Raw genomic sequence first — 115,343 nt, forward strand, 5'->3', positions numbered from 1 at the left:
CACCGTAAGGTGCTTTCTCAAAATATTAGCGTGCAGAGGTTTTCTCTTGTTTGGTAGGAGTCTATTTCTGCGTCAAACGGATTGTTGCCGCAAAAAAACGGCAACCCCGTTTATACTTTTTTTATAAACGAAGCAAAGAGCCAGATTCCATCTGTCTCTTTTTATTTTGCTGTCAAAAATTCCTTCTCAATAAAAGTTGGCCCATTTCTCTCTAACATAATCTCGTCCTATAATTCATACATATGGAGCAATGAGGGACGAGGTGAATGAAGGTGCTGAGAAAAATAGGAGCAGCCATAGGCTGCATGCTGATTATGGTCGTATTCATTCGCGCGAATGCGGGAGGGACTGCTGATTATATCAGCGCAATTAAACGGGAAAGCGGCATAACGACGCAGACGGATGAGTCGATTCTAGATGATAATAAAGCGAAGCTTCGTGCTGCTGTCACAGCAGAAGCAGCGAGCCGCTCCATTAAGCCGGTCGATGCCCGTATTGACCGCGTATGGAAGGCAATTCCCGGTTATAATGGGCTGGAGGTAGACGTAGAGAGCACGGTCGAGAAGACGATAGCGTCGGGTTCAATCTCGCCGATTTTATATGTGTACAGGGAGACGGCCCCGCGCATTAAGCTAACAGATTTAGGCCCGCATCCGGTTTACAAAGGCAATCCAAACAAAAAAATGATTTCGCTAATGATCAATGTTGCTTGGGGCAATGAATACATAACGCCGATCCTTCAAACCTTGAACAAGGAAGAGGTAAAGGCGACTTTTTTTCTCGATGGCTCGTGGCTAAAGAAATATCCGGAAATCGCCAAGCAGATTCAGGCGGAGGGGCATGAAATGTCCAATCATGCGTATACGCATCCGAAGATGAGCGAGCTCAGCCGAAATGCTGCCTATTTGCAAATTTCCCGCACGGAGGAGCTGCTCAAGTCAACGCTTGGCGTGACGAATAAATGGTTTGCCCCGCCTTCGGGCGATTTTAACCAAATGACGGTGCAGGTGGCGGCGGAGCAGAGGCTTCGCACGGTGTTATGGACGATAGATACTGTCGATTGGACGAAGCCGACAGCAGACTGGATCATTCGGCGAATTTCATCGCGGCTGGAGCCAGGCGCACTTATTCTGATGCATCCAACAGCGTCCTCGCGCGATGCTTTAACCGGAATGATTCGTGAAATCAAACGTCAAGGCTATGTGCTTGGCACCGTGAGCGAGACACTGTCGGAGGCGCGGATTCCCGTTGATGTTGAGCAGCAACCATAATTTTGATATAGTGTTTACATTCATGCTTACAGGAGGACCCTTCGTGAAAAAATATACGCTTAGCAACGGTTTAAGAGTCGTAGTCGAATATATTCCCACCTGCCGCTCGGTTTCATTTGGCATTTGGGTCAAAACAGGCTCCCGGAATGAGACGCCTGAAAATAACGGGATCTCGCATTTTATCGAACATATGCTTTTCAAAGGGACTGATCAGCGCAGTGCCAAAGACATAGCCGACCTGTTCGATGGAATTGGGGGCAATGTCAATGCGTTTACCTCCAAAGAGTATACCTGCTATTATGCCAAGGTGCTCGATGAGCATTTGCCGCTGGCTGTAGATGCGCTTTCGGATATGTTTTTCAATTCCAAGCTGGATGAGGCGGATTTGGCAAAAGAGCGCAATGTTATTTTGGAAGAAATTTCGATGTATGAGGACACGCCAGATGACAAGGTGCATGATGAAGCATCGCGTGCCGCATATGGCGATCACCCCCTCGCTTATTCGATTTTGGGCCTAGAGGAGCGTCTTGCTGAAATGACGCCTGATACACTGCGCGCTTATATGAACGATTATTATACGATTGACAACACCGTTGTCAGTGTCGCAGGTAATGTGGAAGAAGGCAAGCTGCTGGAGCTGCTGGAGCAGCATTTTGGCAAGTTTGATCGAAAAGGTATGCCTCAGCTAGTGAAGGCGCCTGAATTCCGTGGAGACTATATTTTCTATAAGAAGAAAACTGAGCAAAACCATCTTTGCCTGTCCTTTCAGGGCTGTTCGATTTCGGATGAGAAGCTGTATGCGATGGTGCTGCTCAACAATGCGCTGGGCGGCGGCATGAGCTCGCGTCTGTTCCAAGAAATCCGTGAAAAGCGCGGTCTCGCCTATTCGGTTTATTCTTATCACTCCTCTTATGCGGACAGCGGCTTGTTCACCCTATATGCAGGTACAGCGCCGAAGCAAACGAAGGAAGTGCTCGATTTGACGATGGAGCAGCTTGAGGAGCTTGCTTCCAGGGGGCTTGAGGATGCGGAGCTTCATCGGGGCAAAGAGCAGCTTAAGGGCAGTCTGATTCTTAGTCTGGAGAGCACAAGCAGCCGAATGACCCGTCTTGGGAAAAATGAGCTGATGCTGGGCCGGCATTACACGCTTGATGAGCTGCTTCAGCGTATTGATTCCGTGACGATGGACGATGTGAGAAGCGTAACGGAGCGAATGCTTGCGGCACCGTTTGCGGTGGCAATGGTAGGTTCAAGCGACAGGGCAGCATCTAAACTTGGGAGGGATCGTTTTGTATCGCGTACTGTTTAAAAGAGTAGAGGGCAATGAAGACATTAAGCTTCCTTGCAAAATGTCCGAATGGGCTGCGGGCTTCGACCTGCAGGCTGCTGTATCAGAGCCTGTAGAGCTTGCGCCAGGTGAGCGCAAGCTCATTCCAACAGGCTTTGCGATGGCAATGCCGGCTGAGCTGGAGGCGCAAATTCGTCCGCGCAGCGGTCTGGCTTACAAGTATGGTATTACATGCTTGAACTCACCAGGTACGATTGACGCCGATTATCGCGGAGAAGTGAAGGTGCTGCTCGTTAATTTGGGGCAGGAGCCGTTCACGATTGCACGAGGCGAGCGCATCGCCCAAATGGTGTTCCAGAGGGTGCCGGTTGTTACTATTGAAGAGGCAGCCGAATTGCCGGATACGGTGCGTGGCAGCGGCGGTTTCGGACATACTGGCGTTTAATAATTGAGACCGGAGCAGCTGCTCCGGTCTTTTTTTTCACCCATTCTGGGCCCAGGCATAAGATAGTCTATATCTACATGCGCGAGAGAGGAGTGAAGCCGATGCTAACAGGCGTTCAGGTGCTGCTGATCGGCGGCGACGCCAGGCAGCTCGAGGTGATTCGCAAGCTGACGGAGCTGGATGCGACCGTGGTCCTATCAGGCTTTGATGGCCTGCAGTCAACGCCCGAGGGAGCCGTTCAAGCTGAATATGATGAACGGTTGTTTGATGGGGTAGACGCCTTAGTGCTGCCTGCTGTCGGAACCGATGACCAAGGCGTCATTAGCGCTGTATTCAGCGATAGCGAGATCAGGCTGGAGGAGCGCCATATGGCTCGCTTGCCTAAGCACTGCAAAGTATACGCGGGTATGGCCAAACCATATTTGAGCGACCTCTGCAAGCAGCATCAGCTGGAATTGGTAGAGTTGTTTGAGCGCGACGATGTTGCGATTTACAACTCTATTCCAACAGCAGAAGGTGCGGTGATGATGGCAATTCAACATACCGATATTACGATTCATGGCTCCACCTGCATGGTGCTCGGATTCGGGAGAACGGGGTTTACATTGGCGCGGACGTTAAAGGGATTAGGAGCGAATGTACTTGTCGGGGTGCGCCGGGGAGAGCATTTTGCAAGAGCGCTCGAAATGGGCTTCGAGCCTTTCTACACCAGCAATTTGCGGCAATATACGGGCAATATTGACTTGCTTTTTAACACAATTCCGACTATGATAGTCACAGCGCAAATTATAGCAAATCTTCCTTCGCGAAGCGTCATTATTGATCTGGCTTCGAGGCCTGGCGGAACGGATTTCCGCTTTGCTGAGAAACGGGCCATTAAGGCGATGCTCGCGCCCGGACTCCCCGGTATTGTCGCACCCAGAACTGCTGGACGAATCATAGCCGATTGTTTAACACAATTGATTATGGACGACTTGATAAATCGGGGGAATGGGGAATGAATTGGTCCGGGCTTACAGTAGGGTATGCATTGTCAGGGTCACACTGCACTTTTGCCGAGGTTATGCCGCAAATCCAGCGGTTTGTAGACGCCGGCGCGAACGTTGTACCTATAGTATCGCAGACTATAATGACGACAGATACGAGATTCGGAACGTCGGAGCAGTGGCAGACACAGCTCAAAGCGATTACGGGCAATGAAATTATTTCGACGATTGTGCAAGCGGAGCCGCTTGGTCCATCGAAGCTTATTGATGTGCTGCTTATTGCTCCATGCACAGGCAACACAACGAGCAGGCTGGCTAATGCGCAGACTGACAGTGCGGTGCTTATGGCATCTAAATCACAGATGCGCAATGGAAGGCCTATCGTCATTGCTATTTCTACGAATGATGGCCTTGGTCTAAATTTGGCGAATATTGCGAAGCTGATCGTAACGAAAAATATTTATTTTGTGCCGTTTGGCCAAGATAATCCAGTTCAGAAGCCCAATTCGCTAGTTGCGAGAATGGATTTGGCACTGGAAACATGCGAGGCGGCGCTGCAAGGCAAACAGTTACAACCGCTCATTATAGAGCGTTTTAATTATTAAGCTTTTTATTCTGAGTTTTTATAAGACCGAGGGGAGCATTACCGCAAATGTCAAATCAAAAATTGTTTAACGTTGCAGTAGTTGGCGCAACAGGCGCAGTAGGGGAACAAATACTAAACTTGCTCGATAAGAGAAACTTCCCCATCAAGGAACTGAAGCTTCTGTCTTCAGCGAGGTCTGCCGGTACGAAAATCACATTCAAAGGCCAGGAAGTGACGGTGGAGGAAGCGAAGCCGGAGAGCTTTAAGGGCATTGATATAGCATTATTCAGCGCTGGCGGAGACGTTACGAAGGCGCTCGCGCCGCATGCTGTTGAATATGGAACGGTATGTATTGACAATACGAATGCGTACCGTATGGATCCAAATACGCCGCTTGTTGTGCCTGAAGTGAATATTGACAAGGTAAGCGAGCATAAAGGTATTATTGCCAATCCGAATTGCTCGACGATTCAGATGGTAGCTGCGCTGAAGCCGCTTCAGGATAAATACGGCATTAACCGCATTATCGTATCGACTTATCAGGCGGTATCTGGAGCAGGTGCGAAGGCGATTGAGGAAATGCTGCGTCAGACGCGTGCATCCCTAGATGGCGAAGCGGTCAACCCTGCAATTTTGCCAGTAGGCTCATTGCCTGTTAAGCATCAAATCGCCTTTAATGCGATTCCGCAAATCGACAAGTTCCAAGAGAATGGCTATACGCTTGAAGAGATGAAGATGGTCAATGAAACGAAGAAAATTTTGGGTGACCAATCAATTGACGTTACAGCTACTTGCGTTCGTATTCCAGTCGTTTATGGTCATTCAGAATCGGTTTATGTTGAGCTGAAAAATAACTACGATCTGGAAGATGTCAAGCAGCTGTTGTCTGACGCCCCGGGTGTCGTGCTGGTTGATGATCCGGCGAATCAGCTTTACCCGCTCGCAACGGAAGCAGCCGGCAAGCCGGAAGTTTTTGTCGGACGTTTGAGACGCGATCTTGGCCATGAAAATGGGCTTAACCTATGGATCGTATCGGATAACCTGCTTAAAGGTGCCGCATGGAACGCGGTTCAAATCGCCGAGCACATCGCACAGGCGTAACGAATAGACGGTGCAAGGACATGGTAGCTGGCGGCATCTTGCCTTTTTCGTGATGGGGGAAGAGGTTTATGCGCACTCTCGTTCAGAAGTTTGGGGGAACCTCAGTATCATCCGATTTTGCCAGAAATCATTGCTTGGAGCATATTAAGCGTGAACGCGAAAATGGTTTTCAGCTCGTCGTTGTCGTATCAGCTATGGGTCGCCTCGGCGACCCCTATGCTACAGATTCGCTGCTGGATTTAGTTAGAAGCAATGGAGATGCGCTTCCGCTGCGTGAGCGGGATATGCTGCTGGGCTGTGGTGAGATGATTTCTGCCGCAGTCTTATGCAGCTTGCTTTGTTCCGAGGGCATTCCAGCTACCATTTTGAGCGGCTATCAGGCAGGCATTATAACGGACGGGCATTTCGGCCAAGCGAGAATTAATGATTTGCGTCCGGAGCTGCTTTTAAAAAATCTTGGTGAAAATAAGGTCGTTATTGTTACCGGTTTTCAAGGCGGCACCGAAGGTGGAGAGCTGACTACGCTCGGCCGCGGCGGGAGCGATACGTCGGCGACTGCACTCGGTGCTTCGCTGCGCGCAGAGCGGGTAGATATTTATACCGATGTCAATGGTATTCTGACAGCTGATCCGCGAATTGTGAATGATGCAAAACCGCTTCTTGTCGTCAGCTATGCAGAAATTTGCAATATGGCTCGTCAAGGGGCTAAGGTCATTCATCCTCGTGCTGTTGAAATTGCCCAGCAAGCGAGAATACCGATTCGCGTACGCTCCACTTTTTCGCCGGATGAAGGTACATTAGTAACGGACAGTCCGCTCTATGCTGCCGGAATGGTAAGTGACCGACATGTAACAGGCATTGCGCATGTAGCGGGCATTACTCAAATTTCGGTGCAGACGGTGGAGGGCAAGACGGACGTCCAGTTGCAGGTTTTTCAAACGATGGCTCGACATCATATTAGCGTAGATTTTATAAATGTAACACCGAGCGGAGTCGTTTACACCGTATTTGACTACGATGCAGCGAAGGCTGTAGCCGTGCTGACGGACTGTGGTTATGCTCCGGCAGCAATTAGCGGCTGTGCAAAGGTATCGGTCATTGGCGGTGGAATGAACGGTGTTCCAGGCATTATGGCACGTATTGTAGAGGCGCTTACGTTGCAGGGGATTGCAATTATGCAGGCAGCGGACTCCAATACGACCATCTGGGTACTGGTCAAGGATGTGGACATGGCATCCGCGCTTCGCGCGCTTCATGCCAAGTTCGAGCTTCATTTGTAGCAGGAAATAAATGAAATAGACCTGTTTTGCGAAGCGGCACTTTGACCTCGGACTTTCGGAGCAGCTTCTGCTTCGCAAAACTTAGATTTAGAGGCTTAGGAAGTTAGTTTTGCTTCGCAAAACTTTAAAGTGGATGCTTACGAAATTCGTTTTGTTTCGTAATACTTGAAGGAGGAGTCAGAATGGATTTTGGAAGATTAGTTACGGCGATGGTCAGCCCATTCGATGCTGCTGGTGAAATTGATTGGGAAGCAACGGGACGATTAATCGATTACTTAATTGAAGAACAGCATAGTGATAGTCTTGTTGTATCTGGAACGACGGGCGAGTCTCCTACGCTTACGGATGAGGAGAAAGAAGCACTATTTCGTTTTTCCGTAGAGCGTGCTGCTGGACGGGCTAAAATTATTGCAGGCACAGGAAGCAATAATACGGCTCATTCCATCCATTTGACGAAGGTGGCTGAGGCGAGCGGAGTTGACGGTGTGCTGCTAGTAGCACCTTATTACAATAAGCCGAGCCAAGAAGGCCTTTATCAGCATTTTAAAGCGATTGCAGAGTCGACGAAGCTTCCGGTTGTATTGTACAACGTTCCAAGCCGGACAGTCGTGAATATTTCGGTTGAAACGACGCTGCGTCTAGCGGCAATTAGCAACATCGTAGCTACCAAAGATTGTGCGTCATCCGATCAGATTATTCAGCTTGTAGCAGGCGCGCCTGAGGGCTTTAAAGTATATAGCGGCGACGATGCGGCGACCCTTCCGACTTTAGCTGTGGGCGGTTATGGCATTATTAGTGTAGCTAGCCATGTTATCGGCAAAAAAATGAAGCAGCTTATCGAAGCATATGTGAGTGGAGATGTGGCATTGGCGGCCAAGCTAAACGCAGAATGCTTCCCGGTATTTAAAGGCTTGTTCGATTGTCCGAATCCCGTACCGAACCCTGTTGCTTTGAAGCATGTACTGGGACTGCGCGGCTTCCCGGTTGGCGGGGTTAGACTTCCTTTGGTAGGCGTTAGCGAATCGGAAGCTAAATTTTTGCAGAACCTTGTCGATTCCTCAACCGCATTTTAATTTAACCTCTTAACAAATCATGAAGCTGTTGCCTTGGCAACAGCTTTTTCAATTCGGTGAAATCACAGGGGAATGGCGATCGACCCCCAAGCCTTTCACGCAGCGCTCCAACCTCACACCATGCTTTTACTACGGCCAAAGCCCCCAGCCTTGTATTCGATCTTTTTCATCATGTATAATGAGTTCAAGTGATCGGGTGCGGAAAAACATGACCTCATCAGGTTGGAAAAGAGGAGGGGTATTCATTGTCCAAAAAAAATGTACAGGATAAACTTTTGATTTTTGCATTAGGCGGTATTGGAGAAATTGGGAAAAATATGTACGTCATTCAATATGACAATGATATTGTGATTGTAGATGCGGGGCTTAAATTTCCGGAGGAGGATATGCTCGGCATAGATATTGTTATTCCGGACATTTCGTATTTGAAGGAAAATCGCGAGAAGGTACGCGGCATCGTCATTACGCATGGACATGAGGATCATATCGGCGGGCTTTCCTACATGCTGCGCAGCCTTAACGTTCCGGTATATGCCACGAAGCTAACGCTGGGACTCATTGAAGGCAAGCTGAGGGAGGCAGGACTGCTGGGCGAAACGAAGCGAATACTCATTAATGCGGATTCGGAGATAGAGCTGGGCAGCATGAATGTTTCCTTTTTCAAGACGAACCACAGCATTCCTGATTCCGTAGGCGTATGCTTGGAGACGCCCGAGGGTGTCGTCGTACATACAGGGGACTTCAAGTTTGACCATACGCCAGTCAATGGGCAATATGCTGATATTAAGCGCATGGCGGAAATTGGGCAGAAGGGCGTGCTTGCACTGCTGTCCGATAGTACGAATGCGGAACGTCCAGGCTACACGCCTTCGGAGAAAAATGTAGGAGAAGAGCTCAAAGATATATTCCGCAAATCGCCGCAGCGGGTCGTAGTAGCAACGTTTGCCTCAAACGTTCACCGTATTCAGCAGGTCATAAACGCAGCTATTGCTACCGATCGCTATATTGCTGTCGTTGGACGCAGTATGGTTAATGTGGTGGGCATCGCTGGAGATTTAGGCTATTTGAATATTCCAGATGGCATGATTGTAGAACCGGAGGCTGTGAATAAGCTGGCCGCTGATCGCGTCGTTATTTTATGTACGGGCAGCCAAGGCGAGCCTATGTCAGCTTTGACGCGTATGGCGCGTTCAACGCATCGTAAAGTCGATATTTTGCCGGGGGATACGGTCATTATTGCAGCGACGCCAATTCCGGGCAACGAGCGATATGTAGGGAGGACAGTGGACGAGTTGTTCCGACTTGGAGCGAACGTCATCTATGGACCGGGCTCGGTATCCGGTGTCCATGTTTCAGGTCACGGCAGCCAGGAAGAGCTGAAGCTGATGCTTAATCTGATTAAGCCTAAATATTTTATCCCCATACATGGTGAATACCGGATGCTGCGACAGCATGCTTTGCTGGCCGAGGCAGTTGGGATTGAGAAATCGAATATTTTTGTTATGGAAAATGGCGATACGGTAGAGGTGCAGGGCGGCAAGGCGCGCAGAGGCTCAAAGGTTCCGGCGGGCAATGTGCTGATTGATGGCCTTGGCGTTGGCGACGTTGGCAATATTGTGCTTAGAGATCGCAAGCTGCTTTCGCAGGACGGCATTCTCGTCGTGGTGGTGACGCTGCGCAAGCAGGAGGGCACCATTGTGTCTGGCCCTGATATTATTTCGCGCGGCTTCGTTTATGTGCGTGAATCGGAAGGGCTGCTCGACGAAGCGAACAAAATTGTATCGACGACACTGCTGAGGCTGATGAACGATAAAGTGAACGAGTGGGCTTCGCTGAAGACGAATGTGAAGGACGCGCTCGGTCGTTTCCTCTATGAGAAGACGCGCCGCCGGCCGATGATTTTGCCAATCATTATGGAAGTATAGTTGAACGAAAATAAAAAAAGAGTGATGATCGCCCGGATAACCGGACGATTCGTCGCTCTTTTTTGCTTGCAGCTTTTCTAGCACTATGAAGGGGTTAGCTGCCGACTGGCTGGCCGCCTTCTATTTTGGCTTTGCCGCCGCTGCCAATCCAAGTGCGCTTCCACTCCCTTTGAATGAAAGCCAGCAAGAGCATGCTGAGCAGGGCAATGCTGCTTAGAATGAGGAAGCCCGGTGTATAGGAGCCTGTCGTTTGATAAAGGCTGCCGAGAATAAGCGGCAGGAAGTATCCGCCAACACCGCCTGCTGCACCGACAATTCCAGTCATAATGCCGATTTCCTTGCCAAAGCGCTGCGGTACGAGCTGGAATACAGCGCCATTGCCAGCGCCGAGGCACATCATGCCAAGGAACAGCAAGGTGCAGACTACGTACAGAGAAGGCAGCAGGGAAACGGAAGCTAACATAACACCAGCCCCGATATACAACGTCATCAGGACGCGAATACCTCCAAGCTTATCAGAGAGCCAGCCGCCTACAGGACGGAAGAAGCTTCCGGCGATAACGCAAATGGTCGTAAAATCTGCCGCCTGAATTGCGGAAAGTCCATATTGCGTGTTGAAGAAAATGGTCAAATAGTTGGACATGCCGACGAAGCCGCCGAACGTAACGCTGTATAAAAGACAGAACAGCCATGCATCCTTTTGCTTCAGCACTTGCCCATATTCGGACAGCTTTTTCGGAGCGGGCTGATTGGGGCTTTCCTTGGCAAAGATCGTAAAGATGACAAATACGATTGCAATGGGAATAAGCGCTAGTCCAAAAACCGCTTCCCAGCCACCAAAATGCTGTGCCAGCCGATTAGCAAACAGCGTCGTCAGTACGGTACCGCTGTTACCTGCTCCAGCGATCCCCATGGCAAGCCCTTGATATTGCGGGGGATACCATCTGCTTGCAAGCGGCAGTGCTGCTGCGAAGGAGGCTCCAGCCACCCCGAGCAATAGAGCAACGAAATGCAGCTCTGTTAAGGAATCAACAAATTTCCAGCCCCAAATGAGCGGAATCATTGTAACGAGCATACCGATTTGACCCGTTTTCTTCGGTCCAATATGGTCTGTCATAAAACCTAGCACAAGTCTAAGGATTGATCCGCCTAAAATAGGTAGGGCGACCAGTTTGGCCTTCTGAGCAGCATCCATCGGAAAATCGCTGGCGATAACCACGATGAGCGGTCCCATTAAAATCCAAATCATAAAGCTGATATCGAAATATAAGAAAGAACTGAACAAGGATGGTTTGTGTCCACTTTTCCAAAACGCTTTTTTATCTACCATGTCTCTATCTCCTCTATAATTGGTTTTCTCGTGCTCAGTCAGCGTGGGTGATGGCGGTTTTCGCATTCCCGGGGTGCATGGCGCACCGCAATTCCAGCTGTACATATAAAGAAAAGGCCGCAGTCTGCCCCAAGCTAAAGCTCGGACGGATTGCGGCCTCATTGCCGAACGCCAGCACGACTCTGTGCAGACGATAATTGCTCACCTCATTGTGAACTCAAGCTGAATTATAGAATAACCTCCTCTTAGTGTCAATAAATATTACATAAAACAACTGAGCGATCTCGAAGTCTAAATAATGTTACGTATGTTGACATGTGTAGCAATTTCATTTATGCTCATAATAATCCATATAAAGGCCGCACAATGGTGTGCCGCCGCCCACTGGCAATGAAGCCCGCTCCCTGCTGACAGGGAACGGGCTTTTATGCTTATTTTCAGCAATATGAAGGAGGAGTCCCCATGGCGATTGCCCGTGTAGATCGTGTAGATATAAAAAGAGGTTTAAACGTAGACGAGGCTGTTCATTGTCTAATTGAACGTGCGCTGCCGGGCAAGGTAGAGCAAGTGCTTTTACAGAAAGCCGCTCAGCGAGTGCTTGCCGAGGATTTTTACTCCCCATTTCCTATGCCTCCCTTTCGCCGGGCGGCAATGGATGGTTATGCACTCCATTCAGCTTATACCGAGACGGCCTCACCTGCTCATCCGATACGCCTTATCGTAACTGGCGAGGTGCAGGCGGGGGCGGTAGCTTGGTTTGCAGGCTCTGGCGGTCATCCCCTCATTAATGAACAACTGACAGCCGTGCGTATTTTTACAGGAGCTCCTGTGCCTGACTGCTTTGATGCAGTCATTAGACAGGAGGAAATTCAGCTCCCTAGCTTGCAAGGTCGGCAAACGGACGCAGTGAGCTGGGGAATGCCGCAAATTCAAATCAATCAGCCTATACAGCCGGGAAAAAATATTGCCGAGGCAGGTGAAGATATCGCTGAGAACAGCCTCGTCATTAATAAAGGCACCAGACTTGGTTCGAAGGAAATTGCCATTCTTGCCTCTTATGGGCAGGAGCGGGCTTCTGTAGTCGCAAAACCAAAGGTCGCCATCCTTCCTGTTGGAGATGAGCTGCTGCTTCCGGGCCAGCTCTTGCAGCCAAATCGAATTTACGATGCCAATGGCTTCGTTGTGGAAGCATTTTTACAAGAGCTGGGTGCCTCGGTAATTCGTTCCTTGCCAATTAAGGATGAAGCGGAGGTCATTGCTTCGGCGATTAAGCAAGCTGCGGAGCATGCGGATTTGGTTATTACGACGGGAGGTATTTCGGTAGGCGATTATGATTGTGTGGCCCGCGCGGCTGATTGCCTCGGCTTTGAGCCATTGTTCACTAAAGTGAGGATGCGCCCTGGGCCGCATTCGTCGGCTTTTATACATCGAGGAAAGCTGTTGATCAGCTTGTCTGGCAATCCAGCAGCGTGCTACACAGGGCTTGTACTGCTAGTGAAGCCAATCGTACAGCATTGGATAGGTCTCAATGGAAGCAAGGCGGAGTGGAAGCAAGCTGTGCTCATGGACGATGTGGATAAGACTTCGCCCTATCCCCGTTATATCCGCGCTTTTGTATGGATGGAGGCGGGAGAATGGCGAGTTAAGCCGCTGCCGAACGATAAATCGGGCAATATTGCTGCTTTTGCGGGTGCGAATGCACTGGCGGCAATTCCGAGTGAAGGTCTTCGGGCAGGAAGTCATGCCGCGTTTCTTAGTTTGACTTAACAAGCGAAAACCATTTTGGCCATTTTACGAAAGAACGGAGGTAACGGCTTTGATGAAGCAAAAGCTTGTCGTTATCGGCAACGGGATGGCTGGCGTAAAATGCGTAGAGGAAATATACGAGCTGGCTCCTGAAGCATACGACATTACCATTATAGGCGCAGAGCCGCATCCTAATTATAATCGTGTTCTTCTCTCCAAAGTGCTGCAAGGGAACACCGCACTCGCTGATATTACGTTGAATGATTGGAATTGGTACAGTGAGCGGGGCATTATTCTGTTAACTGGCGAGAGGGTTGAGCGTATTCATGTGGAGGAGAAAAGGGTGCTGACAGCATCAGGGAAAAAGATAGCCTATGATCGCCTGATTATTGCAACCGGCTCATCGGCATTCATGCCCGTGCTCCCAGGCATTCAAAAGCCTGGCGTAACGGCGTTCCGCAATATGGAGGATTGCCAGGCGATGATGGAGGCTTCCCAGCGCTTTAAGCGCGCTGCCGTTATAGGTGGCGGACTGCTCGGGCTTGAGGCGGCGAGAGGGCTGCTGAATCTCGGGATGGAGGTTGATGTCGTTCACAACGCCGGTTATTTAATGAATCGCCAGCTTGATCGGATGTCAGCAGACCTGCTTAAAAATGAGCTGATGAAGCAGGGCATGCGTTTTTGGCTTAATAAGCGGACGGAAAAAATAACAGGCGTCCGCAGGGCGAATGGCCTGCTGTTCTCGGATGGAACAACGCTTGCTGCGGATCTCATCGTCGTAGCGATCGGGATTAGCCCGAATTTAGCCGTTACAGCGGATAGCGGCATTCGGACGAACCGTGCAATCATCGTTAACGATTATATGGAAACGAATATAGCGAATATATACGCAGTCGGGGAGTGCGCTGAGCACCAAGAAACCGTATATGGACTAGTTGCTCCGCTTTATGAACAGGCTAAGGTGCTTGCGCGACATTTGTGCGAGGTAGAAACGGAGGGCTATCACGGCTCCATTCCGTATGCACAATTAAAGGTTTCAGGTGTGGAGGTGTTTTCCGCGGGCGTTATCCGCGATGAAGAAGCCGAAACCGCGCTGCAGCATTATGATGCGATGAAGGGCACTTATAAAAAAGTTACGATGCAGGGCGGTATTGTAGCTGGAGCTGTATTATTCGGAGACAGCTCCGAAGGCAGCAAGCTGCTAGGGTATTTGAAACGCCGTGCTGGAATAGGCGTGCTCAAGGACAGCGATTCAGGCGCCAAAACAGGCGGAGCTGCTTCTGTTGCAGCTGCCATGCCGGACGGTGAGACGGTCTGTGCCTGTAACGGGGTAAGCAAAGCAGCTATTGTAGCGGCGATACAGAGTGAGGGGCTTGAATCGGCTGATCAAGTACGCGACAAGACGAAGGCTTCCGGCTCCTGCGGCGGATGCCGTCCAATGGTGGAGTCGCTCGTAGCCTATGCTTTATCGGGAGTTGGGGGAGCGGTTAAAGCGGCGCCCATTTGCGGCTGTACGGAGCTTGACCCGGCAGAGCTTAAAGAAGCTATGCTTGGGGATACGTTTAGCGATGCTGCTTCCGCAAGAATGATTCTCGCATGGAACAAGCCCGAGGGCTGTCTCATTTGCCGGACTGCTATGGGCTACTATTTGCGGCTGGCTGAAACAAATGATGCAGGCGATATTCAAGGTCAGGGACAGCTTCCTTACCCGTCGCTGCAGTCCGTGCTTCTATCTGCTTCTAAGCAAGAAGAAGCGCCCTCCAGTTGTCCGATTTCGCATGCCGACCGTCTCGAAGATGACGGGCCGGGTTATATTGCAGCAGAGCTGGTGAAGGCACTAGGTAATCTGGCATTTCCAACCATGCTGAAAGCTTCTATATCTGCGGGTGCCTTGTATCCTGCTGGTGTGCTGGTTCATGATGTCGGCATTGCGGCATCGCCAGCTGGGTGGGAGCTTTATATTGGCGGTCATATGGAAAGCCCGGTCAAGCAAGCTCAACTGCTTATGATAGAGGCAACGGAGCAGCGAGCGGCTGAAACGGCGATAGCCTGCATGCAGTGGTACCGTCAAACCGCCTATTATGGGGAAGCGGTATGGAAGTGGCTAGAGCGAGTAGGGCTTATTGCGGTAAGAGAGAAGCTGCTTGACCCTGATTTTCGCGAGGAGCTTCTCGGCAGCTGGCAAATGGAACGTAAACAAGAGAAGTGCGCCGTTTGAGTAGGGAGGAAAAATAATGATGGAGCTAAAAGTAGATGAGCCGAAAGCCCAAATCACGGCAGTTATGGATACACAGTGTCCTTTTTGCAGTGTGCAATGCAAAATGCGCGTCGAAGAGGAGCGCTCGGCGGCCTGGCGTTTGGCCTATAAGGTGACAGCGATTCCGAATGCCGCATCGGAAGGACGGTTATGTGTGAAAGGGATGAATGCGCATCAGCATGCGCTGCATCGCGAGCGCCTTGTTCATCCGCTTATTAGAAGGGAAGGGGAGCTTGTGCAGGCGACATGGGAGGAGGCGCTCGAACTGGTTTCCAGTCGTTTCCGGTCCTTGCAGGCCGAGCATGGTGTGGATTCCGTCGCTTTATATGGCGGTGGCTCGTTGACGAATGAAACGTCTTATTTACTTGGCAAATTCGCTCGTGTTGGTTTGCGTACACGCTACATTGATTATAACGGACGCTTCTGTATGTCGGCGGCCGCTTCCGCAGGAAGCAAGACGTTTGGTGTGGATCGCGGATTAACGAATCAGCTGAAGGAAATCGAACGGTCGGAATGTCTGATTCTTGCCGGAACGAATATAGCGGAGTGCCAGCCGACGCTAATGCCTTATTTTTCAAAGGCAAAGGAAAACGGGGCGACCATTATTGTGATTGATCCTCGAATGACGGGAACGGCCGAGCTTGCGGACATTCATTTGCAGGTGAAGCCAGGCATGGACGCTGCGCTTGTGAATGGTATGCTAAAAGTTATTTTTGACGAGGGACTCATTGATCGGGGGTTTATTCGCAGCCGTACGAAGGGCTTCGCAGAGCTGGAGCAGCATGTAAAATCGCAGAATTTGGCTGAAATTGCAGCAAGCACGGGTGTGTCTGAGTCGCTCATACGCCTCGCTGGGCTCGCATTTGGTGAAGCGAGGACGGGGATGGTTTTTACTGCGCGTGGGGTTGAGCAGCATGCCGATGGTCATTTGGCGGTGCGGAATTTTCTTAATATGGTGCTGGCAACGGGGAAAATCGGTCGTGAGGGCTGCGGCTACGGGGCGGTCACCGGTCAAGCCAATGGACAGGGTGGACGAGAGCATGGACAAAAGGCAGATCAGCTTCCAGGCTATCGACTGATTGAAAATGAGCATGATCGGGCTTATGTGGCGAGCGTCTGGGGCATTCGCCCGGAGGAGCTCCCCGGCAAAGGGGTGTCGGCTTATGAAATGATGGAAATGGTGCACCGTGAGGAGATTAAAGCTTTACTTGTCATGGGCTCGAATCCAGTCGTCTCGAATCCGAATGCAACACTTGTGGAGGAAGGCATCGCCAAGCTTGATTTTACCGTCGTAGCAGATATGTTTTTATCCGAAACGGCGCTGCTCGCTGATGTGGTGCTGCCAATATCCGCTTATTTGGAAAATACGGGAACGATGACTAATTTGGAAGGACGCGTTTTACTTAGAGAAGCGGGTCGTCTTGCGCCTGGAGAGGCCCGTCATGACTGGGAAGTGCTATGCGAGCTGGCCAAGAGGCTTGGGCGCGGCGAATATTTTGCCTTTGAAAATTCGGAGCAAATTTTTAATGAGCTGCGTTTGGCAAGCAAGGGCGGACTTGCCGATTATTACGGCATTACGTATGATCGGCTGCGCAAGGAGGAGGGCATTTATTGGCCATGCCCATCGCTTGATCATCCAGGCACGAAACGGCTGTTCGAGAAGTCGTTTGCCCATGAGGATGGTTTGGCAGTTTTTCAAACGGTTGCGAGCGATTCCCCGGCTGAAAAGACTGACCGTAAGTTTCCGCTGCTTATGACCAATGGACGGCAGCTTTCTCATTACTTGACGGGCGTGCAGACGCACCGCAGTCCTGCGCTGGAAGCGAGAAATGTGGAAAATCATGTGGAGATTCATCCTCATACTGCAAAGAAATACCGCATTGAGGATGCCTCGCTGGTAGCTGTGCAATCGAAGCGGGGAGTGGTCATTTTACGCTGCAAGGTGGCAGAAAGCATTCGTGAAGACACCGTATTTATTCCCATGCATTGGGGCGGCGTACAAAATGTAAACCGGGCTACCAGTCCACAACTGGACCCTTTTTGCAAAATGCCTGACTTTAAGACAAGCGCGGTAAGCATCCGGCCATACCTTGAATATTTACAAGAGCAGCAAGCATAAATAAATGCGACATTCCCATACTATGATGAGCCGTAGGTTCAGCCAAAAACGGTAATAGCCTTGTTCAAGAGGGGGATTTCGCCGATGTGGCCGTATTCAATGAGTTTAACAGGAGAGCAGCCTGAGCCCTATGATGAAGAGAAGAAAAAGGCGACTGGGGCGCTTGACGCTTTGCAGCAGCTAGGCCAAGTGAGCATTCCGCAGGCCGAGTCCAATATTTTTTGTATGACGATTATTGGACAGATTGAAGGGCATATGGTGCTGCCACCGCAAAACAAAACAACAAAATACGAGCATTTGATTCCGCAGCTGGTCGCAGCTGAGCAAAATCAGAAGATCGAAGGCGTGCTGATCGTTCTCAATACAGTTGGCGGAGATGTGGAAGCAGGACTCGCTATTGCCGAAATGATTTCTTCCTTGTCTAAGCCGGCCGTTACGCTTGTACTCGGAGGCGGGCATTCAATCGGCGTGCCGATAGCAGTTGCTGGCGACATGTCGTTCATTGCTGCGACGGCAACGATGACAATTCATCCCATTCGCTTAAATGGCACCGTGATCGGTGTTCCCCAAACGTTCGAATATTTGGATAAAATGCAGGAGCGCGTCGTTCGCTTCGTTACGATGCATTCCAAAATTCCGGAAGCGACTTTTAAGGAGCTAATGTTTAAAACGGGCGAGCTGACGCGCGATATCGGGACAACTGTCGTCGGCGGAGACGCGGTGAGCCATGGCTTGATTGATGCGGTAGGAGGTCTTGGAGACGCTCTTCGGGAGCTTAGGCGGCTGGTAGAGCAGCGCAGGGCGGCCGGTGTTCCGGGGGTGTTTAACTAATGTCTGTTCTGTATACGATAGTTCCGCTGGAAGAGGTGCTTGCAGGCTGGCAGGCGGAGGAGAAAATCAATCAGGGACGCGAAGTTTGGGTGGATGGCGTTTATATGCAGGTAGAGCCTATTGCGCCAGGGATGGGCAAAGTCATTCGGCTCATTCATTGCGGCTTGAATGATTATTTAAATCCGCAGCTTTCGCCAGGAGCTGTTGTCAAATTTTGAAAAGCAATTAATGGTTTTAAGGGACTAACGAACGAATAGGAACATTTGTCCACCTATGGTATAATGTTTTACCGGGGGTGACAATCGTTGGCTAAGAAGAGAAGGGGCAAGAAATCGCTCGCAGCAAATTTGAAATATGAGGTTTACGGTATTTTACTCATTACGGTATCGATTATTGCTTTATCGGGAGAGGCGACGGTTGGACGTTCATTGTCCAAACTGTTTGGCCTCTTTCTGGGTAAATTTTACTTTGTGATTGCACTGATTGGCATATATGTGGGGCTGGTCGTGATGGTCAAACGAATGTGGCCGAAAGGTTGGTCAAACCGGAAAACAGGCATGCTTGTGCTCGTGTTAGCCTTTACGCTGTGGAGCTCCATTGCGGAAATTGACCGCAAGCTGGGGGATACGACATTGTTGTCCGGCAAGGTGATATTGAATCAACTGGACAGCGACTTAAGGGGAGAGCTGCTTGCTTCCAATCCGCAGGATTTGCGCCCGCTTAAGGAGAAGGCCATTAGCGGGGGCTACGTTGGAGCGCTGCAATATTCCGTGCTTTTCACCTTATTTGGGAAAATTGGCGCCCAACTGCTCATGCTCGTCATGATAGCAATTTCCGTTATGCTCATTACAGGGAAGTCCTACGTGGAGCTGTTCAAGACGCTGCGTACCCGCTTTGTTCGTATGCTGAAGCTGCTCGCGGCAAAATGGTCGAATTATTCCGCCGAGCGTGCTGCGGCGCAAGCAACTAGAAATGCAAGCGTAGCATCGGGAGCAAGCAGCGTGCTCACTTCGGACGATACGATTGATGATGATGAAGATTTTGCACCACGCCTTGCCAAAACTAAAAAGTCGCTGTTTTTCTCTTGGCGTCAATCCGATAAGACGAAAGCTGCTGCCGCGAGCCATGACGAGTGGGAGCTTGAGGATGAGCCGCTTCATAGTGAGGCTGGTCGTGGCGAAGAGGGCGCAGCAGTACCGCATTGGGCGGAAGATTGGGATCAGGATTGGGACAATGAGCAGAACGAATTTGCTGCCGAAACATCGACCGGTACTATTGCTTCATCAGCCGCAGCTCCGATGCCGGAGACAAGCGCTAGCTTATGGCCCAGCGAGCAGGAGGCTTTGGCTTCCCATGCTGTTCAGTCATACGCTCATACCGACATAACGGATGAACCGGAATGGTCAGAGCCGTGGAGACCGCAAGAAACGCAGGAGCAGCAAGAGCTGGTACATATAGAAGAAAACGAAGTAGAAGAAATGGACAGTCATGTCGTTGAGCAGATGAATGAGGAATTTGAGCATGCTGTTGAGCAGGATAGCGATGAATATGAGGAACCTTTATTGGATGGCGTGAGAGGGGCAGACAGCCAACAGGTTGCTGCTGTATCTGGTACTAATGCTGGCAGTGTTGAAGCGGGCAATCAAGAGGCGGAAGGCAAGGCGGCGCTAGCATCATCAAGCGTCCCAGTGGTCAAGCCGTATGTTTTACCGCCGTTTACTTTGCTATCCAAGCCTAGCCATATGGTCAGAGGCGGCATTGGCTCAAGTTCTATGGAGGCAAAGCTCAAGCTGGAGCGGACGCTTGAAAGCTTTGGCGTGAAGGCGAAGGTGCTTGATCCCGTTATCGGCCCGGCCGTTACCCGTTTTGAGGTTGAACCGGCATCGGGCGTCAAGGTGAGTAAAATTGTCAGCTTGACCGATGACATCGCACTTGCGCTTGCAGCCAAGGATATTCGGATGGAAGCGCCTATTCCAGGAAGGTCGGCTATCGGAATTGAAGTGCCGAATATGGAAATATCCATCGTTACAATGCGTGAAGTGATGGAAACAAAGGAATTTTATGATTCGCCTTCCAAGCTGTCGATTGCCTTTGGGCGTGATATTGCGGGTAAGCCAATTGTGGGCAATTTGGCGAAAATGCCCCATTTGCTTGTTGCGGGAGCGACAGGCTCCGGTAAATCAGTCTGTATAAACGGTATTATTACTAGTATTTTGTACAAAGCAACGCCAGATGAAGTGAAGTTTCTCATGGTTGACCCGAAAATGGTGGAGCTAAACGTATATAACGGTATACCGCATTTGCTGGCTCCTGTTGTAACAGATCCGCGTCGTGCATCGCTTGCACTTAAGAAAATCGTTGTCGAGATGGAAAAACGCTATGAGCTGTTTTCAAAATCGGGAACTCGTAATATTGAGGGCTACAACACTTTAATGGCAGATAATCCGAAAGCGGTTCTGCCTTACATTGTCGTCATTGTCGATGAGCTTGCGGATTTAATGATTGTAGCGGCTAACGATGTTGAGGACGCTATTGCCAGACTTGCGCAGATGGCTCGCGCGGCGGGCATTCACCTTATTATTGCAACGCAGCGTCCGTCTGTTGATGTCATTACCGGTGTCATTAAAGCGAATATTCCATCGCGAATTGCTTTTGGTGTGTCCTCTCAGGTCGATTCACGAACGATACTCGACATGGTGGGAGCGGAAAAACTGCTTGGCCGCGGCGACATGCTTTACTTGCCAATGGGTACCTCCAAGCCAACGCGGGTACAAGGGGCATTCCTTTCCGATCAGGAGGTCGAGGCGCTCGTTGGTTACGCTAGAGGACAGGCAGAAGCGGAATATAAGGAAGATCTTGTACCGGAAATTGAGGAGGAGACGGCTAGTTCTGAAGAGGTCATGGACGAGTTGTTTGACCAGGCCGTTCAAATTGTCGTCGAAGCAAAGCAGGCATCGGTTTCCCTGCTTCAGCGCCGTATGCGGATAGGCTACACCAGAGCTGCAAGGCTCATTGACGAGATGGAAGCCCGTCATATTGTGGGGCCATACGAAGGGAGCAAGCCGCGTGAGGTGCTGCTTACAATCGATCAGCTCGAAGCGGGACGAATTAGCTCTTAATTGCGACAACGAAAAATTTTGCATAGAAGCTGGACTGATTTCTCATACTAGACTTAGGCAACGCTGTTAATTAGCGTACTATCTTGTAAGAGAAAGGCAGATCCTTTTATGAAAAAAAGACTAATGGTCATAACCGCAGTGCTCGTTATCGCCTTGTTCGGCTCCTATTCGCTCCGGCATATGAATCAAGTTAAAACATCGGAGACATTCAGCAATGCAACGCTCAAGGTTGGTTCCTCGGGCAAGGATGTGTATGAGCTGCAAGGAAGGCTGAAACATCTGGGATATTTCAGCGGGAAAGTAGATGGGCAGTTTGGAGCAAGCACGAAAAATGCCGTTACCTGGTTCCAATGGAAATTCGGAATGAAGGCAGATGGGGTGGTCGGGGCCTCGACAAAGCTTAAGCTTTGGGAGGCGACCAAGGCATGGAAGCCGACAGCAGCAGATTCATCTTCCGGAGGACAAGCCGGCTCAGGGAATACAGCTGCTTCTAGCAATGGCGGCGGAGGTGGAAGCTCGCTTTCTAAGTCTAACAAGCTGGGCCTCAGCGCCAATGATTTGAAGCTGATGGCAAACGCCGTATACGGGGAATCTAGGGGCGAGCCCTATGTAGGACAAATAGCCGTTGCAGCGGTCATTCTCAATCGACTGCAATCAACAAGCTTTCCGAATTCGATTTCAGGCGTTATTTTTCAGCCGGGTGCCTTTACCGCGGTAGCAGATGGCCAAATTTGGCTGACGCCAAATGAAACAGCTAGCCGCGCGGTTATGGATGCAATAAACGGACAAGATCCATCAAATGGCTGCTTGTACTATTTTAATCCCGAAACAGCGACCTCGAAGTGGATATGGACAAGGCCGCAGGTAAAAACGATAGGCAAGCACATTTTTTGCATGTAGCGCCTTTACAGAAGCAACCGTTCTGCCTTAAAGCAGCTCTGGTTGCTTCTTCCTTTTCGCTTCGGTTAGAATGGTATAGGATACTTGAAATTGGAATACATTTACTTGAAGCATAGAAAGTTATGCTTTTCGTATGCATAAAAACTTAGTTTGGAAGGAGCTAGCGAAGGTGACACTTTTCGAAAGAGGACAATATGGTCGAATACGGCTGCATGTGCTGCCTACTAAGCGTTTTAAAACGTTCGCGATTTCCTTGTTTGCCGGGCGCGTGCTTGCAGAAGATACGGTTACAGAGACAGCTCTTATTCCTTTTGTGCTGCGCAGAGGGACGGCGGCGACGCCGGAGACGAAAGCATTTCGCGAGCGACTCGATGATTTGTACGGAGCCGGCTTCGGCTTTGATGTATATAAGCGTGGAGATTCTCAAATCGTCCAATTCCGCTTGGATGTCATTAACGATCAGTTTGTATCCTCGGACACGCCGCTGCTTGCTGCATCATTGGGACTGCTTGGCGAGGTGCTGACTGAGCCTTTGCTCGAAAATGGCGCATTCAGCCGTAAATATGTCGATGCAGAAAAAGTGACGCTCACGAAACGGCTGGAATCAATCGTCAATGATAAAATCCGTTATGCCGCTGAGCGATGCGTTGAAGAAATGTGTGCAAATGAGCCTTATCGGCTGCATCCGCTTGGCAAGCTTGCTGCGATTGAAGGGATAACCCCGGAATCACTCCATAAGCAATACAAGACATGGCTTGGGGAAGCGGCGCTCGATTTGTACGTAGTTGGCGATACTACGCTTGAGGAAGTGACAGCTTACGTACGTGATGCGTTTAAGCTGGCTGACGGAGCAGCGGCGAGCTATCCAGCGGCAGACGTTACTCATCAGGTGCGCGAGGTTCATACGGTTGTAGAGCGAATGGATGTGACTCAAGGGAAACTGAACTTGGGCCTGCGTACGGGTGTCGCTTATGGGGATGATGATTATGCGGCAGCTCTTATGTATAATGGTGTGCTAGGCGGATATCCACACTCCAAGCTCTTTTTGAATGTGCGCGAGAAGGAAAGTCTGGCTTATTATGCGGCTTCCCGTCTGGATGGACATAAAGGCATATGCACGGTGCAGTCAGGCATCGAAATCGAGAACTATGAGAAAGCGGTCAAAATTATTCGCGAGCAGCTCGAGAGCATGCGTCAAGGCGTGCTGTCCGAGCTCGAAATGAGCCAGACTAAAGCTATGATAGCGAACCATCTGCGCGAGCTTCAGGATTCTGCTTATGAAATGATCGCTTACGATTTTAATGCGGTGCTGTCCGGCAAGGAAAGAAGTGCCGAGAAGCTGCTTGAGCAGGTGCAGGCTGTTACCGCTGCCGATATTGTCAGAGTTGCACAAAATGTGCAGCTCGATACGATTTATTATTTGCGTGATCGGAAGGAGGCGTAACCACCGTGCAACCATTGGAATATAAGGGCGTACAGGAGACGCTTTATCGTGAAGTGCTAGATAATGGACTTGAAGTCATCGTGCTGCCTAAAGAGGGCTTTCATAAAACATACGCTACATTTTCCACGAAATACGGCTCAGTTGATAATTGGTTTGCAGTCGGCGAAGGGGAAGCGGTCAAAGTGCCGGACGGGATTGCTCACTTTTTGGAGCACAAAATGTTCGAGGAGCCGACAGGCGATATTTTTGCTACGTTTGCGTCCCAAGGTGCATCCGCGAACGCTTTCACAAGCTTCGACCGCACGGTATATTTGTTTTCGGCGACGGAGCAAATTCCTGCCAACCTGGAGACGCTCATTAATTTTGTGCAAAATCCTTATTTCACCGACAAGAATGTGGACAAGGAAAAAGGCATTATTGAGCAGGAAATCAATATGTACAAGGATAATGCCGACTGGCGCGTTTATTTTGGGCTTATTGATGCGCTGTACCACACCCATCCGGTGCATATTGATATTGCCGGCACTGTGGAGTCGATTTATCAAATTGATAAGGAGACGCTGTATAAGTGCTATGAAACGTTTTACCATCCCTCCAATATGCTGCTGTTCGTCGTTGGCGGCGTAGATGCGAAGGAAGTATTTGAGCTTGTAAGAAGCAATCAAGCAGCCAAAAACTTCAAGCCGCAGGGCGAAATTCGCCGACTGTTTGAGGAAGAGCCGACTTCGGTTAAAACACCGCATAAAGTGACGAAGCTTCCGGTCTCGCTGCCGAAATGCATGTTTGGCTTTAAGGAAAAAAATACGAGTTTATCCAGCGAGCAATTGCTGCGTCAGGAAGTTACCTCCAAGCTGATGCTCGATGTTTTGTTTGGACCGAGCTCGGCTTTGTATGAAGAGCTCTACGAAAGCCAGCTCATTTCCGATTCCTTTGGAACCGAATATAATGCCAATCCGGGCTATGCGTTCTCTGTACTTGGCGGAGATACTCCTGATCCAAAGCAACTGCTGGCTCGTGTAAAGGCTGCTATTGAGCAAGCGCTTGAGAGCGGACTCGATGAAATCGCCTTTGAACGCTCAAAAAAGAAAAAAATCGGCGGTTATTTGCGGATGCTGAATTCCCCTGAATCCATCGCTGGCGAATTTACGCGCTACCGCTTCCGCGACAGTGATATGTTTGATGTGCTGCCATTGTACGAGAGCTGCACGCTTGAACAGGCGAATGAGCGGCTGCGTGAGCATTTTGATTTTAATCAGCTGGCTGTATCAATAGTGGAGAAGCCTGACGCGTGAAGACGCTAGGGGAGATGACTGTGCTTATTACAGGGGGAAGCCGTGGCATCGGCGCCGCAATTGCGCGGCGCTTCGCGGCAGAAGGCATGAATGTCGTCATCCATTACTTGAATGCCCATGAGGCGGCAAATGAAACGGCGAGGGAATGCTTGCAGCTTGGCGGAGATGCAATGACTATTTCCGCTGATTTGCGCTCTAAGGAGCAGCTGCTGCGTATGCGAGACAAGCTAGAGGCGCATAACCGAATGCCTGATATCCTCGTTAATAATGGCGGTGTCGCGCATTACGGCATGCTGATGGACGTATCGGAGGAAGAATGGGACGACCTGATGGCCGTTAATCTTAAGGGAATGTTTTTATGCAGCCAAATTTTTATGCCGCACATGATCGAAAATCGTTTTGGCCGTATCATTAATGTTTCTTCCGTTTGGGGGATATCGGGCGCCTCCTGTGAAGTGCTGTATTCCACCTCCAAGGGGGGAATGAACGCTTTTACGAAAGCTTTGGCTAAGGAACTGGCTCCGTCGGGCGTTACGGTCAACGCGGTTGCTCCAGGTGCGGTCAACACGGAAATGATGGATGGGTTTAATGAGGATGAGAAGACAGCGCTGGAGCAGGAAATTCCGCTGGGCCGCCTTGGCCAGCCGGATGAAGTTGCCTCGCTCGTTTATTTTCTTTCCCTTCCGGAATCCTCTTACATTACAGGCCAAGTCATTAGCCCGAATGGCGGTTGGCATACGTAAGGGGAAATGCTGTTTATTGACGTTGCAACCTCCGCATAATCTGCCTCTTATCGAAGCAGAATAATGATTGTTGATGATTGTTCACAACACAAGGAGGCGAAGGAAAATGTCAACCGTTCTTACAAACTTCGATACGTGGAAGCAATTTTTGGCTGACAAGGTCCAGCATGCGAAGGAAATCGGGATGGACGATGAGTCCATAGCCAGCCTTGCCTTCGAAATCGGATCTTTTCTTGATGAAAAGGTCGATCCGAAAAATGAGGAGCAGCGCGTATTAAAGGAGCTGTGGGATGCAGGCGACGATTCCGAGCGCAAGGTTCTAGCTCGTCTCATGCTTAAGCTTGTACAAAAGGCGTAATTCGCTACATGTTATTCGCAGAAAAGCCTCCAGCACGGAGGCTTTTCTGCGAATATGCCTAATAAATGCCGGCAATGGCCGCAGCCTTTCAATAGTTTTGATGTAAGGTTGCAGGAATGTGGCGAAAATTGTAGAATAGGATTTTGACGGACAACTGGATATGTATGGTCAACAATGTGCTGGGATGGTGATTAGGCTGGAATCAAAACAATGGTATATGGAATATAAGATACATAAGAACAGGCCAGGCTTGCTCGGTGATATCGCTTCTTTGCTCGGTATGCTGGAAGTAAATATAATGACGATTAACGGTGTGGAAGACCGAACGCGTGGCATGCTGCTGCAAACCGATGATGAAGAAAAAATCGTGCTGCTCGGCAAAATGCTCAAAAAGGTTGATAACATTACCGTGAACAAGCTGCGTACGCCAACTATTGTAGACATTTTGGCTGTGCGTCATGGAAGATATATCGAACGTGATTCTGACGATCGCAAAACATTCCGTTTCACACGTGATGAGCTTGGAATTCTCGTTGATTTTCTAGGCGAGGTGTTTAAACGCGAAGGCAATCAGGTAATAGGTTTACGTGGTATGCCGCGCGTAGGAAAAACGGAATCCATTATCGCTGGCAGCGTATGCTCAAATAAACGATGGGCGTTTGTTTCTTCTACGCTTCTCCGCCAAACGGTAAGAAGCCAGCTTTCGGAAGAAGAAATGAATGAAAATAATATTTTTATCATTGACGGCATTGTAAGCACGATTCGTTCCAATGAGCGCCATCATGCCTTGCTGCAAGAAATTATGGCTATGCCTTCGACGAAGGTCATTGAGCATCCCGATATTTTCATTAAAGAATCCCAATACGATCACAGCCATTTTGATATTATAATAGAGCTGCGCAATACGCCGGATGAGGAAATAACGTACGAATCGTTCACTGCAAATTACTCGGATGATTTTTAAGCTGAAAGGAGGAAGCAGGCATGTCTAATCTTGGAGCGCTGCTCCGCAAGGCGCGTGAAGAACGCGGGCTGACGCTTGACGATATTCAGGAAACGACGAAAATTCGCAAGCGCTACCTCGAGGCCATAGAAACCGGCGATCACAGCGTGCTGCCGGGAAGCTTCTATTTACGAGCCTTCGTGAAAAATTATTGCGAGGCTGTAGGACTTGATACCGAAGAGGTGCTGCGCCTGCACGAGAAGGAAGTACCGAATACGATTACGGAGACGTTTACGGAGCCTGTAACGACAAGACCGCCCAGACGCGTACAGTCTGTCGGCTCTGACCGTATTGGCAAGCTAGGCTTCAATGTGATGATGTGGTCATTTTTGATTTTGATTGTGGCTGTCGTATGGATTTTTGTCATCAATCAAAAAGACAAACCGTCCGATATGATCGATCAAGGAACAAAAATTACCGATGAATCTGCGCCGCCTACGCCGACACCTGAGACTGGAGCGACAACGGGCGCTGTTGCGCCTACGGTTACGCCAACTCCTACACCGACGCTTCAGGAGGACGTGACGGTTACTTTTTCATCGAAAATCGGCAAGGTTGATCATTATGATGTAGGTCCAGGAACAGCCGTTCATAAGCTTGAAATCAAGGTAGCTGGCGGCAAAAGCTGGATGGAAGTTCGCGAAGGTGGATCTAAGGGCAGCGCGCTGCTATCGGAAAATGCTAACGACGGCTCTACGCTGCAATTTGAATTAAAGCAGCCGTTATATATTAATGTAGGCCGTGCAGATCTAGTCACGATTTCAGTTGATGGCGTGCTTGTTCCAGATGGGGATCGGGCAGGCTCGAAAAAAATTCAGCTGAATCCGGCAGCATCAGCGAATGCAGGCAGTCCAGAAGCGACTGTTTCGGCTACGCCGTAACAGTTATGAAAGCTATTTTATAGGGGAGTGGAGCTACATGTCTTCAGAAAGTTCATTTGATATTGTGTCCAAGGTGGATATGCAGGAGCTAAACAATGCGATTCAGCAGGCGGAGCGTGAAATTGAGACGCGCTTTGATTTTAAAGGAAGCAAGAGCAGCATTAAGCTTGAAAATGAAGAGCTGGTTCTCGTTTCTGACGATGAATATAAACTCAACAGCGTTATTGATATTTTGCAATCGAAAATGATTAAACGCGGCGTGCCGATCAAAAATATGGATTACGGCAAAATCCAGTCAGCTTCGGCGAATACCGTTCGCCAGCATGTTAAGCTCAAGCAGGGCATTGATCAGGAGCATTCAAAAAAAATTAATATTTTGATTCGCGATTCGAAGCTGAAGGTGAAAAGCCTGATACAAGGAGACCAAATTCGCGTAAGCGGCAAGAGTCGTGATGATTTGCAAGCCGTTATGAATTTACTTCGCGGTGCTAATTTGCCGATTGAGCTGCAATTCACAAATTATCGCTAACCGCAAGTGGCGGTTTAGAGGTCCTCTTTTTTCGCTGCTTGGCGAGAGAAGGGGGCTTTGTTAAACCTTCTTTTCTTCATTTTGACACCAGATTATGCAATGTATTATACTTGGTAGGATAGTTTCGCGGAAGGGATCTGGGGAGACGCAGATGACAGAACTGGTGAGTGAAATGACGCGCAATGACTGGGCAGATTTTGTTTTATTCGGGGAGGAAAAGGTATGAATCTCGCCAATAAAATTACGCTTGTTAGAATTATTTTAGTGCCAATTATTATGGTTTTCCTGCTCGTTAATATGAATGTGGGCTCAGTTGTATTTGATGACTATTCCATTACATATAACCAGATAATTGCAGCAATTATTTTCATTGTGGCAGCGAGTACGGACGGGTTAGACGGGTATATCGCCCGTAAGAACAAAATTGTAACCAATTTGGGCAAGCTTCTTGATCCACTTGCTGATAAGCTGCTTGTTGCGGCTGTGCTAATTTCACTGGTGGAGATGGATAAGCTGGCTGGCTGGATTGCAATTCTGATTATTAGCCGTGAATTCGCTGTTACTGGACTTCGCCAAATTGCGCTGCTTGAGGGCAGTGTTATGGCAGCTAGCAAATGGGGCAAGTGGAAAACAGCTGTACAAATTACGATGATCATATCGCTTTTGCTTAACAACTTCCCGTTCGCTTTCATCTCGGTTCCATTTGATTTGATTGCAAGCTGGGTCGCAGTTGCAATTACGCTCTATTCCGGAATTGATTATTTTGTGAAAAATAAACATTTAATTCCGGTAGAATAACGATGAAACGCACTTTGCCGTTTTTTGAAAAGCATCTTTCCTGTTTCAGGGAGGATGCTTTTGCTTACCGAATTATAGCGCGGCCATTACCTGAAGGAGGATGAATAGGATGAAAGCAGAGATTATCGCAGTAGGTACAGAATTGCTGCTCGGACAGATTGTTAATACAAATGCACAGTATTTGTCCCAAGAGCTCGCTGGACTTGGCATAGATGTATATTTTCAAACGGTGGTTGGAGACAACCCGGAGCGTATTCGCAAAGCGATTGTAACAGCGAAAGAGCGCGCCGACTTGCTTGTGTTTACCGGAGGCTTAGGACCTACGCTTGATGATTTGACGAAGGATGTGCTGGCTGCTTATTTAAATCGCGGTTTGTTCTTGCACAAGCCTTCCATGGATAAAATCGAGGAGCTGTTCAGCTCAAGAGGCATGCATATGGTGGAAAGCAATCGCAGACAGGCACTGTCTATTGATGGCAGCGTGGCGCTGCATAATGCGGCGGGCCTTGCCGTAGGCAACGCCCTGACAGAGGATGGTACGCATTATATGCTGCTGCCGGGGCCTCCGAGGGAAATGAAGCCGATGATCGACGGGCCGGGCAAGGAATGGCTGCGGACGCTTCTCGGACACGAGCAGCCGCTTTATTCGCGTCTGCTTAAGTTCGCAGGCATTGGGGAGTCCAACTTGGAGGCTAGGCTGCTCGATTTAATTGAAGCCCAGGTTGATCCTACCATTGCTCCTTATGCGAAGGAAGGCGAGGTAGCTATTCGTGTTTCCACGAAAGCGGCTACGCAGGCAGAGGCTGACAGCAAAATAGATGCCACAGTGGAACAGATTGTTGAACGCATTGGAGAGCATCTGTACGCCCAAGAAGACATTCCACTGGAGGAGGCGGTCATTAGGCTGCTTCGTGCAAGCAGACGCAAGCTGGCCAGTGCTGAGAGCTGCAGCGGCGGTCTGCTAGCTGAGCTGATTACGAGCGTCCCAGGAAGCAGTGGGGAATATACGGGCGGCGTTGTAACGTATACGAATGAGATGAAGCATGCGCTGCTCGGCATACCTTTGGCACAGCTAGAGGGCGAAGGGGCTCCTGGCGCGATCAGCGAATCGACAGCTGCGTTAATGGCTGAACGGATACAGCAGCTTGCAGACAGCGACTTCGGCGTGTCTATAACAGGTGTGGCAGGGCCCGCGGAAAGCGAAGGGAAGCCTGTAGGACTTGTTTATATAGCTATTGCCGAGCGTGGCAAGGAAACGGCGGTTTATCCGCTGCAATTAAGCGGCAGCCGGACGATTATTCGCGTACGTGCTGTAAAAACGCTGCTGTATCGTTTGTGGCTAGCTATCCAGAACTAAAGAGCAGAAGTTCGATGTCAAAAACAGGCGAAAGATGTTGCTTTTTGCCGGAATCGGGCGTATACTGAACACAACTTACGGAAGAACCGTGGCGAAGCTAACTTTGCTGCGGTTTTTTTTGTTTGGTTCATGGTGAAACATCTGTTGCCGCCCTGCCGCCCTCTGGCGAAACATCGTGTTTCTGTCCGAGAAATATAAGTCTAATTTATACGCGAAAAGCTTATAAATGCTTATATTTTTAGAAATCTCAAAGCTGCATGTCCATCGTCGTCTTCATAAAAAAACGAATGTATGTTCGAAAAAATGCTTGGCAAAGGGTCGGAAAAAGGTTATCATAATATTATAAATAACGAAGGATGTGAGTGGATTGGCTGATCGTCGTGCTGCGTTAGATATGGCTATGCGTCAAATTGAGAAACAATTCGGCAAGGGCTCTATTATGAAACTAGGGGAATCAACACATATGCAAGTGGAGGTCGTGCCGAGCGGCTCGCTTGCTTTAGATATCGCACTTGGAATCGGGGGTTTCCCGAGAGGACGTATTATTGAAGTATATGGACCTGAATCTTCTGGTAAAACGACTGTTGCGCTTCATGCGATTGCAGAAGTTCAACGTGCAGGTGGACAAGCTGCCTTTATCGATGCAGAGCATGCACTTGATCCGTTATATGCAAGCAAGCTCGGTGTCAATATTGATGAATTGCTGCTTTCCCAGCCAGATACAGGGGAGCAAGGGCTGGAAATCGCAGAAGCGCTCGTTCGCAGTGGCGCAGTTGATATTGTTGTTATTGACTCCGTCGCGGCACTTGTACCTAAGGCTGAGATTGAAGGCGACATGGGGGACTCGCATGTTGGTTTACAAGCTCGCTTAATGTCTCAGGCGCTTCGCAAGCTGTCCGGTGCCATCAGTAAATCAAAGACGATTACGATCTTTATTAACCAACTGCGTGAGAAGGTTGGCGTTATGTTCGGTAACCCTGAGACGACACCAGGTGGACGCGCATTGAAGTTTTATTCTAGCATACGTCTCGATGTCCGCCGGATTGAGACACTTAAGCAAGGCAATGATATGATTGGTAACCGTACACGTATTAAAGTTGTCAAAAACAAAGTGGCTCCGCCGTTTAAGCAAGCCGAGGTTGACATTATGTATGGTGAGGGCATTTCCAAAGAGGGCACGCTTGTTGATATGGGTGTTGAGCTTGATATTGTACAAAAAAGCGGCGCATGGTTTTCCTACAATGGCGAGCGCCTCGGTCAAGGCCGGGAAAATGCTAAGCAGTTTTTGAAAGATCATGCAGATATTGCAGAAGTCATTGATAAGCAGATTCGGGATGCCAGCAATTTGGTAGCGACTGCTACTCAGGCGACAGGTCTTGGTCAAGAAGAAGAGGACGAGGACGATTTCGACGAGTCTGAATTGGATTAATATATTAAATTAGTAACGAAATGGATAAATGACAATGACGACGCCGTTCCTCTTTAGGGACGGCGAACTTGTTTTGGGAAACATATATAACTATTTGAAAAACGTAATTTGGAGGGTTTATGATTGAAATCAGAGCGGTCGAGAAAGACAGCAAGCATCGAAGCCGCTATCTTATATTCGCGGGAGGCGAGGAGCCGATTTTATCGGTTCACGAGGATCTGCTGATCCGTCATACGCTGTTTAAAGGGCAGCTTTTAACAGAGTCGCAAATAGAGGAAATTCGCAGCGAGGATGAGCGTTATCGCGCTTATGCGATGGCTGTTTATTATTTGGGCTTCAAGCCGCGGACAGGCAAGCAGATAGAGCAGTATCTGCAACGGAAGCTAATTGCTCAGGATCATATTAATTACACCATAGAGCGTTTAGAAAAGGAGCATATTGTGGATGATGAACAGTATGCGATGCAATTTGCCGCTCAGCGAATGAAAAGCAGCCATAAAGGCAGGCGTTACATTCAGCAGGAGCTTATGCAGCGGGGCGTGTCGAAAACAGCAGCGCTTGCTGCTACTTCGGCAATTGACAGTGAAATGGAGCTGAATGCAGCAATTTCTAAGGCAACCAAAAAATGGCGCACAATAAAAGGAGAGCCTTTTGAGCGCAGACGCAAGCTGGCGGCATTTTTAATACGAAGGGGCTTTCCTGTAGACATTATTAAAGCCGCAGTAAAATCAGCGGAAGAGAATGCATAATCTATGAAGCAAAAAGATCAACTTGGGCTTTTGCTTGACAAGTGATTTTACCAAAAGATAAAATGAGTTTGTATTCCTTCCACATCAAATCTATTTTCCTTCCAAAAATTGATTTGAGAAGATTATTTTCGGCAAGTTGTTAGAAGATGAAAACGGTATGGAAACCGACTAAAATCAAATATCATTCCAAGCGTTTGCTTTTGTGAATGCAACGAGGAGGTGAACAAGAGGATGGATCCTATTTGGACGATCTTGATCAGTCTCGTTGTTGGCGTTATTTTCTTTGGAGTTGGTTATTTTATTCGAAAGTCGATTGCCGAAGCTAAAATTTCCAGTGCTGAGCAGGCTGCTATCCAAATCGTAGAAAATGCGAAAAAAGAAGCAGAAGCCCAGAAGAAGGAAACGGTGCTGGAAGCGAAAGATGAAGTCCACAAACTTCGTACCGAAGCTGAAAAAGACATTCGTGAACGTCGTAATGAGGTTCAGCGTCAGGACAGACGTTTACTCCAGAAAGAGGAGTCGTTGGATAAAAAATTAGAAGCGCTAGAACGCAAAGAAGAATTAGTTGCCAACAAAGAGAAACGGATCGATGAAACCCAAGAACAGATTGATACCATCTATAAGCAGCAGCTTAGCGAGCTGGAGCGAATTTCCGGCTTGACGATGGAAGGCGCGAAATCGATTATTTTGTCTAATGTTGAACAGGAAGTACGACATGAGACAGCACAGATGATCAAGGAAATTGAGCAGCAGGCTAAAGAAGAAGCAGATAAAAAGGCACGTGATATTATATCGCTCGCTATCCAACGTTGTGCGGCTGATCACGTAGCAGAAACGACTGTATCAGTCGTCTCCTTACCGAATGAGGAAATGAAAGGCCGCATTATCGGACGCGAAGGTCGTAATATCCGCGCTCTGGAAACATTGACCGGTATCGATCTTATTATCGACGATACACCGGAAGCGGTCATCCTGTCTGGCTTCGATCCTATCCGGCGTGAAATTGCCCGCACTTCCCTTGAGAAGCTTGTCGCTGACGGACGTATCCATCCTGCTCGTATTGAAGAGATGGTTGAGAAATCACGCAAGGAAGTGGATGAGCGTATCCGTGAATACGGGGAGCAAGCTACTTTTGAGGTGGGTGTACATGGCTTGCATCCTGACTTGATTAAGATTTTGGGAAGACTCAAGTATCGGACAAGCTACGGTCAAAATGTGCTCAAGCACTCCATGGAGGTTGCTTACTTGACTGGACTTATGGCTGCCGAGCTGGGCGAGGATATTACACTCGCAAAGCGCGCAGGCTTGCTGCATGACATCGGTAAAGCACTTGACCATGAGGTTGAGGGCTCGCACGTTGAGATTGGCGTTGAACTTGCCAAGAAATACAAAGAGCATCCTGTTGTTATTAACAGTATTGCTTCCCACCATGGCGATTGTGAAGCGACCTCGGTTATCGCAATGCTGGTTGGTGCAGCTGACGCTTTGTCGGCAGCACGTCCAGGCGCACGCCGTGAGACGCTCGAAACGTATATCAAGCGTCTGGAGAAGCTGGAGAATATTTCGGAGTCATTCGAAGGTGTTGAGAAATCGTATGCCATTCAGGCCGGCCGTGAAGTACGTGTTATGGTACAGCCTGAGAAGATTGACGATACAGAAGCATTCCGACTCGCTCGCGACATTACGAAGAAAATTGAAAGTGAGCTTGATTATCCAGGCCACATCAAAGTCACCGTTATTCGTGAGACACGGGCTGTGGAATACGCGAAGTAAACAGTATAGCAACGCGGAAAAGTGGCTGCCCTGCAGCCACTTTTCCTGTCTGAATAGGTAAAAGGAAGTGAGCAGCAATGAACGTATTATTTATTGGGGATATTGTTGGAAGTGTGGGGCGCGCAGCCGTAAAGCAAGTGCTTCCAGCGCTTAAATCGAAATACAATCCGCATATTATTATCGTAAACGGTGAAAATGCAGCAGCAGGCCGGGGCATTACTAAAAATATTGTCAATGAGCTGTTTGAATGCGGCGTTCATGGCATTACGATGGGCAATCATACTTGGGATAACAAAGATATTTTTGATTGGATTGATGATGAGCCTCGTATCGTAAGACCTGCAAACTTTGCGGAAGGAACGCCTGGACAAGGTATGGCGATTATTAAGGCGAACGGCAAGCAGCTGGCGATTATCAATTTGCAGGGGAGAACGTTTTTACCGCCGATTGATTGTCCATTCCGCAAAGCGGATGAGCTAATCGAGGTGGCGCATGAAACGACAAAAAATATTTTGGTCGATTTTCATGCGGAAGCAACCTCGGAAAAAATTGCAATGGGCTGGCATCTGGCTGGTCATGCATCTGTGGTTGTAGGAACGCATACGCATGTTCAGACGAATGATGACACGATTTTACCAGGCGGCACAGCTTACTTGACGGATGTGGGTATGACAGGTCCGAAGGACGGGGTGCTCGGGATGGAGCGCAATGCAGTGCTGCACCGGTTTATGACACAAATGCCTACACGTTTTGTCGTGGATGAGGGCAAGTGGCATTTGCATGGCGTGTCGATCCAAATTGATGATGCGACAGGTGAAACGACCAAATTCCAAAAAATTAGACTGGTTGAAGAAGATTGGCTGCTCATGTAGCAGTCTTTTTTTGTTTAAAATTTAGATAATTCAGAACAGTCCGTTAATTTCGGCGATAAAAGCAGGAATTTTTCTACCTCTCTCGAATATTATTGCTAGTAGTGGAATCCATCCATCATTCCCGAGGAGGTACATTTTTATGGATGTATTAAAAGTTTCAGCAAAGTCCAATCCAAATTCCGTTGCAGGTGCGCTGGCCGGAGTTTTACGTGAACGCGGCGCCGCTGAATTACAAGCTATCGGGGCGGGTGCACTAAATCAAGCCATTAAGGCAGTTGCGATTGCGCGAGGATTTGTTGCTCCCAGCGGGGTGGATTTAATTTGTATACCGGCATTTACAGACATTGTGATTGATGGCGAGGATCGGACGGCGATCAAGCTCATTGTTGAGCCTAGATAAGCGCTTAAACGAACGCCTTAGCTCGTTAGAGAAATGTAGAAAAAAGTTCATATGTAACGCCTGCCTACACTCGCGTAAGCAGGTTTTTTGCTTTATAGTGACATATGTTGTTGTGGGTTAAAACAAATAAATGTTATGATTGCTTAGCGCGTTGCAGATTAAGGCGCATGGTCCTTGTGACAAGGATAGCAGATCAATAAGCGAAGGGAAGTAAATGCAATGACACAAAAACTAGTACCTGTAGGGGTATCGGCACGCCATATTCATTTATCTGAGGAGCATGTCGCGATTTTATTTGGAGAAGGCTACGAGCTGACGGAGGCGAAAGCACTCTCTCAGCCAGGACAATATGCAGCAAATGAAACGGTTGCCGTAATCGGACCGAAATCTTCTTTTCCTAAAGTAAGAATTCTTGGGCCTGTCCGCAAGGCGACACAGCTTGAAGTTTCACGCACGGATGCTTTCTCGATTGGCGTAAACCCGCCGGTTCGCGAATCCGGTGATATTAGCGGCTCGGCTGGCATTACGCTGAAGGGGCCTGCTGGTGAAGTGACCATTGAGGAAGGCGTTATCGTTGCAGCGCGCCACATTCATTTTCATACGAGCGATGCTGAGAAATGGGGCATTGCCGATAAGCAAAAGCTGAAGGTGCGTTTTGGCGGAGAGCGCGGCGTTGTATTTGAGGAAGTGATTGCCCGTGTATCCCCAGACTTTGCACTCGACATGCATATTGATACGGACGAAGCGAATGCGGCCGGCATCAAAAATGGCGATACAGCTGAAATTGTAGGCTAATCATTATTTTGTATTAGGCCTTACTTATTATTGAAACGGATAGCGGCAAATAAGCTGCTGTCTGTTTTTTTATTTTTTAAGTAAAATAGGCAGGCGCTTTCAAGATTTGTTGGAAAAAATGGAGCATTAGCAGCATCTATAATGGATTCGATGGAGTTATATGTGTTATAATTTCTTATTGATGTTTAAACACGGGTGAGCACAAGGATATAAGGATGTGACTAAAGCATGACAAAGGGGAACTCGGCGGACTTGAAAGCCGCTAATAAAGATAGGGATTACTCGAAATATTTTGATTTCTCTGATGCGAAGGTGCTTAGCGAGGAAGATGGCAAAATCACCTATCGAATCAAAGGGCGCAATATTCAAATCAATGCTGCTCCGAACCACAAGGAAGAGAAAAAACGGGGCAAAGAGGATATAGAGGTTCATTATGATTTTTCCATACCGGAGGAATTCCGGACGCTAGGCAAGGGCAAATTTTATTTGATTCAAACGTACGGCTGCCAAATGAACGAGCATGACACGGAAGTTATGAAGGGCATGTTCGAGGAAATGGGCTATACGGCGACGGACGATCGGACTGAGGCGGATGTGGTGCTGCTAAATACATGTGCGATTCGGGAAAATGCCGAGGATAAAGTATTCGGGGAGCTAGGACATCTGAAGGTGCTGAAGCAGCAGAAGCCGGGCTTGCTGCTTGGCGTATGCGGCTGCATGTCTCAGGAGGAATCGGTTGTCGGACGTATTTTACAAAAGCATTCCTTCGTCGATATGATTTTCGGCACGCATAACATTCACCGCTTGCCCTTCCTGCTGCAAAATGCCTATTTCAGCAAAGAGATGGTTGTCGAGGTTTGGTCCAAGGAAGGCGATATTATCGAAAACATGCCGAAGAAACGCGAAGGCATGCGGGCTTGGGTTAACATTATGTATGGCTGCGATAAATTTTGCACGTACTGTATTGTGCCTTACACTAGGGGCAAGGAGCGGAGCCGCAGGCCAGAGGATGTCATTGCCGAGGTAAGGGAGCTGGCAAGACAGGGCTTCAAGGAAGTGACGCTGCTAGGGCAGAACGTAAACGCTTATGGCAAGGATTTTGAAGATATCGCCTATCGCTTTGGCGATCTCATGAACGATATGTCTAAAATCGACATTCCGCGCGTTCGTTTTACAACGAGTCATCCAAGAGATTTTGATGATCATCTCATTGAGGTGCTGGCGCAGCGGGGCAATTTGGTCGAGCATATTCATCTGCCTGTTCAATCGGGCAGCACGGAAGTGCTTAAACGGATGAGCCGCAAATACTCGCGTGAAATGTATTTAGAGCTTGTAGGTAAAATTAAGGCGGCTATCCCGGATGCGATGCTGACCTCAGATATTATCGTCGGGTTCCCTGGCGAAACGGATGAGCAGTTCGAGGACACGCTCTCGCTCGTTCGCGAGGTGGGCTTTGACTCCGCCTATACCTTCCTTTACTCGCCGCGTGAAGGTACGCCTGCTGCCGGTATGGAGGATAATGTTCCACTTGATGTCAAGAAGCGTCGGCTGCAGCGTCTGAATGATTTACTTAAACAGATGAGCCTGGAAAGCCATGAGCGGATGATCGGCACGACAGTCGAGGTGCTGATTGAAGGTGAGAGCAAAAATAATGCTAATGTGCTGGCGGGACGTACTCGTACGAACAAGCTCGTGCATTTGGAAGGCCCGCAGGAATGGATTGGGCAGCTTATTGAAGCGAAAGTGACGGAAGCGAAAACCTGGTATATTAAAGCAGAGCCTACAGAAACGCAATTGCGTGAAGCGGTTGTGCTCTAAACGATAAAAGGTTAACAGCAAAACTTGATACCACTAACAGGAGAGATGATAAATGTCTGAGCAACAAACGGTCCAAGGAAATACGGAGCATGGCCATCACCATCATGAGCATGGCGAAGGATGCGGGATTCCAAAGTTTGATACGCGTGATTTGCTAATTCGCGAGGACATTATGAAGAAGGCGAAGGAGCTTGCTGACCTGATTTATACTTCTGAGGAAGTACAGCAGTATCGCCGCGCAGAAAGCCAAATTCAAGGAAATAAGAAAGTTCAGGAATTGATTGCGACTGTGAAGAAAAAGCAAAAGGAGCTTGTCGCCTTCGAAACGACTTTCAAGAACGAGACGATGGTCAAAAAGATTGAGCAGGAAATGGAAGTGCTCCAGGATGAGCTGGACGGCATTCCGATCGTAACGGAATTCCAGCAAAGCCAGTCCGACATCAACTATTTGCTGCAGCTCGTTATTTCGATTGTTCGAGATACCGTTTCTGAGAAAATCAACGTTGAGGCAGGCTCTGAGGAAGCGCCTGCTGAATGCGACTAACGAAAGCAAATGCAACAGGAAAGGGGCTGCACAATGGCGAAATACCATTGCATGCAGCCCCTTTTTTATAAAGAAAGTAAGTTAGAGTGCTTTAGAAATGCGAACACATTAAACGGTTGTCGGGAATGAAGCAGCGGCTTCTGTATTTTGCTTACCAGTTGAAGCTTGAATCCTTAAAATATATGGCTTTAACGCCAGCGTTATAATGACCGCTAATACGGACTTGGCAGCATCGCCTGGCAGGAAGGGGTAGCAGCCATTAATCATTGCTTTTTGAAAGGAGAGGCCTGTTACTTGCATTAACCAAGGGATTCCAACGACATAAGCGAAAAAAGAACTAAACAGCTCGAAAATGACAAACAGCAAAATAGCGGTTGCGATGCGGTTTTTTGCTGCAAAGGAGCTATGAAGCAGCTTGGATGAGAAGAAGCCTACAAGCAGCGCGCAAAAGGGGAAGGCTACTAGAAAACCGCCAGTAGGTCCGGCAATCATACCGAGGCCGCCATTTCCGTTAATAAGCGGAAGACCAATCGTTGCCAGTACAACGACAATCAATATGGATAAAAATCCATTGCGTGCACCGAGGAATAGTCCGGCGAGCGCAACGGCGAGCGTTTGCAGCGTTATCGGTACTGGCGAGGCGGCAAACTTGAATTGAAGGCTGCTCATGACAATAAATAAGGCAGCGAATAAGGCTATGTACACCAGGCTGCGAATATTCGTACTGCGTTTGATCAATGAAATCGTCTCCTTTAAAATGATGATTGCTTTTATAATGTTAACCATATATCATTCACTTATGGTTAACAAAATGGATTGTAGCACAGAGCGGCGCTTTGGGGAAGAGGGCAGGTGAAATTTTTTTGCGCGAATATATGATACAGTTCGAAGGTCTGACGGTCAGGCCACGTGTTTTTGACATGACAAGTGAGCAGCTTCCCATTATTAGAGATGTTTGCTTCACTCTAAACGAGGGAGATTGGCTGACACTGCTAGGAAGCAATGGGAGCGGGAAAAGCACGCTCGCTAAGGTTATTGCCGGGTTACCTGTAGGCGAAAAAAGCGGCACTTATTTGCTTGGAGCGAAGCTTGCTGCCTACAATAAACCGATTCCAATTGTTATGCAGCAGCCCGAGGCGTCCATGCTTGGCGCAACGCCTTGGGAGGATATTGTATTGATGCTGGAGCAGCACGGGATTAATAGTGAGGCGATAGCTGCGCTTACGGAGGAGTCGCTTGGTTTAACCGGCTTGCTGGAACGGAAGGATCAAGCGGTTGGAACCTTGTCTGGCGGGCAGAAGCAGCTGACAGCCATCGCTGGTTGTCTGGCGGTAAAAGCACCTGTGCTTGTGCTTGATGAAGCGACTGCAATGCTGGACCCTGAAGCAAGTCGAGCCACCTGCGAGCAAGTGCGCGAGCTTCATGCTGCGGGGAGCACGATAATATGGATTACGCAAAAGCTGGATGAGCTGCGACATGGTGATCGAGTCGTCGTGATGGAGCGGGGCCAGCTCGTTTTTGACGGGACGACGGAGATGTTTTATGAGCGCAGTGGTGTTGAAGAGGGTTCAGGGAATGAAGAAGGGGGGCAGAGCTGGTGCGAGCTGCTCGGCTTTGAGGCTCCCTATGCCGTACAGACAGCTTGGGAGCTGGACAAGCTGGGCATCGCTTTAAAGCCTCTGCCTTTGACCGTAGACGGGCTCGCGGAGGCGCTGCAAAGATGAACGATTTTAGCTGGAGGCTGGAAGCCGTACGCGTCTGTGCAGCAGGAGAACGAGACAAAACGCTTCTGGCTATAAAAGAAAAGCTCGTAATTAAAGAAGGCACGATTACGCTGCTTATCGGCAGCAATGGTGCAGGAAAATCCACGCTGCTGGAAGCAATGGCAGGGCTCCGCAAGCTAAGCGGGGGCCACATAACGCTCGGCGCTAATTGGCTTTGGGTGAACAAGGGCAGACGCAGACGTCTAAGCCGCAGCGTCGTGCTGAATACGGGCATAGCGCTCCAGCAATCGGAGTCGCAATGGTTTGCGGCGACCGTGAAGGAGGAGCTCCTCTATTCACTGAAGCCGTATAAGCTGGAGCCGCTGGAGAAGGAGCGGCGGCTGCAAGATGCGCTGCAAGCAGCAGGCTTGCCTGCCGAGCTGCTTGCCCGTGATCCTTGGTCGCTCAGCGGCGGACAGCAGCGGCGGCTCGCACTGGCTTGTCTGCTGGCATGCAAGCCGCAATGGCTGCTGCTCGATGAGCCGACGGCGGGGCTGGACGCCGAGGGCATCAGCCGCTTGTGCGCCGTATTAGCAGCGCACAAGGCGGCTGGGCGCGGAGCGGTCGTGGCAACGCACGATCCGGGCGCGCTGCTGCCGCTCGCGGACGAGGTCGTCGTGGTCGTGGACGGCTCGGTCCGCGAAGCGGTCGCTGCATCGGCATGGGCGAATGCCCATGCTGCAGATGCAGCCGCGCCGCAGGCGCTGCGCGCGCTGGCGATGCTGCGCGGCTTCGCGGCGCAGCCGCCGGGCGGCGGCGCCGCCGTATGGCCGGCGCCGCAGGCACTTGCGGCGGCGATACATGCCGCCGCCGCGCAGCCGCAGAGCGGCCGGGCGGACGCCCCGGCCGCAGCGGCGCTGCCTGGCGCGGCGGCTATGCCGCTCGCCGCGCCGCAGGCGCCTCCGGCGATGGAGCTGCGCCCATCGCCGGGCGCAGAGCCCACAGCGGCGAGCGCTTCGCCGCCGCTGCCTAAACCGAAGCGCCGGCCACTCCCGCCGGCGCAGCCCGAAGCGCAGCGCCTAGAGGTGCGCTTCGATCCAAGAGCGCTCATCGCCGCCTATATGCTGCTGGCGGCGACCATCATCATGCAGCATAGCTGGAGCGGCTTGCTGCTTGCAGGAGCGCTTGCAGCCGCGATATGGCTGCCGCTGCGCACTCAAATGCGGCCGTGGCTCGGTTTTATCCGAGCCTACGCCTTAATCACTCTGCTCTTCGGTGTTGTAGCTGGAGCGCACCTACAGCCATTATCGTTTGATTGGGAGCAATCGGCACGAACGATGCTCCGCTTGGCGACGCTTTTTTGCGCCATGCTGCTTGGCCTGCCGCTGCTGCTGCTTATGACGCCGCTGCGGATACAGCGGGCGCTGGAGCAAACATTCGGCTGGCTGAGCCGATTTAAAGTTCCGATCTCAGCGATTACGTTGACCGTCACTTTAATTTTCCGATTTATCCCGCTGCTGCTCAACGAATGGGAGCGCTTTGCGAAAATCGCCCATGCGCGGGGGAAAGCAACTACGCCAGTCGGTGTTTTGCCGCCCTCCATGCTGGCATCGGCGATTATCCCCTACATTCGTTCCATTTTGCGATTAGCCGAGCAAATGGCGGAGGCGTTGGAGGCGAGAGGGATTGGAAGCAATGAAATTCGTTCGACCCAAGGCTTCCGCTTGCGATTTGGCCGTCAGGATGTACTGCTGCTCGGAGCAGCGGTAATCGGCTCGGTCGTATTATACTTATGGGCTGCCCTTTAAAGCCTTTATGATCACAATCCTTAACGCTATCTATAACATAGTGGGGCTGAAGAACGGTTAAACTACAGGCTATCATTTATAATCAAAAGATGTCATATTAAAATATAAGGAGCAGAAGATGAATATTAGAAAACGCGGTTCAAACGAAAATGATATCATGGATCTTTTGCTGTTAGCAGATCCTTCTCGCAAAATTGTTGAGGAATACGTGAAACGAGGAGAGTGCTTTGTAGCGGAGGAAAACAATCAAATAGTAGGCGTTTATGTGCTTTTGCCTACAAGGCCTGAAACGGTCGAATTGGTGAATGTAGCCGTTGTGGAATCGATGCATGGAAGAGGAATAGGAAAAACGCTAGTTTTGCATGCCGTTCAAACAGCACAGGAGAGAGGATATCATACAATTGAAATCGGTACTGGAAATTCAAGTATAGGACAATTGGCTCTATATCAAAAATGCGGTTTTAGAATAGTTGGTGTTGACCCAGACTTTTTTATCAGGCATTACTCAGAAGAAATTTATGAAAATGGGATTCAATGCAGAGATATGATTCGATTATCTAGATATTTGGATATGTAAGCTAGAGTTATATGATTAGCTTTAAATCTGTTGTTAAGCAAAGGGAGCAATAATTGTTTAATCAAAAAAACAGCGGCAGTTGCCTAAATTAACATAATCACTCAGGCCTGCCGCTGCATCTATGATTTGGACGAGTCAACCTATTGAAATCAAAGGAAGGATCAGTTATTCCCCGCAACCGTTCTACGCATAGTCCGCTCCTTCATATACCACCACGTACTAAGCAGTGCAGCGGCAGTTCCAAGCATACCGCCGAACCAGAAGCCGCTGCTCATGCCCCAGCTGTCATTGAGCCAGCCGGCTAGAAAAGGGCCGGAGAACATCCCGATTGAATATACTGCCTGATAAAGGCCCATGGCAGTAGCTCTTCCAGCTGGCTGGACATCACGAATGGCAAGTCCAAGCAGCAGCGGCAAATGCAAGCCTTGGGCAAAGCCGTTAATCGCTTGTGTCAGTGCCAGCATAGCGAAAGAATCTGTATAGGCAATGGAAACCGTACATATAGTGCTTAGCACAAAGCCCATTCCAATGGTGACCCAATTGCCGAAGCGCGGGGCGAACCATTTGGCCGTAAACATGGAAGCGAGCGCATGCGGCAGCATAAAGGCGAAAACAATTAAAGTCAGCCCATATCCCGTAATGCCCAGCGTCTCTGCCTTGAGTGGCGTAAAGCCAAACATCGTGATGAACAGCACGCCATGTGCGAGAATGGAGAGCAGCGATACCTTGAGCAGCAGCTTCGTGCCGATAATGCTGCGTGCCATCGCGAGTGTCATGCCGACGCGCTCATGCGGCTGCTTCGGCGGTTCTTTTAAAAGCAGGCCTAGCACTAGCCCCACTCCAGCGATGACCGCACCAGTAATGAAGGGGGCGGCATCTCCCCACATATCCGTCACCGTTCCGCTCATCAGCATGCCGAGCATTTGGCCGCTCACGATCATCACGCTAATGCTGCCCATTGCCCTTGCAGCATCTTCTGCGGCAAAATAATTGGCGTACATGACTGTAAAGGCAACCCATGTCGAGGCGCATATGCCAGCCATTGCCCGGCCTCCGAGCGGCCATAGCCAGTGCCCTGGAACTAGAAACAGCAAGCAGCTTAAGAGAGCGGTCACCATACCCAGTATAATAAATGGCTTGCGCTTGCCAAAGCGGTCAGAGGCAACGCCAACGGGGAAGCGTATGAGCATTTGAACAAAGCCATAGCTGCCAAGCACAATGCCGATCAATTGCATCGACAAGCCGCGGCCGCTCAAAAAAGGCGATAACGTTGGCACATAAACGTACATTGACGTCCAGTATAGCAGCGTAACTACCGTAAATATCAAGCGTTGTGAAGCGGTAGACATAGTTATAAAAACCCCTTTCATCACTACTTTAGCCTACGATCACGCACTTTGTCACCTGTAAATACGTTTTGCTTAAGCTGGGGTTTGCTTTACGCGAACTAGGCTTGGTTTTTTTCTTCATTAGACGAATTATGTAAAATTATGAAACATTTTCGACGTTTTTTGCGTCAGGTAATAGGATCAGTACATATAAAAATAGGGAGGGGTCTGTCTGTGAATCGAATAGGTGTTAAATTCAGGCTTTTTGTAATGATGATTGTGATCGCTAGTTTATGTGCAGGCCTTGGGACAACGGACTCGAGAGCATATGCCGAAACGGCAGGCATTGAGCTGAATGCGGAAGCAGGCTATCAGGGCACTGTGAAGGTGGATAAAAGAATGCCTGCCCATCTTACGCTGACGAATCGAACGAATGCCGACTTAAAGGGCGAGGTTCTTATTTCCATTATTACGCCTTATGGCAGTACGACAACCGACTTCGTCGTGCCGGTCGAGCTGCCGAAAGAAACGCCAGTCGAGCTGACGGTTTCATTGCCAGGCATGCATCTGGACAAAAATAATAACAAAATCCGCTTTTTTGAAGGCGTTTCATCCAAAGGGAAGGAAGTAGCGCTCATTGGAAAAGATTTTTTGGATAGCATTGGCACATCCGATTACACATTTGGGGTGCTTGCCAGCGATCCTGATACTTTAAATTTCATGCCTTCGCTGAATGTGCGGGGCTATCAAATTTCCGTGCTGCCGCTGACGCGGGACCAACTGCCGGAGGAAGCTTCGCTGCTGGATTATTTCGATGTCCTTGCCATAAATGATGTAGCGACTTCGGATTGGAGCGAGCAGCAGGTGGCGGCTATTGCAGGCTGGATCAGCAAGGGAGGCACGCTTATTTTGTCGGGAGGCGCCGGCTACAGCAAAACAGCGAAAGCTTTTACAGCTATTGCACCGCTTGAGCCGGATGGCGGTACGGTGTCACAGCCGATTTCTTCTGAAATGGTGGGCGCAGCCGAAGCGAAAAGCGCAAGCGCAGGTGATATGACGTTGTCAACAGGCAAGCTTACCGCTGGGTCAACAAAGCTGCTAGGCGGGGAAACGCCGATTGCTGCCGAGCGTAAGCTGGGACTTGGCAAGGTGCTGTACGTGGCTTTTGATCCTGCCTTGGAGCCCATTGCTTCTTGGTCGGGAAGTGCTACGTTATATACGAGCTGGCTGCAAAACTCGCTGCTTCCCATGCAGCAGGGCTATACGAACGGCAATAATACGTTTTGGAGCTTTCAGCAGATCGTAGATGAGTTTCCATCCATTTCACCGCCTAATTTTGGTCTATTGCTCGTTATGTTTATCATTTATATGATCGTTGTAGCACCCGTGCTATATTTGGTGCTGCGAAGGGCAGACAAGCGGGAATGGTCGTGGTGGCTCATTCCGCTCATCTCCATCATTTGCGGTACCGCTATATTTTTCTTCGGTGCTGAAAATAAACGTTTTATGTCTACTCATTCGGTCCAAGTGGTACAGCTATCTGGCAAAGGCGAAGGGGTTAAGTCCGGTGCGTTTTCGATTTTTGTTCCGAATGGCGGAGAAGTAGCTGCCCGTTTCGATGAAACGCTCCCCCTAACACCTTATGCATCAGGCAGCAGCACGGGCGACTTGAATTTGCGCAGCGACAGCAGAGTCGTAAGTGTAGAAGGACAAACGACAGCTGAGTGGAAAAATGTCGAATATTGGTCGACACGCAAAGCCATCTTTGAAAATGTTCCGATGCAGGAGCAGGTCGGACAATTCAAGGTGTCCTACAAGAACAGCAACGGACAATTAGGTTATAAAATTAAAAATGAAACGTTGAAGGATTTAAAGCATGTCGTTGTCGTGATGAACGGCAGCAGCTATGCAATCGGTGATTTAAAGCAAGGCCAAGAAGAATCTGTGCTCATTTCGGCTGGTCCGAACACTAACAAGGGATATTTCGACTATGGAAATCAAATATTCCCATACCAAGGCGGCAATCAGGATATGTTCAACAGACATCGTACGCTGGTGGATGCTTATTTTCATACGAAAAACTACAGCTCCTCGGCTATTCCGATGATTTACGGTCCGCTTGTGCTCGGATTCAGCGAAGATGAAGAGGCGTTGTTCACCGTCAATAACAACAAGGTGAAGGCCGACAATCTAACAATGTGGGTGCAAAGCTTGGGTGAGCTGGAGCCGGACGAAAATGGCCGCTTTATCGTGCCGGCAGGCTTCGTAAATCCCGTTATTATTGAGAATGGTGTCAATCGATTAGAAAATTATGAAAACTCTTTATATTCGATTGGCCAAGGCGAGCTCGTCATTGAATACAGCTTTCCTGAGCGTGAGGGGCTGAAATACAATCAAATGGACATTCACCTTGACCCTTACCCATCCCCATCTGGGCAAAATTTGAAGTGGCTCATTTGGAATAAAACGCAAGAAAAATGGCAGAGCGCAGCAGCGGAAATGGAAGAGCCTTCAAACTATCTCATTAACGGCTTCAAATTGCAGATGAAGCTGATCGCAAACACAGATATAGAAACGAATATGCCGCAGGTGGCATTAGAAGGCGAGGTGGCAAAGCATGAATAAGGAAGAGCAGGCGCAAGAAAATGTGGAGCATGAAGCGGGAGTTTCGCCCGAGCAGGATCATGCAGCTGTTCCCATGATAGAGATTAAAGGACTCAGCAAGTCCTTCGGCTCGTTCCATGCGCTGAAATCGCTTGATTTGACGATTGCCAGGGGCAGGGTGTTCGGTTTTGTAGGGCCGAATGGCGCGGGAAAATCAACGACGATGTCCATTTTGGCTACACTGCTTTCGCCTTCGTCGGGTTATGCAAAGGTAGATGGCTTTGATGTGACGAAGCACCCGGCAGAAGTGAGAAAGCGAATTGGATATATGCCGGATTTCTTCGGTGTGTATGACCAGTTTAAAGCGGTCGAATATTTACATTTTTATGGTGCCAGCTATGGCATACCCAAGAGGGAACGGGAAGAGCTCATTCCGCAGCTGCTTGAGCTGGTCAATCTCAGTGACAAGCGGGATGCTTATGTCGATACGCTGTCGCGCGGCATGAAGCAGCGGCTGTGCTTGGCGCGTTGCCTTGTCCATGATCCCGATTTGCTCATACTCGATGAGCCGGCCTCCGGGCTTGACCCGCGGGCGAGAATCGAAATGCGGGAAATTTTGCTTGAGCTTAAGGCAATGGGTAAAACAATCATTATTTCCTCGCATATTTTGCCTGAGCTTGCGGAGATGGTTGACGAAATTGGCGTTATCGAGCATGGCCAGATGATTGCCCAAGGCAATGTATCGGAAATCCAGAACCGGCTGCGGGTGAAGCGGATTTTATATATTCGGCTGCTGGAGCGGCTGGAGGAGGCTGAGCAGTTTTTGCAGGAGCAGCCGCATGTGACGCGTCTGATGCGCGATGAGCGGGGCATACATGTTCATTTTAGCGGACAGGATCTCGAACAGGCTGAGCTGATCGGCGAATTGCTAGCTGCGGGTTACCGCATCGTTTCGTTTAGCGAAGGGCAGACGAATTTGGAAGATGTCTTTTTGGAAATTACGAGAGGAGGGGACGGCTTCGAATGAGAAACGATACTGTAAGCAAAGATTGGCGCAGCAAGCTGATCAATCCGGTGCTGGACAAGGAATTCCGCTTGCGGATGCGGACGCCGCGCACGATGTGGACGCTGCTTGCCTATTTATTCGCCATTGGGCTGTTTGCCCTAAGCTCTATTTATTTGCTTAATATGAGCTCGGGCAACGGCACCTCTTTTAATCCGAGCGAAAGCCGCATGCTGTTTTATTTTCTCAGCTTCGTGCAGCTCGGTCTTATTTCCTTTATGGCTCCTGGCCTTACAGCTGGTGTTATAAGCGGTGAGCGTGAACGGCAGACCCTTAATCTGCTGCTTACGACACAGCAAAGCTCGACCACGATTATTTTAAGCAAGCTGCTATCTTCTCTGAGCTTTATGATTTTAATCGTCATTAGTACGCTTCCCATATACAGTATGGTGTTTCTATTCGGCGGCATATCGCCAACGCAGCTGCTGCTCGTCTTTTTCTTTTATTTATTTTTGATGATCGTTATAGGAGCATTCGGCATTTTGTTCTCCACCATCGTCAAGCGTACGATGATTGCTGTTATTTTGACCTATGGCGTCACCTTATTTTTGTACGCGGGCACAGCGCTCATCGGTTATGTAGCGTTAATGGTATCTATGCAGATTTCAGGCTACAGCGGTTCTAACGAATGGATCGCTCATATTTTTGCATGGAACCCAGGGGTGGCGATGTACAGCATTTTAGACCCTAACATAACGAGAGAAATCGTTTATACGGGCTCTGGTTCCACCGCATCTGAACCGTTTTTGCAGCTCTGGCAGGAGTTTATGCTCATCTATCTCGTATTGGCCTCTTTAGCCATTTGGTTAAGCATTCGCTACCTGCGTCCTCGTATGAAGCAGAGCAGGAAGTAGCCTATAAGAAGTCGGTTTTAAATGAGGAGGGAGCGCAAAATGGCGCCAAGCGGAAGCAGTCAGGCTAAACAACAGCAGCAGCTTCCTGAGCTGCTATTGCCGGTGCGACTGAGATTGACCATGTTTACGATGTGCAAGCATGGGCTGAAAGGCTTGCTTATAGGCAGCTCGGCAGGCTTGCTGCTGCTAGTCGCAAGCAGGCTGTGGCCGCTGCTTCATGCGCGGCCAGCGGCTATGGCTTTGGCGGCAGCAGGCCTGCTGGCGGGGCTGCTGTACGGTCTGTGGCGGCGCGCCTCGCTGCGCGATGCGGCGAGAGCGATGGATCGCAGCGACACGGATGATGCCGTGTCGACTGCGCTGGATGGATGGCTGCGCCCGGCTGGGCAGCCATCCGCTATTGTGCTGCTGCAGCGGCAGGAAGCCATTGCCGCAGCGAAAGCTTATGCCGCTATGCTGAGCAAGCGGCTGCCTTGGCCCGCATGGCCGGCGTGGAGGCGGGCCGTGCTGGGGGTTAGCGCGGTATGGGCCATATCCGCGCTTTTGCTCGTATGGGCGAATCCGCTGGATCATTTGGCGGAGGAGCGGGCCGCCGAGCGGCAGCAGCTTGAAGAGCTGCGGGAAGAGGCGGCTGCGCTCGCGGAGGAAGCGGAGCGGGCAGCTGTGCCCGAGGAGGCGAAGCGGCAGCTTGCTGAGCCGCTTGAGAAGCTGCGCAGCAAGCTGGAGGAAAACGACAGCGACATAGAAGCGGCGCTGACGGAGCTAGCCGAGGCGATGCGCGAGCTTGAGCAGACGGCGGAGCAGGCGAAGCAAACGGCGATGCAGCTTGATGAGGCAGCGGAAGCGATGCAGCGCGAGCCCGCACTGAAGCAGCTGGGAGCTGCGCTGCAAGACCGGCTGGAATCGGGGATAAGCGAAGCGATTAGCGATATGCGCTCCCAGCTGCACAAGCTGACGCCTGAGCAGAAGGAGCAGCTGGCACAGGCGCTGGAGCAGCTTGCCGGGCAGCTGCCGAAAGACAAGGAGGCGCTCGCCTCCGCATTGGCAGAAGCCGCAGAGCAGGCGCGCAATTCCGAAGCGGAAGGTGACGCTTCGAGCGAGACGGAGGGCGGCGATGGCCTCGCCGCCCTTGAAGAAGCGCTGGCCGGCGAATTGTCGCAGGCTCAGCTGGAGCAGCTGGCTAGCGCAATGGCGAGCCAGCTTGGGCAAAGCGGACAGCCGCTTGCGGGCCAATTGGCTGCAAGCGGCGGCTCCGTGCCGCCGAGTTGGGCAGCGGCGGCCTCCGGCAATGGCTCGCCGAGCGGCAGCAGCGCTGGCGGTGCATCGGGCTCGCCGGGCTCGCCGGGCGAGCCCGGGTCGGGCGCGGCGCCGAGAAGCTCCGGCGCCTCTGGCAGCGGAGAGCCTTCATCCAGCGGTGCTGGTCAAGGCGTCGGTGCTGGAACCGGAGCAGGTGCTGGTCAAGGAGCCGGAGCAGGTGCAGGGGCCGGGGCCGGATCTGGTCAAGGTCAGGGCGCTGGCAACGGCTCGGGCGGCGGGCAAGGCGGCTTGCAAGGAGGTACCGGAGCGGGCGGACGCACGCTAGTAACGACGCCGCGCACGATGGCAGGCGAGGGCAATGTTCAGGAGGATGGCGGACCATCGACTGGCGGCCAGGAGCAAACAGGGGGCAAGTCGCCGATGATTGACGGAACGACACGTCCTTACGAGGAAGTATACAGCGAGTATGCAACCGAGGCGAAGAAAGCGCTTGGACGCTCGCAGCTGCCGCAGGCGATGCAGGATAAAGTAAAGCAATATTTCGACAACATACAGCCGAATGGATAAGGAGCGAGGTGGACAAATGATTGAATCCAAGGAACAGATTACACAGGCGGCTGAGCGTATAGCTGCTCTGAAAGAGGAAATTGGAAGCGTCATTGTAGGGCAAAAAACGGTAGTAGAGCAGCTATTGTGGTGCTTGCTGGCAGGCGGACATGCGCTGCTGGAAGGCATCCCCGGTCTCGGAAAAACAATGCTTGTCCGCACAGTCGCGGAAACGATTTCCTTGCAATATTCAAGGATTCAATTTACACCCGATCTAATGCCCGCCGACATTACGGGAACGACGCTGATCGACTTTACCGAGCAGGGCGCGGCGGGACGCAGCTTCCAGCCTGGACCGATCTTCGGTAATTTAGTGCTGGCCGATGAAATTAACCGTGCTACGCCAAAGACACAAAGCGCGCTGCTTGAAGCGATGCAGGAAGGCACAGTGACAGCTGGCGGAGAAACTCGCCAGCTGCCGCGTCCTTTTTTTGTATTGGCGACGCAAAATCCAATCGAGCAGGAGGGAACATACCCGCTGCCGGAAGCGCAGCTTGACCGTTTCCTGCTCAAAATCGGCGTCAGCTATCCGACACGTGAGGAGCTTAAAGAAATTGTGCTGCGGACAACAGCGGCGACGCAAGCCCGCGCTGAGGTCAAAATGACTGCGGATGAGCTGACCGAGCTGCAATTGTATGCCAAGCATATTCTGGTTGCAGAAGATGTGCTGGACATGGCGGTTCGGCTAGTGATGATGACGCATCCAGCAGAGGCGGATGCTCCTGACGATGTGAAGCGTTATGTCAGATTTGGCGCTGGACCGCGGGCGCTGCAAGCAATTGTGGCGGTCAGTAAGGTTAGGGCGCTTTGCAGCGGCAAGCTGCATGTATCGTGGAGCGATATTCGCGAGGTAGCGGTGCCAGCGCTTCGACATCGGGTTGTGCTCGGTTATGAGGCACAGGCAGCAGGCATAACGACGGATCAGATGACCGAATCCATATTAAACGCATTGGAGCTGACAAGATGAATGGGCAAGGCAGCGGCTCAGGGAGCGGAGCCCGGGATTCAGCGTTCAGCGGCGCTTTAGCCAAGCTTTTCCCCGATACGTCCTTGCTGAATCGACTAGAGCGCATGAAGGTGGCAGCGGGCAGCCGCGTAAAGGGCACGATGGCAGGCAAGCGCCGCTCCAGCACGCTCGGCGGCTCTCAGGAATTTGCTGACTATCGCCCTTATGCGCCCGGCGACGACATTCGCCGTCTGGATTGGAATGTGTATGGGCGGACGGGGCGAGCCTACATGCGGCAATATTGGGATGAGCAGGAGCTTACCCTGCATGTGTACGTTGACATATCTCCCTCGATGAACTTTGGCGGCGAACAGGCGAGTAAGCTGCGGTGCGCCTTGCAGCTCGCAGCTTGCGGCGGATACGCTGCGCTGTCAGGCGAGGACCGCATTTCGGTCAAGCTGTTTGGCGGCGCAGCTCCGGCAGAGCTTCCAGCACTTCGCGGAAGGGGCTCCGCAACGCGATTGTTTCATTTTTTGGCGGCGGCACTAGAGCAGGCAGCGGAGCAGCGGTCTTTTCACCCAGACGATGGGTTGAAGTCTTCTGCGATAGGTGAGGGGAGGGCAGCTATGCAGCAGCATGCGGCAGCTTTGTCCATGCGGGAAGCTATTGCACAGGCTGGGCAGCTCCCGCATCGAACGGGCGTTACTTGGATAGTGTCCGATGCGATGTTTGAAGCGGGCATTGAGCATACGCTGCTCAGCCTGCTTGCTGCTCGGCAGCAGGTTGTTTTTCTCCATTTATTGAGCCCAGAGGAGTTAAATCCTTCTTTGACAGGCGAGCTGAATTTGCTTGACAGTGAACTCGGAACGGGCAAAGAGGTTGCCTTAGGCAGTCGTCTGCTGGAACAATATCGCGACACAGTGAACGAATATTGCAATGAGCTCAAGAAGCTGTGTGCGGAGCACGGAGCCCTTTATATTTTTATTGATACAAGCAAGCCAATGGAACAAATAGTTCAGCATACGCTGCTTCGCGCTGGTGTGCTGCACAGCCATAGTTAAGCTTGAATTGGAGCTAATTATAAGAAGCAGCCTTAAGACGCAGGTGAAAGGAGGAGAAAAAATGCAGCTGCTATCGCCGCTATCCGCATTATTCGGCTTGGCGCTCCCAGCCATCGTACTCATGTATTTATTAAAGCGCACGTATATAGACACCGAAATCGCGAGTCATATGCTGTGGAATCGTATGCTGCGCGAGCAAGAGGCGAATCGTCCATGGCAAAAGCTTCGTACACGTCCGCTTCTGCTTTTGCAGCTACTCGCAGCTGCTATACTAGTGCTGGCGCTCATGCAGCCTTATCTCGTGGCAGATAGCCGCAGCGGAAGTCATACCGTTATCGTGCTTGACCGCTCGGCAAGCATGACCGCGGCTATGCCTGGCGGAAGCTCGCAAGGCAGCATGCTGGCCGCCGCTGTAAAGCAGGCGGAGCTGTGGCTGAACGAGCAGCCGAAAGGGGAGCTTATCACCTTGCTTGTAACGGGCGAGCAGCCCCGGATTATTTTGTCCAAGGAAACGGATCATGAGCTCGCGGTGCAGCAGTTGAAAACCATTACGCCAGATTTCGGTACCCAGGACAACGTAGCCGCTTTATCGTTAGCCGACTCCCTGCTTGCCAATGAGCAAGGCGGCCGGATATTGCTGCTGACCGATGGCAGGTGGCAGGACGCAGATTCCGTAAACCAGCTGACCCTTCATGCGAAGCTTGAGCAGTTCAAGCCTAATGCCCCGCAAGCTGGCAGCAACAATAGCGCTATTTTGTATTTTGGCATTCATGCAGCAGCTGGAGAAGATGGCAAACGTGCAGGCGTAGTGACGCTGCGAAATGACAGCTCTGCATCTAAGCAGCTTGAGCTTGCCATCTATGCGGACAAGGAATCCGAGCCTGCGGTGAAGAGGTCGGTCAAGCTTGAGGCTGGGGGCTGGACGAGCGTAAATATTAACGGTCTGCCGGAAGAAGCGAGCTATTACACAGCCAAAATCAGCGGAGCGACCGATGATTATGCCGCTGACAATATCGCCTACCAGTTTCCGATCGTCACTAAAGCGCAGCAGGTGCTTTTGGCTACATCAGGCAACTTGTTTTTGGAAAAAGCGCTCCAGCTCGCTGGCGTAAAAACGATAAAGGTTGATCCAGCGCAGTATGTTCCTTCCGATGAACATGTTAAGGACATCGACTGGGTTATTATGGATGGCGACACAGCAAAGCTTCGAACGGACAAAAGCTGGCAGGAGCTGTTTTCCTCCAAGCCTGTCTGGTATATCGACCATCCGGAAGCGACCGCGGAGGATACGGCTTTGCCTGCGAATAGCAGAGTGGCGCTGGCTGAGCATCCCGTTACTGCCTATCTTTCATTTGAAGATACCCACATTGGACGTATGGTGAAGGCGAAGGATGCCGGGACATGGGGGGAAGCAATCGTTACTTATGGAGGCTTGCCTGCCATATATGCTGGCTCGGTGCAAGGAAGGCCGCAGCTGCGCTTTACCTTTGACCTGCAAAGCAGCGATTTGCCGCTGCGGCCAGAGTTTCCCGTGTTAATCGTGCAGGCGGCGGATTGGATGAGCGGAGGGAGTCAGGCTCAGCTTGGGACGGCCGATGCCGGAAGCACGCTCCAGCTTGCTTTTCTAAATGAGACAGTTAGTGCCAAGTGGGAAATGATCGAAGCACTAGGCGGTTATAGCGAAAAATCATTGCCCGACAGCAAGCTGGCTGCCGCGCTTGCAGCGCAGGAGCCAGCTGTCGCCCCGGCGATTCCGGGCTTGTACCGTTTAATCGAGCAGGATGCACAAGCGGAAACGATCGGTCAGAGGATGCTTGCTGTAACAGCGGCTCCCTCCGAAAGCGCATCGTTGTCCGCAGCTTCGGAAATCAAGCCGCTTGCCGCAGCTTCAAAGGAGACAGGTCAACAGCAGGCTGATGCGGGCGTGGCAGCGGGAAGTGTGGAGGCGGCAAACGCTTTTGTCGTATGGCTCGCGCTGGCATTGTTTATGCTGATGCTTGTGGAATGGGAGGTGTATAGGCGTGGGAATGCAGGCTAATTCGCCCTGGGCGCTCCTACTTCTCCTTCCGTGGGCAGTGGCGGTTTGGTGGATGATTCAAGGTACGCTGCGGCTGCAAGGCAATCGTAAAAAGATAGCCATAACGCTGCGTGCATTTATTTTGCTGCTAATCATTGCGATTGCAGCAGGTGTGCAGCCTTATTTGCGAATTGAGCAGCGAAACGTTATTTTTGTGGCAGATCGTTCCGCATCCGTCAATGCCGATGCCGCTTTAGGCGAGTGGATTGCTAAAGCCTCGGCGGCAAAAGACGAAGCCGATCAAAGCGGAATTGTATCCATCGGACTAGATGCCGCCGTCGATAAAGTGCTTTCGCCTGATCAGCTTCCGAGTGCGCAGCGATATACGTTTCGATCAGGCGTGAATGAAAAATTCACGGATTTGTCTCAGGCGCTGCGCCTTGCGTCAGGCATGCTGCATGAAGCCGGAGGCGGCAAAATCGTGCTGCTCTCCGATGGCGCAGAAAATGCCGGAAGCATGCTGCGCCAAGCGGAGCTATTGAGGCATGCAGGCATTGAGGTGGATGTCGTTCCGGTAGCTGCCCCGCAGCGGGTGGACGCCTCGCTCGAGGCGATGGACGTTCCGCAAACGCTGCGTCAAGGTGAGAAATTTACGTTTGAATTTACGATTAACAGTACAGCATCGGGAACGGCCAAGCTGCGGCTCTATGAAGACAACCGTGAGCTGTCAACAAGCGATATTGTGCTGGAGCCGGGTGAAAATCGCTTTGCGCTGCAAAGTGCGGCGCTGGAGCCGGGCTTTCACCGTTTTCGAGCGGAGCTGTATGCGGAAGGGGATGAACAGGGGCAGAACAATACGGCGTATGCGTTCAGCAGAGTCAGCGGCCCGCCCGCTGTGCTCATTGTTGAAGGTGTGCCGGGCTCATCAGGCAATGTGGAGGCAGCTTTGAAAGCTTCGCTCATTCGTTATGAGACGATACCGCCTGAGCGGTTGTCCGTACAGCTTGCCTCATATGCCGCCTATGACAGTATTATTTTAAACAATGTTTCGGCAACCCGCATTGCGGCTAAACCGATGGAGTGGCTCGGCAAGGCGGTCAGCGATTATGGCATTGGCCTTGTCATGCTGGGTGGCGACAACAGCTTTGGCTTGGGCGGCTATTTCCAAACGCCTATTGAGAAGGCGCTGCCGGTCTATATGGATTTGAAGGGCAAGCGTCAGCTGCCCTCGCTCGGCTTGATTTTGGTCATTGACCGTTCCGGCAGTATGGTCGGCGGCAAGCTGGAGCTGGCGAAGGAAGCGGCAATGCGGACGATTGAGCTGATGCGACCAGAGGATTCAGTAGGCGTAGTCGCCTTCGACTCGACGCCTTGGTGGATTGTGGAGCCGACCAAGCTGACGGATCGCGAGGCGGTTTTGGATAAAATCCAGGGCATTCAGGCCGATGGGGGCACGGAAATTTTTCCGGCGCTAGATACCGCGTATAACAAGCTGCTGGAAATGGATGCACAGCGCAAGCATATTATTTTGCTCACCGACGGCCAGTCGGCTTCTAATCCGGGCTATGCTGCGCTGACAAAGGGCATGGTCGACCATAAAATGACGATGTCTACCGTTGCAGTCGGCGACGGTGCCGATCAGGCGATGCTGGAGCAGCTTGCGAAGCAGGCGAAGGGACGGTTTTATTTTACAAATGATGAAAGCACGCTTCCAGCTATTTTCAGCCGCGAGACGGTGTTAATGTCACGAACCTATATTGTGGAGCAAAATGCTCCGCCGCTTATCGGGCAAGCCGGAAGCTGGTCGTCGATGTGGCAAAATGGCGTGCCAAACTTGCAGGCTTACATCGCAACGACAGCAAAGGAAACGGCAGAGGTCGCTTTGCTATCGCCCCAAGGTGATCCAATTTTGGCGCGCTGGGCTTACGGTTCAGGACGAACGGTAGCTTGGACGAGTGACTTGACGGGGAAATGGTCGCGAGACTGGGTGCAGTGGGCCGCTTTGCCGAATGTGCTCGCCGAGTGGATAAAGTGGACTTTTCCTCAGTTTGAGAGCACGCCTTATTCCGCAACAGCTGAGCTGGATGGTCGAGAGGCTATGCTGCGCTTACGTACAGAGGGTAATGATACAGCTGCTAAGCTGTCGGCTGTCGTCACCGATGAAACTGGGAAAAGCACGACGCTTTCGCCGCTTCCGGCAGCTCCGGGTGAATATGCGGCAAGCCTTCCGATCTCGGAGCCAGGCGTATATTTAATGCAAGTGAATGAACAGAGCGGCGGAGCGGATGAGCCGAAGACGGGCGGCGGCACGACAACGGGGTTTGTCATTCCCTATTCGCCTGAGTATCGTTTAACGGGTGAAAATGGAACAGAAGCGCTGCAGCAGCTTGCTGCCGCTACGGGTGGGCGTTTGCTGTCGCTGGAAGCGCCGGGGGAGGCTTACCGCTTCAATCCAGTAGTGTCCCGGCAGCCTTATGATTGGACGCGTGAGCTCATAATATTGATTTTGGCGCTGTGGCTGGTCGACATCCTATTGCGCCGACTGTCGCTGCCTTGGCAGCGGATCGGGCGGATGCTGTTGACGAGACTTAGGCTCGTAGGTGGACGTTTGCAGAGGAATGAGCCAGCCGCCGCTCCGTCAGGTGCGATGAGCAGGCTGCAGCAGCGGAAAAGTCGCACGGCAGGCTTTTATGGTGAGCGAGCGAATACAAGCGACGTGGATCGAGCATCAACCTCGCCAGCATCTGGTCAGGTAAGGGGAGGGAATGGAGCGCTTAATGGCGTTCAGGGGGCTTCGGCCAATACGTCGCAAACGGCTAGCCGTCCGTCTCGATCACAGGCTCCGAAGCCAGAGGATCGTGACCAGGCGAGCAAGCAGCAGCGAGAAGCGCTAGCTTCACAGGCTAACGCTTTAGGTGTCGTCAGCCAGCCGTCAGTCCCTCCTTCAAGCCCAGAGTCCAAGCAGGCTGATGCTCAGACAGCGGTCAATCGTCTGCTTGCGGCTAAGAAGCGCGGCAAGCGGTAGCATTTTTGAAAGGATGCGGGGTTTGAAGGTTAGCATGGTTTAGAGGGATGGACAACGGCGGCGTCGAAAGTTACAATGCACATAAACGATTTTTCTGAGGAGCTGACGAAACGATGTATAACGAAATCACGCCGGAGCAGGTTGAAGCGCGTCTGAATAATAAGGAAAAGTTTCATTTAATTGATGTTCGTGAGCTTGATGAGTGGGAAGAGGGACATATTGCCGAAGCAGCTCATTTGCCCTTGTCTGAAATTCAGGAGCGTTTGGATGAGCTGCCTAAGGATGAAAATATTATTTTCGTATGCCGCAGCGGCGGACGAAGTGGCAAAGTATGCAGCTTCCTCGCGCCACAGGGCTACTCCGTGACCAATATGACGGGCGGCATGCTCGCATGGCCGGGAGCTATCGTTACTGGAGCGTAGCATAAAGCGTTAAAAAATCAAAAGCAGCTTTGCAACCGAATTTTGGCGGATTGCGGGGCTGCTTTTCCCTTTTTCCGATTCGGAATAAGGGCGTGAATCATGATATAATAAAAATGAAACGGAGCTGATCCTTCATGAATCTGTTAAATCCAAGAAATGATTTTTTGTTCAAACGCATTTTTGGGAGTGAAGAGAATCGCGATGTCCTACTAACCTTTCTAAATCGAACTTTTGATGAGAACGCTTTTTTATTGGAGTAAGCAATACTCTAGTCAATTGCAGGAAGGGCAGCCGTATAGCCAACTAAAACGGTGCGTGACTATTAATATTTTGAACTACGCCTTGCTGCCGAATGCTTTATATCATAACGTATTTCATCTGCGGGAGGATCGAACCGGCATTTCGCTAATTGACGATATTGAAATTCACTTTCTAGAGCTGCCGAAGCTAGACGAACAAGCCATTTCCATTGAGGATGGCGGACTTGTGAACTGGCTGTTATTTCTCAAAGGTGCAGATCAATCCAAATGGGAGGTGTTAACGATGAATGAACCGGTATTACGAAAGGCCATGGATACGCTGGAATTTTTGAGTCAGGATTTAGAAGCACGAAGACAATATGAAGACCGTCAGAAGTATCTGCATGATGAGGCATCAATGTATGAAGCGGCTAACTTAAGAGGGAAGGCTGAGGCAAAGAAGGAAATTGCCAGAAAGCTTCTTGCTCTTGGAGTTGAGCTATCCGTCATCATCGAAGCATCTGGTCTATCTGAGAACGAGATCATTGATTTAAAGTAGTTATAGTTAAAAAAGAGACGAGCGGACCCATGGTGGTCGGCTCGTTTTTTATTTAAGGAGTTATTTTCACAAAAAAATTCATCTTTGTTTATTTCCAACCTCATCAATCTTAATTAACGCAATCTAGTTTACGCTTGATCTATATTGCCGCACTCAGCCTGTACACATGTTGGCCCCATGCCAAACATATGATGAATAGATGATGTTAGTAAGGCGATAAATCATTAATATCATTTTAAATTGCCCCACTACATTGAGGCCTCGGGTGTATTAGAAGGGCGAAAGGGCGGGTGTGCCATTGGAACAGCGGCATAAGGAGAGCGAAAATAGCGTAACGCTGCAATATGCAGTGGGTGGCATGAGCTGCACAGCATGCGCGGCACGGATCGAGAAGGCTGTGGGAAAAATGGAAGGCGTACAATCGGTCGCTGTAAGCTATCCGGCAAGATCGGCTTGGGTGCAGTTTGTGCCTGAGCGGATGCGGTCTGAGGAGATTATGGCGAAAATCGGACATATCGGCTTCCAAGCCTCGGCAGCCGAGCACAGCAAAGAACAGTGGGAGCAGGAGCGCAGCGCCCTCGGATTACGACTAATGATCTCGCTGCTGCTAACGCTGCCGCTGCTAGCTGGAATGACCCAGCATCTCCCGCTGCTAAGCGGTCTTGCTATTCCGACTTGGCTGCTGAACCCTTGGCTTCAGCTTGTACTAGCTACAATCGTTCAATTCGTCATTGGGCTGCCTTTTTATATCGGTGCTTATCATGCGCTGCGCTTGCGAGCAGCGAATATGGACGTGCTAGTCGCAGCAGGAACGTCTGCAGCTTATTTATACAGCCATTATGTTGTTTTTTCTCGACTCCCAACTGGAGATGCGCTTGCCACGGGGCATACGCTGCCGCTTTATTTTGAAACCTCTGCTGTCGTTATTAGCGCGGTGCTGCTCGGCAAATATTTGGAAATGACAGCTGCATCTCGGGCACAGGATGAGGCGGACGGGTACAGCCAATTGCAGGTGCAATCCGCAACTGTAGAACGGTCAGGCGAGTGGGTCAGTGTGCAGACCGCCTTCATACGGGAAGGAGAGATTGTGCGCATTGCACCGGGTGAGACGGTTCCGGTTGACGGCGTTTTAACGAGCGGGGAAGCCGATATGGATGAATCGCTGCTGACAGGGGAAAGTATGCCGGTTATTAAACGAGCGGGAGACCTAATCTGGGCAGGAACAACGAACGTGGGGACCATGCAACGAATCCGTGCAACGGCTGCGGGACATGCAACGCTGCTCAGCCGCATTAGCGAGCTGCTTCGTGAGGCGCAGCGCTCCAAATCTGCGATTCAGCAGCAGGTGGACCGGGTAGCCGCATGGTTCGTTCCGGCGATGCTTGCCCTTTCGGCTTTCACCTTTATGCTTTGGCTGGTGGTGCTCGAACCTGGCAATTGGCATCAAGCTTTCCGCTGTGGGATCGCTGTCGTGCTCGCTGCCTGTCCTTGTGCGCTGGGGCTTGCCGCGCCTATTTCACTGGTTATCGCTTCTGGTCGTCTAGCAAAGCTGGGCATTGTGCTCAAGCAGGCTGGGGCGCTGGAGCGACTTGCGCGGCTAAACACGCTGCTGCTAGACAAAACCGGAACGCTCACCGAAGGTGCGCCGCAAGTTAGCGCGGTATGGGCTGCGCCGACTCAGACTCGCTCGGTCGTGCTTCGTTTGGCGGCCGCCGCAGAAGCGGGTTCGGCCCATCCGCTAGGGCTAGCGATAGGCCGGGAGGCCGGGCGGGTAGGATTGACGCCGCCAAGGGCGCTAAACATGGTTTATTTGCCCGGCAAAGGCGTTCAAGCAGTAGTTGAGGGAAGGAGCATTGCCGTCGGAAATGCGACCTTTGCGAAAGCTGAGCAGTGGAAGGTGAATGCGGAGGCCTCCGCAGCTATAGCCTATTTTTGCACCGAACGGGAAAAAAGAGGAGAAACGCTCTTATATGTTGCAGCAGATGGCATGCTCATTGGCTGTATTTCGCTTGCGGATCGGGTTAAACCGCATTCTTTAGCGGCTGTTCAGCAGCTCCAACGTTATGGATTACAAGTGATGCTGGCAACAGGCGACCACCAAATACCCGCCCAAAATGCCGCCCGCCAAGCAGGCATTGTCCAAGTATACGCCGGATTGCTGCCTGAGCAGAAGCTGGAGCTGGTAGAGCAGCTCAAACGCTCGGGCAAACGGGTCGGCATGGCTGGCGACGGCTGGAATGATGCACCGGCGCTTGCGGCTGCCGATGTAGGCATTGCGATGGGCAATGGCACGGAAGCGGCACTCGCTGCCGGACATTTAACGCTGCTTCAGCCGCGCATGACTGCGATTGTTGATGCACTTGGCATAAGCCGGTTGACGGTGCGAAATATTAAGCAGAATTTGCTGCTTGCTTTCCTATATAATAGCAGCATCGTGCCAATTGCCGCCTTCGGTCTGCTGGAGCCTTGGATGGCAGGGGCAGCGATGGCGCTAAGCTCGGTGTCAGTTGTCGGAAATGCGATGCGGATGAGCTACATTTTGCGGCGGCCTTAAGCAGCTTCCTGCCTAGTCCAAGGTGGACAAATACGGAAAAACGATGGTATAGTTACTACGTCTAACCTACATAATGATGAGGGCCAGCGCCAAGCAGGGATACCGCATTTTCGGCACAGCTGCCGCAAATGCTTTTTTTATGCCTGATTCGCCTGAAAGAGTCCTCCGCTTGGAGAGAACAAACCATTTTAGAGGAGTGTATACCATTCAATGAAAGTCAAAATGAATACTATGCTGAAAACAAGCCTTGCCATTTGGCTTATTGCTATGCTGACGCTGCTTGCCGCTTGCGGCGGTGCGGTAAATAATAGCAAGGAATCTGCTGCACCATCTATCTCACCATCCGCTGCTCCGTCTACAGAGACAGCTGCCGCCTATCCGCTCACCGTAACCGATGCAACGGATACCAAGCTTACCTTTGAGCAGGCGCCTGTAAAAATTGTGACGCTTGTGCCAAGCGAGACAGAGGTTGTGTTTGCTGTAGGAGCGGGCAAGCAGGTAGTCGGCGTGGATCAGTACAGCAACTATCCAGAAGCCGCTAATGACATTGAGAAAATTGGCGATATGACGACCAATATTGAAGCTGTCGTGAAGCTGAATCCAGATCTCGTGCTTGCATCCTCCAGCATGAATGGAGATGCGGTTGCCAAGCTGCGCGAGCTGAATATTCCGGTATTTGCCTCCGATTCGAAGACATATGGCGAAACCATTGCCCATATTGAGACGGTCGGCCAAATTTTGAACCATGTGAAGGATGCCGAAGCGGTTGCTGAACATATGCGTGATGTGATGAATCAGGTCATGAATGCGGTGAAGGATGCGCCAGCGAAAAAGGTTTATTTGGAGTTTAGCCCTGGCTACACGGCAGGCTCAGGCACTTTTTTGGATGAGCTGCTGACGATGGCGGGCGGCACCAATGTAGCGGGCTCGAAGGAAGGCTGGTACGAGGTCAGCGCTGAAGAGATCGTGAAGCAAAATCCAGAAATCATCATCTACCCGGACATGTCGGTGAAACCGAACCCTATCGTTACAGCATTGGATAGCCGAGCAGGCTGGAACGTCATTGACGCGGTGAAAAATAAACAGGTTATCGCGGTTTCGGAAGATCCACTCGTTCGTGTAGGCCCGCGGCTTGCCGATGGCTTGCTGGAAATTGCGAAGGCTGTTCATCCAGACCTCGTTAAATAGCGGATGAGACATCAATGGTTAGGCTACGGAGGAGCAGCAGTGCTCCTTCTTGCTGTTTCTATTATCGCAAGCTTGTCGGTAGGTTCCTCAGGTATTTCCTTTATTGATGTGTGGGGTATTTTGCTGCATCAGCTGCCATGGCTTAGAGATCAGCCGGTTAGCTGGAGTGAAGGTGAAATGGCTATTGTGACTCAGGTAAGGCTATCGCGCGTGCTGCTGGCAGTGCTTGTAGGCGCTTGTCTGGCACTGGCGGGAAGCGGGTTTCAAGGTGTGCTGCGCAATCCGCTTGCCGATCCGTATACGCTCGGGGTTGCTTCGGGCAGTTCAGTCGGCGCTGCGGCATTGATTTTATTTGGCTATCAGGCGGCAGTAGGCATTTGGACGATTCCAATCGTCGCTTTTTTAACGGGAATTGCGACGTTATTGGTCGTTTTCTGGCTAGCGCGAAGCTCAGCCGGAATGCAGTTGGAAACGCTTATATTATCCGGCGTTATTATCCAAGCCTTTCTTGGCGCTTTCGTATCCTTCATGGTCTCGCTATCCAATAGCGTAGTAAACCAGATTTTGTTTTGGCTAATGGGCTCGCTGGCGATGAAAAGCTGGGCGAACGTCTACATGCTCATTCCGTTTCTTATTATTGGGGTTATTGTACTGATTGCTTATGCACAGCATTTGAATGTTTTTTTGCTTGGCGAAGGACAGGCGGCACATTTAGGCATTCGCGTAGAGCGTACCAAGCTGATCGTGCTGGCTTGCTCGACGCTGCTCACCGCTGCTGCGGTATCGGTGGCAGGCGTGATTGGCTTCGTCGGCCTCGTCGTACCGCATGTGATTCGCCTAATCGTTGGGCCGGACTACCGCCTGCTCATCCCACTGTCCGCATTTGGCGGCGGCATATTCGTGCTCTGGGCTGATACACTTGCCCGCATGGCGCTAAGTCCGAAGGAAATTCCGCTTGGCGTAGTAACTGCGCTGATTGGTGCGCCATTTTTTGCTTATTTACTGCATCGGCGCAAGCGGCTGGAAGGAGGGGGATAATGGCTGTTATGCTTGAAGCGCGCCAGCTGGGTACGACGATACGCGGGCGAAAAGTGCTGAATGACATAACCTTTTCCTTTCAAAAAGGGTATACATATGGCGTTATTGGCCCCAATGGGGTTGGGAAATCCACCCTGCTTAAGCTGCTTTCCGGTGTATTGCCTCCTACGCAGGGTCATATCTTTCTCGCGGGGCGAAGCATTGCCGCCTACTCACGCAAGGAGGCAGCACGCAAGCTCGCTGTGCTTCAGCAGGGTGTGCTTCCGCCAGTAGGATTTACCGTGCGTGAAGTCATTGAAATGGGCCGGTTTCCTTATCAAAATTGGTTCGGCAATGAAGCAAGCGATTCCGCGCCGATCATTAATCAGGCTATTGCAGCAATGGGGCTGGAAAAGCTGGAGCAGCGCAAAATGGCTGAGCTAAGCGGCGGCGAACGGCAGCGCGTCGCGCTAGCCAAAGTGATGGTGCAGCAAGCGGAGGTCATTTTGCTGGACGAGCCTACGACCTATTTGGATATCGGCTACCAAATTCAATTGCTCGATACAGTAAAGAGCTGGCAGCGTGAGCAGGGCATTACCGTTGTAACCGTGCTGCATGATTTAAATTTAGCCGCTTTATATTGCGATGTAGTGCTGGTGCTGCATAAGGGCAGCATCGCAGCATTGGGCAAACCGCAGCATATTTATACGACGGAGCTGATTCGCGAGGTATACGGCGCAGAGGCTTCGATTTTGAAACATCCGTCAACAGGGGCGCCGCAAATTTTGCTTGCGCCCCATGTGAGAATAAACAATGGGGAGCTGGAATGAAGGGATGAAGGAAGAATTATGCGTGCTGCTGGCGAACGCCATTGGGAGACTCCCGGTATTTAATGAACAGGAGGCAGAGGCGGCAAGGCGCCATTCAGATCAATTGACGAAGCCGCCGGGCAGCTTGGGCAAGCTTGAAGAATTGGCTTGCCAGCTTGCTGGAATTTCGGGGGAGCGCTGGCCGGACATGGAGCGTAAAGCGGTCATTATTATGGCTGGCGATCACGGCGTGTGCGAGGAAGGGGTTAGTGCCTTTCCACAAGCGGTAACCCCGCAAATGGTGCTTAATTTCTTGAATGGCGGCGCAGCCGTCAATGTACTCGCCCGACAGGCGGGAGCTGACGTGTATTGCGTTGATGTTGGCGTGAACGCGGAGCTTGAGCATCCAAAGCTTTTAAGCCGCAAGGTCATGTATGGAACCGCCAATATCGCCAAAGAAGCTGCGATGTCGAGAGAGCAGTCTATTAGAGCTATTTTGACCGGGATTGAAGTTGTGGATGAGCTTTATAAACAAGGCTATCGCGCCTTTGCAATAGGAGAAATGGGCATCGGCAATACGACGGCAAGCGCAGCGATCACTTCGGCATTGACAGGGCTTGCGCCTGAGGAAACCGTTGGCAGAGGAACAGGAATTAATGATGAGGCTTGGAAAAATAAAGTCGAGGTTGTTAAACGGGCTATCGCGGTTAATGCACCAGACGCGCTAGATCCATTTGACGTGCTGATGAAGCTGGGTGGTCTGGAAATCGCTGGGCTGGTAGGCGTTATTATTGGAGCGGCAGCCAATAGCTGCCCGGTTGTTATTGACGGCTATATTTCCTCGGTAGCTGCCTTAGTAGCATCGCGGATTTCGGATAAAACGAAGCCATGCATGATTGCCTCTCATCTTTCCTATGAGCAAGGTCATGCGAAGCTGCTGAAAGCCGTAGGGTTAAGCCCGATGATTCATATGGATATGCGGCTTGGAGAAGGCACAGGTGCGGTATTATGCTTCCATTTTATTGATGCCGCATTAAAGCTCATGCAGGAAATGGCTACTTTTGAAAGTGCAGGGGTATCGAAAGCGTAGGTGAAGCAGTAATGGCAATGTTAGTAACAGGCGGTACGCGAAGCGGTAAAAGCTTATTCGCTGAGCAGCTCGCGATGAAGCTTGGAGAAAAGGGCATTTATATGGCCACCAGCCGTATTTGGGATGAAGAAATGGCTGAGCGCGTAAATAGGCATCAGCAAAGTCGCGGTACAGGAGACTTTAAATGGGAAACGGTGGAGGAGCCGCTTGAGCTGGCCGAATTGCTGGAGAAGCAGGCGCAGGCATCCGAGGCTATGGTGTCAGCTGGAAAGCAGCCGCCAGTTGTGCTTGTAGATTGTCTGACTCTCTGGTTGACAAACGCTTTGATGGCAGCAGAGGAGCAGGCAGGCCAAGCTGGCAGAGAAGCAGACGAGCAGTTGCATCACCAGACGGAAGCGCTCATTGGCGCGATTGCGGCTTATTCTTATCCGCTCGTAATCGTCACAAATGAGGTAGGGGCGGGTATTGTGCCTGCCTACCCACTGGGCCGAAAATTTCGAGATGAGGCAGGGAGGCTCAATCAGCGGGTGGCAGCGGTTTGCGATAAGGTGTTTCTTGTAACAGCGGGCATTCCGATTGAGCTCAAGGCAGCGGCTTTTCGCTGGGAGCAGCTATGATCTTCTATTCCTTGCCGGACATGCTGTTGCTTACTGCCGCAGCTATACTAGTCGATTGGATTGTCGGCGATCCTAAATGGCCGACGCATCCCGTCATTTGGATCGGCAGGCTCATTGCTTGGCTGGAGCATAAGCTGCGCAGGCGCGATAACACCGAATCCTCCAAGCTCCTCAGATTAAAGGGCACCTTGCTAATGCTCATAACGTTAGCCCTTTCATATGGGATCATGTGGGGAGTCGTCGCGGTCGCTTCGCTTATTCATCCTTGGCTCGGCTATGCGGTGACCATTTGGTTTATATCGACGACTATCGCGGTCAAAGGGTTAAAACAGGCAGCGATGCTCGTCTATATTCCGTTAATAGCAGGAAACCTTCAAGAGGCACGCAAATATGTCGGGTACATTGTCGGACGCGATACGGACAAGCTGAATGAATCGGAAGCTGCCCGTGCTGCTGTGGAGACGGTGGCGGAAAACACAGTCGATGCGCTTGTCTCGCCTATCTTTTTTGCTTTAATCGGAGGAGCGCCGCTTGCTATGCTGTATCGGGCGGCAAATACGCTTGACTCCATGGTTGGTTACCGCAATGATAAGTATATGGATTTCGGCTCGTGCTCGGCGCGAACCGATGATGTGCTCAATTATATACCCGCCCGCTTGACGGGAGCTTTGCTCGCGTTGTCGGCTTGGCTGCTGCCGGGCATGTCTGCCAGGCGCTCGGTCGCTGCGATAAGAAAATTCGCCCATCAGCACCCGAGCCCAAACAGCGGTATTCCTGAATCGGCTGTTGCCGGGGCGCTCGGTATTGAGCTTGGCGGACTGAATTATTATTTTGGCGAGCCTAGCGAGCGTGCGAGAATGGGGGAGCCTGTGCGCCCATTGACGGCGCAGGATATTATGTTCACGACTAGGTTATTATATCTGGTCAGTCTATTACTTGTAGTTGGGGTGCTGGCATTATGGCTGTTCATTCATTAAAGCTGCATGTTCAGGCGCTGGTCGCTGCTATTCAATTTTTGACTAGAATTCCAGTGCCTGTGACCGTTCCGTTTGAGCCGCAGGTGTTAGCGCGCAGCGCTGTATATTTTTCGATTGCCGGAGCATTGATTGGCGGTATCGTCACATTAAGCTTTACTGCTATTCAAAGCTGGCTGCCTGCCGGCCCAGGGGCTGTCTTGCTGCTTGCACTATGGCTCGCGCTTAGTGGCGCTTTGCATATGGATGGCTGGATGGACACGGCAGACGGCGTACTGAGCCATCGCTCGCGGGAGCGTATGCTGGAAATTATGAAGGATAGCCGAGTAGGCGCTATGGGTGTCATTGCGGCCGTTCTGCTGCTGTTGTTCAAATTTACAGTGTTATATGAGCTGCTTAGTCATACAGAGTCTGTTTATGTGCTGCCGCTGCTGGTCATTATTCCGCTGTGGAGCCGCTGGTGGATGGCTGCGGCGATTGTCATCTGGCCGAGTGCACGTGAGGGAGAGGGGATCGGCGCCTTATTCCAAGCGACCAAGCTGCGGCATGTATGGACGGGGTTTGTACTTACCTTCCTGCTAGCCTGTGGGATCGGTCTCGCATTCGGACTGCCTCTCGGCACATCCGCTTTCACAGCGGCAGGTGCTGCTGCTGTGACGATGGCGACAGGGACGCTAATGTCTTTCTGGCTTGCCCGCAAGCTAGGAGGCTTGACTGGAGACACTTACGGTGCAATGAATGAAGCGATTGAAGCGATTTTGTTGTTTGCACTGCTATTATTGACAACTCACTAGAAGAGGGGAATACTCACCATGCTTGAAAGATACGGACATGGCGGTGACCTGCGAACGGCAGAGGAAAATTTCGGACGGCCAGCTGATCAATTTGTCGACTTCAGCTCCAATATGAATCCTTTAGGTCCGCCCCCCTTGGTAAATAGGGTACTGCTTTCGTATGCCGAGCAGATTGGCAAGTACCCAGATCCTGCGGTACGCGGGCTGCGGGCAAAGCTTGCAAAGCTGCATGGCATTGATGAACAGTGCATTTTAATCGGAAATGGGGCGGCAGAGCTAATTGATCTGACCGTTCGTGCCGTGAACCCTGTTATGACGAGTCTCGCGTTTCCTTGCTTTAGTGAATACGGGGACGCTGTTCATAAAATCAGCAGTGGCATTGCCCCTATCATGCTGAAGCCGGAGAACGGGTTCAAGCTGACAGAAGAGGCTATTGAAGGCACGATGAGCGCCGTAGAGGAGCCTTTCTATATGCTAGGCTCACCGAATAATCCAACGGGACGACTTGTCGATCCGGCGCTAATTAGGAAGCTGCTGACAGGCGGCTCTACGGTAGTTGTAGATGAAGCCTTCATGGATTTTGTTCCTGAGGAAGCGAATTATTCAATGGTGAAGGAAGCGGCCGGCAATGACAGGCTGTATGTCATTCGTTCCATGACGAAATTTTATGCAATTCCAGGCATTCGACTCGGGTATATGGTCAGTACGCCAGAGCGCATTGCAGCGCTGCGGCTGCTGCAGGTCCCATGGAGCGTCAATTCGCTTGCACAGCTCATAGGCGAGGGCGTCTTAGAGGATGCGGAATATGCGGATAGGACGCTGAAATGGCTGGATGAAGAACGCCCTTGGCTCATTACGAAGCTGGAGGGACTTGGTTTTTCCGTCACGCCTAGTCAAACCAACTATGTGCTTGTAAGATTGCCAGCTCTGCCTCATTTGACGGCAGCTGCTTTGCAGCTGGAAATGGGCAGCCGCGGGGTGCTTATTCGCGATGCCTCCCATTTTGTCGGGCTTGATGACCGTTATTGCCGGTTTGCGATCAAGCTGCGCAGTGATAATGAAAAGCTGCTGGAGGCACTGGAACAATGTCTGGATGATTTTAAAGAAGATAGTAGGGATAAGCATGAGTAATCAATCAACAAACAAGGCTGGGCTGACGATCATGGTGCAGGGCACCGCCTCCGATGTTGGAAAAAGCTTGGTGACAGCCGCTTTGTGCCGGATTTTTAGGCAGGATGGTTATGCAGTCGTTCCCTTCAAATCACAAAATATGTCGCTTAATTCCTATGTCACCTGGGATGGCAAGGAAATTGGAAGGGCACAGGGCATGCAGGCGGATGCTTGCGGCGTACTGGCGACGACGGATATGAACCCAATTTTGCTGAAGCCAACGAAGGAGATGTCTTCACAGGTTGTCGTTCATGGCAAGCCGCTGCGAGATTTCAGCGCTCGCGAATATCGGGAGAGCTATTTGCCGCAGGCTGGCGTTATTGTACGGGAAGCGCTCGCCCGTCTGCGCAGCAGCCATGATATTGTCGTGCTGGAAGGTGCAGGCAGCCCAGCGGAAATTAACCTGAAGGATCGGGACATTGTCAATATGCGCATGGCTGCTTGGGCGGATGCCCCCGTCATTCTTGTGGCGGATATTGACAGGGGCGGGGTGTTTGCTTCAATTGTCGGTACGCTTGAGCTGCTGGAACCGCATGAGCGTGAGCGTGTTTGCGGGTTCGTTATCAATAAATTCCGCGGCGATATAGGACTGCTGCAGCCCGGCGTCGATTGGCTGGAGGAGCGGACGGGCAAGCCAGTGCTTGGCGTATTGCCGTTTTTGCCGGGACTTGCGCTGGAGGATGAGGATTCGCTGTCGCTGGAGCGCAAGCTGGAGGAGCAAGTAAAAGGGCGGCCTGATACGCTTGATATTGTCGTGCTTCGTCTGCCTCGCATATCTAATTTTACCGATGCTGATCCGCTTTACTTTGAAGCGGATGTCATGCTGCGTTTTGTGGACAGGCCGGAGCAATGGGGTACTCCTGATGCTGTTATTTTGCCAGGCAGCAAAAATACGGTCGAGGATTTGCTATGGCTTCGCCAAACAGGACTTGCTCAGCAGATAAGCGCGTTCGTTAAGAAGGGTGGACATCTCGTTGGCATATGCGGAGGCTATGAAATGCTTGGTGATATGCTGCTTGATCCGGCGGGTGTGGAGTCCGAGCATAAGGAAACACCGGGCTTTGGCTTTTTTCCTTTTGACGTAAAGTTTGCAGGGGAGAAAAAGACGGTTCGTATAGAGGGGAGCGCCCATACTGCATCAGGTTGGCTGACAGACAAGCTTCCCGTTGAAGGCTATGAAATCCATATGGGGGAAATGCTCCAGCGTGGAGAGCTTCTTCAGCCCTTTGCCATTCGAGGCCAGCAGACTGGTGCAGCATCGCTGCAAGAGGGCGAGCTTGCCTATGAGGGTGAAGGGGCGTGCTCGGCGGATGGCCGACTTTGGGGCACATTTATACATGGCATTTTACATAATGATGATTTGCGCCGGGCGTGGCTGAATTTTATTCGTAAGGAGCGCGGCTGGGAGCCGCTTGCGGCAGAGCTTCGGTTCCGCGAAAGCCGTGAGGAGGCATTTGATCGGCTTGCAGCACATTCGCGCAAGCATTTAAATATGCCTCTCGTTTATAAGCTGCTTGGTGCGGGCGGAGAGCTTGGTGCTTAGCTTAAAAAAGGGCCTACTGGCAGGAAAGGATTAATTAAACAGCCGGAATAGGAGTAGTGAAGTCATGGAAAAGCAAGCTGCACAGCGTTTGGGAAAGAAAAAAAGCTGGATCATCGCAGGCATTATGCTGGCGTTTCTTGCCTTTTGCGCGCTGCTGCTTTACGGAATGATTCAGTCGATGCAGCATAAGGGCGGAGCGGCAAGCGACGGCACCCAGCAGCCTGTTAATTACAGCTATGCAGCTGTGGAAGCGACGAATGGCTTTATGCTGCATGTTTTAAAAACCCGACCGTCCAACGTGAAGCCTCAATTGGTGCAAAATAATGTTGCGTTAACGCCGTATTATGGCATTAATGGCGGATTTTTTTATGAAAAATCGCTGCTTAGCATTGCCGTGGTCAACAGCCTTGCGGTCAATGAAGAGCAGGGAGCCTATGGCTCCGGCAGCGAAAATGCCAAATATGCTCGCGGAACACTCGTATGGGATGGTGTAAAGGATCAGCTTAGCGTACAAATAGCGAGCAAGGCATCCGAGCTTAAAGTTCAGGATCATACCCGCTTTTGGGCGCAGGGCGGCATTAGCATGAGTATCGGTAATGATGCGGGCTGGCTGGATCAGGCGCAGCAGGAAAATGCTCCTTTTCCCGATGACGCGCGTTTAAGGTCTGCTGCTGTATACGATCAGCAGGGCAATCTTTATTTGGTTGTCAGCAGCACGAAGGGGAGCTTGGCTGCTTTTCGCGAAGCCGTTATCGAGCAGGTTGGACAAGGCATGCTTGCAGGAGGAATCTTTCTCGATGGTGATGGCTCCTCGCAGTTGCGTAGTGCGGAGGCGACGCTGCAAGGAGATAGCCGCCCCGTCGTCCAAATGCTGCGCATTATGAAATAAGACGGTTTATTGAGGAGAAAAAGATGAATCAACTTCCGATTGATGCGGTTTTGCCGGAACTGCTTGAGGTGCTGGCTGCTGGAAGCGGCGCCGTGCTGGTCGCCGAGCCAGGAGCTGGCAAGACGACGCGCGTGCCGCTTGCTCTGCTGGACGCGGCCTGGCTGGATGGCCGTAAAATTATTATGCTGGAGCCGCGAAGGCTTGCAGCCCGCTCTGCCGCCAAATATATGGCGGAGACGCTCGGTGAACAGGTAGGCGACACGGTCGGCTACCGCGTTCGTCTGGATACGATGGTGAGCGCTCGTACCCGTATAGAAGTGGTGACGGAGGGCGTGCTGACCCGCATGCTTCAGGAAGATCCGGCTTTGCTTGACGTTGGCGTAATTGTGTTTGACGAGTTTCATGAGCGTCATTTGCATGGTGATCTTGGCCTGGCGCTGAGCTTGCAGTCGCAGGCACTGCTGCGCAGCGATCTGAGGCTGCTGGTGATGTCGGCGACGCTTGCAGCAGGCCCTGTTGCAGAAATGCTCGGTGGTGCGCCGATTATTGAAAGTGCGGGAAGAGTATTTCCGGTGCAGACGATATATCGCGCCGCGAAAGTGGAAGGGCGCATCGAGCCGAATGTTGTAAGCACGATCTTGCAGGCGCTGTCCGCACATGAAGGAAATATGCTCGTCTTCCTGCCAGGCGTTGGCGAAATTCGGCGCGTTGCCTCAATGCTAGCAAGAGAGGAGCGGATGAAGGGCATTAAGGTGGCGGAGCTTTATGGCATGATGCCGCTGGAAGCGCAGGAGCAGGCGATTCAGCCGCCCGCTGCGGGCGAGCGCAAAGTTGTGCTGGCAACGGCAATTGCGGAATCCAGCTTAACGGTTGAAGGCGTGCGTATCGTCGTCGATGCAGGCCTGATGCGAGTGTCGCGGTTTTCGCCGCGCACGGGCATGACGCGGCTGGAGACGGCCCTGGTGTCGCAGGCGTCAGCCGACCAGCGCCGGGGGCGCGCCGGAAGGCTTGCACCTGGCGTGTGCTACCGGCTGTGGACGGAGCAGGAGCATATGTATTTGCAGCCGTTCAGCCAGCCGGAAATGCTGGAGGCCGATCTTGCGCCGCTCGCGCTGGAGCTTGCGGTATGGGGAATCCAGCAGCCGGAGGAGCTCGGCTGGCTGGACCCGCCGCCGATCGGCGCGTATCAGCAGGCGCTGCAGCTGCTTGAGCTGCTGCAGGCTGTAGATGCATTAGGCCGTCCTACGGAGTCGGGACGGCAAATGGCGAGCCTCGGGCTTCATCCGAGGCTCGGATATATGCTGCTCCGCGCGCAGTCGTATGGCGCGGGGCAGCGCGCTTGTGAGCTGGCCGCGCTGCTTAGCGAGCGCGACCTGCTGCCGCAGCAGCGCAGCGCCGATGTGCAGCTGCGGCTGGATGCTCTGCACCGCGGCGGCAGCAGCGGTGCTGAGGTGGATCGCGGCGCGGTGCAGCGGATTCGCTCGCAGGCGCAGCAATGGAGCCGGCTGCTGGCTAGCGCAGCAGCCGGGGGAGCAGGATCAGCCGCGCATGGAGCAGCGGCTGCCGGAGCGGGCCAGCAGGATGCCGCGATGTCCTGCGGCGCACTGCTGGCGCTCGCCTATCCCGATCGCATCGCGCAGCGGCGCAGCGACGGCAGGTATTTGCTCGCAAGCGGCCGCGGTGCGGCGCTGCCAGAAGCCCAGCCCTTGTCGCGCGCAGCCTACCTCGTTGCGGCGGAGCTCGACGATGCCGGAACGGAGAGCCGTATCCGGCTCGCGGCTGAACTGACGGAAGGCGAGCTGGCATTGGCTGCTCGCGACCAAATTGGGCAGGAGTGCGTCGTGGAGTGGGACGCGTCCGCCCAAGCGGTAAGGGCGCGTGAGCGCGTCCGGCTCGGCGCGCTCCTTTTGCAGGAAAAGCCGCTGGCGAAGCCGGATGCAGAGCTCGTTGCTGCGGCGCTGGCACAGGGGGTGCAGCAGGAGGGTTTTGCCTTGCTGCCGTTAACGAAGCAGGCTGCCCAGTATCTGGCTCGTATGCGGCTGATGAGACACTATGACAGCAGCTGGCCGGATGTATCTGAAGAAGGGCTGCTCTCTACGCCAGCGCTTTCGCAGTGGCTGCTGCCCCATATTCAAGGGATGAAAAGCAAATCTGATCTTCAACGTCTGAATATGCAGCAGCTTCTGGAGGGTATGCTCACCTGGCCGCAGCAGCAGGAGCTCGGCAAGCAAGTTCCAACGCATATCACGGTGCCTAGCGGCTCGCGTATTCCGGTCGATTACAATGACCCGGAAGCGCCATTCATCGCCGTGCGGCTGCAGGAGCTGTTTGGCATGAAGGACACGCCTATGCTCGCAGGAGGCAAGCTTCCGTTAACGCTCCATCTGCTGTCGCCTTCGCAGCGCCCGGTTCAGGTGACGCGCGATTTGGGCAGCTTTTGGAGCCATACTTATTTCGAAGTGAAAAAGGATTTAAAAGGACGCTATCCGAAGCATTATTGGCCGGATGACCCCTACGCGGCGCAGCCGACGAATCGCGTTAAGCCGCGCAAGTAGCTTGCGGCATTCATAACGAAAGCAACAAGGAAAAGAGGGCCTCAAAAATGTCGATGCAGTTTTTTATTTTATTTATACTCGCCATTAACTGCTGGACGTTTACGCTCATGTATTTAGACAAGCAGAGCGCCCGCCGCCAGCAAAGACGCATTCCTGAGAAACGCTTGTTTACTCTGAGCGCTCTTGGAGGGGCTATTGGAGCCTACGCTGGCATGCGGACATGGCGCCACAAGACGAAGCATCGCTCCTTCGTAATAGGAATACCGCTGCTTGTGCTGTTAAATTTGGCTTTATTTGCAACGGTATTTCACTATGTGTTCGATATTTCAATTTTCAAATAGCATAACGAACTCAGTTGGCTTATTCAAAAATATAGAGAAAGCATGATTTCGTTACCCTTTCTCTATAATCCTCTCTCTATAATTCTCGGTCTGAAACGCCGGGCGCCATCAGAGGACGGCGCCCGGCGTTTCAGCTTGCTTGGAAATTAGAAGTTGATTCCCGCTAGCCTCCTATGGTATATTGACAGTTCGCTTTCCCACTATATTCTTAGGAGGTAACTGGCTGATATGACGGTTCAAAGTGCCTATCAAGAAGAGCAAGAGCGTTTAGCGCGCTCGCTTGAGGAAATACAATCACAGCTAAGTGCGATAGGCCCGCGCTACACAGGCAATGATTTTACAGAGCAAATGCTCGATTTGCAAAGAGAGGAACGGAAGCGGGGGCTGGAAATTGCTTTTCGCGAGCCGTATTTTGGACGAATTGATTTTGAGGAACTGCCCACCGGAGCCAAGCAGGAGCTCTATATTGGCAAGGCAGGCGTAGCTAGAGAGGGCGGCAAGGAGCTGCTCGTTATTGACTGGCGTGCGCCAATTGCCAGCTTGTTTTATTCTTTTACAGGCGGTGATGCGGCGGTTACTTATGATTCTCCTGATGGTGAAATTGAAGGAATCGTCTATTTAAAGCGCAATCTGATGGTTCGCCAGGGCGAGCTTGTCCGAATGGTGGACAGCTTCACGCGCGGTCAGGAAGAAGATGCGGTCACCGACGAGTTTTTGCTCTATCGACTAGGTGAAAATAAAGACAATCGGCTTAGAGATATCGTGTCGACGATCCAGCAGGAGCAGGATGCGATCATCCGTACGGGACGAAGCAAGGCGCTGTTTATTCAGGGCGTGGCAGGGAGCGGCAAGACGACGGTAGCGTTGCATCGGCTCGCTTTTTTGCTCTATCAGTATGCCGATCGAATGCGGGCGGAGCGGATGGTTATTTTTGCGCCTAACCGCATGTTCCTCGAATATATTTCCGGCGTGCTGCCGGAGCTGGGCGTAGGCGATATTCAGCAGACGACATTTGCCGACTGGGCACTGGATTTGCTGGAGCTTGAAGTGCGAATGGATGATAAGATTGATACGTTGGAATATTGGTTCGAGCATTATCGCAGCGCGGAAGAAATTACACAGGCGCCCGGACGCTTGAAGGGCTCGCTTGCGTTTAAGCAGGCCATTGACGAGCGGCTGGAGCAGCTAGAGCTTGGCATCGTGCCCTTGCAGCCTTTTGAGCCTGTAGATAAGCTGGTGCTGAGTCCAGAGCAAATGCTGGAATGGTATCGCACCGATTATGGCGAGGAGCCGCTGATGCGCAAGCGCGAGCGATTCGTCAGCCGTATTCGCAGATGGCTGGAATCCGAGCTGAAAATGCGCGGCATACATGATAAAAAAGTAAGGGCCAAAGCATTAACCCGCTTAAATGCACTCGCGAAAAAAATTCCGGCTTACACCGCGCCAAAGCTATATGCGTCCTTCTTCCAAGGCAAGCAGGCGATAAGCCTGGTGCCAAAAGCAATAGCGGCAGCGACGGCTGCACGCCTGAAGGTGGGAACGATTGCGCCAGAGGATTTGGCGCCGCTCGCCTATATTCATTTGCGCCTGTTTGGGCTGCAAACAGCGCCTTATGACCATATCGTCATTGACGAGGCGCAGGATTATTCGCCGTTCCAGCTGGAGGCGCTGCGTCTTTGCCAGCAAACGCCGTCATTGACCGTGCTGGGCGACTTGCAGCAGGGCATCCATGCCTATGCAGGCATTCATAGCTGGCAGGAGCTGACTGCGCTGTATGATGAAGAACAGACCGGATTTTTTGAGCTGAACCGCAGCTATCGCTCCACGATGGAAATTATCGCATTCGCCAATCGGATACTTGGTGCAATGGGGGCGGGCGTGAAGGCAGCTGTACCTGTATTCCGCAGCGGGGACGCAGTGGAGCTTGCGCCAGCTGAGCCAAGTGAGTGGATGGACATGCTGGAGCAAACGGTTCGGGAGTGGCAAGCGGACGGCAGCTATCAGACGATTGCAGTTATTGGCCGGACGACGGAGGAATGCGCGGTTATCCATGCAGCTTTGAACGCGGCGGGGGTAGAGGCTTCGCTTGTACAGCGGGGACAGCCTGAATATAGCGGAGGCTTGTCCGTCGTGCCCGCTTACTTGTCCAAAGGGCTTGAATTTGATGCGGTGCTCATTGCCGATGCTGGTGCGCTTGCTTATACCGATCAGGATGCCAAGCTGTTATATGTTGGTTGTACGAGAGCGCTTCATAAGCTAAAATTAGTTTATCAAGGCTCGTTTACCTCGTTAGTAGCAGACGTTGCCGAAGGCGTGGAGGAATTATGACAGTATTAAGGCATTTTTCCGCAAATTCTTGACATCAGCAGGCCTTGTAACTAAAATTGCTACAAGATGTATATACCTGTATTTTTTGAGGAGGATTTGAGCGGTAGTGACGAAAACTAAGAAAAAAGGTTCAAGCAGCACTCAGCAGCAAAGGCAGCAGCCCAAGAAAAATTCGAACAGCTCGCTTATTTTTCTGACAATCGGTATTTTGGCGGTCATTGTCGTCATCGTACTCGGCATTAACAATCAGTCGAAGCCGTATGAATTCGAGTATGAAGCAATGCCTGTGCTAGGCAGCGTAGAAGCACCTGTCAAAATCGTTGAATTCGGCGATTACAAGTGTCCAATCTGTCGTGATTTCTCGCAACAAATCAAACCTCAGCTAGAGAAGGATTTTATTGAAACAGGCAAAGCATCCCTTTATTTTGCAAACTATTCGTTCATCGGTAAAGATTCCGTGACGGCTGCACTCGCGGCGGAAGCGGTCTACCAGCAAAATAATGACGCCTTCTGGACTTATAACCAAGCGATTTATGACAATCAACAAAATGAAAATATCGAATGGGCAACGCCTGAGCAATTGGTGCAGATTGCAAAGGACGCCAAGCTTCCTATCGACTTTGATTTGCTGAAAAGCGACATCGAGAATAAAACCTATCAAAAGCAGGTTGACCGCGATAACTCGCTCGTTCGTCCGCTTAATATCGGAGGAACGCCGACCGTCTTTGTTAATGGCAAGGCGGTTTCAAGTCTCGATTACGCAACGATCAAATCAACAATTGAGGCAGCTCTAAAATAAGGGGCCTTGATTAAAAAGGAGCCCGGTCAAAAATGACAACGCCAGCCCATGAATCGTGGTTGAAACGTTATGCTTTATATTTCGCCTGGATCGTTGCGCTAGTCGCAACGGGGGGCAGCTTGTATTTTAGTGAAATTAAAGGGTTTTTGCCTTGTGATTTATGCTGGTATCAGCGCATCTTCATGTATCCGCAGGTCATTATTTTAGGGATTGCGACGTATCGCGGAGAGCGAAATATCATTAAGTACTTACTGCCGATTAATATAATCGGGCTTGCGATTTCCATTTTCCATAACTTCGAGATTTGGTTTCCGAAGGTGGGCGAGCTGGTGCCTTGCCGTTCAGGCATCCCGTGTAATTTTGACTATTTGAACTGGTTTGGCTTTCTGACGATTCCGATGATGGCGATGATCGCTTTTGTGCTTATTATTGTGTTTCTGCTGCTGGCTCGCCAAAGCAATGAACACGAAGAAGCAGACGAAAACTAACGGTATTCCTAAGCAAAGCCCCGAGGCGGATGTCGCCATGCGGGGCTTTGCTTTTTCATATCGGGGACGCAGCATAAAGTGACAAGGCAGTGAACAAACGCCTAGAGTTTGCTCCTCCTGCTGTCTAATCCCTTAGCTATCGGCTAGCGAATGAAGGCAAAATGGGGTATCTTAAAAGTAGCAGATATGAAAGCATAAAGAGAGTAGGGAACACCATGATCGAAGTGGAGCAGCAGCTATATAGAGAAGCAGAGCAATTCATCTTTACCTGTTATGCCGAGCTTGGTAAAAGTGAAGCGGAGGTTGTGCATCGACTGGCAGAAATTCGCTCAGAGGTTGAGCGTACAGGTTTTTATGAGCATACATATGAAGAGCTCCAGCATGGGGCGAAAATGGCGTGGCGCAACAGCAATCGCTGCATCGGCCGTCTTTTTTGGCATACGATGGAGGTGTTTGACGCCCGTCAGCTCCACGAGGAGGACGATATTGCAGAGGCGATCTTTTCGCATATTCGCTATGCGACGAATGGCGGCAAGGTCCGCCCGGCAATTACGATTTTTGCAGCAAAGCAAGCGCACAATCAAATTCGGCTGTGGAACCACCAGCTTGTTCGTTATGCGGGCTATGAGGACGGGAATGGCGGGGTCATAGGTGATCCAGCTTCGGTGCCATTTACGAAGGCCTGCGAAGCTTTGGGCTGGAAAGGTGCGGGAACAAGGTTCGATGTGCTGCCGCTTGTTATTCAGCAGCTCGGCAAAAAACCGAAGCTGTACGAGCTTCCAGAAGGGCTGGCGCTGGAAATTCCATTGTCGCATCCGGAGCTGGAGTCGTTTGGGGAGCTGGGCCTGCGTTGGTATGCGGTCCCATTCATCGCAGATATGATGCTGGAAATCGGCGGCATATCTTACACAGCAGCACCGTTTAATGGCTGGTATATGGGCACGGAAATCGGGGCGCGCAATTTGGCAGATACGGATCGTTACAATCAACTGCCCATCGTAGCGAGGTTAATGGGATTGGATACGACGACGAATACATCTCTATGGAAAGATCGAGCGCTGGTAGAGCTGAACGCGGCTGTCATACATTCATTCAAAAAGCATGGTGCAAGCATCGTCGATCATCATACGGCTGCCGAGCAGTTTATGCGCTTTGAGAAGCAGGAGAAGGAACAGGGCCGAGCGGTTACGGGACGCTGGTCGTGGCTTATCCCCCCCATGTCTCCGGCAACGACAGCGGTATGGCATCGGAGCTTTGACGATACGGAATTAAAGCCGGCTTATTTATATCAGGAAAAGGCGTATACAAGCGGAGGGTCATAAACGTGGATTTTATAATGGAATATTTATCCTTCTTCGTCATTGTTACCGAGGGAGAGGACAGCAGCTCCTCCAAGCGGTACAAGCATTATCAGACGCTGGAGGAGGAGGACTATGAAGATAGTGAGATCAAGCGATTTTTGGACGGGGAATTTGCCCGCATCGTCAAGCGCAAAGTAGAGCGCAACCCGAATTCGGAAAATGCGCCGACTAAAATTGGCCGATTCATGGTCGAGCCCGGCTACGAGCTGGGCAGTAATCAAAACTATAATTTGTTCCAGCGGCTGCGTGATGCGGACAGCAAGGAACGCTATATCGGCATTGCTGATGAGCTGGTGCATATTTATATGGATACGAGCGCAGTGCGCGGCGGTGCTTTTATTATTGCAAGAGCGAAGCTGAACACTTATTTTGATGAACCTTTTTTATTCCTCTTAAAATGTGATTTTGAGCCAAAAATCGCTCGCATTTCCGATGAGCGCAATTTGATTTCGCAGGTGGAAATGGCGATTAGTGCCCGCAGCATCAAGTCGATTCAGTACCCGCATATGCCCGAGGAGGGCATACTTGAGCATTGGGAGCTGAAAATTCATCAGGCGTCTCATGCCCGCTATTTTGAGGATTTTCTGAAATTTGTCTCTTATGAGAAGCCGCTGCCAGAAGTGATGAGCGATCAGCTGCTGGACATGGTGCAGCAATATATGGATGACAAGTGGGAGGGCGTGACGGAGAGCGCCGAGCGCCACGAGGAAGCAAATGCGATTGAAGTATGGGCGCATAGCGAGAAACGCGATATTCATGAATACTGGTCACAGGAGCAGGTGTCATTGGCGTCGGCAGCGCTGGTAGAGCAAAAGCCGGATTTGCCATTCACATTCAAGCTGGATAGCGTAACCGTTAAGGGGCTGCTGGCGGAGTTTGGTACAGCGCTGCATTTTGCCAAGCATAATGGCCGTTATGTTGTCGTTATTGAGGGAGATTCATTCCAGTTTGATAAAGGGATGTCGCCAATCGAGCTATTGCAGCCGCCTGATTTAATTGAACTGCTGCCTGAGATCGGGACGCACAAGCAAGAGAGCAGCGCCATAGCGGATTTGCAGCGTTATGCGGATGACCTGGCAAATGGCTCGAATGACGAAGGCGAATAACAGCTACAGCCGTATTGGCAAGCTATAATGTATGGTTCATAGAAGCATAAAGGAGGCGCAATGATGGAAAAGCTGCTGTTTATTGAAATTGGTATGGGCTGCGACCTGCATGGTCAAGACGTTACGAAGGCGGCGGTACGGGCTGTGCAAAATGCGATACATCACAATTCTATGCCGGGTTTGCTTGGCATTTTGCCTGGCGGAACGCTGGATGCGATGAAGGTTAGGGTGCGGCTTGCTGTTCCATGCGACAAGGAGCTGCTGGATATTGAGCAAGTGAAAGCAGTGCTTCCTTATGGTACGGTGAGTGTTGAGGTTGTAGACGGCGGTATGCTGACGACAAGCGGTATTGTGCTTCCAGACAAAGCGGATCGCAATGATTTGATTTATATTGTCAATGCTTCGGTTGAGGTAGGGTATTAGTCAGAAATTAGTTCTATGCTTCTTATAAAATGCCCGCAGGCCGCTGTAGCTTTACAGCACGTCTTGCGGGCATTTTTCTTTTCAGCCGCTTCTTTGTAATGATTTTCGCCGTTCATGGAAACAATAGGGCATAGTCCAAAATGGCAGAGGAGATTCGGCATGATTTGGAAGCTGACGGTATTTGTAATTTTGCTTGTGTTTACTGCTTTTTTTGTAGCGACAGAATTTGCTGTCGTCCGCTTGCGGGCAAGCCGTGTGCATCAAATGGTAGCGGAAGGCGCAAAAAACGCGATTGCGGTTGAGAAGGTTGTTAACAATTTGGATGGTTATTTGTCAGCCTGCCAGTTAGGGATTACGATTACAGCGCTCGGACTTGGTTGGCTCGGCGAGCCGACGATTCATGAGGTGCTGCATCCGCTGCTGCATCATTGGGGCATCGTAGGCGATATTGCCGATGTGCTGTCCTTCATCGTTTCCTTCAGCCTTGTGACCTACTTGCACGTCGTGCTTGGCGAGCTTGCGCCGAAGACGCTTGCCATTATTAAATCCGAGCAAATTAGCCAGCTTACAGCGCCGCTCATCATTTGGTTTTACCGGCTGTTTTTTCCGTTTATCTGGCTGCTGAATGGTTCAGCAAATGGGCTGGTGCGACTAGTCGGCTTTAAGCCGGCGACGGAGCATGAGGCGCATTCGGAGGAAGAAATCCGGCTTATTATGTCTGAAAGCTATGAAAGCGGCAAAATTAATAAAAGCGAGCTTAGCTATGTGAATCGCATATTTGAATTCGACGAGCGACTTGCCAGGGAAATTATGGTGCCGCGCACCGATATGGTGTGCCTGTACAGCGATAAGCCGCATGAGGAAAATGTCGCGACCATCAAGCGCGAGCAATATACAAGGTTTCCAGTGGCCCAAGGGAGCAAGGACAATATAATTGGCGTTATAAATACGAAGCAGTTTTTTATGCATTATGCGGATCAGCAGACGACCGAGGTAAGCTCGCTCATGCAGCCGGTCATGTTTATGCCGGAGGTTATGCCGATAAAGAAGCTGCTGCGGACGATGCAAACGGAACGGGTGCATATGTCGATTTTGCTCGATGAATATGGCGGCACTTCTGGGCTGATTACAATTGAAGACATTATTGAGGAAATCGTAGGCGAAATTCGTGATGAATTTGATGCGGACGAGGTGAAGGAAATTGACCAGCTTGGAGAGGGCAGGTTCATGGTGAACGGCAATGCGCTCATTAGCGAGGTGAATACAGCGACCGGCAGCCATTTAGAAAGCGAAGAGGTGGATTCGATTGGCGGCTGGCTATTCAACCGTATGCCGGACCTCCCTGTCGGGGAGGCCTGGACATTTGCGGAGCTGACATTCATCATTCGCGAGAAAGAGACGCATCGCATACGTAAAATCGAAATTGTCGTCGGCTGAGGGTGTGTGGGGGAAGCGGCCGTTATGTAAACCAGTCGGCAACGATGTTATACAAGCTTTCCAGCCGAGTAAGCAGCTTGTTCGCTTTTCGCCCGTGCTGCATCAGACTTATGGCCCAGTCCCAGTCCACGAGAAAATGAATGACGGTCACAACAATAATAATAAAGACGATGGCGAACGAAATAATAAAGGCAGCTTGCAGCCGAAAATAAAGCAGCAGCCGCTGCGCCAGCTTGAGCATCGCATTGTCATCTGACTTGCCAGCAAGCCTGCCGACCTGTTTTCCTAACAGAAACAAGACGACGGCGACACTGATTTCTAGCAGTCCGGCAATCGTCCCGAGCCCAAATTGCAGCAGGCTGGCGAAGGTTTGAAACAAGCCGAACAGCAGCGTTAAAACAGCCGTCATTTTTATCCAAAACGCGAGCTTTTTCCAAGTGCTGCTCAGTTGAGCAGCGGTTTCCACTTGCTTCATTTCAGCGCTCTCCGCGAGCGCGAGTTGGCCTGACCCTATGTGGAGCGGGCTTTTTGATATGTCCTCTTGTGGCTTCAATGATGCGGGCTCCCTTCGTGACATACGGTGAATAAGCTGGATTCCCGCTGCTTGAAAGCAGCGTTCAAACCGCACAGCACTAATACGGATTGCCCTAAAGGCAAGTTTCATAAAACCAAGCTTTTGCTGTCGAAAATCTGGGACTTGCTGGGCAAGACTTGGCGGAAGTCCTGTGTTACAATAATAGAGTTTATTTCAGATAAGAAATTAGAGATTAGGATGCAGGAGGCAGGAGAATGGTGGATTTATTAAATGCGATTCTAATGGGAATCGTGGAAGGCTTGACGGAGTTTCTACCTGTATCATCGACAGGGCATCTCATTTTACTCGCGGATTTACTTAACTTTACAGGAGACCGTGCAAAAACCTTTGAGGTCGTCATTCAATTTGGAGCGGTGCTTGCCGTACTGGTGCTTTATCGCAAAAGGTTCTTGAAGCTATTGAACTTCAACTTCTCCAAATCATCCGGGATGAACGCGCTGCATATCGCGCTGGCGATGCTTCCAGCAGGTCTTATCGGTGTTGTATTTCATGGATTTATTAAACAATATTTGTTCAGTACGACTACGGTACTGGTCGGTCTCGTCGCAGGCGGGATTCTGATGATCGCCGCTGACCGGATTAAGCGAAAAGTAACGGCTGAGGAGCTTGATGATCTATCGTACAAGCAAGCACTTGCGATCGGCTGTTTTCAGGTGCTGGCGCTTTGGCCTGGCTTCTCACGCTCAGGCTCAACGATATCGGGGGGGATGTTTTTCGGAGCAAGCCAAAAGGCTGCGGCGGAATTTACATTTATCGTATCGGTGCCGATGATGGCGGGAGCAAGCGGTATTGATCTGATTAAAAGCCGTGAATTTCTGACGATGGCGGATATGCCGCTGTTTCTCATTGGCTTCATTACTGCGTTTATCGTGGCGCTTATTGCTGTCGTTACCTTTATTAATTTAATCAAAAAGCTGCGTTTATCCTGGTTTGCTTACTACCGCTTTGCGCTTGCCATCGCGTTTGCTTTTATTATTTTGTAGTCGGTGTCAGGAAAGAGCAGCCGCTTTAAACCCTTTGAGACTTTCTTCGGCCTGTGAAGGCTGAAGGGAGTCTCTTTTATTTTTTCGCGGAGGCAGCGCCCGCCTAGCCCTCGACTGGCGCGCGTTTTAATGGGGAGCGGCGCCATGCCAGAACAGGTCTACAAGCTCACGTGCTGTTTGCTTGAGTGAAGCTTCGTCGTTGACTACATTTTTACGGTTGCGGATGCTCAGCATAGCGGTATAGGCATGGGCAAGCAGCAGCGGATTGCCTGAAGCGAGCTCTTTTTTATCCATAGCCTCTTGAAAAATGTCAGCGAGCAGCTCATGCAGCCGCGATTCACCGGCACGGATCGTTAGCGTCTGCTCCTCGCTGAGCCCTGAAGCCGCTTCGCGCATCATGGTTTCAAAGTCGACATGGGCGTTCGCCATATGCCTTTCAGCTACAATAAGCAGCCGCTCCTTAAGCTCACCAGGGCCGGTAATGATTTTGCGCGTACTTTGATAAGCCATGTTTAAGACGAACAAAAGCGCCTCGGTAAAAAGCACCGCTTTATTATTGAAATAATAGTAGACGCTTGCCTTTGTAACGCCGCAGGCTTTGGCCACGCCGTCGAGCGACACTTTTTCGAAGCCAAGCTCCATAAATTGATAAGATGCCGTAAATAAAATTTTATCCATCGTTTGAGCGGTGCTGCTGCCTTTCGGACGGCCAGGCTTGCGCTTTTCTCGATTAACTCCCATGTTGTGACCCTCCATGTTCATCTAATTGTAATAAAATAAGTTGATTAATTAACCTTCGGGTATATATAATTATATTAGCCTACGAAATCTATTTTAAACCAAATGGCTAAAGATGTGAAACGGAGGATGGGAGTAATGCTAGAGAAATTAGGAAGCGTCATTGCAGGCCGCCGTACGCGGTGGGTCACGGTAATCGTATGGATAGTGCTTGCGGGAGCGTTAACGATGTGGCTTCCGGCTGTTGGAGGACAAGAGAAAAATAATGCGCCCAACCTGGAAGCAGACAGCCCTTCCGTGCTTGCAGATCAATTAATGAAGGAAAAATTCCCAAATGGGGCAGGTGTGCCTGCCTTGGTTGTATGGCATAGGGATGCCGGTCTCACCGATGAAGATTATGCGCTCATTCAGAAAACGTCGCAGTTGCTTAGCGAGCAGCCGTTGCCAGAGCAAGGAGAGCTGCTGCCGCTGCATCAAATGCCGGCTCCTGCGCTTTCAAAGCTGGCGTCAGAAGACGGCGGCACGCTTGTTCAGCCGATTACATTCGCGGAAAATACGGATACGGAAGTTTTGCGCAGCAATTTGGAGAAAATTCAAGAGCTGGTTAAGGAAGCGGCTGGCGGCATGAGCCCGTTTGATGAGGCTACCAATGGCGTCGATGCGCTGAGTGCAAGGATCAGCGGTCCGGTGGGCATTCAGGTCGATGCATCAGCATTATTTAAAGGAGCGGACGTGTCGCTGCTAATTGCTACGGTGCTGATTGTACTCATCCTATTGCTGCTTATTTATCGGTCGCCGATTTTGGCGGTCGTTCCGATTGTAGGTGTAGGGTTCGCTTATTTGGTTACGAGCCCTATTCTCGGCTGGCTGGCCTCTGAGGGCTGGATTACAGTAGATGCCCAAGCCATTTCGATTATGACGGTACTGCTGTTTGGTGCAGGGACAGACTACTGCCTGTTCTTTATTTCGCATTTCCGCCAAGAGCTGGAGCGGGAAGAAAGTAAGATGACAGCGCTCAAAATTGCTTTTCGTGATGCTTCGGGAGCGATTGCAATGAGCGGCTTCACGGTCGTTCTGTCCTTGCTGGCACTGCTTGCGGCCAAATATGGTGCTTACCAGCGTTTTGCTATACCATTCAGCTTGTCGATTTTCATTATGGGTATTGCCAGCCTGACACTCGTGCCTGCGCTATTGTCGATTATGGGAAGAGCTTCCTTCTTCCCGTTCATTCCTCGCACCGAAGGTATGCAGCGGTTGCGTGCAGAGAAGCGCGGCAAGTCGTTTCGCCCGCGCCGTCAAGGCAGTAAGCTAGGCACAAAGGTGGGCAGCTTAGTCGTTGCGAAGCCTTGGACGGTTGTTATCGCGAGCGTTATTTTTCTCGGTGCGCTGGCAGGTTTTGCTCCACAGGTAAAGTTTACGTATGATTTATTGTCTTCCTTCCCGAAAAATATGCCGTCGCGTGAAGGCTTTGATACGATTTCCACCGCATTTACACCGGGGCAGCTTGCTCCCGTCAGTGTGGCTGTTCAAACAGAGGGCAAGCCAATTGAGCTTGTTGCCAGCCTTTCGGATATGGATCTCGTTAATTCGGTATCGGAGCCGATTCAAAGTAAAGAGGACCCGAATTTGCAGTACGTTCAAGTTACGCTAAATATTAACCCTTATTCACAGGAGGCTATGGATTTGGTTCCGCTGCTTCGCGGAGCGGCTGAGGAAGCCTTGGATAAAGCGGGGGTTTCAGGTACGGAGTCTAAAGTGTGGGTAGGCGGACAGACTGCAACGCAGCATGACTCACAGCTGTTGACCGATAGGGACAATAAGGTTATTATCCCGCTTGTAATTGGTATGATTTTAGTGCTGCTCATCGTCTATTTGCGCTCAATTGTTGCAGCTCTATATTTAATCGCCACCGTATTATTGTCATTCGGCTCTGCTTTAGGCCTCGGCTGGCTTATATTGCATGATGGAATGGGAGCGGAAGCCATTCAAGGAGCGATCCCGTTGTATGCGTTTGTATTCCTCATAGCCCTTGGCGAGGACTACAATATTTTCATGATTTCGAGCATTTGGAAGAAAAGAGCGAAAATGCCGCTTAAGCAAGCGATACGTGAAGGTGTAGCAGAGACTGGCGGCGTTATTACGTCCGCAGGTCTGATTCTGGCAGCTACGTTTGCGGTACTTGCGACGCTGCCGATTCAGGTATTGGTTCAGTTTGGCGTTATTACGGCGATTGGCGTTCTGATGGATACGTTCATCGTAAGACCGTTCCTCGTGCCAGCCATTACAACGCTGCTTGGCAAAAGAGCCTTCTGGCCTGCTAGAACAGAGCTTGTGGAGGCGGAAAAAAGCAAGCCTGGCAAGCAAAAACAAACCGTATAAGCCGCTGCGCCATTTGCAGCAGCAAGGCGCCTTATTGTCTGATCGAAATGATCAGTCAGTAAGGCGCTTTTTTTACTGAACGGAATTGATGAAGCCTGTTGACAATTGGTAGAATTGTAATTTATATTAAATATAGTAGGCATTAGGTTCTGCAAAACTACTAGTGTATACTTTCATGAAGCATAACTTTAATCCATATTGTTCGATACCATCGAGGAAGAAAATGGAGAGGTGATGGGGTGTTTAATCCCAGTTTTGTTCACGCCCTGTCCATTTACGAGTGACATTCATCGTAGTTTATGTAGAGCATTTTCAGAAGCGCTTCATCGCTTGGGAAAATGCTTTTTTCTTTAGTGGCTTTGCGATGTTGACGATGGTAACCTTCGAGCATTTCCGTCGTTGTACTCTTCGCGTCATGCTTTTCATGCTCTGCACCGTATCATATTCCGCCTCCAGCATAAATTGCAGCGTCTCTGCAAACAACTCTTTCAGTGCGAATCACCATGTATGCCATCCTCTCTAACCAGCCTTTCTAAAGATTATCGAACGGAGGAAACATAATGTCTCGATCAATTGAATTTATCTTGAAAGATGAAATTTTTGCTGAGCTTGAAATCGAGTATCCAGATGATCACGATACCAATTTGTTGGATCAAGGGATCGACTCGGTTGGCTTCATCAAGCTTATTGTTTCAATGGAATCGAAGTTTAACATCACGATCCCTGATGAGGATCTATTGTTTGAAAAGTTCTCCACGGCTGGATTAATCCTTAATTATTTGACCGAGAAAACGATATCATAAATGGCAACGGAGCTAGATAGATCATATAGAGGAGAAGATTATGACCATCATTGAGCGTTTATTTATGGAAGCTTGTGATCGCAAAGAACATATTATCGTTCAAGATTTAAAGCAGCAATGGACTTACGCGGAGGTAATGTCAGAAGCATATTTGATTGCTTTATACATAAAGAAGAACTTTGATCTTGAGTCTGGAAGTCATCTTGCATTATATACAAATAATGAGCCCTTTTTCATTACGGCGGCGCTTGGCATTCAGTTCTGTGGTTATGTATTAGTACCGGTGCCTTATTCGGCATCCAAAACTGAGATAAAAAATATTTTAAATGCCAGTGACGCCAAACTGGTTATCAGCAAATATGTACAGCCTGCGCATTTAAATTGCGACATTCCTTGGGTAACCGCTCAGGATTTTTCGCAAGAGCCGATGCCTGCGTTTGAAGCGATCTCGTTAACGAATCAGTCCGATCCCAATCAATGTGCGATTCTCCTTCCTACATCGGGAACAACCGGAAAATCTAAAATCGTTATGTTATCCCATAGAAATGTATTAACGAATGCGTTGGCACATGGCGAAAAGGTGGGTTATACGGATCAAGATTCGTTTCTTGTAACGATGCCCGTTCATTTCAGTTCTACGATTGTCACGCAATTGATTTCTTGCATGCTTTATGGAACGCGAATTAAACTTATCAGCTTGCCCTTGCTGCCGCGCACAGCTTTTAAACTGTTTCAGAATAAGGCGGTCACGGCATTCTCAGCGGTGCCTACGCAATTGATGCATTTTGTTTCCGACTTTCATCAGACAACAAACTGGAGTGCCTTTGATTCAATTGAATTTATTGTAATTAGCGGTGCGGCGATTCCCGCGAAATTAGTAGACCATCTTCAGACCATATTTCCCAAAGCGGACATTATTCAAACCTATGGATTGACAGAAGCTTCTCCGCGGGTGAGCATGATGGAACGGGGAGACCGTCGCTTAACCTGTGGATCACCGATCAGTGACGTTTCTATTCGACTTGTTGACGAGGAAGAGAATGAGGTTGAAGGAGCAGCTGTCGGAGAAATTTGGGTCAAGGGCCCAAATGTGATGCTCGGTTATTACAAAAACCCAGAGTTAACGAGCGATACAATGGTTAATGGTTGGTTAAAGACAGGAGATTTGGGATATTGGAATGAATCAAGGTGTCTTATAATCACGGGCAGAAAGAAAAATATCATTATATCCGGCGGTATCAATATCTACCCGGAAGAAATCGAAGAGTTTTTATATGGCTTGAAAGAAGTTGAGGAAGTCATAATTGTTGGTGTGCACGATGATCTATTAGGCGAAGTGCCCGTCGCATTTCTGAAAGTTTTTGAAGAATGCTCGGTTGATATGGATGCGCTTACAAAGTATTGCAACTTGCATTTATCGTCGTATAAAGTGCCTAGACAATGGAGGATTATAGATGAAATTCCAAAAACAAAAACAGGCAAACTGGACAGGGCAAGTACGAAGCGTTTATTGCTAAATGAGCAACTTAATAAGATAACTAGGGGTGAACGGAAAAATTGAAGAATACAACTCCAACATTAGGTAGGGAAGTATTGCCAATAAGTTATCCGATGATTACAACCTATACGCAACATGCTCATCTCTTGTCCATACTTACCCATTACGAGTGCGCACACCCATGGATATTTAATAATTATATTCAATTATATATTAACAAAGATTATAAGCATAATTGGGGAGATTTTTATTTCCCTCTGACTTATGAGCAGCGACCTTCAGATGCATGCAAATGGATTACTACTCAAAAGATTCATAGAGATACTGTAACAACTAAATGGGACTCTGTTATTCATTTTATTATCGAAAACATTAATTCAAATCATTATGTCCACACAATGGTGAATTATTTCTACGTGCCATTAAGCGAACGATATAATAGTCTCCATTTGCATCATGACATATTTGTTTATGGTTATGATTTAAATAGAGAGATATTGTATGTTTCCGATTTTTTTAAGAACGGAGTTTACAGTCAAGCTGAAATATCATTTACAGATTTCAATCGTGCTTTCAACACTTATCATTTAACAACCAATCATGATTATTTAAGAGAAATGGTTTATCTGTATAAATTCAATGATCAATATCAGGATAATTACAGTGCAGATACCTTAGTAAATTCTATAAGAAACTATTACATTAATAAAACGCCGGAATATTGGGAGATGTTCAACTATGGAGGCGATAGGGAAAATCTTGACTTTGGCACGCAAATATACACAACGCTATTAAATTATGTGAAAGAGACATTGGAAAAAAAGGATAAAATTGATCAAAGACCCTTTCATTTACTTTATGACCATAAGAAGATAATGACGTTAAGACTCAAGTATTTGTACGATAATCGGCATCTAAGTAAATTAAATCAAGAGCATATAGACGAATGCATATCAATTGAAGTTAAGGCGAAGATACTTGTGAATGTAGCGCTTAAATATAATTTGACAAGGAATGTGAGTATTTTAGAAAGCTTACTTACGCTGATAACGAATATTAAAAATGAAGAATCAATATTCCTTGAACGGTGGCTGAAGCAGGTAGGCATTCAGTAACGTCAAGGGAGCAGATGATGTCAGCCGGGGATATGTCACATTGCATCGGGTAGAAGCCCAACCCGAAGCCGGTGGACACCTAGGTATATATGGGGGGAGTGATGCTGGAATTATAAGCTTTGCTATACAGCTTATTGAATAAGCTCCAAACAGTCGTTCTTGTGTTGGTTTTATCCGTTTTCTGCTAGCCTTTTTATTCTTCTTGTCTTCCAACGATCCGCATTGCTTCAATCTCTTTAATCCTAACAACTCCACAGCGAATCCACTCACTTCAAGAATCTCTCTTGGCATCTTGGCATTTAAACCGACATATTTTGATTAATGCCGTACCTGTTTAGTTTGGGAGCAACACACAGTTCCTATTTGTTTAATACCTATAATTTGCAAGGTAATATCTATAAATTTATTGGGTGCTGAATGCATGTTTTTCATGATAATATCTGTATGGAAATATAAAAAATGGTTATTAAGGAGTTTTCAATCCTTAATTATCCGATCATCTAGCTGGATTACCGATTGAATTAATGGTGGTTTCACAAACCTTAAGCAAGGGGGGGATCACAATATTCATTGTATTAACAGGAGTCGCCGGCTTCATCGGTTCCAACCTTGCCGAGAGGCTGCTGCGGGAAGGCCATACCGTTATTGGTGTCGATAATTTTCTGACCGGGTCGACTGTCAACATAGACAATCTCCTACGGTCGCCAAATTTCAAGTTTATTGAGCATGACGTCATTTATCCGCTCGCAATTGAAGGCCCTGTCGATTGGGTAATGCATTTCGCAAGTCCTGCCAGCCCGCCCAAATATTTGTCCTATCCGATCGAAACGATGAGGGTCAACAGCGAAGGAACGATGCATCTGCTGCATCTGGCCAAAGAAAAGCAGGCTGCTTTCTTCTTGGCCTCAACAAGCGAGATCTACGGCAACCCAACCGTTCACCCTCAGCCGGAAAGCTACTATGGCAACGTGAACTCGGTTGGAGCAAGAAGCTGCTACAACGAAGCGAAGCGGTATGCAGAGGCAATCACCTACTGGATGAATAGGAAATACGGCATACCGGTTAGGGTCATTCGGATATTTAATACATTCGGCCCTAAGATGGATTTAAATGACGGACGCGTCATTACCAATTTCATTAATGAAATCATGTCAAAGCAAAATCTTACGATTTATGGCGACGGCAGACAAACGAGAAGCTTTCAGTATATTGACGATTTGCTGGAAGGGATTGTGAGACTGATGAGCACCACGTATGAACAACCAGTCAATTTGGGGAATCCGGAGGAAGTCACCATACTTGAGGTCGCCCAAATACTGAAGTGGCTAATGAAGTCCAACGCGCAGATCGAGTTTCTCCCGCTGCCAGAAGATGATCCGAGGAGAAGGAAGCCGGATATTACCATTTCAAGGACGATTATGGACTGGGAACCGGCGATAAGTTTGCATGATGCACTCACTAGAACGATCCATTATTATCAGGGTCAATATACCCATTAAACGGGAGGTACTTATGCAAGAACAGATTATAGTGATGATAAGCGAAATCAAGGACGACGCTGAGCTGGCAAACAGCTTGAACGAGCATTCCAACATTATGGAAGACGGGGGATTGGACTCATTACAGCTAATTACTTTCGTATTAAAGGTGGAAGAGCGTTTCGGTATTGAAATCGATTTTGAGCAATTCGACTTCAATCTTATGGAGTCGGTCACAACCTTCTGCAATTATATCACGGAGCTACAGAAGACGGCATCTGTATGAACGATAGACGCAAGTTCGAGCTCATTATCGGAACATTTGACGCGGAACGCTTCTGGCGCGACCCTAATCTAGCCAAACTGCCGTCGTTTTCCGATCCTGAAATGGAGAATGTCGTGATGGCCATGGATGAGCTGCTCTTTCCATTTTGTGAGGCGCAGGATAGGCTCATTACTCGCTATCGAATGAACGTTTGCCATAAAGAGTATTTGCATGAGATCGGATTTAAATTTCTTTCCAATTCAACTGATCTCGAGAGTCCTGATGGAGGAAGCGCAGGCAGAACCGCCAATATATTCGACCTGCTCACATCAGCCGATCGAATGGGTGAAATAGATCTACACTCGCTGGACGGCGCTCGGTTGTCGCCCTTTGCCGTCATTCCGGGGGCGGATCGTACTGCAGCGCGTTACGGGCTGGAGCAGGGTTTTCCAGACATTAAAACGGTTCAGACTGTCAATTCGAAGCTGTACTCAACCGAATTAAATCGTCGCCTTGATCTTCGGTGTGACAGCCAGACAGTCTATTCTCACGAAGAGCTGCTGGCAAGCGGCTTGACTTTACTGAATCAAGGACCCTTCCTGATCAAAGATGAGTTTGGGGTATCCGGGAAAGGGAACTTGCTGATCGAGTCGGAAACGATTTTGCAGCGAGTCACCTCCTATGTCGCCGATCAGTACAGCAAGGGAAAAACGGTTCGGTTTATTATTGAGCCGTTCCTCCGCAAGGAGTTGGATTTTTCTTGCCAATTTCACATCGATTCGGACGGTACTTACCGACATATCTCAGTGCAGCAATTGGTCAATCACAATTTCGCTTACCAAGGCTCCTATACAGCCGACGATAGGCTGCTTCATAAGCTGCAGGAAGCGGAGTATTTTGATGTAATGAAACGTGCGGCTCGCGAGCTTTACCAGTCGGGTTATCACGGCGACGTATGCGTCGATTCTATGCTGTTGACAGATGGCCGCATCGTTCCAATTGTTGAGGTGAATGCAAGAAGATCAATGAGTCTGATCAAGCATTACGTTGACCGATACCTGAAGAAGCATGATACGGCCGGGAGCATGACGCATGCGACTTTACAGTTTGCATGCGATGTACCTTTCGATCAATTGCTGGAATCGCTGGACCGCGAAGGTGTTCTATATAAGCCTAATCGAGGGTACGGCATTTTACCGTTAAGCGCGAATACGCTCCTTATTAACAAAGTCGTCAGCGAATGTAAGGGGATCCGGAATAAGCAGGTGAAAGGCAGATTGTATTATTCGTTAATCGAGGGGGACTGGGATAACGAACGATTAACCACTAAGGTTAAGGAGGTGCTTTCCTCGTTATCCTTCAAGATCGCCCGCTGATGCAGTCCGAAGCGCTTGAAGCCATGAATGGAGGAAGAGATTTTATGAGCAAGAGGAAAGTAACGATTCTATGCTCGGGTTTCGGTCTAGGTTTTTATATTCCCGGCCTATTAGCTGCAAGCGATTTCGAGAAAAGGGATATCGCGACGGAAGTGCTCGTGTTCGAAAGCTATTTGGAGCAAGACAAGATGGATCATATTGCAGACAGCAGGAAGGCTTACCACAATAATTTCGCACTTGCCAATTTATCAGCCCGAATGCCGATGGATATCCGGGGCAGCATTGATTATGCCCAGGTCGAGCTATTGCTGGAGGCGTGGAAGGCGGAAGAACGGTACGAATTCATATCGCTATCCGGACACTGGGTCTACATACTGGATTTGTACAGGGAGAAGATGCTACCGAATCAAATTCATGTAGACCTGCTCTATGTCGATTCGGATCTGGCCCCGTCTTGGAAGAGCCTGAAGAAATTTCATCCTCGCTATGACGAGTATTATTACAATGCCTGTCTCTATGACACCGACAAGATGGAGATTCGATGCGAAATCCCGGTTCTGCATAGTACGCCGCTGCCCTTCGACTCGAGGAAGCGGAGGCTTGTTGTTCATGGCGGCGGCTGGGGGATGGGCACCTATCAAAGTAAAGTTCCAGAGCTTGTCGGCCATAGCTATGGGCTTGATATCGTAGCTTACGATTGGAAGGAAGCGAAGCCTGATCCCGATCACCGATATTGGATGAACGATCCAAAATGGTGTGCATGGGTGAAGAGCGAGAGCGGCCTGCACGAGTTTCCGCCATACATTGAAATAGCGGGAGAAGACACGAATTCATACGCCGCTAAGGGTTATCATCATTGGTTATTCGACGTCGCTTCGGAGGCGATGGCTATTGTGGCCAAGCCGGGAGCAGGCACATTAATCGACTCGCTTGCATCCGCAACCCCTCTTATTCTGCTGGAGCCGTTCGGAAGTCACGAGCTTAGCAATTTGGAATTGTGGGAGTCGCTTGGGTTCGGAATACGCTATGAGAAGTGGCGGGAGATGGATTTTTCCGTAGAGGTCCTTAAGGAGATGCATCAAGCGATCATGAACAGACCCGGAGAACGGATAAATTATGTGGATCATTATTGTGCAAGAGTTGCGTTAATGAAGGGGTAAGATTTCAATGGCAGAAGGGGTTATGCGATGAGCGTAAACAAATTGAGTGTCGCCCAAAATACGACAAGCTATCCAAGATGGATCGTCATGCAGCTGTTGGAGGAGTGCAATTTACGATGCAAGATGTGCTATGAGTGGGGCCTCGAAGGACCCTACAAAAGCAAAAAAACGTTAGCGCAGTTGGATCCGGAGCTGATCAAAAAGATCATCGTCGAGTGCAGCCCGGGCAAGCCGTATTACGATTTCTTCGGCGGGGAACCGCTGATGTACCCTTGGCTGAGCGACATTCTCGCCATGATCAATCATTATGGAGGCATAGCGGACTTCCCCACGAACGGCACATTGCTCGAGCAACATGCTGAGATGCTTGTCGAGACTGCTCCCAATAAGATCTGGATGTCGCTCGACGGCCCTGAGGAAATCAACGACAGGCAGAGGGGCAAAGGCGTTTTCAAGAAAGTAATCAAGGGGATCGAGAAGCTCTATGAGCTTCGGGAAAGCAAAGGCAAGCAATTTCCGAAGATGGGTGTATCCTTTATCATTACGCCCTTGAACTATATGTACGTCGAGGAATTTTTCTTTAAGCATATCGACTTGTCGATGCTGGACCATATCAGTATGGAAGTGCAGCTTTATGCAACGGAAGAGCAGTATGACCAATATGTGGAGGTTCTTAGTGAAAAATTCGACGTGCATGAAGCTCCTTATGCCAAGGGGATGGTGTGGCGGGATACCAGTTCGTTCAGCCAGATCGATATTCCGGAATTGACGAGACAGCTCAATAATGTTAAAGAGTATTGCTTGAAAAATCGCATCCATGTGATCACCTATCCGAAGACGATAGATGAACAAAATTTGAGCAACTATTTCTCGGGACAATTCCATCAGATGGCTGATAAACGAAATCGGTGCTCCCTTCCATGGGTTTATGCGGAGATTACAGCAAGGGGCGACGTTTCGCCCTGCCACGCCTTCTATGATTTGACCTTCGGCAACGTGAACGAAGAGAGTTTGCTGGATATCTGGAGTAGTGACAAGTACAAAGATTATCGCGCGTATATGAAAAAAAATATGCTTCCGATTTGTACGGCTTGTTCAAGGTATTATATCTACTGATTCATGAGAATGACCTAATACGTTTAAGAAGGTTGTGTTGATATGAATCCGAAATCAGAGATTAAGCATTCCCCGAAGGATTTGCAAATATTGAAGCGTACCATCAAGAATACGGTGGAAACAAAGCGGAACATGGAGAAAATAGCGGGTTACGCGACACCGTTGCCAGAGTCGGTCGGAATTAAACTGACGAACCAATGTAACTTGCGCTGCAAGCATTGCTATCAATGGAACGACACCGGCTACCATCACTACATGACACCGGAGCAGCAACGGGAACAGCTCGACTACGGGCTGCTGGAGAAACTGATTCTCGAGACGGAGCCAGCCAAGTCGAGACTCTATATTTGGGGCGGTGAGCCGCTCGTATACAGTCATTTCGACCGTTTGGCCGATTTGCTTGAAGCTCATCCCCGCGAGACGACGATCTGCACGAACGCGATGCTGATTGAGCGAAAGCTGGACGCCTTGCTGAAAATTTCCGACAATCTGGAGCTGCTTATTGCGCTTGATGGATTCGAAGAAGAGAATGATGCGCTTCGCGGCAAAGGGGTGTTCAACAAGGCAATAGATGCTATTCGGATGCTAGTCGAGCTGCGCAAGGAAAACCGATTCAGGGGCAAAATCACGATTCATACCGTCGTTAACGATGGTATGACCGACAAGCTTTACGAGCTGCTGGACTTTCTAGAGGGCGTTGGCGTAGATATGGTCATGGTCTGCTTCCCGTGGTACATTTCGGACGAATGCACGCAGGGAATGGACGATTACTTTGACCAGAAGTTCGACTTCCTTCCGGCGAGCGAGCACAAGGGCGAACGAAGCTGGCACGCCTTTAACTACAAGCTCGATCCGGAGCGTATCCCTGCTTTAATGAGCGAGTTGGATCGGGTGAATAGTCGGGTCTGGAAAATGCGGTTGCGTTACCAGCCGAATCTGGATCATGACCAGATCGAAGATTTTGTGCTCGGCAAAGAGGTGAGGGGTAAAGGCACGATGAACAAGAAGTGCCTGGCTCTCTCGAACCGGATGGATATTACGCCCGATGGAACGATTGTCGCGTGCAAATTTTTCAAGGAGTTCGAGATCGGAAAATTAAATGAAACGTCCGTACAGGAATTATGGCACAGCATGACCTACAGAAGGATAAGGGAAATGATGGACGAACGACTGACACCGGCATGTTCCAAGTGCAGTGTCTTGCATTTGCACGGTGTTTAACTATTCTACATTAGCATAAATGAGGTGCACCAGTGAGCATTATCCAAGTGGAACGCTTATCCAAAAGCTTCAATTACTACGAGAAAGAATTGGGCTTCAAAAAATCGCTGAAAAATTTAGTGAAGCGGAAATCACTGATTAAAGAAGCGGTTAGCGAAATATCACTTGTAATCGAGCAAGGTGAGATGGTCGGATTTTTAGGCCCGAACGGTTCCGGCAAAACAACTACGCTTAAGATGCTGTCTGGCATCTTGTATCCGACAAGCGGGCAGGCGAATGTATTAGGCTATGTCCCTTGGGAACGAAAGAAAGAATTCAAGATGCAGTTCTCGATTGTGATGGGGCAGAAATCGCAGTTATGGTGGGATTTACCGGCGAACGAATCGTTGTACCTGAACAAATGCATCTATGAGGTCGAGGATAAGCCCTACAGCCTTGTACTGGATGAGCTTACGGAGATGCTTGACGTAAAAGACCTGCTCAACATTCAGGTGCGGAGGCTCTCACTGGGGGAACGGATGAAGATGGAGCTAATTGCGTCGCTCATTCACCGGCCCAAGGTGATTTTCTTGGATGAGCCTACAATCGGACTCGATCTGATTTCGCAAAAGCGCATTCGGGAGTTCCTGAAGTATTATAACCAGCAGTCGAAAGTAACGGTCATTCTGACAAGCCACTACATGGCGGATATTGAGGATCTATGCAAACGAACGATCATTATCAACCAAGGGAAGATTGTATACGACGGCGATCTTCGGCGTGTGAATGAGCTGTTTCATGCAAAAAAGATCATCAAGCTGCAATTTACGGACGAAGTGCCGAGGCAAGCGCTAAGCGACTATGGTAATATCATGCAACATGACGGCATGAATGCCGTTATGGAGATCGATAAGCATGACCTTCAGCGGCTGTCCAAGATGATGCTGGACCGGTTCCCTATCCTTGATTTCACAATTGAAGATATACCTGTCGAGCGAGGAATCGAAAGCTTGTATCAGAAAGATGGGGTCAGACATGAAAGCCTTGCAGAAGTATAAAAGGACGTACATCCTTGCACTTCAGAATGCGATGGAATATCGGACCGATTTCTTGATGAGTATCATCAGCGGCGGCTTCATCATTCTCGTCCAATGCTTCCTTTGGACGGCCGTGTTTCGAAGTTCGCCGCAAGAAATCATTAACGGCTATTCTTATTCTCAAATAATCATTTATTCCGTGTTGTCCGGCGTCGTCTCCAAGCTGGTTTCTGCCGGCTTCGAAGGGGAAATCGCGAATGATATCAAGACGGGTGGACTGAGCAAATTTATCGCTCAGCCCATTCATTATTTCAGCTATCGGCTATGCAATTTTTTCGGTGGGAAAACGGTTCAGACTGGGGTCGTCCTTATTTTATTCGTCATACTGATGATCGTATTTACTCAGGTTTGGGAGTTTCAGCTTAGAGGGGTGCAGATCGTTATGTTCTTGGTCAGCATTTTGTTCGGACTGCTCATCAACTTCCTGCTTTTTTATTCGATTAGTGCTCTCGCGTTCATCATTACTGAGGTTTGGGGCGTTTATATCGCGTTCAACCAAGGCGTCTACCTGCTCAGTGGCGCCATCTTTCCGCTTAATATTTTCGGAGATACGTTTGCTAGAATCTCCAGCTACTTACCGTTTCAATATGTCGTATTCTTCCCGGTTAACATCATCAATGGGAGCTTGACGATTCATGAAATCGTGCGCGGGCTTCTCTTACAGGCGGTCTGGGTAGTTGCGCTTATGATGATTTCCAAGTTGTCATGGGATTCCGGGATGAGGAAATATGTAGCCGTTGGAGGTTAAATCTGTGAGTATCAGCTTGACGGAGTTTCGGAAGCATGTACGTATGTTCTTTATTTTCGCAAAGAACAGCTTGGTCGGTTACATGGAATACAAAGCGAATTTCTACTCCGGTTTGATCATGGAGACCGTATTTCTGTTTTCCAAGCTGATCTATATTTTGTTCGTTTTCCAGCTCGGGATCGAAATCAATGGCATTTCTCCTGACCAGATGATGATCTTCACCGGGACCTATACGATTATGATCGCAATCTATACAGGACTGTTTATGGATAACTTTTATAGATTCGCCGGTCATATCCGCAACGGGACGCTGGACTTGTATATGACGAAGCCGCTATCGCTTCAGTTCATGATTTCATTCCGGCACGTTAACTTCGCGTTTCCGATCCCGAACCTGGTCGCCGGGATCACGATGATCGTACTGGCTTGGCGGCGTCTTGATATCGAGCCAAGCTTGATCCACGTGGCCGGATATATCGGCGTGATCTTGAGTAGCACGATCGTGACCTATTCGGTGCTTCTTCTTCCGCAAATTCTTGCCTTCTGGACGGTGAAGTCCGGTTCGATCTTCGAAATACTCGACAAATGTTGGGATTTAAACAATATGCCGATGTACATATACCCCAAATGGCTGCGGAGATTAGGGCTGTATGTCGTGCCGATCTTATTCATCACCAACATGCCGTCGGTTTATTTGATCGATCGATTGGACTTGTTCCTTGGGATATGGATTTTTGCAGCTCCTGTTATATCGCTTATAGTGGTCAGGCTGTTCTGGAAGCTGGCTGTCAAGCGCTATGAAAGCGCCAGCAGTTAGAGAAATGCCCAAAAAACAAATTGTTGAGAAGGTGAATCGAATGAGCAGGACGGAGCATGAGCGTCATCCGTTGCAGACAGAGGCCATCGCCAAAAAACGACTGCACAACGGGATTGAAATTTATCAAAACAACGAAGGCGAGACCGAGTTCCTCTACAACGAGATTTTCCACAAGGAGATGTATTTCAAGCACGGTATTACGCTCCCGGATCATGGCACGGTCATGGACGTTGGGGCTAATATCGGCATGTTCAGCCTATATGTCAGCAGCAAGAGCAACTGCAAGGTATATGCCTTTGAGCCACTGCCTCCGACGTTTAATCTCTTGAAGATGAATACGAGTTCGCTGCCTCACGTAACGACGGTTAATGTTGGGCTTTCCAATGAGATCAAGGAAGCGGAGTTTGCTTATTTTCCTACGATGTCTACGGATTCTGTCCAGATCAAATACCGGGAGAACCACGATCAAGATCTCCGATATGGGTTAATCAACCATTACGGAGATGATTTTGCCGACCCGCGAATGCTAAACCGCTTTGTCGATCATCTTATGTCGCCGAAGCTTCTGAATGAACAAATCTATCGTTGCAAGCTAACTACGATATCCGAAATGATTCGCTATTACGATTTAAACCAAATTGATCTGCTCAAAATCGACGTGGAAAAAAGTGAGTTCGAGGTGCTGGAAGGCATCCATCCGGAAGATTGGGGAAAAATCAAGCAAATTGTAATGGAGGTACACGGACTGGACGGAGAGCAGATTAGCAGGCTCGAGAATATCTTCGAAGCCAACGGCTTCTATGCCGTGATCGATTACTACGCGGATTTGAATATCCCCAATTACTATAATGTGTACGCGTTGAATCAAATGCATACGTCGGCTGGGTGACAGTGATGTTACAGCATCTGCATGCAAGGTTGGTATGCTCCAGCTGCAAGGGCGAGCTGGCTCAGTCGGATGTATGGCTGCAATGCCGCAACTGTGATGCGACATATACGATGGATAATCGTTATGTATCAATGCTCGACCGGCGTGAGCAGTTTGTCCACCCCTCCGATTGGAATCGTAAAGAGGACGAAATTCGAGTTTATAGCGAGATTTCGGACTCCCTTGCGGTTTCCGGTATAGGTCGATTCGCAGCCTTCTTAAACTATGGGTACGTCTCGCACGGGAATGAGCAACATGCGGTGATCGAGCCCGACGATGTATGGAATAGAAATTCAGTCAAGCTCCTGCTCGAGGTAGTGGGCAGGACGGCGATTCGGGAGCGGCAGGTTATTGACATCGGATGCGGCAGGGGAGGGAATATGGCAGCTTTACATAAATATTTCAAGCCTCTGTCTATTGTCGGTCTCGACATCTGCCCGGCGAATATTGCGTATTGCAGTGCCAAATCCCGATTGTTTGAATCTTTCTATCTCGTCGGCGATGCGGAGAATATACCGTTTGCAGACGAAAGCTTCGATGTTGTATTGAATATGGAATCGGCACATGCCTATCCGAATCGCTCACGCTTCTATGAAGAGGTGCACCGGATAATGAGATATGGCGGCGTATTTCTGTATACGGAGCTGATGCTGGAAGATCAGGTAGCGCAGAACGTGAAGCTTTTGGAGGAAGCGGGCCTGTCTGTAATCCGCAATCAGGATGTAACTTCGAATGTCCTTCTATCGTGTGATGAGAACGCAAAGCAACGTACTGGCATACAGGGGATTGCGAACAACGCCAACGCGAGCACGAATATTGGAGATATCAATGATTTCATCGCATTGCCCGGCTCGAAGAAATATGAAGAGATGAAGGCTGGAACGCGGCAATACCGTATAATGACCCTTGTTAAAAGGTAACATAGCTTTAATCTCGACAATAATTTTAGGGTGTGTCTGAGAACGGTGAGGGCAGCCAATTTTGCCGAATTTTCGTTCCATGCAAGGCGCGTTTGTGAAGGCGTACCGGGCGTACACCTTCGCAAACGGAACGAAGCAGAGGGCGGAAAGGCGGTGAAAGGGGCCGCTGAACCGGTTTTCAGACACGCCCTAGTATAGGAGAAATATTTATGGAAGAAATTGTTTCTCTAAATGCCTTTCAACCTTTCGACGGAATGATAAAAATGTTTCCTCATCATAATTTCCCTTATTTTAATTGCGACTACAATTTGCTATTAACGCTTGCAAATTATTTTAAAAAAGATGAGCTGCCGATTTTGAATAATGTCATTAGTATTTATAGATTTGATAAACAAAAAATAAAAACAAGAGGATATTTCAAGCTAGAAGTGTTGGATCTCGAGGATGGAGATAAGATACTTGAGGAAATGGGTATCTCAATTCGTAGAAAATCTCCTGCATTAGATGCTTTACAAGATGAGATCATAAACTCTATCTCTAATGGTAATCCGATTTCCATTATTATTGATTTATTTTATCAACGCGGAAGAGACTTTTACTATAACCAAAAGCATGGCCTGCATCCTGTTTTTGTCTATGGCTTTAATCTTACTAATGAAGAAATATATACGGTTGATGATATTAAAGAATACAGACAATATTCTTTACCATTTTCAGAATTTAAATTGTCATGCATGAGTTCAGAACACGTAAAAATGCCAAATTACTTTTGGGAATATGCACTAGTGTCCCCCGCTGATCATGATATTTTGAACAGTGAGCAGCTAGCACAAACAAACATCAATAAATTTGTAGAAAATATGTGCAGGTATCAAAATGAAATAACGGAAAGTTTGAATAATATATTGTTGTTGGCAGAACATTTCGAGCTTATTATAACAAATGAAACGATTATAGAAACACTAAGCAGTACTATTTATAGAAAATGTTCTGAGAAATACAGGTTAAATACTCTCTATAAGTACAACATTGATCATATCCATGCAAAACATACGCTTGACCCGTTAATGGACCATATTATTAATGATTGGAAGACAGTAAGGATCTATTCGAATAAAGCCATCATGTCCAAAAAGTTCACTGGGGAAATAATAGACAAGTGCATTGGTTTATTGAAAAAAATATATACGAATGAAGTACATTTTAATAATCAATTTTATTTAATGTTAAAGGCTGCGAGATTGTAAAGCTGAACCAACAATATAAGTCAGGTAAAATCACATTTAATAGTGCTAGAAATGAGCCAGACATTGATTTGGCACCTAACTACTATAACTAGAAAATAAACCGATTACTGTCTCTGACAGTGAACGGTTTATTTTTTTGAAGTGTTTACGCTTAACCCTCTTTGCATAAGCATAAGCAGCTGTTAAAATTCGCAGGGCCAAGCTTCCGTTCTGGGCGCACGGGAATAAAATGAAGGGAAACGAAAGCGTAAAGGGGGTTCGCCAAATGCAAAAGAGGTTCCTCAGTCTAACTTTTCTGGTGGTTTTGTTTATTGGAGTAAGCCTCTGGAGTTCTGCATTGCTAGCTGTATCTGCTGCTGATATCTGTACACCTGCTGATACCGAGCAGCAGACGAATGCGACCACTGCACCAGCATTAGGCTCCAACTGTAACGAGCATACAGGTCATGGTTCTTCTGATCCGGCTGCTACCGCTTCAGGTGATCAGCTTAATGATGAGCAGGTGGGGTGGCTGCTTACGGGTGTCATTGCTTTATTTCTAGTCATCGTCGTCATATGGCGCCGGCAAGTGTTCAAGTCAAAGCGTTAGGTGAGAAAGGAGTGGCGTAGCTCAACAGAAAGGGCTGCATCGTTATGCCGCAGACACAAGTAATAGCCGGTAAAGTTTCAGCCATCTGCGGCTTAAGATTTTTTTCTGCAAAATGGTGAGTTATAACATAAATTGAGAAAGAATATATGTGCATTTGGTGCAGATTATACTATCATTTTGAATGAGTTAGTTACTGTATCGTTTGTCAGGACAAGCCTTTGGAAAATAAACAGCTGAAACAGTTGTGTGTGTATGTGTTGTTGTTTAAGTCATTGATTAGGAATGTAGCTTTGTTATATGCTCAAGTTCTTGTCGTTTGGCGTTGGCTGCATCGACGATAGCATGTAACCGATTGCCTACTGAAACACATCGCCTCGTTGAGACCGTAATTTGCCGAGTTATCCCTACTTCGATTTCCCCTCGTTCATTTGCTAAAAATAGCCTAAAGGACTCTCCATTACCACTTTCAGATAGTACTGCATTTTTCAAAAGCGACTTTACAAAACCAAAAAAATCCGTAAGTGTTGATACTGCGCGAAATTAGCTGATTTTTTCATTATTCTTTCATTATTCTTTTATTAGCCTTCGTTATAATCAAATATAGCTGCTATTCAGTTACAGATATATTTCTATCCCGCTCTTCCAACTATTTTCTACTCTTCGTCATTTCACTTCAAGCGCTATATTAAAGGAGAAAAATTATGAAAAAATCAGTGTTATGTTTATTAATTGCATTATTTACGTTCGGGACTACATTCTCGCAAATACTACCTGTTTATGCAGATGCGAACGATTTTACTTTTACAATCGGTTCCAATGGCGCAACGGTCACGGACTATAGGGGTACGGATCTTAATGTGGTTATTCCCGATGAATACTCGGGTACGACGGTAACCGAAATTGGGAGATCAGCATTTGATACGTACAATACGGGCAAGCCTAAAATTACGAGCGTCGTGATTCCGAACAGCGTGAAGGTCATTCAAACGTATGGATTCCGTTACACCGGCCTCACTTCCATCGACCTCCCAGACAGCTTGTTAACGATTGGTTCCAGCGCATTCGAGAACAATCCGCTTACATCAGTCGTTTTTCCAGATAGTGTGACGATGATCGGCAACTATTCTTTTTATATGAATAATTTGACAACGATTAAATTATCGGAAAATTTGAAGACGATTAATGGCGGGGCCTTCGACACCAATCACATTACGAAACTTGTCATCCCGGCTGGCGTAACGAATGTCGCCAGTAGTTCATTTTATAATAACAACTTGACAAGCATAACGGTGTTAGGCAATGCAACAACTTTTGGGACAGGTGTATTTGCTAGTAATCCAAGCAATCTAAAAATATTCGGAATTGCGAATTCTCCCGCAGCTGTTTATGCATCGAGCAACGGACATACGTTTGTGGACGGAACAGAGTTATTTCTAGCAATTTCTAGCGCCAAGTCGTTGTTGAAAACTAATCTGGTGGGCAATGGCGTAGGGCAAGTTCCGGCCAATGCCTACAATGATTTATCGGCAGAGTATGACGCCGCCATGCTTTTTATCGACGGAATCGGAAATGCCACCATCGCCACTGATCTGACTAACGCCGCAGCTCCTCTGACCTCTTCAATCGCTGCATTCAGTGCGCAAATTGTTCAGGCTGGCAATCCCGCAGCGCTGGCAGCGGCAATCACGGCGGCGCAGCAGGCATTGAGGGATCATCCGCAAGGAACGGATGTAGGACAGACTTCGGCAGGAACGCGCACCGTGCTGGAATCTGCGGTGGATGCGGCGCAGCAGGTTCTCGATAACGCGGGCAATTACACGCAAGCTCAACTGGATACTACTGTTAACCAGTTAAATGCAGCGGTTCAGGTCTTTAATGCCGCTGTTATCCAAGCGGGTATTCCAACGGCGCTGGACGCGGCAATTACGGCGGCGCAGCAGGCGTTGACAGATCATCCACAAGGGGTGAACGTAGGGCAGGTGTCAGCGGGAACGCGCACCGCACTGGAAACGGCAGTTGATACGGCGAAGCAGATTCTGGATAACGCGGGCAATTACACGCAGGCTCAACTAGATACAGCGGTGAACCAGTTGAATGCAGCGGTTCAAGATTTTAATGCCGCCATTCTTCAAACCGGCATTCCAACGGCGCTGGATGCGGCGATTACAGCGGCGCAGCAGGCGCTGACGGATCATCCGGAAGGAACGGAAGTAGGACAGACATCGGCAGGAACGCGCACCGCTTTGGAAACGGCTGTGGGTACGGCGCAGCAGATTCTGAATAACGCGGGCAATTACACGCAGGCTCAACTAGATACAGCGGTGAACCAGTTAAATGCAGCGGTTCAAGACTTTAATGCCGCTGTTATCCAAGCTGGTGTGCCAACGGCGTTGGATGCAGCGATCATGGCGGCACAGCAGGCGTTGACGGATCATCCGGAAGGAACGGAAGTAGGGCAGACTTCGGCAGGAACGCGCACCGCTTTGGAAACGGCGGTGGGTACGGCGAAGCAGGTTCTGGATAACGCGGGCAATTACACGCAGGCTCAACTAGATACAGCGGTGAACCAGTTAAATGCAGCGGTTCAGGTTTTTAATGCCGCTGTTATCCAAGCTGGTGTGCCAACGGCGCTGGATGCGGCGATCACGGCGGCACAGCAGGCGTTGACGGATCATCCGGAAGGAACGGAAGTAGGGCAGACTTCGGCAGGAACGCGCACCACGCTGGAAACGGCGGTGGATACGGCGCAGCAGATTCTGGATAACGCGGGCAATTACACGCAGGCTCAACTAGATATAGCGGTTGACCAATTAAATGCAGCAGTTCAGGTTTTTAATGCCGCTGTTATCCAAGCGGGTATTCCGACGGCGCTGGATGCGGCGATCACGGCGGCACAGCAGGCGTTGACGGATCATCCGGAAGGAACGGAAGTAGGGCAGACTTCGGCAGGAACGCGCACCACGCTGGAAACGGCGGTGGATACGGCGCAGCAGATTCTGGATAACGCGGGCAATTACACGCAGGCTCAACTGGATATAGCGGTTGACCAGTTAAATGCAGCAGTTCAAGACTTTAATGCCGCTGTTATCCAAGCGGGTATTCCGACGGCGCTGGGTGTTGCGATCACGGCGGCGCAGCAGGCGTTGACGGATCATCCGGAAGGAACGGAAGTAGGGCAGACTTCGGCAGGAACGCGCACCACGCTGGAAACGGCGGTGGATACGGCGCAGCAGATTCTGGATAACGCGGGCAATTACACGCAGGCTCAACTGGATATAGCGGTTGACCAATTAAATGCAGCAGTTCAAGACTTTAATGCCGCTGTTATCCAAGCGGGTATTCCGACGGCGCTGGTAGCTGCGATCACGGCGGCGCAGCAGGCGTTGACGGATCATCCGGAAGGAACGGAAGTAGGGCAAGCTTCAGCAGGAGATCGCGCTGCCTTGCAGACCGTGATAGATGCAGCGCGGACTATTGCCGACGATGCAGAAAATCAATCTCAGACTCGTTTGGATGAAGCTACTGCCCGTTTGAACGACGCTATGGCGGTATTTGAAGCAACGTGGGTGGGGATCGTGCTAACCGCATCGGCCAATGATTTGTACGGAACGAGCGACACGCTTCGCTTTACGGTATTTTACGGATATGAAGTAACCGTCATAGGTACACCGGTCGTTCCAATCAGCATTGGAGACGATTCCGTCGCCCAGACGGTATATGCCTCATATATAGGAGCGCGCGGTGAGGCATTGACAAAACTTACTTTTGAATTCGAAGTTCCTGCTGGGCTCGCGGATATTGATGGAATTAAAGTTGCTGCATCATTGGAGCTACCAGACGGTGCAAGCATCGTTCGCACCTCCAGCGGTCGACCGGCTTTGCTAACTTACGTAGCACCGGACGCGAGCGGAATACGTATCGTAGCCATACCGCCCGAAGTTGCCCTGACGGTTGCACCGAATGGATCAGAACGTAAAGCGATTAGCGTGATTGCAAACGTGTTCGGAGAAGCTGCGGGAAATGTGCTGACGCAGCTACGTTGGCTGCCTGGAAGTGTTAGCAAAGTTGAATTTGCCCGCGGAACGAAAGGAACCGATATTTTGGCCACATCTGAATTCACCATTAATGCCAACGGCGACTATACCGTTTATGCCCTAGACGAAGCAGGAAATGAAGCAGTGAAAACCATCACTGTTACTGGGATATCAACCCCGTCTTCGTCGGATAATAGCAATCGACCGGTCACATCGGGGACGACTGTGAAGTTAGAGCCGAGTGGCGGGATTACAATTCCAGTCGATCCATCCGACATCAAACAAGTCAAGCGTTCGGACGGCACGGTGATCGAGCAAGTCATCCTCCCCGAACGGGCGAGGGAGCAAGTGCTTGTACTCCTGAAAAATGCGCTGGAACCGATCGTCAGAATTACAATCGACAATCGGAAGCAAGCGGTACAGGCGCAGCTTCAAGCTGACTGGATCGTGGATATGGTCAAAGCTAATCCTAATACAATTGTTGAGGTGAGATTGAACGATTCTAGCTACCAATTGCGGTTAAGCGCGATTAATCTGACCGGCTTGGCGGAGCGTCTCGACGCGGAAGTATCGAGTTTGACCGTAAACATCATACAGGAGCTGGGAGGCGAGCAAATTCGACAAGAGATCAATCGGATCGGCGTTTCCCAAGGTTTCTCTGTTTTCGCCGACGTCATTGACTACAAGGTGCTGGTCGAAGCAAACGGGCAAATGTTGGAGGTGCATGACTTTGGTGGAGCGTACTCGCTCCGGACCATTAAGTTGGACGGAGAGAACACAAATCGTAACCTAGTTGCCGTTCAGTATATTCCGGAAAACAGAACTGTCGTTTTTGTTCCGGCAAAAATGGAAAACGGTCCAGACGGCACTAACGAAGCGATTCTGAACGTGCCGCATAACAGCTTGTACACAGTCGTAAATGTGCAAGCCCGAACATTCGCTGATTTAACTGGACACTGGGCGAAAGCGGATGTAGAGCATCTGGCGTCCAAGCTGCTGGTGAACGGCGTAGCGGCCGACCGTTTTGACTCAGAGGGAACCATTACACGAGCGGAATTTTCCGCCTTACTCGTTCGTGCGCTAGGGCTATCCGTGAAAGGGAGCGAGGGCGGTAATCGTTTTGCGGATGTCCCTGCATCCGCATGGTATGCATCTGCAGTAAATGCGGCAGTGGCTAGCGGACTGGTTAGCGGCACCGGTGCCGGCCGCTTTGCGCCAAACGAACCAATTACCCGCGAGCAAATGGCCGTTGTCATTGCTAGTGCCTTAACCTTCATCAACCATGGAACTGGTAGCGATGGGCAAAAGGGAGGTTATTTGGATGCTTTCACCGATCGAGACTCCATTTCTTCATGGGCGCAAGCTGCGGTAGTCCGAGCATTGGAAGACGGCATTATGAAAGGAATGGATGACGGCCGCTTTGCCCCGAGAAAGAATGTAACGAGGGCGCAGGCAGCGGTTATACTGAAAAGGTTCCTGCAATTTGTGGATTTTATCAATTAAATCAAGCAAACTAATCCATTCAAAATGAATCAAAATACTCATTCATAGAATCATCTGTATAACGATAGTGAAGGAGCTTGCCTCGTGGCGGCTCCTTTTTGTCATACAAGGAGCTGACAGATAGGTGTGAAATGTCGGTCGACAAGAGGATGGTATAAATGAAATCCACGTAATGTTCGGGCTGTTTTTGTCTCCTTTGATCTTATAACCCACCTAAATGATGGACAAGCTTTTCAATAAGGAGAAATGCAACCGTTTGGACGCCTATGCCGTATAAATAATGCCCTGTGCCATACAAGCGGAAAGGAAGAGATAAAACATGACCATTCGTTCAGGAAAAAGCATACTTTTAATCATCGGAATGTTATTATTAGGAGGCTGCTCGTTATTCGAGGATGCCAAGCAGGCGGTCAATTCCGTATCGAGCTCGGCCGATTATGTGACGGGGGCGGCTTCGTACATGCAGACGCTGACAAGCTTTAGCGAGCAGGCGACGCAGCTTGCGGAGCAAGCCGTAAACGACGCGAGTGCACGTGCTGATTATAAGGAACAACTGGTAGCTGTGCAGGAATCTATCAAGCAGTTTGGCGAGCTGCAGGCGCCTGACTTTGCCAAGGACATCCATCAAACTGTGGTCGATTATAATTTGAAGCTGCAGGAAAGCATTGATGGGGTGCTGAAGCAAATCGAAGACGGCAAGGCATTGGTTGACGCGACGGAAATTCCAAACACGATTAACAAAATCAACGAGCTGCTCAACCAAGTAAATCAACTTCAGCAGCTGGTATCGTAACGGTAAAGAGAGGAAGAATGGAAGATGAAAGTTAACATTTTGCATGCGAGCATGACGAACTCCAAGGAATCTGGATTCGTAGGCAAGGTACATTTTGAAGTAGAGGGGCAGACGAATCAATACGAAATCACGCTCCACAGCCGCAAGGCGACAGAATGGGGCTATGGCTTGTTTTTCCTGAATGAATCAGGCAAGGAAGAGGATCTTTTAGCTGTTGAGGATGAGCTGGAAGAGAATGACGAGCTGTTCGATTCCCTCGTGAAGGCCGCTTGGGATACGCTTGAGAAGAAATAAACGGTGATGAAGGGCTGTAGCCGATCTTTGGCGGCAAAGCTATCGTTTCGAGGGAGAAATATAAGCCCAGTTGCAAGTGCAAAACTTATAAATGCCTATATTGAGAAAAATAAAGCTAACGCTAGCTTGGACATGCTGTCCTCGCTGGCGTTAGCTCTGTTTGCGTCATGGCAGCTGGCATAAACGCACTTGTCGATCATACAATCTAATGTTATCATTAAAATTACAATTTAATAGGAAGGGAATAAGTGTCAGCAGGCGCAATGGGCGCCCAAGTTGACTTAATAGGGAAGTCGGTGAGAGACCGGCGCGGACCCGCCACTGTATGAAGCGCATTAACGCTTCGAGCCAGGAGACCTGCTTATTTCAACGACACTGTAAACCTACGTGGATATTAGGAAGGTGTTAGAGATTGGATGGCCCTTCGCTGTCTGCGTTTAATAAGGACATTGGTCTTTTCAAGCATTTCTAACACATTGCGTTAGAGATGCTTTTTTTGTTGAGTACAAATTGTAAATGGCTACATATAAAGGAGTTGGCATCAATGAGTGAAGCAGGCGTCGGCAAGCTGTTAATTATCGGCTTCGGCCCAGGAAGCTTTGAGCATATTACGAAGCGCGCCCGTGAAGCGATTCAGGAGAGCGATATCGTCATTGGCTATAACACGTACGTGGACTTGATTCGCGAGCTAATCAGCGATCAAGCGATTGTGCGTACGGGAATGACGGAGGAGGTCAGCCGGGCACAAGAAGCGGTTCGCCAGGCGGAGAATGGCAAGAAGGTAGCCGTCATATCAAGCGGCGATGCGGGCGTGTACGGTATGGCAGGACTCGTATATGAGGTGCTGATTGAGAAGGGCTGGAAGCGTAACGGCGGGGTAGAGGTTGAAGTCATTCCCGGCATTTCGGCGATAAACTCGACAGCGTCCCTGCTAGGCGCACCGATTATGCATGACGCCTGTACGATCAGCCTAAGCGATCATTTGACGCCTTGGGAGCTCATTGCGCGCAGGGTAGAGGCGGCTGGACAAGCGGATTTCGTCATTGCGCTTTACAATCCGCGCAGCGGAAGAAGAACGCGGCAAATTGTGGAGACGCAGCGTATTTTGCTCAAATATCGCTCGCCAGAGACGCCAGTCGGCATTGTGAAAAGCGCGTACCGTGACCGTGAAGACATTGTTGTTACAACGCTTGCCCGAATGCTTGACCATGATATCGGTATGCTGACAACGGTCGTTATTGGCAACTCTACGACGGTTAATTATGATGGGCTAATGATTACGCCGCGAGGCTATCAGCGCAAATATACGCTGGGAGAGGGTGCGCAGCCGTTGAAGCCGCACCAGCGTCTGCAAGAGAAGAACGAGCCATGGGCGCTTCATACGGCAGGCATGCCGGAGCTTTCAGGTGATGGAGACTATCTTGAGGGTGAATATAATGCGATGGAACCTTTGGTGGAGCGGGAAGAACCCCAAATAGCGGTACCAGACCAGCCGAGAAATGAAATTGGGCAAGGCGGAGGGGTTGCTGTCGCTATAGCGCCGCAAGTCGCTTCGGTGAAGGCTGCTCCAGCTCCGATTGATAAAGCTGCTTCATCGAGGGTGGAGTCAGCCGCGATGCCAGCTGTCTCGCCGCTTCATTTGGCGATGGAGGCGTTGCTGCTTAATGATCGCAGTAAAGGTATAGAGCCTAATGCTTCTTATGCGGAAGCTGCTAGCCCATTGCCTGTATTTACGCAGCAATCGGTCTTGGAATTCGCTGTAAGCCCGGGTGTAGCGACGAAGAATTTTACTCCCCAGCAGCTGGTGGCACTGGCACAGGCGGTTGGCGAGAAGGGCTCGATTGAATATACGCCGCATCATCATCTGCTTGTGCGGATTCCGACGTCTGATCCAGACAGCGTTACGGCAAAGCTGCGTGCGGATGGCCTCAGTCTGGCGCCGATTGGTGATGTTTTGCAACTGAAGGCTTGTGATTTTTGCAATCTGGAGAAGGCGGAGTCGGTGCCTTATGCCGATGAGCTGCAAGAGAAGATCGGCGGTATGGCCATGCCGAAGGAGCTGCGCATTGGGTTTAATGGCTGCGGCATGGCTTGTTACGGTGCAGTCAACGAGGACATCGGCATCGTATATCGCCGTGGCAAATTCGATTTGTTTCTCGGCGGCAAAACCGTCGGCCGCAATGCGCATGCGGCGCAGCCAGTTGCCGAGGGCATTGCAGCTGAGGAAATCGTACCTCTGATTGAACGCATTATTGCGCTTTACAAATCGGAGGGACATCCGAATGAGCGCTTTCATAAATTTTTCAAACGAATGGGACAAATAGAGGGCTATCGTTATCAGGAGCTGCCTGTTTTTCATATCGAAGACGCACTGTGCGGAGACTAACGACAGCAAGGGAGATGAAGGAAGATGGATGCGGTTTTATTTGTAGGGCACGGAAGCCGGGATGAGAGAGGCAATGAAGAGGTGCGCGAGTTTGTGGCCTCTGTAGCGCCAACACTGAATGCGGATTTGGTAGAGCTTTGCTTTCTGGAATTTGTAACGCCGACGATGAAGCAGGGCTTCGATATTTGCGTATCAAAAGGGGCGACGCGGATCGCAGTTATTCCAATTACATTATTTTCGGCAGGGCATGCCAAGCTTCATATGCCTGCGGCGATTGATGAGGCCAAGCTTCGTTACCCAGCTATAAATATTATTTATGGGCGGCCGATTGGCGTTCATGATCAAGTGCTGGAAATTTTGACCTCTCGCCTTGGAGAAGCTGTTGCAGCAGAGGAAAGCGAGCTCGCAGATACGGCTATTTTGATCGTCGGTCGGGGCAGCAGCGATGCCGATGCGAACAGCGAGCTGTTCAAGATTGCTCGCTTATTCTGGGAACGCCTTAAAGTGAAATGGGTGGAAACAGCCTTTATTGGCGTAACAGCTCCTTTGATGGATGAAGGTGTAGAGCGTTGCCTCAAGCTGGGCGCGCGCAAAGTAATTATCCTGCCTTATTTCCTATTTACCGGCGTTCTCATTAAAAGGATGGAAGCAGCGATGGAGCAATATACGTCTGCTTATCCGGATACGGAATTTGTGCTTGCTGAATATTTTGGCTTCCATCCGCTGCTTAAAGAAATTTTGAAGGATCGCGCCGCAGAAGCGCTTCAGGACGAAGTGAAGATGAACTGCGATATGTGCCAGTTCCGCCTGCAGGCGATGAAGGATCATGATCATCACCACCACCATGACCATGATCACGACCACCATCATCATCACGATCATGATCACGAACATGAGCATCATGACCACAATCATGAGTGCCACACGCATGATCATGACCATCATCATCATGAAGGTCACACGCATGAGCATCCTCATGAGCACCATGACCATGACCATGATCACGACCACAAGCATCTTGAAATTGGCGAGCTTGCAGCTGATGCCAAGGAAGCTGCTCCGAAAAATGATACTCCATCCAAGGCGACAACGCTTGTTGGGGAGGGTTAAGTGATGATTTTTATGCTATGTGGAACGAGCGATGCGAGGGAACTCGCCGTGCAAATAAAAGCCCATGGCTATAACGTGCTGACCTCTGTCGTGACCGACAGTGCTGCAGGCAGCTTGAAGGAAGCTGGACTTGACGTGCGAGTGGGACGGCTTACCGAGGGTGAGATGGCCGCTTACCTGAAGGAAAATCAGGTACAGGCTGTCGTAGATGCCAGCCATCCCTTTGCGGAAGAAGCGCATCGCAATGCGATGGCGGCGGCTGAGCAAGCATCGGTGCCGTATATTCGATACGAGCGCGAGAGCTTGACCTTTGACGGACAGCCGCTAATCCAGTATGCGGATGATTATGCCGAAGCAGCCGAGCTAGCGGCTGCCAAAGGCGGCGTCGTGATGCTGACAACCGGCAGCAAAACGCTCCAGGTGTTTACCGAGCGTCTGTTAGGCCTGCCTAACGTTACGCTCATCGCCCGCATGCTGCCGCGCCTCGACAATATGGAGAAATGCGAGGCGCTTGGTCTGCCGCAAAAGCACATCGTTGCGATGCAAGGGCCATTTTCCAAAGCGCTCAACCGCGCTCTTTACGAGCAATTCGGCGTGACGCTGATGATTACGAAGGAGAGCGGCAAGGTCGGCTCTGTGGATGAGAAGCTGGAAGCCGCCCTTGAAATGGGAATTGAGACGATTATTATTGGGCGCCCTAAGCTTGCCTATGGGCATGTTTTTTCGCGCTTTGACGAAATTAGTGATACATTAAAGGAAATGTTGAAATAAATATGCATTGCATCATACATTGAAGGAGCTGAGCTTAAAGCATGGATTTTTTGACTGATTTTAAACCGCTTACTGTACAGCCGCAGGAAATTGAAAGCCGCAGCTTTGAAATGATTACCGAGGAGCTGGGGGAGCACCCCTTCACCGAGGAGCAATATGCTGTCGTTCAGCGCGTCATTCACGCCTCCGCCGATTTTGAGCTGGGACGCAGCATGATGTTCCATAAGGATGCAGTTCAGGCAGGCATTAAGGCAATTCGCGCTGGCAAGCCTGTCGTAGCAGACGTGCAGATGGTTCAAGTCGGAATAAGCAAGCCGCGCATTGAGAAGTTTGGCGGCGACGTGCGCGTATACATATCGGATGCAGATGTAATGGAGGAGGCGAAGCGGCTCAATACGACGCGCGCGATTATTTCCATTCGCAAGGCGATTCGCGAAGCGGACGGCGGTATTTTTGCAATCGGGAACGCACCTACAGCGCTGCTTGAGCTAATTAGATTGGTGAAAAATGGCGAAGCCAAACCCGGCCTTATCGTTGGCGTGCCTGTCGGCTTCGTATCGGCAGCAGAATCGAAGGAGGAGCTTGCGAAGCTGGACATTCCGTTCATTACGAATCTCGGACGAAAGGGCGGGAGCCCGGTTGCCGTAGCTGCGGTTAACGCGATTTCCCTGCTGGCAGAGCGCCAAGTGTAAATAGCGTGGACAAGAAAGAGGATAAGCCGCTCCGCCATGGCTATACGACGGGTTCGTGTGCGACTGCCGCGACAAAAGCGGCACTGACTGCGCTGATTTTGCGTGAACAGCAGACCG

Annotated in this window: 96 protein-coding genes, 2 pseudogenes and 1 riboswitch (1 of these 99 cut by a window edge); of the genes and pseudogenes, 92 read left to right on the plus strand and 6 right to left on the minus strand. The window is 50.0% G+C overall.

The window, feature by feature from the left end; genetic code table 11:
• Positions 1–266 precede the first annotated feature (266 nt).
• From V5J77_RS11875 to V5J77_RS11915, 9 genes are all read left to right on the plus strand, one after another.
• Positions 267–1,271: a polysaccharide deacetylase family protein gene (locus tag V5J77_RS11875; RefSeq protein WP_338556016.1), complete on the plus strand. Its 1,005-nt coding sequence runs from the start codon at positions 267–269 to the stop codon at positions 1,269–1,271.
• 43 nt (positions 1,272–1,314) lie between these two features.
• A complete protein-coding gene (locus tag V5J77_RS11880; RefSeq protein WP_338556018.1) occupies positions 1,315–2,580 on the plus strand; it encodes a pitrilysin family protein in 1,266 nt (421 codons plus the stop codon).
• Positions 2,561–3,004: a dUTP diphosphatase gene (gene dut, locus V5J77_RS11885; protein WP_338556020.1), complete on the plus strand. Its 444-nt coding sequence runs from the start codon at positions 2,561–2,563 to the stop codon at positions 3,002–3,004. Before V5J77_RS11880 ends, dut begins: the two co-directional genes overlap by 20 nt.
• A 101-nt stretch (positions 3,005–3,105) precedes the next feature.
• Positions 3,106–4,005 (plus strand): dipicolinate synthase subunit DpsA, encoded by a 900-nt coding sequence (gene dpsA, locus V5J77_RS11890; RefSeq protein WP_338556022.1) that lies wholly within the window; start codon positions 3,106–3,108, stop codon positions 4,003–4,005.
• Entirely contained in the window at positions 4,002–4,595 is a 594-nt protein-coding gene (locus V5J77_RS11895) for a dipicolinate synthase subunit B (protein ID WP_046230765.1), read from the plus strand. Before dpsA ends, V5J77_RS11895 begins: the two co-directional genes overlap by 4 nt.
• Before the next feature lie 47 nt (positions 4,596–4,642).
• On the plus strand, positions 4,643–5,677 hold the full coding sequence (locus V5J77_RS11900) for an aspartate-semialdehyde dehydrogenase (protein WP_338556025.1): 1,035 nt from the start codon (positions 4,643–4,645) through the stop codon (positions 5,675–5,677).
• Between the two features lie 68 nt (positions 5,678–5,745).
• Positions 5,746–6,957: an aspartate kinase gene (dapG, locus tag V5J77_RS11905; protein ID WP_338556027.1), complete on the plus strand. Its 1,212-nt coding sequence runs from the start codon at positions 5,746–5,748 to the stop codon at positions 6,955–6,957.
• A 182-nt stretch (positions 6,958–7,139) separates the two neighbouring features.
• Positions 7,140–8,030 carry a 4-hydroxy-tetrahydrodipicolinate synthase gene (gene dapA / locus V5J77_RS11910; protein WP_338556029.1) on the plus strand — a complete coding sequence of 297 codons (891 nt, stop codon included), beginning with the start codon at positions 7,140–7,142 and terminating at the stop codon, positions 8,028–8,030.
• Positions 8,031–8,275: 245 nt separating this feature from the next.
• Positions 8,276–9,955, plus strand: a complete 1,680-nt coding sequence (locus V5J77_RS11915) for a ribonuclease J (RefSeq protein ID WP_338556031.1) — start codon at positions 8,276–8,278, stop codon at positions 9,953–9,955.
• A 94-nt stretch (positions 9,956–10,049) separates the two neighbouring features.
• Here V5J77_RS11915 and V5J77_RS11920 read toward each other — a convergent pair whose 3' ends face one another.
• Positions 10,050–11,285: a nitrate/nitrite transporter gene (locus tag V5J77_RS11920; RefSeq protein WP_338556033.1), complete on the minus strand. Its 1,236-nt coding sequence runs from the start codon at positions 11,283–11,285 to the stop codon at positions 10,050–10,052.
• A gap of 462 nt (positions 11,286–11,747) precedes the next feature.
• Here V5J77_RS11920 and V5J77_RS11925 point away from each other — a divergent pair, with 462 nt between their 5' ends.
• The 24 genes from V5J77_RS11925 (at position 11,748) to V5J77_RS12040 (ending at position 39,042) form a co-directional block, all read left to right on the plus strand.
• Entirely contained in the window at positions 11,748–13,052 is a 1,305-nt protein-coding gene (locus V5J77_RS11925; protein ID WP_338556037.1) for a molybdopterin molybdotransferase MoeA, read from the plus strand.
• Positions 13,053–13,104: 52 nt separating this feature from the next.
• Entirely contained in the window at positions 13,105–15,249 is a 2,145-nt protein-coding gene (locus V5J77_RS11930; protein ID WP_338556732.1) for an FAD-dependent oxidoreductase, read from the plus strand.
• Between the two features lie 16 nt (positions 15,250–15,265).
• Positions 15,266–17,407, plus strand: a complete 2,142-nt coding sequence (locus tag V5J77_RS11935) for a nitrate reductase (protein WP_338556038.1) — start codon at positions 15,266–15,268, stop codon at positions 17,405–17,407.
• A gap of 84 nt (positions 17,408–17,491) precedes the next feature.
• Positions 17,492–18,238, plus strand: coding sequence for a ClpP family protease (locus V5J77_RS11940; RefSeq protein WP_338556040.1), 747 nt, complete (start codon positions 17,492–17,494; stop codon positions 18,236–18,238).
• A complete protein-coding gene (locus V5J77_RS11945) occupies positions 18,238–18,456 on the plus strand; it encodes a YlzJ-like family protein (RefSeq protein ID WP_338556042.1) in 219 nt (72 codons plus the stop codon). Before V5J77_RS11940 ends, V5J77_RS11945 begins: the two co-directional genes overlap by 1 nt.
• A gap of 87 nt (positions 18,457–18,543) precedes the next feature.
• Complete coding sequence (locus V5J77_RS11950; RefSeq protein ID WP_338556044.1) at positions 18,544–21,357, plus strand: DNA translocase FtsK; 2,814 nt, start codon at positions 18,544–18,546, stop codon at positions 21,355–21,357.
• A gap of 108 nt (positions 21,358–21,465) precedes the next feature.
• On the plus strand, positions 21,466–22,257 hold the full coding sequence (gene sleB, locus V5J77_RS11955; protein WP_338556045.1) for a spore cortex-lytic enzyme: 792 nt from the start codon (positions 21,466–21,468) through the stop codon (positions 22,255–22,257).
• A gap of 133 nt (positions 22,258–22,390) precedes the next feature.
• Positions 22,391–23,701, plus strand: a complete 1,311-nt coding sequence (locus tag V5J77_RS11960) for a pitrilysin family protein (RefSeq protein ID WP_338556046.1) — start codon at positions 22,391–22,393, stop codon at positions 23,699–23,701.
• Positions 23,702–23,706: 5 nt separating this feature from the next.
• Complete coding sequence (locus V5J77_RS11965) at positions 23,707–24,993, plus strand: pitrilysin family protein (protein WP_338556047.1); 1,287 nt, start codon at positions 23,707–23,709, stop codon at positions 24,991–24,993.
• A gap of 14 nt (positions 24,994–25,007) precedes the next feature.
• Positions 25,008–25,736, plus strand: a complete 729-nt coding sequence (locus V5J77_RS11970; protein ID WP_338556735.1) for an SDR family oxidoreductase — start codon at positions 25,008–25,010, stop codon at positions 25,734–25,736.
• 106 nt (positions 25,737–25,842) lie between these two features.
• The gene (locus V5J77_RS11975) at positions 25,843–26,094 is read left to right on the plus strand and encodes a DUF3243 domain-containing protein (RefSeq protein ID WP_338556048.1); all 252 of its coding nucleotides are present in this window, start codon (positions 25,843–25,845) and stop codon (positions 26,092–26,094) included.
• 196 nt (positions 26,095–26,290) lie between these two features.
• Positions 26,291–27,058, plus strand: a complete 768-nt coding sequence (locus tag V5J77_RS11980; protein WP_046230848.1) for a DUF3388 domain-containing protein — start codon at positions 26,291–26,293, stop codon at positions 27,056–27,058.
• A gap of 20 nt (positions 27,059–27,078) precedes the next feature.
• Positions 27,079–27,978 (plus strand): RodZ domain-containing protein, encoded by a 900-nt coding sequence (locus V5J77_RS11985; protein WP_338556050.1) that lies wholly within the window; start codon positions 27,079–27,081, stop codon positions 27,976–27,978.
• Positions 27,979–28,015: 37 nt separating this feature from the next.
• A complete protein-coding gene (locus V5J77_RS11990) occupies positions 28,016–28,507 on the plus strand; it encodes a YajQ family cyclic di-GMP-binding protein (protein WP_338556052.1) in 492 nt (163 codons plus the stop codon).
• 222 nt (positions 28,508–28,729) lie between these two features.
• Positions 28,730–29,305: a CDP-diacylglycerol--glycerol-3-phosphate 3-phosphatidyltransferase gene (gene pgsA / locus V5J77_RS11995; protein ID WP_338556054.1), complete on the plus strand. Its 576-nt coding sequence runs from the start codon at positions 28,730–28,732 to the stop codon at positions 29,303–29,305.
• 109 nt (positions 29,306–29,414) lie between these two features.
• Complete coding sequence (locus V5J77_RS12000) at positions 29,415–30,662, plus strand: competence/damage-inducible protein A (protein WP_338556056.1); 1,248 nt, start codon at positions 29,415–29,417, stop codon at positions 30,660–30,662.
• A 367-nt stretch (positions 30,663–31,029) separates the two neighbouring features.
• Complete coding sequence (gene recA / locus V5J77_RS12005; RefSeq protein WP_338556058.1) at positions 31,030–32,091, plus strand: recombinase RecA; 1,062 nt, start codon at positions 31,030–31,032, stop codon at positions 32,089–32,091.
• 119 nt (positions 32,092–32,210) lie between these two features.
• The gene (locus V5J77_RS12010; RefSeq protein ID WP_338556060.1) at positions 32,211–32,840 is read left to right on the plus strand and encodes a RecX family transcriptional regulator; all 630 of its coding nucleotides are present in this window, start codon (positions 32,211–32,213) and stop codon (positions 32,838–32,840) included.
• Between the two features lie 231 nt (positions 32,841–33,071).
• Complete coding sequence (gene rny, locus V5J77_RS12015; RefSeq protein WP_338556062.1) at positions 33,072–34,613, plus strand: ribonuclease Y; 1,542 nt, start codon at positions 33,072–33,074, stop codon at positions 34,611–34,613.
• A gap of 77 nt (positions 34,614–34,690) precedes the next feature.
• Positions 34,691–35,485, plus strand: a complete 795-nt coding sequence (locus V5J77_RS12020; RefSeq protein WP_338556064.1) for a TIGR00282 family metallophosphoesterase — start codon at positions 34,691–34,693, stop codon at positions 35,483–35,485.
• Positions 35,486–35,624: 139 nt separating this feature from the next.
• Positions 35,625–35,885, plus strand: coding sequence for a stage V sporulation protein S (locus V5J77_RS12025; protein ID WP_025335291.1), 261 nt, complete (start codon positions 35,625–35,627; stop codon positions 35,883–35,885).
• A 219-nt stretch (positions 35,886–36,104) separates the two neighbouring features.
• Positions 36,105–36,680 (plus strand): phosphate propanoyltransferase, encoded by a 576-nt coding sequence (locus tag V5J77_RS12030; RefSeq protein ID WP_338556074.1) that lies wholly within the window; start codon positions 36,105–36,107, stop codon positions 36,678–36,680.
• Positions 36,681–36,908: 228 nt separating this feature from the next.
• Positions 36,909–38,498, plus strand: a complete 1,590-nt coding sequence (miaB, locus tag V5J77_RS12035) for a tRNA (N6-isopentenyl adenosine(37)-C2)-methylthiotransferase MiaB (RefSeq protein ID WP_338556076.1) — start codon at positions 36,909–36,911, stop codon at positions 38,496–38,498.
• Between the two features lie 52 nt (positions 38,499–38,550).
• Positions 38,551–39,042, plus strand: a complete 492-nt coding sequence (locus V5J77_RS12040; RefSeq protein WP_338556078.1) for a YlbF family regulator — start codon at positions 38,551–38,553, stop codon at positions 39,040–39,042.
• Positions 39,043–39,150: 108 nt separating this feature from the next.
• On the opposite strand, the gene V5J77_RS12045 is transcribed toward V5J77_RS12040, so the two are convergent.
• Positions 39,151–39,780: a biotin transporter BioY gene (locus V5J77_RS12045; protein ID WP_338556080.1), complete on the minus strand. Its 630-nt coding sequence runs from the start codon at positions 39,778–39,780 to the stop codon at positions 39,151–39,153.
• 125 nt (positions 39,781–39,905) lie between these two features.
• Here V5J77_RS12045 and V5J77_RS12050 point away from each other — a divergent pair, with 125 nt between their 5' ends.
• From V5J77_RS12050 to V5J77_RS12060, 3 genes are all read left to right on the plus strand, one after another.
• The gene (locus V5J77_RS12050; RefSeq protein WP_338556082.1) at positions 39,906–40,766 is read left to right on the plus strand and encodes an ATP-binding cassette domain-containing protein; all 861 of its coding nucleotides are present in this window, start codon (positions 39,906–39,908) and stop codon (positions 40,764–40,766) included.
• On the plus strand, positions 40,763–42,553 hold the full coding sequence (locus V5J77_RS12055; RefSeq protein ID WP_338556084.1) for an ATP-binding cassette domain-containing protein: 1,791 nt from the start codon (positions 40,763–40,765) through the stop codon (positions 42,551–42,553). Before V5J77_RS12050 ends, V5J77_RS12055 begins: the two co-directional genes overlap by 4 nt.
• A 118-nt stretch (positions 42,554–42,671) precedes the next feature.
• Complete coding sequence (locus V5J77_RS12060) at positions 42,672–43,130, plus strand: GNAT family N-acetyltransferase (RefSeq protein ID WP_338556086.1); 459 nt, start codon at positions 42,672–42,674, stop codon at positions 43,128–43,130.
• 161 nt (positions 43,131–43,291) lie between these two features.
• Here the strand turns inward: V5J77_RS12060 and V5J77_RS12065 are convergent, their stop codons facing one another.
• Positions 43,292–44,479, minus strand: coding sequence for an MFS transporter (locus V5J77_RS12065; protein WP_338556088.1), 1,188 nt, complete (start codon positions 44,477–44,479; stop codon positions 43,292–43,294).
• Between the two features lie 213 nt (positions 44,480–44,692).
• Here V5J77_RS12065 and V5J77_RS12070 point away from each other — a divergent pair, with 213 nt between their 5' ends.
• From V5J77_RS12070 to V5J77_RS12215, 30 genes and pseudogenes are all read left to right on the plus strand, one after another.
• The gene (locus tag V5J77_RS12070; protein WP_338556090.1) at positions 44,693–47,083 is read left to right on the plus strand and encodes a hypothetical protein; all 2,391 of its coding nucleotides are present in this window, start codon (positions 44,693–44,695) and stop codon (positions 47,081–47,083) included.
• A 73-nt stretch (positions 47,084–47,156) separates the two neighbouring features.
• Positions 47,157–48,089: an ABC transporter ATP-binding protein gene (locus V5J77_RS12075; RefSeq protein ID WP_338556737.1), complete on the plus strand. Its 933-nt coding sequence runs from the start codon at positions 47,157–47,159 to the stop codon at positions 48,087–48,089.
• Positions 48,086–48,979, plus strand: coding sequence for an ABC transporter permease (locus V5J77_RS12080; RefSeq protein WP_338556092.1), 894 nt, complete (start codon positions 48,086–48,088; stop codon positions 48,977–48,979). Before V5J77_RS12075 ends, V5J77_RS12080 begins: the two co-directional genes overlap by 4 nt.
• Positions 48,980–49,018: 39 nt before the next feature.
• The gene (locus tag V5J77_RS12085; RefSeq protein WP_338556094.1) at positions 49,019–50,800 is read left to right on the plus strand and encodes a hypothetical protein; all 1,782 of its coding nucleotides are present in this window, start codon (positions 49,019–49,021) and stop codon (positions 50,798–50,800) included.
• Positions 50,801–50,816: 16 nt separating this feature from the next.
• Positions 50,817–51,806 (plus strand): MoxR family ATPase, encoded by a 990-nt coding sequence (locus tag V5J77_RS12090; protein ID WP_338556096.1) that lies wholly within the window; start codon positions 50,817–50,819, stop codon positions 51,804–51,806.
• Positions 51,803–52,846, plus strand: coding sequence for a DUF58 domain-containing protein (locus V5J77_RS12095; protein ID WP_338556098.1), 1,044 nt, complete (start codon positions 51,803–51,805; stop codon positions 52,844–52,846). Before V5J77_RS12090 ends, V5J77_RS12095 begins: the two co-directional genes overlap by 4 nt.
• Before the next feature lie 61 nt (positions 52,847–52,907).
• A complete protein-coding gene (locus V5J77_RS12100; protein WP_338556100.1) occupies positions 52,908–54,884 on the plus strand; it encodes a VWA domain-containing protein in 1,977 nt (658 codons plus the stop codon).
• Complete coding sequence (locus V5J77_RS12105; protein WP_338556739.1) at positions 54,874–57,888, plus strand: VWA domain-containing protein; 3,015 nt, start codon at positions 54,874–54,876, stop codon at positions 57,886–57,888. Before V5J77_RS12100 ends, V5J77_RS12105 begins: the two co-directional genes overlap by 11 nt.
• A gap of 113 nt (positions 57,889–58,001) precedes the next feature.
• Positions 58,002–58,310, plus strand: a complete 309-nt coding sequence (locus V5J77_RS12110) for a rhodanese-like domain-containing protein (protein ID WP_338556102.1) — start codon at positions 58,002–58,004, stop codon at positions 58,308–58,310.
• A 134-nt stretch (positions 58,311–58,444) separates the two neighbouring features.
• Positions 58,445–59,108, plus strand: a pseudogene (locus V5J77_RS12115) (Rpn family recombination-promoting nuclease/putative transposase).
• A gap of 298 nt (positions 59,109–59,406) precedes the next feature.
• A complete protein-coding gene (locus tag V5J77_RS12120; RefSeq protein WP_338556104.1) occupies positions 59,407–61,662 on the plus strand; it encodes a heavy metal translocating P-type ATPase in 2,256 nt (751 codons plus the stop codon).
• Between the two features lie 210 nt (positions 61,663–61,872).
• Positions 61,873–62,850, plus strand: coding sequence for an ABC transporter substrate-binding protein (locus V5J77_RS12125; protein ID WP_338556106.1), 978 nt, complete (start codon positions 61,873–61,875; stop codon positions 62,848–62,850).
• A 3-nt stretch (positions 62,851–62,853) separates the two neighbouring features.
• Positions 62,854–63,888: an iron ABC transporter permease gene (locus V5J77_RS12130; protein WP_338556108.1), complete on the plus strand. Its 1,035-nt coding sequence runs from the start codon at positions 62,854–62,856 to the stop codon at positions 63,886–63,888.
• On the plus strand, positions 63,888–64,697 hold the full coding sequence (locus V5J77_RS12135) for a heme ABC transporter ATP-binding protein (protein ID WP_338556110.1): 810 nt from the start codon (positions 63,888–63,890) through the stop codon (positions 64,695–64,697). The genes V5J77_RS12130 and V5J77_RS12135 overlap by 1 nt, the downstream gene beginning before the upstream one ends.
• A gap of 4 nt (positions 64,698–64,701) precedes the next feature.
• The gene (gene cobT, locus V5J77_RS12140; RefSeq protein WP_338556741.1) at positions 64,702–65,766 is read left to right on the plus strand and encodes a nicotinate-nucleotide--dimethylbenzimidazole phosphoribosyltransferase; all 1,065 of its coding nucleotides are present in this window, start codon (positions 64,702–64,704) and stop codon (positions 65,764–65,766) included.
• Positions 65,767–65,777: 11 nt separating this feature from the next.
• A complete protein-coding gene (gene cobU, locus V5J77_RS12145; RefSeq protein WP_338556112.1) occupies positions 65,778–66,383 on the plus strand; it encodes a bifunctional adenosylcobinamide kinase/adenosylcobinamide-phosphate guanylyltransferase in 606 nt (201 codons plus the stop codon).
• Positions 66,380–67,360 carry an adenosylcobinamide-phosphate synthase CbiB gene (cbiB, locus tag V5J77_RS12150; protein WP_338556114.1) on the plus strand — a complete coding sequence of 327 codons (981 nt, stop codon included), beginning with the start codon at positions 66,380–66,382 and terminating at the stop codon, positions 67,358–67,360. Before cobU ends, cbiB begins: the two co-directional genes overlap by 4 nt.
• A complete protein-coding gene (gene cobS, locus V5J77_RS12155; protein ID WP_338556116.1) occupies positions 67,342–68,151 on the plus strand; it encodes an adenosylcobinamide-GDP ribazoletransferase in 810 nt (269 codons plus the stop codon). Before cbiB ends, cobS begins: the two co-directional genes overlap by 19 nt.
• A gap of 18 nt (positions 68,152–68,169) precedes the next feature.
• Positions 68,170–69,282 (plus strand): threonine-phosphate decarboxylase, encoded by a 1,113-nt coding sequence (locus V5J77_RS12160; protein ID WP_338556118.1) that lies wholly within the window; start codon positions 68,170–68,172, stop codon positions 69,280–69,282.
• Complete coding sequence (locus V5J77_RS12165) at positions 69,275–70,864, plus strand: cobyric acid synthase (RefSeq protein ID WP_338556120.1); 1,590 nt, start codon at positions 69,275–69,277, stop codon at positions 70,862–70,864. The genes V5J77_RS12160 and V5J77_RS12165 overlap by 8 nt, the downstream gene beginning before the upstream one ends.
• 64 nt (positions 70,865–70,928) lie before the next feature.
• A complete protein-coding gene (locus V5J77_RS12170; RefSeq protein WP_338556122.1) occupies positions 70,929–71,753 on the plus strand; it encodes a hypothetical protein in 825 nt (274 codons plus the stop codon).
• Positions 71,754–71,776: 23 nt separating this feature from the next.
• A complete protein-coding gene (gene hrpB / locus V5J77_RS12175) occupies positions 71,777–74,308 on the plus strand; it encodes an ATP-dependent helicase HrpB (RefSeq protein WP_338556124.1) in 2,532 nt (843 codons plus the stop codon).
• A gap of 47 nt (positions 74,309–74,355) precedes the next feature.
• The gene (locus V5J77_RS12180) at positions 74,356–74,649 is read left to right on the plus strand and encodes a DUF1294 domain-containing protein (protein ID WP_338556126.1); all 294 of its coding nucleotides are present in this window, start codon (positions 74,356–74,358) and stop codon (positions 74,647–74,649) included.
• Between the two features lie 228 nt (positions 74,650–74,877).
• Complete coding sequence (locus tag V5J77_RS12185) at positions 74,878–76,977, plus strand: UvrD-helicase domain-containing protein (protein ID WP_338556128.1); 2,100 nt, start codon at positions 74,878–74,880, stop codon at positions 76,975–76,977.
• 106 nt (positions 76,978–77,083) lie between these two features.
• On the plus strand, positions 77,084–77,776 hold the full coding sequence (locus tag V5J77_RS12190; protein WP_338556130.1) for a thioredoxin domain-containing protein: 693 nt from the start codon (positions 77,084–77,086) through the stop codon (positions 77,774–77,776).
• A gap of 32 nt (positions 77,777–77,808) precedes the next feature.
• Positions 77,809–78,264 (plus strand): disulfide oxidoreductase, encoded by a 456-nt coding sequence (locus tag V5J77_RS12195; RefSeq protein WP_338556132.1) that lies wholly within the window; start codon positions 77,809–77,811, stop codon positions 78,262–78,264.
• A 215-nt stretch (positions 78,265–78,479) separates the two neighbouring features.
• Positions 78,480–79,586 carry a nitric oxide synthase oxygenase gene (locus tag V5J77_RS12200; protein ID WP_338556134.1) on the plus strand — a complete coding sequence of 369 codons (1,107 nt, stop codon included), beginning with the start codon at positions 78,480–78,482 and terminating at the stop codon, positions 79,584–79,586.
• Positions 79,587–79,588: 2 nt separating this feature from the next.
• Positions 79,589–80,731 carry a DUF3900 domain-containing protein gene (locus V5J77_RS12205; RefSeq protein ID WP_338556136.1) on the plus strand — a complete coding sequence of 381 codons (1,143 nt, stop codon included), beginning with the start codon at positions 79,589–79,591 and terminating at the stop codon, positions 80,729–80,731.
• Between the two features lie 63 nt (positions 80,732–80,794).
• Positions 80,795–81,154 (plus strand): Lin0512 family protein, encoded by a 360-nt coding sequence (locus V5J77_RS12210; protein WP_338556743.1) that lies wholly within the window; start codon positions 80,795–80,797, stop codon positions 81,152–81,154.
• 159 nt (positions 81,155–81,313) lie between these two features.
• A complete protein-coding gene (locus V5J77_RS12215; protein WP_338556138.1) occupies positions 81,314–82,591 on the plus strand; it encodes a hemolysin family protein in 1,278 nt (425 codons plus the stop codon).
• A gap of 22 nt (positions 82,592–82,613) precedes the next feature.
• On the opposite strand, the gene V5J77_RS12220 is transcribed toward V5J77_RS12215, so the two are convergent.
• Positions 82,614–83,066 carry a hypothetical protein gene (locus tag V5J77_RS12220; RefSeq protein WP_338556140.1) on the minus strand — a complete coding sequence of 151 codons (453 nt, stop codon included), beginning with the start codon at positions 83,064–83,066 and terminating at the stop codon, positions 82,614–82,616.
• Between the two features lie 314 nt (positions 83,067–83,380).
• On the opposite strand from V5J77_RS12220, the gene V5J77_RS12225 reads away from it, so the two are divergent.
• Positions 83,381–84,169 carry an undecaprenyl-diphosphate phosphatase gene (locus V5J77_RS12225; protein WP_338556142.1) on the plus strand — a complete coding sequence of 263 codons (789 nt, stop codon included), beginning with the start codon at positions 83,381–83,383 and terminating at the stop codon, positions 84,167–84,169.
• Positions 84,170–84,295: 126 nt separating this feature from the next.
• On the opposite strand, the gene V5J77_RS12230 is transcribed toward V5J77_RS12225, so the two are convergent.
• On the minus strand, positions 84,296–84,910 hold the full coding sequence (locus tag V5J77_RS12230; protein ID WP_338556144.1) for a TetR/AcrR family transcriptional regulator: 615 nt from the start codon (positions 84,908–84,910) through the stop codon (positions 84,296–84,298).
• Between the two features lie 126 nt (positions 84,911–85,036).
• On the opposite strand from V5J77_RS12230, the gene V5J77_RS12235 reads away from it, so the two are divergent.
• Positions 85,037–87,286, plus strand: a complete 2,250-nt coding sequence (locus V5J77_RS12235) for an MMPL family transporter (protein WP_338556146.1) — start codon at positions 85,037–85,039, stop codon at positions 87,284–87,286.
• Between the two features lie 243 nt (positions 87,287–87,529).
• On the opposite strand, the pseudogene V5J77_RS12240 reads toward V5J77_RS12235, so the two are convergent.
• A pseudogene (locus V5J77_RS12240) lies at positions 87,530–87,686 on the minus strand (IS256 family transposase); the annotation flags it as partial.
• A 160-nt stretch (positions 87,687–87,846) separates the two neighbouring features.
• On the opposite strand from V5J77_RS12240, the gene V5J77_RS12245 reads away from it, so the two are divergent.
• From V5J77_RS12245 to V5J77_RS12360, 24 genes are all read left to right on the plus strand, one after another.
• A complete protein-coding gene (locus V5J77_RS12245) occupies positions 87,847–88,089 on the plus strand; it encodes an acyl carrier protein (RefSeq protein WP_338556148.1) in 243 nt (80 codons plus the stop codon).
• Positions 88,090–88,129: 40 nt separating this feature from the next.
• A complete protein-coding gene (locus tag V5J77_RS12250; RefSeq protein WP_338556150.1) occupies positions 88,130–89,650 on the plus strand; it encodes a class I adenylate-forming enzyme family protein in 1,521 nt (506 codons plus the stop codon).
• Positions 89,647–90,702 (plus strand): hypothetical protein, encoded by a 1,056-nt coding sequence (locus V5J77_RS12255; RefSeq protein WP_338556152.1) that lies wholly within the window; start codon positions 89,647–89,649, stop codon positions 90,700–90,702. The genes V5J77_RS12250 and V5J77_RS12255 overlap by 4 nt, the downstream gene beginning before the upstream one ends.
• Positions 90,703–91,226: 524 nt before the next feature.
• The gene (locus tag V5J77_RS12260) at positions 91,227–92,201 is read left to right on the plus strand and encodes an NAD-dependent epimerase/dehydratase family protein (protein ID WP_338556154.1); all 975 of its coding nucleotides are present in this window, start codon (positions 91,227–91,229) and stop codon (positions 92,199–92,201) included.
• A 13-nt stretch (positions 92,202–92,214) separates the two neighbouring features.
• Complete coding sequence (locus V5J77_RS12265) at positions 92,215–92,466, plus strand: acyl carrier protein (RefSeq protein WP_338556156.1); 252 nt, start codon at positions 92,215–92,217, stop codon at positions 92,464–92,466.
• Positions 92,463–93,821: a hypothetical protein gene (locus tag V5J77_RS12270; protein WP_338556158.1), complete on the plus strand. Its 1,359-nt coding sequence runs from the start codon at positions 92,463–92,465 to the stop codon at positions 93,819–93,821. The genes V5J77_RS12265 and V5J77_RS12270 overlap by 4 nt, the downstream gene beginning before the upstream one ends.
• A gap of 44 nt (positions 93,822–93,865) precedes the next feature.
• Positions 93,866–94,981 carry a UDP-glucuronosyltransferase gene (locus tag V5J77_RS12275; RefSeq protein ID WP_338556160.1) on the plus strand — a complete coding sequence of 372 codons (1,116 nt, stop codon included), beginning with the start codon at positions 93,866–93,868 and terminating at the stop codon, positions 94,979–94,981.
• Between the two features lie 27 nt (positions 94,982–95,008).
• Positions 95,009–96,097 carry a radical SAM protein gene (locus V5J77_RS12280; RefSeq protein WP_338556162.1) on the plus strand — a complete coding sequence of 363 codons (1,089 nt, stop codon included), beginning with the start codon at positions 95,009–95,011 and terminating at the stop codon, positions 96,095–96,097.
• Positions 96,098–96,139: 42 nt separating this feature from the next.
• Positions 96,140–97,318: a radical SAM protein gene (locus V5J77_RS12285; RefSeq protein WP_338556164.1), complete on the plus strand. Its 1,179-nt coding sequence runs from the start codon at positions 96,140–96,142 to the stop codon at positions 97,316–97,318.
• A gap of 32 nt (positions 97,319–97,350) precedes the next feature.
• The gene (locus tag V5J77_RS12290) at positions 97,351–98,355 is read left to right on the plus strand and encodes an ATP-binding cassette domain-containing protein (protein ID WP_338556166.1); all 1,005 of its coding nucleotides are present in this window, start codon (positions 97,351–97,353) and stop codon (positions 98,353–98,355) included.
• Entirely contained in the window at positions 98,333–99,142 is an 810-nt protein-coding gene (locus tag V5J77_RS12295; protein ID WP_338556168.1) for an ABC-2 family transporter protein, read from the plus strand. The genes V5J77_RS12290 and V5J77_RS12295 overlap by 23 nt, the downstream gene beginning before the upstream one ends.
• Before the next feature lie 4 nt (positions 99,143–99,146).
• Entirely contained in the window at positions 99,147–99,959 is an 813-nt protein-coding gene (locus V5J77_RS12300) for an ABC-2 family transporter protein (RefSeq protein WP_338556170.1), read from the plus strand.
• 4 nt (positions 99,960–99,963) lie between these two features.
• Complete coding sequence (locus tag V5J77_RS12305) at positions 99,964–100,848, plus strand: FkbM family methyltransferase (protein ID WP_338556172.1); 885 nt, start codon at positions 99,964–99,966, stop codon at positions 100,846–100,848.
• Between the two features lie 5 nt (positions 100,849–100,853).
• The gene (locus tag V5J77_RS12310) at positions 100,854–101,807 is read left to right on the plus strand and encodes a class I SAM-dependent methyltransferase (RefSeq protein ID WP_338556174.1); all 954 of its coding nucleotides are present in this window, start codon (positions 100,854–100,856) and stop codon (positions 101,805–101,807) included.
• A 209-nt stretch (positions 101,808–102,016) separates the two neighbouring features.
• Positions 102,017–103,054 (plus strand): hypothetical protein, encoded by a 1,038-nt coding sequence (locus V5J77_RS12315; RefSeq protein WP_338556176.1) that lies wholly within the window; start codon positions 102,017–102,019, stop codon positions 103,052–103,054.
• 265 nt (positions 103,055–103,319) lie between these two features.
• On the plus strand, positions 103,320–103,643 hold the full coding sequence (locus V5J77_RS12320; RefSeq protein ID WP_338556178.1) for a hypothetical protein: 324 nt from the start codon (positions 103,320–103,322) through the stop codon (positions 103,641–103,643).
• A 701-nt stretch (positions 103,644–104,344) separates the two neighbouring features.
• Entirely contained in the window at positions 104,345–109,180 is a 4,836-nt protein-coding gene (locus V5J77_RS12325; RefSeq protein ID WP_338556180.1) for a leucine-rich repeat protein, read from the plus strand.
• 319 nt (positions 109,181–109,499) lie between these two features.
• Positions 109,500–109,973: a DUF6376 family protein gene (locus tag V5J77_RS12330; RefSeq protein WP_338556181.1), complete on the plus strand. Its 474-nt coding sequence runs from the start codon at positions 109,500–109,502 to the stop codon at positions 109,971–109,973.
• A gap of 24 nt (positions 109,974–109,997) precedes the next feature.
• Positions 109,998–110,267: a hypothetical protein gene (locus V5J77_RS12335; RefSeq protein ID WP_338556182.1), complete on the plus strand. Its 270-nt coding sequence runs from the start codon at positions 109,998–110,000 to the stop codon at positions 110,265–110,267.
• A 229-nt stretch (positions 110,268–110,496) separates the two neighbouring features.
• A riboswitch (cobalamin riboswitch) is annotated at positions 110,497–110,647 on the plus strand.
• A gap of 164 nt (positions 110,648–110,811) precedes the next feature.
• On the plus strand, positions 110,812–112,653 hold the full coding sequence (gene cobJ / locus V5J77_RS12340) for a precorrin-3B C(17)-methyltransferase (protein WP_338556183.1): 1,842 nt from the start codon (positions 110,812–110,814) through the stop codon (positions 112,651–112,653).
• A gap of 24 nt (positions 112,654–112,677) precedes the next feature.
• Positions 112,678–113,763, plus strand: a complete 1,086-nt coding sequence (locus V5J77_RS12345) for a sirohydrochlorin chelatase (RefSeq protein ID WP_338556184.1) — start codon at positions 112,678–112,680, stop codon at positions 113,761–113,763.
• A 3-nt stretch (positions 113,764–113,766) separates the two neighbouring features.
• Positions 113,767–114,534 (plus strand): precorrin-6A reductase, encoded by a 768-nt coding sequence (gene cobK, locus V5J77_RS12350; RefSeq protein ID WP_338556186.1) that lies wholly within the window; start codon positions 113,767–113,769, stop codon positions 114,532–114,534.
• Positions 114,535–114,575: 41 nt separating this feature from the next.
• A complete protein-coding gene (locus V5J77_RS12355) occupies positions 114,576–115,226 on the plus strand; it encodes a precorrin-8X methylmutase (RefSeq protein WP_338556188.1) in 651 nt (216 codons plus the stop codon).
• Between the two features lie 5 nt (positions 115,227–115,231).
• Positions 115,232–115,343 carry the 5' portion of a cobalt-precorrin-5B (C(1))-methyltransferase gene (locus V5J77_RS12360; RefSeq protein ID WP_338556190.1) on the plus strand. Its footprint extends 980 nt past the window's final position, so only the first 112 of its 1,092 coding nucleotides appear in the window; it begins with the start codon at positions 115,232–115,234; the stop codon falls past the right edge of the window.

This window comes from Paenibacillus sp. KS-LC4, from assembly GCF_036894955.1.
Taxonomy (GTDB): domain Bacteria; phylum Bacillota; class Bacilli; order Paenibacillales; family Paenibacillaceae; genus Pristimantibacillus.

Bases quoted from the DNA above. Each gene is read 5' to 3' on its own strand.
- V5J77_RS12195 (WP_338556132.1), top strand. From the start codon at position 77,809: ATGACAACGCCAGCCCATGAATCGTGGTTGAAACGTTATGCTTTATAT.
- V5J77_RS12275 (WP_338556160.1), top strand. From the start codon at position 93,866: ATGAGCAAGAGGAAAGTAACGATTCTATGCTCGGGTTTCGGTCTAGGT.
- V5J77_RS12040 (WP_338556078.1), top strand. From the start codon at position 38,551: ATGTCTGAGCAACAAACGGTCCAAGGAAATACGGAGCATGGCCATCAC.
- V5J77_RS12055 (WP_338556084.1), top strand. From the start codon at position 40,763: ATGAACGATTTTAGCTGGAGGCTGGAAGCCGTACGCGTCTGTGCAGCA.
- dapG (WP_338556027.1), top strand. From the start codon at position 5,746: ATGCGCACTCTCGTTCAGAAGTTTGGGGGAACCTCAGTATCATCCGAT.
- V5J77_RS12280 (WP_338556162.1), top strand. From the start codon at position 95,009: ATGAGCGTAAACAAATTGAGTGTCGCCCAAAATACGACAAGCTATCCA.
- V5J77_RS11970 (WP_338556735.1), top strand. From the start codon at position 25,008: ATGACTGTGCTTATTACAGGGGGAAGCCGTGGCATCGGCGCCGCAATT.
- V5J77_RS12310 (WP_338556174.1), top strand. From the start codon at position 100,854: ATGTTACAGCATCTGCATGCAAGGTTGGTATGCTCCAGCTGCAAGGGC.
- V5J77_RS12010 (WP_338556060.1), top strand. From the start codon at position 32,211: ATGATTGAAATCAGAGCGGTCGAGAAAGACAGCAAGCATCGAAGCCGC.
- V5J77_RS12345 (WP_338556184.1), top strand. From the start codon at position 112,678: ATGGATGCGGTTTTATTTGTAGGGCACGGAAGCCGGGATGAGAGAGGC.
- V5J77_RS12230 (WP_338556144.1), bottom strand. From the start codon at position 84,910: ATGGGAGTTAATCGAGAAAAGCGCAAGCCTGGCCGTCCGAAAGGCAGC.
- dapA (WP_338556029.1), top strand. From the start codon at position 7,140: ATGGATTTTGGAAGATTAGTTACGGCGATGGTCAGCCCATTCGATGCT.
- V5J77_RS12210 (WP_338556743.1), top strand. From the start codon at position 80,795: ATGGAAAAGCTGCTGTTTATTGAAATTGGTATGGGCTGCGACCTGCAT.
- dpsA (WP_338556022.1), top strand. From the start codon at position 3,106: ATGCTAACAGGCGTTCAGGTGCTGCTGATCGGCGGCGACGCCAGGCAG.
- V5J77_RS12135 (WP_338556110.1), top strand. From the start codon at position 63,888: ATGGCTGTTATGCTTGAAGCGCGCCAGCTGGGTACGACGATACGCGGG.
- rny (WP_338556062.1), top strand. From the start codon at position 33,072: ATGGATCCTATTTGGACGATCTTGATCAGTCTCGTTGTTGGCGTTATT.
- V5J77_RS11985 (WP_338556050.1), top strand. From the start codon at position 27,079: ATGTCTAATCTTGGAGCGCTGCTCCGCAAGGCGCGTGAAGAACGCGGG.
- V5J77_RS12285 (WP_338556164.1), top strand. From the start codon at position 96,140: ATGAATCCGAAATCAGAGATTAAGCATTCCCCGAAGGATTTGCAAATA.
- V5J77_RS12065 (WP_338556088.1), bottom strand. From the start codon at position 44,479: ATGTCTACCGCTTCACAACGCTTGATATTTACGGTAGTTACGCTGCTA.
- V5J77_RS11940 (WP_338556040.1), top strand. From the start codon at position 17,492: ATGTGGCCGTATTCAATGAGTTTAACAGGAGAGCAGCCTGAGCCCTAT.
- V5J77_RS12260 (WP_338556154.1), top strand. From the start codon at position 91,227: ATGGTGGTTTCACAAACCTTAAGCAAGGGGGGGATCACAATATTCATT.
- V5J77_RS12305 (WP_338556172.1), top strand. From the start codon at position 99,964: ATGCCCAAAAAACAAATTGTTGAGAAGGTGAATCGAATGAGCAGGACG.
- pgsA (WP_338556054.1), top strand. From the start codon at position 28,730: ATGAATCTCGCCAATAAAATTACGCTTGTTAGAATTATTTTAGTGCCA.
- cobK (WP_338556186.1), top strand. From the start codon at position 113,767: ATGATTTTTATGCTATGTGGAACGAGCGATGCGAGGGAACTCGCCGTG.
- V5J77_RS11930 (WP_338556732.1), top strand. From the start codon at position 13,105: ATGAAGCAAAAGCTTGTCGTTATCGGCAACGGGATGGCTGGCGTAAAA.
- cbiB (WP_338556114.1), top strand. From the start codon at position 66,380: ATGATCTTCTATTCCTTGCCGGACATGCTGTTGCTTACTGCCGCAGCT.
- V5J77_RS11945 (WP_338556042.1), top strand. From the start codon at position 18,238: ATGTCTGTTCTGTATACGATAGTTCCGCTGGAAGAGGTGCTTGCAGGC.
- V5J77_RS12020 (WP_338556064.1), top strand. From the start codon at position 34,691: ATGAACGTATTATTTATTGGGGATATTGTTGGAAGTGTGGGGCGCGCA.
- cobS (WP_338556116.1), top strand. From the start codon at position 67,342: ATGGCTGTTCATTCATTAAAGCTGCATGTTCAGGCGCTGGTCGCTGCT.
- V5J77_RS12245 (WP_338556148.1), top strand. From the start codon at position 87,847: ATGTCTCGATCAATTGAATTTATCTTGAAAGATGAAATTTTTGCTGAG.
- V5J77_RS12200 (WP_338556134.1), top strand. From the start codon at position 78,480: ATGATCGAAGTGGAGCAGCAGCTATATAGAGAAGCAGAGCAATTCATC.
- V5J77_RS11960 (WP_338556046.1), top strand. From the start codon at position 22,391: ATGCATAAAAACTTAGTTTGGAAGGAGCTAGCGAAGGTGACACTTTTC.
- V5J77_RS12235 (WP_338556146.1), top strand. From the start codon at position 85,037: ATGGGAGTAATGCTAGAGAAATTAGGAAGCGTCATTGCAGGCCGCCGT.
- cobJ (WP_338556183.1), top strand. From the start codon at position 110,812: ATGAGTGAAGCAGGCGTCGGCAAGCTGTTAATTATCGGCTTCGGCCCA.
- sleB (WP_338556045.1), top strand. From the start codon at position 21,466: ATGAAAAAAAGACTAATGGTCATAACCGCAGTGCTCGTTATCGCCTTG.
- miaB (WP_338556076.1), top strand. From the start codon at position 36,909: ATGACAAAGGGGAACTCGGCGGACTTGAAAGCCGCTAATAAAGATAGG.
- V5J77_RS12110 (WP_338556102.1), top strand. From the start codon at position 58,002: ATGTATAACGAAATCACGCCGGAGCAGGTTGAAGCGCGTCTGAATAAT.
- V5J77_RS12100 (WP_338556100.1), top strand. From the start codon at position 52,908: ATGCAGCTGCTATCGCCGCTATCCGCATTATTCGGCTTGGCGCTCCCA.
- V5J77_RS11900 (WP_338556025.1), top strand. From the start codon at position 4,643: ATGTCAAATCAAAAATTGTTTAACGTTGCAGTAGTTGGCGCAACAGGC.
- V5J77_RS12295 (WP_338556168.1), top strand. From the start codon at position 98,333: ATGAAAGCCTTGCAGAAGTATAAAAGGACGTACATCCTTGCACTTCAG.
- V5J77_RS12090 (WP_338556096.1), top strand. From the start codon at position 50,817: ATGATTGAATCCAAGGAACAGATTACACAGGCGGCTGAGCGTATAGCT.
- V5J77_RS12080 (WP_338556092.1), top strand. From the start codon at position 48,086: ATGAGAAACGATACTGTAAGCAAAGATTGGCGCAGCAAGCTGATCAAT.
- V5J77_RS12105 (WP_338556739.1), top strand. From the start codon at position 54,874: ATGCAGGCTAATTCGCCCTGGGCGCTCCTACTTCTCCTTCCGTGGGCA.
- V5J77_RS12250 (WP_338556150.1), top strand. From the start codon at position 88,130: ATGACCATCATTGAGCGTTTATTTATGGAAGCTTGTGATCGCAAAGAA.
- V5J77_RS12165 (WP_338556120.1), top strand. From the start codon at position 69,275: ATGAGTAATCAATCAACAAACAAGGCTGGGCTGACGATCATGGTGCAG.
- V5J77_RS12170 (WP_338556122.1), top strand. From the start codon at position 70,929: ATGGAAAAGCAAGCTGCACAGCGTTTGGGAAAGAAAAAAAGCTGGATC.
- cobT (WP_338556741.1), top strand. From the start codon at position 64,702: ATGAAGGAAGAATTATGCGTGCTGCTGGCGAACGCCATTGGGAGACTC.
- V5J77_RS11920 (WP_338556033.1), bottom strand. From the start codon at position 11,285: ATGGTAGATAAAAAAGCGTTTTGGAAAAGTGGACACAAACCATCCTTG.
- V5J77_RS11935 (WP_338556038.1), top strand. From the start codon at position 15,266: ATGATGGAGCTAAAAGTAGATGAGCCGAAAGCCCAAATCACGGCAGTT.
- V5J77_RS12335 (WP_338556182.1), top strand. From the start codon at position 109,998: ATGAAAGTTAACATTTTGCATGCGAGCATGACGAACTCCAAGGAATCT.
- V5J77_RS11975 (WP_338556048.1), top strand. From the start codon at position 25,843: ATGTCAACCGTTCTTACAAACTTCGATACGTGGAAGCAATTTTTGGCT.
- V5J77_RS12125 (WP_338556106.1), top strand. From the start codon at position 61,873: ATGAAAGTCAAAATGAATACTATGCTGAAAACAAGCCTTGCCATTTGG.
- V5J77_RS12075 (WP_338556737.1), top strand. From the start codon at position 47,157: ATGATAGAGATTAAAGGACTCAGCAAGTCCTTCGGCTCGTTCCATGCG.
- V5J77_RS12320 (WP_338556178.1), top strand. From the start codon at position 103,320: ATGCAAAAGAGGTTCCTCAGTCTAACTTTTCTGGTGGTTTTGTTTATT.
- V5J77_RS12025 (WP_025335291.1), top strand. From the start codon at position 35,625: ATGGATGTATTAAAAGTTTCAGCAAAGTCCAATCCAAATTCCGTTGCA.
- V5J77_RS12060 (WP_338556086.1), top strand. From the start codon at position 42,672: ATGAATATTAGAAAACGCGGTTCAAACGAAAATGATATCATGGATCTT.
- hrpB (WP_338556124.1), top strand. From the start codon at position 71,777: ATGAATCAACTTCCGATTGATGCGGTTTTGCCGGAACTGCTTGAGGTG.
- V5J77_RS12085 (WP_338556094.1), top strand. From the start codon at position 49,019: ATGGCGCCAAGCGGAAGCAGTCAGGCTAAACAACAGCAGCAGCTTCCT.
- V5J77_RS11875 (WP_338556016.1), top strand. From the start codon at position 267: ATGAAGGTGCTGAGAAAAATAGGAGCAGCCATAGGCTGCATGCTGATT.
- V5J77_RS12325 (WP_338556180.1), top strand. From the start codon at position 104,345: ATGAAAAAATCAGTGTTATGTTTATTAATTGCATTATTTACGTTCGGG.
- V5J77_RS12130 (WP_338556108.1), top strand. From the start codon at position 62,854: ATGAGACATCAATGGTTAGGCTACGGAGGAGCAGCAGTGCTCCTTCTT.
- V5J77_RS12220 (WP_338556140.1), bottom strand. From the start codon at position 83,066: ATGAAGCAAGTGGAAACCGCTGCTCAACTGAGCAGCACTTGGAAAAAG.
- V5J77_RS12160 (WP_338556118.1), top strand. From the start codon at position 68,170: ATGCTTGAAAGATACGGACATGGCGGTGACCTGCGAACGGCAGAGGAA.
- V5J77_RS12265 (WP_338556156.1), top strand. From the start codon at position 92,215: ATGCAAGAACAGATTATAGTGATGATAAGCGAAATCAAGGACGACGCT.
- V5J77_RS12095 (WP_338556098.1), top strand. From the start codon at position 51,803: ATGAATGGGCAAGGCAGCGGCTCAGGGAGCGGAGCCCGGGATTCAGCG.
- V5J77_RS12355 (WP_338556188.1), top strand. From the start codon at position 114,576: ATGGATTTTTTGACTGATTTTAAACCGCTTACTGTACAGCCGCAGGAA.
- V5J77_RS12330 (WP_338556181.1), top strand. From the start codon at position 109,500: ATGACCATTCGTTCAGGAAAAAGCATACTTTTAATCATCGGAATGTTA.
- V5J77_RS12185 (WP_338556128.1), top strand. From the start codon at position 74,878: ATGACGGTTCAAAGTGCCTATCAAGAAGAGCAAGAGCGTTTAGCGCGC.
- V5J77_RS12315 (WP_338556176.1), top strand. From the start codon at position 102,017: ATGGAAGAAATTGTTTCTCTAAATGCCTTTCAACCTTTCGACGGAATG.
- V5J77_RS12030 (WP_338556074.1), top strand. From the start codon at position 36,105: ATGACACAAAAACTAGTACCTGTAGGGGTATCGGCACGCCATATTCAT.
- cobU (WP_338556112.1), top strand. From the start codon at position 65,778: ATGGCAATGTTAGTAACAGGCGGTACGCGAAGCGGTAAAAGCTTATTC.
- V5J77_RS11895 (WP_046230765.1), top strand. From the start codon at position 4,002: ATGAATTGGTCCGGGCTTACAGTAGGGTATGCATTGTCAGGGTCACAC.
- V5J77_RS12270 (WP_338556158.1), top strand. From the start codon at position 92,463: ATGAACGATAGACGCAAGTTCGAGCTCATTATCGGAACATTTGACGCG.
- V5J77_RS12000 (WP_338556056.1), top strand. From the start codon at position 29,415: ATGAAAGCAGAGATTATCGCAGTAGGTACAGAATTGCTGCTCGGACAG.
- V5J77_RS12215 (WP_338556138.1), top strand. From the start codon at position 81,314: ATGATTTGGAAGCTGACGGTATTTGTAATTTTGCTTGTGTTTACTGCT.
- V5J77_RS11990 (WP_338556052.1), top strand. From the start codon at position 28,016: ATGTCTTCAGAAAGTTCATTTGATATTGTGTCCAAGGTGGATATGCAG.
- V5J77_RS11925 (WP_338556037.1), top strand. From the start codon at position 11,748: ATGGCGATTGCCCGTGTAGATCGTGTAGATATAAAAAGAGGTTTAAAC.
- V5J77_RS12225 (WP_338556142.1), top strand. From the start codon at position 83,381: ATGGTGGATTTATTAAATGCGATTCTAATGGGAATCGTGGAAGGCTTG.
- V5J77_RS12180 (WP_338556126.1), top strand. From the start codon at position 74,356: ATGTCGATGCAGTTTTTTATTTTATTTATACTCGCCATTAACTGCTGG.